The organism is Brevibacillus sp. YAE8 (assembly GCF_057543335.1).
Window position 1 is genome coordinate 397,820 of record NZ_BAAIYG010000003.1, and the last position, 86,338, is coordinate 484,157.

Below are 86,338 nucleotides of genomic sequence, written 5' to 3' on the forward strand. Positions count from 1 at the left end.
CGCTGTCTGCGGCGTCAGCCCCATTTTCAACTGCGGCAAAATACGCTGAGCAATCGTGAACGCACGCTCAGCCTCCAACGCAGCGGAGCGCTCCTCTTCTTGCAGGGCGACGCGAATCATCGTCGTAAAAATGGCAATCGAAATGCTGTTCGTAAGCACCATCGGAATGCCAATGACATTGACCATCGTGCGAACCAGCTCCGGCGGTCCTGACATAATCAATAGCAGCGACATCTGGATCACGGGAGCAAACATGCCGATAAACAGCGCTTTGGAGGGCGAGATCACCCGTTCTTGCGAAAAAAACCGCGCCACATAACCTGCCAACAGCCCTGTGAGCGGAACGGACAAGCCCATGGGAACCGCGGCAAAACCGCCCAACTGATTCAAGTGCAGGCCTGCAATAATCCCCGCTCCCAACCCGACCATCGGCCCGCCCAGAAGCCCTCCGATCACGACGCCGACCAGCGTGGAATTGGCAACGATCTCCTCTCCTGCAAGCGAAAAAATCCAAAAGCCCGGGATGTACCCGTCTTTGTGCACCACCACGCCCGCATACGTGCCCGCGATGCCGAACAAGCCGAACATCATCGAAAAAGCGATGGAGGTTCCAAGGTGCAGCTCCCGGTCCAAAAGCTGCCGGAACAGCGGAATCCGCGTCAGGATAAACCCGAGCGTCAAGAGAATGCCCATCCGTTCGATGAGCAGCAGCGTGAGATTGTCCACGGCTTCCTCCTGTTTGTGTTGAAATCTTCTATAAATTCCGCATTTATTTCGAATTCCCTGCTGGACAGACAATCAAGCTGGGCGTTTTGCATACGCTGAGTGTGCAATGCTTCATGGGAAGGGTGATGGAAACATGTGTGGAATCGTAGGTTGGATTGATTGGGAAAAGGACCTTTCCCAGGAGCGTCCGGTACTGCAAAAAATGACCCGGTGCCTCACGGATCGCGGGCCTGACTCCGACGGGTTTTGGCTGACTCCGCGGGCCGCCCTCGGTCATCGTCGCCTCGTCGTGGTAGACCCGGCAGGCGGGCAACAGCCGATGACGGCTCTCAAAAGCGAACATGCCTGCACGATGATTTACAACGGGGAGCTGTACAACACGGAAGACTTGCGGCAGGAGCTGCTCGCCTGCGGCCATACTTTTCAGTCCCATTCTGATACGGAGGTGCTGCTGCACACGTATCTGGAATGGGGCACGGACTGCCTCTCCAAGCTGAACGGTATTTTCGCTTTTGCGATCTGGGACGATCGGGCACAGCAATTGTTTGTCGCACGCGACCGACTGGGTGTCAAGCCGCTGTTTTACGCGCAGAGAGGCAGCTCGTTTTTGCTCGCCTCCGAATTAAAAGCGCTGCTGGCCCACCCCGATGTACGGCCGGAGCTGTCGCGGGAAGGGCTCGCGGAAGTGTTTGGCATCAGCCCCGCGCGCACGCCGGGCCATGGCGTGTTCCATAACGTGCACGAAGTACGTCCGGGCTGCTTCCTCACCGTCACGCGCGACCGGGTCAAACAGGAGCGATACTGGCAGTTGGAAAGCCGTCCGCATACCGACGACCTGGACACGACGACAGCGCGCGTCAGAGAGCTCGTCGTCGATTCCATCCAGCGCCAGTTGGTAGCGGACGTCCCTGTCGCGACCCTCCTGTCCGGCGGGCTTGACTCCAGCGTCATTACGGCTGTGGCCGCCGACTATTTCAAAAAAGAAGGCCGCGGAACGCTCCACAGCTACTCCATCGACTATGTAGACAACGACAAGCATTTCAAAGCGAGCGCTTTTCAACCGAACGAGGATGCGCCGTATGTGCAGCTCGTTTCCAAATTTTTGGGCACCGCGCACCATACGATCGAATTGGATACGGCTGAGCTGATCGATGCCTTGAAAACAGCAACGCTCGCCCGCGACCTGCCAGGGATGGCGGACGTGGACGCCTCGCTCTACCTGTTTTGCCGCGAGATCAAAAAAGAGACGACGGTTGTCCTCTCCGGCGAATGCGCAGATGAAGTGTTCGGCGGCTACCCGTGGTTTCACCGGGAGGAGCTGCTTACCGCCGGGACCTTCCCTTGGTCGCGGGCGGTGAAGGAACGGGCCTCGTGGCTTGCGCCCGAGCTGCGAGCCTGGGTCAAACCGGAGGAATACGTCGCGATGCGCTATGCGGAATCGCTCGACGAAGTGCCGCACTTGCCGGGTGAGGACCCGCTGGAAGCACGCCGCCGGGAAATGTTTTACCTCAATATTACGTGGTTCATGAATACGCTGCTCGATCGCAAGGACCGGATGAGTATGGCGGCCAGCCTGGAAGCGCGCGTGCCTTTTTGCGACCACCGGATCGTCGAGTACGTCTGGAATATCCCCTGGGAAATGAAAACGTACGGCAATCGCGAAAAAGGGATTTTGCGCAAGGCGATGGAAGGCATTCTCCCCGACGAAGTGCTGTACCGCAAAAAAAGCCCGTATCCGAAAACGCACAACCCGTCCTACACCGAAGCCGTCCGCACCTGGCTGCTTGATATTTTGAACGACCCGAGCTCGCCGCTGCTGCAGTTGGTCGATGTCCCCGTCATTCGCAAAATTGCCGAGTCGGACGCCCAGGCTTCCAGCATACCGTTCTTCGGTCAGCTCATGAGCATGCCGCAGCTTTTCGCCTACCTGGGCCAGCTAGACTACTGGCTGCGCGAATACAAGGTCACGATCAAGGCGTAGCGTAACGATGGCAACCGTGCAAAAGCAAAGCTCCTCGACCCCATGGTTATGGGGTTTTGAGGAGCTTTTTCTTTCCTTTGCTCTTTTTCTTTTTGGCCTGCTTTGCCTCGGGCTTCGCTGCAGGGTGCAAGACCGGCTTCGGCCCTGGCTTCGCGACGGACTTGACGGCGGGCTTCGGCGCCGGCTTCGGCGTCGCCTTCAAAGCGGCGGCAGGCGGACGGTATCGCACGTCACCTTCGCGGCCGGATCGTTTCATGATCGTAAACGCATCGGTTTCTCCCGCGCGGATCAAGCGGTAATCCACTCTCGTCTTCTTTTCTCCCCCGACGAGGATCGCTGCCACCACTCGCTGGTTGGGGCAGTTCGCTTTGACTTGTACAGACTGTACCGTGTTCGGAAACGGCGGGACCGCGCCATACGGGATACACAGCTTTCCTTTTAGCATCCGCAGGCGGAGGTTGCGAATCATCGCCTCTGTCAGTTGCTTGCCCCAATACCTGCGAAAGATGCGGGAGATTTTCCGCTTCGTGTTGTATTTGTCGGGCAAGGGCGTGTAATCGACGCCATTTACGGTGTAGACGACCTTTCCTCGCGGCGACGTGGCGATCTGTGTCCAGACTTGCTCGGCCGAGCTGATAAACTGCTTGAACATGCGCCATTCATCCAACGATTTCACCTCCTCCATAAACCGTATGGAGAAGGGCTTATGCTAGTACGCCCTTTTTATTTGGCGAGCTTCACAACGTCCACACACCCGGAGAAAAAGGTCGCGCCGCCACCCATGTCGGCAACCCGATCAGGGGTGAGCGCGTTCACGTAATGCTTGGCCTGCGGGGCATCTGCCCACAAGCCTTGGCTGACGACCACGCCCGGCAAAACATTTTCGCCGACGGATACGACCAGCTCGCATTCTCCCCGCTCATTCCAGACGCGCACCGTGTCCCCATCCGCAATCCCGGCGGCGAGCGCATCCGCGCTGTTCATATGCAGGCGAGGAATTTTCTCCATCTTGACGTGCTTGTCATTGTTGGAAAACGTCGAGTTCAAAAAGTTATGGTTCGGGCCGGGAATGAATCGGTACGGATAAGCGTCGTCCGTCAGAAGCGGCGTATATGTCGGCAAGGCCGGATAGCCTCTGTCTGCCATCGCCTGCGAGTACAGCTCGATTTTTCCGCTCGGAGTTGCCAGGCGGCCGGCAAAGTACGAATCGACCTTGGCCTTCATGAAGTTTCGTTCCGCGAGCGTCTCGAAGTCGATTCCTTCCAGATGCGGATTGCCGTGCCCCTGCAGCGCCTGGCGAATCATCTCCTCGTCGGAATCGCGGAAGGCAGGCTCGTCGTAGCCCATGGCAGCAGCGAGCAAGCGGAACAGTTCCGTGTTGGACTTGCTCTCGCCATACGGGGCGAGAACCGGCTTTTGCAACTGAATGTAGTGGTGCCAGTAGCTTGTGTAAAAGTCCATGTTTTCGTACGAGGACGTAGCGGGCAACACGATGTCGGCATAGCGAGCCGTCTCGGTCAAAAACAGATCGTGGACAACGGTGAACAAATCTTCCCGCGCAAGCCCTTGTCTGACCTTGTTGCCATCCGGAGCGACAATCGCCGGGTTGCTCGTGTACACAAACAGCGACTTCACAGGTGGATTCGCTTCCAGGAGCGCTTTGCCCAGCTCGTTCATGTTGATGACGCGGGTGTTTTTGTCGGCGAGCAAATCCGGCCGCTGCAACGCGCTTTTGTTGTGCTCCAAAAATCCTTTGTTGCCCTTGATCGCGCCCCCGCCCCGCACGAGCCACTGTCCGGTGAGCGCGGGCAGACAGGCGATCGTCCGCACGCACATGCCGCCGTTGTCGTGATGCTGAATGCCGTTGCCGATGCGGATAAAGGCTGGCGACGTCTGCCCGTACCAGCGCGCCAGCTTGTAAATATCGTCAACCGGGACGCCCGTAATCGCGGACACGGTAACCGGGTCGTACGCTTTTACGTGCTCCCTTAGCTCTTCGTGGCCGACCGTGTACGTTTGCAAAAAGGCGGAATCGACCAAGTTTTCTGCGAACAGGACGTGCATAAGTCCGAGCGCCAGGGCGGTATCGGTCCCGGGCAAAATCGGGATGAACCAGTCGGCCCAGCGTCCTGTCTGGTTTTTATGGACGTCGATGACGACGATTTTCGCGCCGTTTTTCCGCGCCTGCTCGGCAAGCACGACCTGGTGCATGTTCGTGCTGACCGTGTTGATGCCCCACATGATGAACAGCTTGGCGTGTACCGTGTCCTCAGGGTCGGTCCCGAAAGCGCCGCCCATCGTGAAGTTGTAGCCGACCGCTCCTGCGCTGTTGCAAATCGTGCGGTCGAGAATGCTCGCACCCATGCGGTGGAAAAAGCGCCGATCCATGCCTTCCACATTGATCCGGCCCATATTTCCGTAAAAGCTGTACGGCAAAATGGACTCGGGGCCGTCCGCATCAATCAAGGTACGCCAGCGCGAAGCAATCGTTTCGATCGCTTCCTCCCAGGTGATGCGGACAAACTCGCCGCTGCCTTTTTTCCCGACTCGCTTGAGCGGATAGGCCAGCCGCTTCGGATCGTAGAGGCGCGCCGCCATGTTGCGCACTTTGTTGCAAATGTTTCCTCTCGTCACCGGATGGTTCGGATCGCCCTCGATTTTTACCAACTTGCCATCCTGCTTGTGAAGCAACAGTCCGCACTGATCTGGGCAATCCAGGGAGCAGACGGCAGGAAATACGCCATTTTCCTCTGTCGTAAAAGTCACGGTAGTCCCTCTTTCGTCGTTTGCTTTTTTTGGTTGTTCGCTGCAAGCTGCCACAAGCTCTAAATCCATGTAACCAGATCGCGTAACATTACTTTTCTATGTATTTTAGCATGAGTGGTGAGCATTTTCGCTACCGAAAACGCCGCGGCCTGCACTTGCGAGTCGGTCCATATAAAAAAACCGCCTAAAAATCAGGCGGTTTTGTCTTATCCTATCCAGCAGGAAATGCTATAAGCCAGGTTCTGTCTCTCCCGTGCTGCAAGCGGGACGTATCCCTCGCACCAAGAGCGGTAGCCATCTATCTATGGCATCCGAAGATACCATCCGTCCCTTCCGTTTGATTCCTTCAGGACGGTTCCCCTACCAAATTTGGGTTTCTCGCTCGCAGGGTTTACCGCGTTCCATCTTTTCTGTCGCCAGAAAAGCTACGTTTCTGTGGCACTTTCAGCGTACTCGGGCCTCAGAGAGAGCCCTTTCCACGCCGTCAGCGAGGCTTGCGCCTCACTGCCCTGGCTTGCGCCAGGTACGAACACTCCAAGCATCTCAGCTTGGGCGAGCCTGGACTTTCCTCTACCGCCAATCGCCGAGACGATTGCGGCAGCGGCTACCCGCATTTCCTGCATTTCAGAATCAGTACTACATACTCTATCATACAGCTAATGTGCGGTCAACCAGCAGAAACTGGAACGTTCCCATTCGATCCTTTTGCCAACCTGTAGTACAATGAAAGAAGCGACAAGGAGGGTTGACCGTGATAACCATTACCCCACAGGCGGCAGCGCGCCTTGCCCTGATGATCGCGGAAGAGCGTGACGCAGACAAGCTGGGGATCAGGCTCGTTCCTACAACGACAGGCTGCGGCAGCTTTACCTACAGCATTGCCATCACCGAAGCGGAAAAGCACGATCAGGTCCAGGTCATCAACGAAGTCCGCTTTTTTTACCAGCCGCAAGACGTAGACAAGCTCCTTGGGACTGTCATCGATTGCGATCCTGTCACGGGGCGTTTTTCCATTCTCCATCCCCGGCCGCAAGAGGCAAATTGCCCGCATACTCACTGACCAGGAGGTTATTATGCTACTGCTTTCGTTCGAAAACATCAAGCCCAACATTCATCCAACTGTTTTCCTCGCCAAAGGCTCCGTCGTGTCGGGAGACGTGGAAATCGGCGAGGATTCTTCCATTTGGTACAACACCGTCATTCGCGGCGACATCGCGCCGACCATCATCGGCAAACGAGTGAGCGTGCAAGACAACAGCACGCTGCACCAAAGCCCGAACAACCCGTTGATTCTCGAAGACGAGGTAACGGTCGGACACAATGCCGTCCTGCACAGTTGCATCGTCCGCCGCGGCGCCTTGATCGGCATGGGCGCGATTGTGCTGGACCGCGCCGAGATCGGCGAGGAAGCGATGGTCGCGGCTGGCGCACTCGTCCCGCCCGGCATGAAAGTGCCGCCCCGCACGCTCGTAGTAGGCAACCCGGCGAAGATCAAGCGGGAGCTGACCGAAGCAGACTTCAAAGAGCTGGTGCGCATCCGCCAGTCTTACGTCGACAAAGGAAAAATGTACCGCAAGCTGGAAGAAAGCCCGCTGGAACGGTAGCGCATAGAGACGAAAGGTCGAGGACATCCGTGCCCTCGACCTTTTTTAGTCGCGATATCTGCCCATCACGATCGTATTGTAGTAGTTGCCGTCGGAAAGCAGTTTGTCCTGTTTCAAAACGCCCTCCACTTCAAAGCCAAGCCGCTCGTACAGCCGGATCGCTTTCTCATTCGTTTCCAGGACGTGCAGCGCCATTTTTTTCACGCCAGTTCGATCCGCCCACGCGATTGATTCCTGCAACAAATGTTTCCCGATGCCGTATCCCCAAAAAGCTTGCAGGACTCCTACGCCAAACTCCACCTTGTGCGCGAATCTTTTCAGCGGGCTGCCTGCGCAGCGCGAAAACGCGACGATCTGCCCCTCTGCCACCGCCACCAGAAACAGGTTGCGGCTGCTCGCGGAGTCGGCGCGAATCAGCTCGCTGAACCCGGCTTCGTCGATGTAGCCTTCGCCTTTTTCCCGGTCCAGATTTTCCGTCTCGCCGTCGATTTGCAGCCGCAGCGCGGACAGCTCGCCCGCGTCCTGATCCGTTGCGGAGCGGATCGTGTAAGTCAGCCCATTGACGGTAAAATCGCGCTTTTCGATTCGCATGCTGCCCCTCCCTCTCTGTTTGGAGTTGATAAACTCTGCTGCGCTCGTCCATTTTTTCACAAAAAAAGCCCGCGAGCGAACGAGTATTGGAAATTTTACCAAAACAAAGGAAATGGCGCAATTGTTTTGGCAACTCCTGACATGGATAAAAAAAGAGCAGCGTATTCATAAAAGGACACTCTGCTCTTTTCCTGCCCGCCCGCTCGTGTTCAGGCGGAGCGCTGCCGCTCCACTTCGCGAATATGCTCAAACAGCATATAGGAACGAATCGCCGTCTCCAGGTGCAGGCGATCCGGCTCTTTTGTCGTGAAGTGCTTCTGAAAAAAAGCGGACAGCTTGTAAAGCACGCCGCAATATTTGCGCACGTAGCGATCCCCAAACATCCCGACGAACAGGCCGCCCACGCCGCAGACAACGCTCCACTCCAGCGGCAAAAACCAGACCGAGAGCAAAAATCCGACGAAAAACCAGACGACCAGATTGGTCGAGCAGCCGTCGTTGACGATATCGGCTTTGGCGATTTGCGGCAAGGCCGCCAGCGATTTTTTGCCTGTATAGCTAAAGACTTTATGTTCTGCACCGTGAAACTTTTTCATCATTTTTGGAAAAACAAAATGAAAGCCGCCGATGTAAACCGCTACCCACAGCGGATCTATAACCGCCCACGCCGGATTGACCAGGGCTGCGACCACATAGCAGGCAAGCAGCAGATGAAAAAGCTGATAATACCAGGGAAAGGAGAAAAAAATCCGATACCACAGCTTGCCGATCGTCTTGAGCGTAATTTTTTCCGCCCACATATGGATGACGCCGTCTTTTACTTCGGCACAAGCAAGCACGTTTCGATCATGAAAAAGCACACCGCGTCCAAAAGACATCCCCATAATCATGCCGTTAGCTATTCTCCTTCCGCTCTAATGTCGTTATAATAGGTTGAGTTGTACGCAGAATGAAGGAGGTTTCCACAATTGATCCGCATGGTTCCAACAACACCAATCACACCGATACACGATCCATGGGAGCCGTTGTTTAATGCGACACCGCCCGCTTACAAGCTTACCAGCGTGGAGTTTACGGTAACGAATCTGTGCAATCTCCGCTGCGAGCATTGCGCGGTTGGCGATACATTGCGATATAAAGACGATCCCGCCCTGCCTGTCGATCTGATCCTGCGCCGTCTGGACGAAGCCAAGGATTTGCTTACGCTAAGTATAACAGGCGGGGAACCGATGTACAGCGAACGAACTGTAAAGGAAGTCATCCTGCCGATCCTGCGCTACGCAGCAGACCGCGGACTGCGCACACAGATCAACTCGAACATGTCCATGCCGTTTTCCCGCTACGAGCTGATTTTGCCTTACATAGATGTGATGCACATTTCCTGGAACTGGTCTACGCCAGAGGAATTTCATGATATTGTTTACGCAAAAGCAAGGCAAACGGTTTCAATCAAACAGGCAGAAGCGCAGTTTGAGCGCATCATGGAAAATTCCCGCAAGCTCGCTGCAGCAGGCGTGTTCGTCTCCGCGGAGACGATGCTCAATCATCGGACGTGGCCGAAGCTCGATACACTGCATCGGCAAATTCAGGAAATGGGCAGCCGCAGGCACGAGGTTCACCCGATGTACGCCAGCGACTTTGCCCGCGACCTGAACGTGCTGTCTTTGGATGAGCTGCGCCAGGCGATTCACCGGATGCTCGACATTCGCAACGAAAACTTGTGGATGCTGTTCGGGACTCTCCCCTTTTTCGCCTGCAGCCCTGATCCGGCAGACCGAGAGCTGATCCAAAGACTGCGAACAGCGAAAAATGTGACCACCCGCAATGATCCGGATGGTCGGAATCGCTTGAATATCAACATTTTTACGGGCGATGTGATCGTGACCGACTTCGGCGATGTCGAGCCGCTCGGCAATATCCAGGACGCTCAGCTTCAACATATGTTTGACGCCTGGCAGCGCCATTCGTTGAACCAGAAGATCAACTGCTTCTGTCCCGCGGCCAAATGCGCCGGGCCGAACCTGCTCGTTGCCAACACTTACTACCCGGAGACGGACTTCACGTTGCGCAAGGCACTCGTCTAGTTGGGCACGCTAAGGCGAGAGGTGATATCCATGAGCAGACGAAAACGTCCTCTCGTCCCAGGTGCCAGAGCAGGGCTCGATGCCTTGAAAGCGCAAGTCGCCCATGTCGCCGATCCGAACCAGGCGAAGTATGAAGTGGCTTCCAAGCTTCACGTCCCGCTGCAGCGCGGCTACAACGGCCAGCTCAGCTCACACGACGCAGGCCGGATCGGCGGCAGGCTGGGCGGCAGCATGGTAAAGGAAATGGTGCGGATGGCCGCGCAAGCCATGAATCAAAAATCGTAACGGCCTCACGCCTTGGGAACCCTGTCTTTTGCTGAAAGCGAGCGGCGGGGTTCTTTTTCGATCAATCGCGCCCTCCCCAACAGCATGCTGGCAGCCAGGCTGATGAAAATCAGCAGCATCCCGGAGAAAAACACGCCGTGCAAAGCCTCGCTGAATACGTGCTGTACGGCCGCGAGCGACTCGGGCGCAAGCGCACTGCGAAGCTGCTCGTCCAGCAGAAGCTTCGGATCGGCAAGGGCGGCAAGCTGCTCAGCAGACAGCGTGGAGTCTGCCATACCGCTCACCTCGTTCATCCCCGCCTGCATGCGCCACGCCAAAATCGTTCCGAATACGCTGATGCCCATCGTCCCGCCAATCGAGCGAAAAAATTGCGAGGTCGACATGGCGACGCCGCGTGCCTCGGGCGGAACCGCACTTTGGGCTGCTGTACCGAGCGCCGGGAAGACTGCTCCCATCCCAAGCCCCGTCACGATCATGGAAACCAAAAGCTGGCTGTTTGGCGTGGTTGCCTGAAGCTGGCCTAAAAGGTAAAAGCCAATCGCTATCAAGACCAGACTCGGAACCAGAATCGCGCGAAACGAAGCTTTGGCCAGCAGCCTTCCGCCAATGGCAGAAGACACTGCCACGGACAGCATGAGCGGTGTCAGCATATACCCCGCCTCCGCCGGACTTGCTCCGCGCACGCCCTGGACGAACAGCGGAATGTAAGCAATGGCACCAAATAGCGCTGCGCTCACGAAAAAGCCTGCGATATTTCCGAAGCCGATGGCCGGAATCCGAAACAGCGAGAGCGGCAAAAGCGGCTCCTTCGCCTTGCTTTCAACCCAGATGAACAGCCCCGTCAAAAGCAGACCCGTACCGAACAAGCCGAGAACCGGCCATGAGCCCCATGCGTCATGCCGCTCCCCTCCGATCACCAGGGCGAGCAAAATCGCAAGGACAGCGGCGCTCAGGCTGATGGCTCCGTACCAGTCAATCTGCGGCTTTTTGTCGCGAATCGTTTTCCCGCGCCACGCCAGTGCGATGAGCAGAAAGGCGGGAATGCCGATCGGCAGATTGAGAAAGAAAATCCAGCCCCAGTCCCACTTCTCCACTATGATCCCTCCCAGCGTCGGACCGACCATGCTCGCCAAAGCGAACACCGCTCCGAACAAGCCCTGGAATTTTCCGCGTTGCTCGGGTGGGTACAGCTCGCCGACAATCGTAAAGGCAATCGGCAGCAAAGCCCCGGCCCCCAAGCCTTGCACTCCCCGGGCGGTAATCAGCTCCATCATCGAGCCTGACCATCCGCACAAGAGCGACCCCGCCAAAAACAGCGCCAACCCGCTCAAATAGACAATCCGCGTGCCAAACAAATCGGCGAGCTTTCCGTAAATCGGCATCGTGATCGTCGAAGCGAGCATGTAGATCGCAAACACCCAACTGTAGAGCGACAATCCTGCCCATTCTTTTGTAATCGTCGGCATGGCCGTGGCCACGATCGTCTGATCCAGCGACGCCAACACCAGACCAAGCAGCAAGCCTGCCGTCACCAGATTCACCTGACGCTTTTGTTCCTTCATCTCGTTCCCTCCCTTTTTTTGTAAAACCGTCGTTGACAGCTTCAAAAATATAAGGGAAATCGCGAAAAATGAATAGACTTTTTCTTTGCGATCGGTTATTCTGATGGTAGAGTCTGCCCCTGAGAACTTGCAGGTTTCCATTGCTTTCGGACGCCTTGCCTATAGATAAAAAACCGCCCCAGCAACGACTGGAGGCGGTTTTTTTGGTTGTCCGGCTTCATGCCTGATCGTCATCTGAGTTTGTCGAGATTTTTCGCACTCGGCTTGCGTGGCCCAAGCATCGTCTTGCTGATGCTGTTTACTTTGTGAAAGGAATCGAATACTTGGTCGATGACTTCCACCAGCTCGCGAATCTGCACCACTTTTCCATAGACGCCCATGAAATGGTGTCTGACGTTTTTGCCGTTAAACCCTAGCATGGCCGCACCTCCTCGTAATCCTCTAGTACTACCTTATGCAGTTCGGGGCCAAGAGGCGATGGCGTAGCGGGAAAATTATTAGCCCTTTGCAAAAAGGAAGGATGGCCGGACGTCCAATGGCTTAGCGCGGGCGTGGAGTCGCAGTCGGGCGCGGTCGAGGGGGCGGGGTTGGCGCAGGCGTCGGCACCGGGCCGGGCACGAGGCGTTCCAGACGGGTCACGCGCGCCTCCAGGCGGTTGACGCGTGTTTCCAGGCGATCCACGCGATCATCGACTTTGGTGTAGTCGTCGCGCAGCGCATCCACGCGATTTTCCACGCGCGTCAATCTCCGTTCCACATCACTCGTCGGAGCAGGCGTGGCAGTGACCGGGATGTACAGGTTTTGACCGACGTAAATGTAATACGGATAGGCGATATTGTTTACGCGGATCAATTCCTGAACGGGCACGCCAAAGCGAGCGGCAATACTGTTCAGGGTATCTCCCGCACGGACTGTATAGTTCACGAAGCTCACTCCCTCTATCGTTTCTTGTTCGTTACTAGCCTATGCCCGCCCGGAGACAGTGGAGATAAACCAATACCCATTTTTGCAAAGATAGGTAAACACCCAGTATATTCGCCGTTGCAGGCGCGCAGCGGCAAGGCGCCCAAGAATGCTTAGGAGTGAGAATGAACAACAGTGCTAATCATGATACTCAATTAAATACTGCAAATCTGTTTCCCTTTCGATTATTTCCCTTTCAATATCTTCGGTATAAATAAGCACATGTGGTCGGTTATCTTCTTTTCCTAAGTGGTAAACTTTTGAATAAACACTGATTTTTTGTTTCAACAACCGATAAAAAAGCAGATTAAACGGTCTTGGTATGTACCCCACTCGTTCATAATGATTTTCTTGGTCAATAAATTCAACTGCAGACGAATCTTCAGGATTAACATCGTCTATTCTGACAATAAACTCAATGTTCTCCTTCTGTTGAAAATCCCTGTTCTTAGATTTTGTATATGACCAGCCTGCAACCTCACAACTAAATAAAACATAATTCTTTTCATAAACAATTGGTTCCATGAACGTTAACGAGTCCGTTGCCAATTTCCCTTTTGTTACACATAAGTAATCCCAATACACATCATCAGAACCCTGCAAATCATTATCAGACAAAAATTTTTGAAAATCATTTCGTTTCGTGTTAGGAAGTCTTCTTTCAAAAACGGAAAACAATTTCTTGCTTTCATAGACTGACTCGATATCACTAATCCCGATAAACGGAATGAAACCTTCCGCCTTTGCCTCTTCAACGACTGAAATGTTATAAGAAAACACGTACAGACCGCTATCAAGCCTTTTTTGCAGTACTCCTACTGGGAAATTTCTCCCTGAAACTGGACTTTTCCAGTTTAGAAGTAATTTACTAAAACTAATTTTCATGGCTAAACTCCCTTAACATATAGTCTCGACGAGTTATTAACAAGCGTATAACGAATTGCTTTTGAAGGTCAGTCATAACTACGTCCGGTACTTTTTCAAGCAATTGGATTATCAAATTATCAGAAAGTTGTTCAATACGCGACACATATTTACTAATTTCAGGGGTACATTCCCTGATTTTTTGAAACAACGAAAAAATATTCAATTTCTCATGCTGTTGAATGTTTCCCCATTTGATTAAAGAACTTGATTTCCTTCCAAATAAGTATGCATCAAACATTTGTTTATCCCGCATCATTAGCATGATTTTATGTTGAGGTAACTCTCTTCCTAAACTAGAAGAATTATCGTAAAAAGGAGAAAACCGTATCTCGTTTGTTTTTTCATTTCTTATGATTCCAAAATTATCTTGATGTCGATCTGTGTTCCCTATTAAAGTGTCAAAAACCATCATTTTATACAGTTCTTCTATAAAATTGTATTTACGAAAAATTTTCTCTAATAACTCATAGCTGTAAACTTCAAACTCTCCCCGTAAAATGTCCCGATTGTATGTAAAATCATATTCCATGATCATATCTGCACCTTCAACTAAACTCTCCTCCCCTTCAACAAGAAAGGAATGACAAAGTGCTCCGTAAATCATTCCCGAATCCAACTTCGAAATATCTAGCCCATAATGCCCTACGATTTCGTCGTCAGCCGCAACACAAGCTATGTCTACAGTATGTGTGCTAAAACCCAGAATTTTGCCTATTTCGGAAGCAATTTTTTCAGCCCACATTTCCCCAGTAGATTCTCCTTCTATTTTCCATGTACTACTTGTCAGCGAAACAGGAAGCTTGAATAAGCCTAGCTTAAAACTCTCAGGAAATCTGTACCATCTCTTTTCTTTTGATCCCGAAACGTATAGATCTTCGAAGGGCCACCCTGAAATATTTAAGATTGGGTACATATGGCAATCTCCTTAACAATAATCTATGCTGATTATATCAAATAGCACATGTTTAATGCTAAAAGCTATTACTGCTTTTTCATGACCACAGGACAAGGGTTATTGCTTGAATGACTCGTTTACAGCTCAAAAGCCTCTGGCATCATATAATGTCAGAGGCTTTTGCGTTATTTCTATACGGTTTCCCTTATTTGAATACCGGCTCGGCAAACTGAGCCAATTTTTCCAGGGACGATTTCTCGACATCGGCATGCAAGCTGTTGCCGTGGGAGTCCATCGTCACGATGGCGGCGAAGCCTTTTACGCGCAAATGCCACATCGCTTCGGGAATACCGAACTCCAGGAAGTCCACGCCTTCGACTTTTTCCAGGCACTCTGCATAGTACTGAGCCGCGCCACCGATTGCATTCAGGTAGACAGCACCGTGCTCGTTCAACGCTTTCAACGTTTTTGCGCCCATTCCGCCTTTTCCGATAACGGCACGGATTCCGAATTTCTTGATAATGTCGCCCTGGTACGGTTCCTCGCGGATGGAAGTCGTCGGTCCAGCCGCTTTTACATGCCACTCGCCCGCTTCATCCTTCAGCATGACCGGACCGCAATGGTAGATGATCCCCCCATTGAGGTCCACAGGACAGTCGTGATCCATCAGGTAGCTGTGCAGGGCATCGCGTCCGGTGTGCATTTCGCCGTTGATGATGACGACGTCGCCCACTTTCAGGCTGCGGATTTGCTCTTCCGTAATGGGCGCTTCGAGCACTACCTCGCGACGGCTTTCGCCTTCTTCGCTTGCGGCTGCGGTCGGAGCCAAATCCATGGCGACTTCCTCGTCCTTGTACAAGTAACGGAGAATTTCGCCTGTTTCGGCGTTCAGACGCACACCTTGACGGCGGAACGCCCAGCAGTTGTAGGCAACGGAAACGAAAAAGCTTGCGGGCAGGCGATTTTCCACGCCCACTTTACAGCCGAGCAAGGTCGAGTTTCCGCCGAAGCCCATCGTCCCGATTCCCAGTTGGTTCGCTGTTTCCATAATGTAGTTTTCCAGCGCGGCCAGGTCCGGGTTCGGATTGACATCGTCCACAGGGCGGAACAGTTGATGCTTCGCCAGCGCATAGCCGGAGGTGCGGTCGCCACCGATGCCTACGCCGATGAAGCCGGCGCTACAGCCTTGTCCTTGTGCCTGGTAGACCGCATGCAAAATGCATTTGCGCACGCCATCCAGGTTGCGGCCCGCTTTGCCCAGACCTTCCAGCTCACAGGGCAGGGAGTATTGAATGTTCTTGTTCTCACAGCCGCCGCCTTTTAGGATCAGCTTGATTTCGATTTCATCCTCTTCCCATTGCTCGAAGTGAATGACCGGAGTACCTGGCCCCAGGTTGTCCCCGCTGTTTGCCCCTGTCAAGGAGTCAACGGAGTTGGGACGCAGCTTGCCTGTTTTCGTCGCCTCTACAATCGCTTCCTTGATCGCTTTTTTGATCGTGAGCTGGTTGACGCCAACCGGAGTTTTGACCTCAAAGGTCGGCATCCCCGTATCTTGGCAGATCGGAGAGACGTTTTCCTCGGCCATCACGACGTTTTGCGCGATGGTGGACAAGGACAGCGCAGCACGAGTGCCCAAATCTTCTTTCAGTTTTGCTGCATTGACGGCGCGACGCACGTCTGGCGGCAAGTTTGTTGACGTATCCGTGATGAGTTCCAGAATGCTTTGCTTCAAGTTTTCCATCTATGACGCCCCTTTTGACGTAAGTGTGAATGGTAGCTTAAACCGCCTATTATTATAGCACACGCTCTCCCCCCTGTCCGTAGATTGCTGACCAAAGACAATGTGAAACGTTAAAGCAGCATTCTGCGTCTTATAACTGAATGCACATCCTGCCAAGATCGAGATGCGAGGGGATCGAGATGAAGAAAAAAGCAGCGGGACTTATCGTTACGGCCGTCGTGCTGTGCGCTCTGCCGTTTTTGCTTCCGCCAGGCTCGCTCAACGAGCCGACTGTCACAGCCTCAGAGCAAGACGGATTGCCTGTCGTCGGTTCCTACGGGCAATTCAAGAAGCTGCTGAAAAAGGCGAAAACCAACTACGTCGTGGCAGAAGCCGAGTTGAGCATGCCCGCAGCGGCTGCTGTCCTTGAAGCGAGGGATTCCGGCAAAAGCGCAGCAGCCCCGGATTTTTCTGCGACGAACACGCAGGTGCAAGGCGTCGATGAAGCCGACATCGTCAAGACGGATGGCACCTACCTGTACCAGTCGACGAGTCGCGAAGTGCGCATCGTCAAAGCGTACCCGGCCTCGGAGATGCGCATGACGAGCCGGATCAGCTATGAGGACGGCCTGTTCACGCCGCTGGAGATGTTCGTCGACGACAAAAAACTCATCGTCATCGGCCAGGCGAACAGCAGCGTCGAGTTGGCTCCTTTGCCCGCTTCGAAGCGCGCTATCCCGTATTACCGCCACAACCAGCTTGTCAAAGCGCTCGTCTACGACATCCAAGACAAAGCGCAACCGCGGCTCATCAGACAACTGGAAGTGGAAGGCCAGTATTTATCGTCCCGCAAAATCGGTTCCAGCCTGTATTTGACGGCCAATCACTACATCGACACTTACCGGATTTTGCAGGAAAAAACGGAGCTGCCTGGCCCTGCCTATCGCGACAGTGCCTTCGGCGAGCAGTATCAAACCGTTCCGTACAGCGACATCCGCTATTTTCCGGAAAGCTTGCAGCCGAACTACCTGATGGTGGCAGGCGTCAATCTCGACGAGCCTAAACAAAAGCTGTCGCTTTCCACTTATTTGGGCGCAGGGGAAAACATTTACGCCTCCCCGACCAATCTGTACGTAGCGGTAACCGAGCATAAAGCGGAGCCGATCAAGCTGAAGCAAGGCGAGTCACTTGCCCCTTCGTTTGCCCCCCCGCCGCTTGCGACGGACACGACGATCTACCGCTTCGGCATGAACGACGGCAAGATCGCCTTTTCGGCAAAAGGCAGCGTGCCGGGCCAGATTCTCAACCAGTTTTCCCTGGACGAACACGACGGCTACTTGCGGATCGCGACGACGAGCGGAAACATGTGGCGCACCGATTCCGGCACTTCGCAAAACAACGTGTACGTCCTTGACAGCACGCTCGGAATCCACGGCAAGCTGGAAGGCATCGCTCCGACCGAACGTATCTACTCCGTCCGCTTCATGGGGAAACGCGCCTACATGGTGACGTTCCGCAACGTAGACCCTCTGTTCGTGCTCGATTTGGCAAAGCCTGCTGCCCCGCGTATTTTGGGAGCGCTGAAAATTCCGGGCTACAGCGATTACCTCCATCCGTATGACGAGAACCACATCATCGGATTCGGCAAGGAAGCAGAGTCAGACAAGGACATGGCTTTTTACCAGGGCATGAAAATCGCGCTGTTCGACGTCAGCGACGTGACCAAGCCGAAAGAAAAGTTCAAAACCGTCATCGGCGACCGCGGAACAGACTCCGAGCTGTTGCGCAACCATAAAGCTTTGTTGTTTTCCAAGGAAAAAGGGCTGCTCGCCTTCCCGGTCACCGTCTACGAATGGACCGAGGAACAAAAGGCGAAGCAGGACATTCGCGGCTACGGCCACTTCACGTTCCAGGGCGCGTACGTCTACCGGCTCGATCTGGAAAAAGGCTTTACGTTGACGGACAAAATTACACATCTGGAGCAAGCAGACAGAGACAAGGCAGGGGAAGGCTGGTACGAAAGCACAAAAAACATCAAGCGAATCCTGACGATTGACCAGACGCTCTACACCGTTTCCGACGACTTCGTCAAAGCCCAGCCGCTTCAAGGGCCGAAAGCTGTAAAGACTTTGCCATTGACGAAATAAAGGGAATGGTCTGTCACGCGGACAGGTTCTGTGCTAAGATGGGGGAATAGAGGCAGCGCAAAAAGAGAGGGTGTCATTACGTGGAGTATTTGAGTCTTAATCTGACTTCAACACTGGCGGGATTAGCTGCCGTGCTGCTGGTCATGTTCATTCGCCTGCACTGGCCCTTCCGTTTTCAATATATGGCGAATCTGTACAAGCGCCGATTGGATGTACGGCTTAGCTGGTTGGAGGCATCCTACCGAAAAAACCGTTCGCGTGCGGTAGCCATGCTCGATAAATCGACACACGAAATCATGATCGGCAATTACGAACTGGCTGAAAAGTACATTGTTTCGGGCATCAACGTCTGCAAGGAACGCCCTTCTCTGTTCAATCAGGCCATGATTCACTACCTGTTTTACAACCTGGCGATCGTCTACTACTCGTCCGGCCGTTACAACGAATCGCTGGAAGTCGCTTTCCGCATTTACCAGCGCGACCAAGGGATGACGGATTCGCTCGCGCTCATCGCCTGCTCGCACGCTCGACTGGGCGAAATCGAAAGCGCACTCGAAGCTTATCAACTGATTGCCACCAAGCGCTCTGCCAAGGAGTGGAAGCTGTTTTGCCTCGCTGAAATCGAAGCGGCCAAGGGCAACTACGAGCACGCCTTGACCTATCTCCGCCAGTTGCTGAACAAATCGGCCAGCTCTTTGCACTTCAACCGCTCCGAGCTGGAAAAACGCCTGGAGGAATGGCAAAAGGCTTCGACTCACGTCAGCTAAATATCCGCCTGCTTTCCAATCCAAATGACACCGCACATGATTTTTCTGGTGTGCGGTTTATTATTGCCGCCTGCTTCCAGAAAACGGGCATATCGGGCAGGAAAATGTGGCATTCTCGTAAAAGCCGTTCCATTTTTCTTCCGTATCGCTGCTCTATACTATTTCAACAGATGTAGGCCAGAAAGAGAGGTTTCTTGAAATGAAAAAGTTTGACATTTCCATCCTGACAGTCGCCGTCCTCCTGACAGGACTGGCTGTGATCGGCGTATCGCAGGCAAAAGATTCTGCCGCCGCCCATACAAGTGCAGTCGCGACAGTCGGCAACACCGCGATCTCGCAAACCGCGCTCTATGAGCAGATGAAAAAAGAGGCTGGCGCCAAAGTCGTGACCGACCTGATTGCCATTGAACTGTGCAAGCAGGAAGCCGCCGCCCAAGGCATCAAAGTGACCGAGCAGGAGATTGACGCGAAGATCAATCCGATCAAGGATAAATTGAAAACACCGGAGAAGTTCCAGGAGTATTTGCAGGAACGAAAAATGAATGAAAAAGAGCTCCGCGAGCGGTTCGGCATGCTCCTTTTGCGCGACAAAGTGTTTGAAAAGGCATTCCCGGTAACAGAGGAGCAAATCAAGGAGTACTACGAGAAAAATAAAGAAAAGCTCGGAAAAACGTATGAAGAAGCTCGTCCCGAGATCGCCGAGAAGCTGCTAGAGCGCAACAGACGCAAGCACTCGGACGAGTGGCTGGAGCAAATGAAGAAAAAGTACAACGTCCAGATCATGGACCCGGTTCTGGTGGAGCAAGCAAAGGAATAATCGCGCTTGATTCACCCGCACGCGTAATGCCAAAAGACTTGTGTCGCCCGTTTTTCCGGTGCACAAGTCTTTTCTTTTGCAGAAAAAAGTTACGGACGTAAAATCGCGATCAGCTCCTGCAAAAAGTCGGGGATGTCGCCTTGCAGGATGGGACCGTGTCCCGTCGCCAAAAATTCGATCGGCCAGTCAAGCAACGCTTCCAGCCCCTCCACGTACTCCGGGACGCGATCAGGCTCGTCGATGGCCCAGCTTTTTATATGCGCCTTGTACGCCGCCCGGCACTCGCTTTCTTTTCCGACGATCTGACCCAGCTCGGCTTTATCAAAGCAGATGTGGTCGCCGACAAAACAAATTTTGCTCTGCGGGTCGAAAAACGCCACGGACCCTTCCGTATGAAAGGACAATTGCCGAAAACGCAACGACGGTAGATCTCCGCCGCTCCCCGTGAAGGTGTGCCCGAACAGCGTCTGAGAGAAATCGTCCAGCTCGTAGTAATCGTCGAGATGAATCCAGTTGTTTCGGGAAGGAAACATGTCGGCATTCCCGATATGGTCCGCGTGCCGATGGGTAAAGTAAACGTATTCAATCCGCTCCGGCTTGGCACCGATTCCCTCCAGCGCCTGCTGAAAGTACGTCCGCTGCTTGCGCAAGTGGGAATCGATAACAGCAAACGATTCACCTTGTTTGACCACGTAGCTGTTCACGTAGCTCTGCCACGCATCCTCGTAGGTGATGATCGCCCAGGTGGAGTCTGTGATTGGTGCAATCACGTTGTTCATGCCTCCATCTCTCCTCTCCTCCCAGTTTCTATTCATACTGTTATTATACACAATGTTACACGACCTTGCCGACTCTTGCCAAAAGATCGGCTGTTAAAGCACCGATGCCGCTTCCCCGAGGCTGACCCAGGAGCGTCCCTGCGACCGCGCAATGTTGACCGGAACCCCAAAAAAGCGGGTCAATCCGTCTGCCGTCAGCACCTCGTCCGTTTTTCCCGCCCGCTCGACCTCCCCCGCCTTCAACAGCAGCGTGTGGGTAAAGCACGGCAAAATTTCCTCGATATGATGAGTGACGTACAGCAATGTCGGCCCGTCCGGCTGCTTGGCAATTTGCTCGATCATCGACAAAAGCTGCTCTCGTGCCAGCAAATCCAGTCCCGTACATGGCTCGTCCAAAATGAGCAGCCGGGGGGACGCCATCAACGCCCGCGCAATCAGCACCTTTTGCCGCTCTCCTTGCGAAAGCGCTCCGAACGGCCTGTCCCGCAGCTCCGTGCAGCCGAATGTTTCGAGCAGTTCGGACGCTTTTTGCACATCTTTCTCCGCCGGAACCGCGTACAGGCCAATCGTCGCTTCTCTCCCGCTCAAAATGACGCGAAAGGCCGTCTCGTGCTCGTGAAGCTGTGCGATCAAAGCCGTGCTGACCCAGCCGATCGATTTTCTTACTTCGCGCAAATCGACCGTTCCGTACACATTTCCGAGGACGCTGACCTGCCCCTTTGTCGGCCAAGTGTAGCCACAGATGATTTTCAGCAGGCTCGTTTTGCCGGAGCCGTTCAGTCCGACCAGGCACCAGTGCTCGTTTTCTTGCACCTGCCAGTTAACGTCGCGCAAAATGACCGTTTCGTCTCTTTGCCACATGACTTGGTTCACATCAATAATCATTTGCTCTCTCCACTCCTGTCTTACTTTGTCGGAAGCCGTAATCTTTCTGATTATTAAGAGTATAACTGTCCATTCCTGATCGATCAATTCTTTTGTACACCCGGAGGCGATGCGAAAAAACCTTCGCGGCAAGTTGCGAGCCACGAAGGTTTGTTTCGCTAATGCGGATTGCTTAAAACTTTCCTTGAATCTTGAACACGATCTCCGCGAACAAGGTTGCGAACAGGAACGTCCCTGTGAAAACGACGAGGGATACGACTACGATCCGCCAGCTCAACTGCTTGAACAGATGAATGTCTTTTCCAAGCGACAGACCGGCGTATGCGAGAATCGGTGTCGCGAGCGCCAGCAGGTTGATTTTGGCAATCGATGCTGCCGTGTACTCGCTTCCTGGGAAGAAAGGAGAAGTAGCCAACATGGCAAACAGAGAAATCCAGACAATCACCGGGGATTTGAACGGCAAAATTTTCGTAAAGCCCATCCCGATCAAGGTGATGACCGCGAGAAGCACAATGCCTGGCAACGATTCCATGATCGGCACGCCATAGCCGATCCAGTTACCGATGAGTGAGATTGCGCCAATGATGAGAATCGTCAAAATTTGATTCATGCGCTTCTTTTCCCCCCTTCTGTGTCAGAAGAAGCGTTTTTGCGGCCGATGATCGGCTCCAGCCATGCGTACAGCCGCTGCGTGAGCGGCAAGGAGACGAAAATGCATACATAGGTACCGATAATGCTCATCATCAAGTTCGCCGCCCCCGAGTAGAAGGCGATGTCTTTTTGCGCTTCCGGGAAAATTACGGCGAGCGAGCCTGTCGCTGCCGCCATCATGCTCCCTGAACCAACCGCTGCGCCCATCGCGAGCGAAATCGGATGGAACAGTCCGCTGCTGCCGAGGATACTTGCGAGCAACGACATGAAAATCGCGCCAAACAAAGTACCGCAAATGTAAACGCCCAGTGCGCCGCGCGCTTCCGGCGAGCTTGCCCCGAACTTGTCCACGATAATCGCCAGGTTAGGCTCGCGGTCGAGGGAATAGGTAGCCCCGATTGATTCGCGCTTCAGACCGAGCAAAAGCGCCACTGGCAAGCCCAAAATGATCGTTCCGACGATGTGGCCTACCTCCTGGACGAGCAGCGATACGCCCGCTCCAAACAGCTTGGGCAGCTCTGGACCAATGTTGGCGCCGAGCTTACATACGAAGATCAGAAAAGAAACGCCCAAAATGTTTGCCGCGACATTCATATCTTTTTCTTTCAAAAACTTGAATGAAGGCCAGCTAATGACACCGCCGATAACGAGTGCGTACAGCATCGGGAACAAGGCGATGACGCCGATGCCGATATTGATTTTTTTCGTGCCGATAAACTCTGTCAAGGCTACCAGTACAAGCACCAGGAAATGCAGCTTGTACACATTCACGCGTCCCTCAGTCATAAGGATCCCCCTGTTCGGTCTTGTTTCTGTCTGCTATTCGATGACTACCTTTTGCGCTGCCCGAACGAACAATTCGACGCCGCGAGCCAATGCGTCTTCATCAAAATCAAAGCGTGGGTGGTGATGCGGGTAAACAAAGCCTTTCTCCGGATTGCCCGCTCCCAACTGGATGAAGCAGCCTGGCGCCTTTTTCAAGTATTCGGAGAAATCCTCGCCCGGCATCAGCGGGTCGATGTACATAATGTCTTCCTCGCCCCAGCGCTCGCGAATGATGTCCTCCATCAGCCTGGTCACTTGCTCGTCGTTGACGACGGAGGTGTAGCCGTGAGAGAACGAGAACTCGTAGCCGGCCCCATGTGCTTCGGTAATCCCTTTGACAATCCGCTCAATCCAGACCGGCAGATTTTCGCGAATTGTCGCGTTAAAGCAGCGGGTCGAGCCTGTCAGCGTCAGCGTATCTGGAATGATGTTGTAGGCCGTGCCTGCGTTCAACATCGTCACGGAGAGGACGACCTTGTCCAACGCGCTGACATTGCGGGAGACGATTTGCTGCAAAGCGGTGATGACTTGCGCGCCGATGACGACCGGATCGATCGCCGACTCCGGCTGGGAGGAGTGTCCGCCCTTGCCCTGGATTTTCACATCAAAACGGTCTGTGGAAGAGGTGAGCGCCCCGTATAAAACTCCGAATTTTCCGACTGGCATGTAAGAAGCGAGGTGAATCCCGATAATCGAATCCAGACCGTCCGCCGCTCCTGCCCGGACAATCTCGACCGCGCCGCCCGGCGGAAGCTCCTCTGCGTGCTGGAAGAAAAATCGCACTTCCCCTTTGATGCGGTCTTTGTACTGCGACAATATTTTCGCCGCCCCAAGCAGCATCGCGGTGTGCCCGTCGTGCCCGCAAGCGTGCATCACGCCCGCTTTGCCGGATGCGTAAGGCACATCGTTTTCTTCGTGAATCGGCAGGGCGTCCATGTCGGCGCGCATGCCGAGCACTTTTCCCGGCTGGGAGCCGATCAGGCGAGCAACCACGCTCGTTTTCGTCGGACGGGACAATTCCAATTTTCCGAAAGATTGCAATTTTTCATACACATATTGAGACGTCTGTTCTTCTTCAAACGACAGTTCGGGATGCTGGTGCAAATGTCTGCGCCAGGCAACGACCTGTTCTGCCAATTCGTCCGCCAATCGCTTCGTATCCAAACTCACTGTGTCCACTCCTTTTCTCTCTAGCTTTACGTTCAGTTAAGTTTCATTAAACAAATTGGCTTTCCGTGAATTCTATCACGTGTGAGCCAAAATTACAAATGTCCATTTCAGAAGGACATTTTTTGTCGAATCCACCTCGATCCCTGTCTATTTATTAGTTATTTTAGAATTTTCTATCTATAATGTCCACGTAAAATATACATAAAACGCAATAAAAATTTTTGAACAGCGTCCTTTATGGCTTTTCCGCAGAAAAGCCCTGCCCCGCTTCCTACAAATTGACGGCAAACCACACGTACTTGCCGCCGCTTTGGCCCAGCCACAGTTCACCGTTGCCCACCATCACGCCTTGGGCGTTGACGAACGTCTCACGGACGTTTTGGGCGAGCAAAGCTTCCTTGACCTTCGGTGTGACAATCTCGTCGTACTCCGCGAGGAACTGCTGCTCATTTTGCACGTAGCGGCTGCCCCCGTCCTTGTTTATGCGCAGCGGATACTGGACCATTCTTGCGACTTGTGCTTTGTTCCCGGCCTTCACCGCCTCCTGAAGCTTGTGGAAAAAAGCTTCAAAGGCAACCGGGTCGGTAATGCCTGCCACTTCGTAGCGATTGTGCTCGCTCTCCGCCTGTTGCCGCGCCGCTTGCTGCATCATCTGGCCCGGTTCCGCCGCTTGTCTGGCGAGAGCTGGGGAAGTCAGGTGAAGCAGAACGGTTCCGATGACGAGTAACGTTCTCACGCTTTTGCTTTTGCTCATCACGCTTCGCTCCTTTACGGTTTATCGTTCGTTTCTACCAGTAGCTTTTCTCCGAGGGCTTTGGCTTATGAGTCGCGGCGGCCCGTTGCCCAAGCATTTACCGTGTCGCTGCGGCAATCCATCGCACCTGATGCTTGTCCGTTGCAGGCGGGTGGCCGTACGGAAAGGAAACATGCCGATCGAAAAAGGGTGTACGCAGGCGCCCTGCCTGTTTGCTCAGCTTCATGCGCGCAACTGGGAAGTTTTCATATCACACGCCGCTGCTGTTTTTGGGGATACTACGTGGTGACGACGATCCCAGGGGTGATTTCCTTGATCCGTTTGGGCTATGCCTGCATCAGCGTCAAGCTGAAAAACAATCCGAACAAAAAGACGACCGTTGCGCAAATCAATAAACTGGAGCCGCAGGCGCGCCTGAAAAAGCTGCGGCAAGTGTTGCAGACGAATTTTTTCAACCTGATGGATTTGCTCGCCTACAACGTGGAAAACCGCATTTTTTTGTATCGCCTCCCCTCGGAATTTGTGCCGCTGGCTACGCACCCGGTCGCGGCAGACTGGGACTGGGCCAAAGAATTTTCCTGGGACTTTCAGAAGACAGGCACATTCATCCGCAACAACGGCATTCGCCTGACAGCGCACCCCGGCCACTTCAGCATTTTGAACAGCGACAAGCCATCCGTGGTCGAGGCGGCGATAGCGGATTTTTCGTATCACGCCAAAGTGTTTGATCTGCTTGGATTGGACGACAATTCGGTGCTGGTCACGCATGTCGGCGGTGTGTTCGAGGACAAGGTCACTTCCCTGGAACGATTTGCGGCGAACTTTGAGCGACTGCCCGAGCTGGTCAAGCGGCGACTGGTCGTGGAGAATGACGACACGTCCTTCACCATGCGCGAGGTGTTGGAGCTGTGCGAGCGGATCGGTGTGCCGATGGTGTTCGACATCCATCACCACCATTGCCATTCGGACGGCGAGGAATGGACAGAGTATCTTCCGCGCATCATCCAGACGTGGGGGAAGCGCATCCCGAAAATGCACATGTCCTCGCCGAAATCAGCCAAAGACTTTCGCTCCCATGCGGACAATATCGATCCGGACGAATTTATCGCTTTTGCCAGCGCTCTCGCCGATTACCATGTCGATATTGTGCTGGAATGCAAAAACAAAGACGATGCGCTGCTGACTCTGCGGCAACATCTGAAAAAACGCGGGGTTGAGGTCGAGGCGTTTGCCGCTGCCCCTTGATCGCCCCGGCAGGAAAACCAATTCGCTTTTGCCGCCAGCCAAACAGCCAAAAGGACGCCTACGCGAAAACAGGCGTCCTTTTTTTGCTTGCTCGTTAATCGCAACTGCAACCACAGTCGCAGCCATGTCCGGAGGAGGAGCTTCTATGTCCGTAAGACGATGAGCTGCTGCGTCCGCCAGAGCTGCTGCCCCTATGATGCCAAACTTGGCAACGGTCGTGATAATGCTTCATTCTCCGTTGATGGTGTTTGTAATGTCTGCGGTATTCGCTGTATTTCCGGCGGTGATCCCGGTATTGCTCGCATTTGTGACGGAAATACTGCATCCGGTCCATATGGAAATGGAACTTGAACAAATACAGTTCGATTTCCGAGCCTGGCCGGACGTTTTCCGCTGACGGCGGCCTCATGTTTGGCGAAGCATTTGGTGGACGCCGGTTCGGCATGACGTTCGGCGGCATCGGATTCGGTCTGCGGTTTGGCGGCATTGGGTTGGCTGGCCTCCGATTTGGCGGCATTTGATTGGACGGCATCCGGTTTGGCGGCATCGGATTGGCTGGCATCCGGTTCGGCGGCATCGGGTTAGCTGGCATCCGGTTCGGCGGCATCGGGTTGGCTGGCATCCGGTTTGGCGGCATCGGATTGGACGGCATCGGTTTTGGCGGCATCGGGTTTGGCGTATTCGGCATAATCTGGTTAGGAGATGGCACGTTCGGCCGTTGCGGCATCGGGCGTGCCGGGATGTTGTGCTGCGGATTCTCCGAGCTTTGCGGCGCTTTCGGCTTCGACGGTGACGGTACGTTTGGCGATGGTACGTTAGGAGACGGTACAATCGGTGACGGCAACGGCATTATCGAGGAAGGCGGCTTTGGCATTTCTTTGGGACGCCTTGGGGACGATGGAGGCACAGGCGGCATCTTGCGTCGCTTTTCCACGGAAATGAACACGTCCTTTCTGATGAAATAACACAGTACATGGTATGACATTTATCCCGCTCAAGAAACGACAATCGCCCAGTTTCCAAAAATGGATTGAGCCCGTTTTTTCCACTATAGGGAAGGAGCCGTGCCAATCTTGATCTTGACTGCGCGCTCACTTCCGTTACAATAATACTAATAACGAAAATTATCTGACAGTTGTAGAGCGAAAGTGAGGAAAGACGTATGCGGCCTCCAATCGGGCTTACGCGTTTCATCCAATCACATAGAACCCAGGAGCGAGGGGTTAGGATCTAGTATCCTAACCCCTCGCTCTTTTCGTTCTCTGCTCTGTTAAAGGAGGAAACTATCCATGAATCAGCAAGCAAGCGTCATCCATATGAATGGGAATCGCCTGCGCATTGAAGACGTCGTCCGGATTGCCAGGGACGCTCACCGCATCGAATTGACCCCCGAGGCGCTGGAAAATGTGCGCCGCTCCCGGGCGATGGTCGAAGAGATGCTCCAGGAGCAAAAAGTCGTCTACGGCATCACCACAGGCTTCGGCAAATTTTCCGATGTCATGATTCAGGGCGAAGATGTCAGCAAGCTGCAGGAAAACTTGATTATGAGCCACGCCTGCGGAATGGGAGAGCCTTATCCGGTGGAAGTCGTCCGCGCCATGATGGCGTTGCGAATCAATGCGCTGGCAAAAGGCTATTCCGGCATCCGGGAAGAAACGCTGCTGCACCTGGCCGAGCTGTGCAACCGCGGCGTCCATCCGGTCATTCCCCAGCAAGGCTCGCTCGGCGCCAGCGGCGATTTGGCTCCGCTCGCGCACATGGTCCTCGTCATGCTCGGCAAGGGCGAAGCGATCGTCAATGGACAGCGGATGAGCGGAGAAGCGGCGCTCAAAGCAGTCGGGCTCTCCCCGATTCGCCTGCAGGCCAAAGAAGGTCTGGCCCTGATTAACGGCACGCAGGCGATGACCGCCCTGCTCTGCCTGGCCTTGTACGATTCGCGCGTCGTCCTGGAAAGCGCGGAGCTGATCGCGTCGATGACGATTGAAGCGTTGCGCGGCATACCGAAAGCGTTTGATCCGCAACTGCACCTCGTCCGCCCGCATCCCGGACAGCAGGAATCGGCGAGACGACTGCTCGCGCACCTGTCCGGCAGCGAAAGAACCTCGCAGCAGGGCGAGCTGCGCGTCCAGGACCCTTACAGTCTGCGCTGCCTCCCGCAAGTCCACGGAGCGACACGCGATACGCTGGAATACGTCTGGGCGACGGTCACCCGGGAGTGCAACAGCGTGACCGACAACCCGATCCTGTTCACGGAAACAGGCGATGTCATCTCCGGCGGAAACTTCCACGGGCAGCCGATGGCCTTTGCCGCCGATTTTTTGGCGATCGCCATGGCAGAGCTGGCCAACATCTCCGAGCGCCGCACAGAGCGGCTCGTCAACCCGCAGCTTAGCGGCCTGCCCGGATTTTTGACCGAAAACGGAGGTCTTCATTCCGGTTTTATGATTACGCAATATGTAGCCGCTTCCATCGTCTCGGAAAACAAAGTGCTGTGCCATCCTGCGTCCGTCGATTCCATCCCGTCCTCGGCAAACCAGGAGGACCACGTCAGCATGGGGACAACCGCCGCCCGCAAGCTGCGCACGGTCATTTCCAACGTGACAAAGGTGCTCGCCATCGAATATTTGGCGGCAGCACAGGCGATCGACTTCGGGAATGGAGAGCTGGGCGCAGGCACGAAAAAAGCTTACGAAGAGCTGCGCCGCGTCATTCCCCGTCTGCACGAGGACCGGGAAATGTACCCCGACCTGGTGAAAGCAGAGGAACTGATTCAAAAAGGAGCGCTTGTCATTCTCTAGTTATCCGCGCTGGGAAAGCCCTCCCTTCTCTGCTATGATGAAAGCGAAGGTGGCACGACCGCACGACCATTCGATTCGCTGTAGAGCATGGAGGGCTGCCTGATGAAGCCAGCATCTGAGCCGCTGCAACACCCTGACTATCTTTTGTTGTTCGACGGTGTTTGCCATTTGTGCAACAGCGCCGTTCAATTCATCCTCAAGCGCGATCCTTCCGGCAGCATTCACTTCGCTTCTTTGCAGTCGGAAAAAGCGCAGCAAATTTTGTCCCGCTATTCGTATGCCGAAAGCGGGCTGTCATCTGTCGTCCTGATTGCCCATGGACGCTTATACACCAAGTCAGACGCGATTTTGCGAGTGGCGCGCAAGCTGTCCGGGGCCTGGCCGCTGTGCTACTACCTCGGCCGTCTGTTCCCCCGTCCCGTCCGCGATTTCACCTACGATTGGGTGGCCAAAAACCGTTACCGCTGGTTTGGCAAACAGGAACAGTGCATGCTGCCTACTCCCGAGATCAAGGCTCGCTTTCTGGACTGACTGATCGGTTAGAAAACTTGGCTGCGCCAAACCCTTGGCGACGCCTTTGTGGCACTTATGTACAAAAAAAAGAGGAGCCGGCGCGATCTGTCGGCTCCTCTTTTCGCTATTTGACCCGCGCTTGCGGGTGATCGTCGCTTGCGAAGGCAGCGGCTTTGGCGTTTGCCTCCACCTGTGCCGGGCTTTTGCTGCCCGGGATGACCGTCGTGACGGCCGGGTGCTTCAGGCACCACGCCAGCGCCCACTGCGCCATGTCCACGCCCTCCGGCACTTCGCTTTCCTTGATTTTGGCAACCTCTTCGAGCAGGCGGGCGACGTGCTGCGGATCGTGGCGGTGGCGCACATCGTTTCCGGCGAACACGGCTCCTGGCTTGTATTTTCCGCTCAAATAACCGCTCGCCAGCGGCACGCGTGCGAGCACGCCCAAATCCTGCTCCGCGCACGACGCAAACACCGCTTCCTCCGGCTTGCGATCCAGCCGGTTGTAGACGACCTGGATCGTCTGCGCGTTGACGCGGGAAGCTCCGCCCACCTGATGCATGTTGTCGTTTTTGGCAATCGACAACCCCAGATGGCGAATCTTCCCTGCCTGCACCTGCTTGTCCAGATACGTCCACAGCTCGTCGTTGTCAAACGCTTCGTCTGGCCCGGAATGGAACTGGTACAGGTCGATGTAGTCGGTCTGCAAAGCCCGCAGCGATTTTTCCAGTTGCTCCTGCACAGCGGCAGCCCCGTACTCGTTCGTCCGCGAAAACTTGTCGTGGAAATGGTGGCCGAACTTCGTCGCGATGATCCAATCGGCGCGGCGGCTCTTTTTCAAATAGCCCCCGATCAGCTTCTCGGACAGATGATCGCCGTAGCACTCTGCGGTGTCGATCAGGTTGATCCCCAGCTCGTGCGCCTTGTCCAGAATCTGGTCGACTTCTTGCTGCGAAAAGTCTTGCCCCCACTCTCCGCCAAATTGCCACGTCCCTACGCCAATGACCGAAACAGTCAGTTCCGTTTTCCCTAATCTGCGGTACTTCATTGTCGATTCCTCCTCGCGCCTCTATGTAGAAAAGGCCCTGAGCGAACTGTCGCTCAGGGTGAAACCAAACGAACATCAGATTGTTTTTTCGATGTTTAACTGGCTGACAAACGCTTGCAGGCTGTCTTTCCGTTCCTTGCGCATTTTTTTGCGCTCCTCGGCAGTAGCCATCAACCTTTTCTCTTCCTCGGTTTCCGGAACGATGGCCGGAACCTCGGTAGGATTGCCCGCTTCATCGAGCGCGACAAAAGTCAAAAACGAAGTGGCAGTCAGGACTCGTTCCCCTGTTTGCAGGTTTTCCGAGACGATTTTCACAAAGACCTCCATGGACGTGCGCCCTGTCGAGGAGACAAACGCTTCCAGGCAGATCGAATGCCCCATTTTTACGGGTGCCAAAAAATCGATGGAGTCTATGGAAGCAGTCACGACCGGGCGGCGCGAATGCCGCATGGCAGCGATTGCCGCTACCTCATCTATATAGGCCATCATCGTCCCGCCGAAGATGGTCCCGTGGTAATTCGTATCGGACGGTTGAACCAAGGATGCCTGGATCGTGCGGGATTCTTGTGTAGTCTTGACGTTCATCACTGTTGCTCCTTTGTCAATCATGTTCATGCTCCCCCATCATATCACAAGGCATCCGCTGTTCCAATTACATACTGACAGTTGTCATATGGCTGCGCTCGCGCAGGCGGTCCAGCACGGTATCCGCCTCCTCCTGCAAAAAATAGCGCAGCATCGGCACGTTCCATTCGTAGGCGGGGCGGTAGCCATCGAGCGCGAACCAGTTTTCGTCGATGTGCGCAGCCAGCATCCTGCGCTCCCGGTTCGCGCAGTAAAACTGCTCCAAATAGTCCGTTCCCCAGCGGGAAAAGGACGACGTCTCTTTGGTCACGGCAGTCAACAAAATTTCCTGGCCCGTATCAATCAAATCCAGCGGGTACAACTGGCAACTGAACGGCTTGAGCGGCAGGACATCGTGCCCTGCCTCTTCCGCGTAGGCGTGGATCGCACAGCCGAAGCGGCCGTTGTTTTCCTGATAAAACAGACAGTTGCCATGCCGCATACGAATCGTGCCTGGCAACTGTCCCCGGTCCCACACGCCGTAGCGCTCCCAGTTTTCCCGCTCGCCTGCTGTCTGCAAACGGGCAGCGATCGCCGGAACCTGTTTTTCCAGCAGCGGGATTTGCCATTCCTCGACGGCGTATGGCTGGCCGCCTTCGCAGCAAGTCTCGCGGTGAACCGCCCGGCAATTCCAGCAGTCCAGGTGAAACAAAGCGAGCAGAGCGGGTACGTCCACCATGTACCGCCCTGCCTTTATCATCGCATGCCTGTTTTTTTTCATGTACTTTTCGCAACTGTACACTTCTTTTTCACTCATCGGATCGGGTGTTCCGACGTAGCGATAGGATGGCTTCCTGTTCATTTTTCCAGGACGATCTCCGCTTCCGTACCGAAAATGTTCAGTTTTCCGTCTGCATAGGTGGCGAGATCCACTTCTTCTCCGGGAATTTCCATCAAAATTTCCACGCTTTCCTCGTCCGCTGCCACAAACAGCAGCAACAGGTCTTTTTCGTCAAATTCGTTGTCGGTGAGCTTCACTTCTGTCAGTTGTCCCTGAAACTGCGCGACTTCTTCATCGTCTTCGCTTTCCGTGTCCCATTGCGTAAAAGTGACAGACAGCGTTTGCTTGGCAAACTCGTCCGCAAGCAGGCGCAAAAGCTGTTCGTGCTGTTGAATTTCCATTGTCAATCCCTCCGAAAAAATATCATTACTGCCCATCATAGCAAAGTGCAGCGGAAAAGCCAAAAGAAAAACCGCTTCCCAAACCGAAGCGGCTGTTTCCTGACGCTAGCTTACTTTGCTGATCGTCTGGGCGAGGGCAAAATCTTTGCCCGTCAGCCCTTTTGCCTCGCGGGTCGCGAGCGTAAACGTCACAGTTCCGCCAGACAGGTGAATCTCGACATGCTGACTGTCATGCTCAAGCATTTCCGCCACACGGTTTACAAAGCTCACAGCCGTGGCAAAGTCTCTACAGTGATATGTGCGAGACAGCGCCATCCTGTCTTCTACCAGCTTCCAGCCCGGAACCTTGCTCAAATACAGTTTGACCTGTTCCAAAGACAGCTTGCTCACTCACATCGCCCCCCTTTTGTCCGATGAATCGGTGGTAACACCATCATATTCAGCAGACAGAAAGGTTAGTCACGCTTATCCGCGCTACCTATTGCTTGATCGCGTAAAAAATCATGCGCGGCGATTGACTGGCTATATACGGTTCAAATTGGTAATTGCCGAATACCTGAATTTGTCCGAATCCGGCCAGCTCCAGCATGGCCGTCATCTGTTCCACGGAGAAAAGCCGAACCTGCTCCAAGTACTCCCTCGACTGTGCGGCGGGATCGTCTCGAATCAAAATCCGCTTTTTTACCGCCTCGTCCTCGATCCAGCGCTTCTCCTCGATCAGCATCCCGCTGACCTCTTTGGTGGAGTGCGGGACAAGATGCTGCTTCACGTAGGCGGGGTTCAAATAGTCGATGACGACTTCCCCGTTCACCTTCAATGCCTGCGCCATATTGCGGACGACCTGCGCGTTTTCCTCATCGGACGAAAAATAGCCAAAGCTGGTGAACAGGTTGACTACGATGTCAAATTCGTCCCGATACGGAATATGGCGCATGTCGCAGCGAGCGAAGCTGAGCTGTGGATAGGTGTTCTGCTCTTCCGCAAGCTGCAGCAGCACGGGGGACAGGTCGACACCTACGACTTCGTATCCTCTGCGAGCCAGCGCACGCGAATGCCGCCCGCTCCCACAGCAAAGATCAAGTACGCGCCCCGTGCTCTTTACCGGCAATCGCTCGAGCAGATTGGCGATCTCGCTGTCGGCCGCCGAATCGTCCCGATGCCGATACACAAGTACGTAATCTTCGCGAAAGCTGCGTTCAAACCATTCTTCTGCCATTCCCTAGCTCCTTTAATTCCAAGATGCTCTCATTATACCACAGCGGGGTTTATCCGCAGCCGATTTCCCCCCGCCGAAGTGCACGGAAAACCGCAGGAAGCCTGACCAAAAGCACGCTCGCGAAGAAACGACGACAGCGATGCGCTGAGGCTCGAAGACTATCCCGCCCGGTGAATGGCAAACACAGCCGAAAACAAAAATCCCCTGTCTTTCCTGCTGGCGGCAAGCCTTGCCATACAGTAGGAGGATAGGGGGTTTTTGGGCTGGCTACGGCAGGCGCGCAGCTCGTCCCAGGCGAATTTTTTCCGCCGCACGGGCAATGATGCTCTCCACGGAGGCCGGGTCGTCCACGACGTCGTACTCGTTGATGTTCACCCGCAGAACAGGACAGGAGGTAAACGAGTGAATCCAGCTATCATAGCGGTTGAACAAATCGCGCCAGTAGTCGATCGGGGTCTGCTGCTCCATCGGGCGTCCCCGCTCCTGGACGCGCCCGATAATGTCATCGAAGCTGCCTTCCAGGTAGATCAAAATATCGGGATGCGGGAAGTACGGCGTCATGACCATCGCTTCGAACAGCTCTGTGTACGTGCGGTAGTCTTCTTCCGTCATGTTGCCCTGCTCGTACAGCATGCGGGCGAAAATGCCGGTATCCTCGTAAATCGAGCGATCCTGGACGAAGCCGCCGCCGTAGTCGAACATCCGCTTCTGCTCCTTGAAGCGCTCGGCCAGGAAAAAGATTTGCAGGTGAAAGCCCCAGCGGGACAAATCGTTGTAATAACGGCCAAGGTAAGGGTTGTTGTCCACTTTTTCCACGGACACGCGAAAACCGAGCTGATCGGCCAGGGCGTGGGTGAACGTCGATTTGCCGACGCCTACCGTTCCGCCGATGGTGATGACCGCATTGCTCGGAATGCCGTATTTTTCACGAAGATGGCTGTTTTGAAACCTAGACATGTACGCAACTCCTTATTGAAATACTTGCCAATCACACGGCATCGTTATGCCTGTTGCCCCCGCAGCTCCTGAATGCGCGGCAGGATGAGATCGAGCATATACTGCCGATCCTCTGGCCGATGGACGAAATCCAGCTCGTCACAGTTGAATTTGATGACAGGCGTATCCGGGTGGTGCTTTTCAAACTCGTCCATAAATTCGTTGTAATCGGCGATCAGATTTTCCATATAGCCCACATCCATCGTCCGCTCCACCTCGCGATCGCGCATGGCGATCCGCTTCATGACCGTGTCGATGGACGCCGTCAAGTAAATGACCAGATGGGCCTGCGGCAAATCTTCTGTCAGGATATCATAAATTTTGAGATACTTCGGGAGATTGTTGTCGGACAGCGTTCGTTTGGCAAAAATCGTATTTTTAAAAATATTGTAATCGGATACGACAGAAATGCCCTGGTTGAGATAGTGGGCGTGAATATCCTGCAACTGCTTGTAGCGGTTGCACAGGAAAAACATCTCTAGCTGAAAGCTCCACTCCGCGATGTTCTCGTAAAACTTTCCTAGAAACGGATTTTCATAAACAATTTCTTCCAATAATTGCAATTCGCAAGTGCGGTGCAGTTCCCGCGCCAACGAGGTTTTCCCAATACCGATCGGTCCCTCGACAGTTATTAATATGGACTTCATATACGCCTCTGTTCCTTTCGCCAAAATGAGAGCACTCCATATTTTAGCACGCGTACTTCCATTTGTCGAAACCATTCCTTTTCTGTCGCATGCCGCTTTTTTCCAATAAAAAAAACTGCTCCTGACGATCAGAGCAGTCGGTCGGACAAACGCTTTTGCGCTACGTAAAATACTCGATTTTGGCCTTGGGAAACAGTCTCGCAATCTCCCTCTCCAAATGCGCCTGCAAGGCTTTGGCCTGCACGTCCGGGTAGACGTACTTGCCTTTGCCGTACTTGCCCCATTTGTATTTGCGCTCCTCCTCGTTCATCGCCAGCTTGGTTTTCGGATAGCGCTGCAAAATCAAGTTTTTGGCAATTTTGGTGAAGCGGTGCTGGATCAGCTCAAAAGTCAGGTCGGCCAGCGCTTCCGGGACGAGCTGGTTTCGCAGCCGTTCCAGCAAGTCGGTGTAGCCTTCCTCCCATCCGTCAAACCAGTATAAGGGGGCCAAAATGAAGCCGAGCGGATAGCCTGCTTTTGCCACTTTGCCCGCCGCTTCAATTCTTTGCGCAAAGCTGGAAGTGCCCGGCTCGAAGTTTTTGATGACGTAATCGGCATTCATGCTGAAGCGAAAACGGGTATGCTTGTTATGTTTCGCATCGAGCAACGAATCGACGTGGTGAAACTTGGTAACGAACCGCAGACGGCCATACTCCTGTTCCCCCATAAATTCGATCGCTCGCTTCAGGTTTCCTGTCAAATGCTCGATGCTGACCGGATCGGACGTACAGGCTGCCTCGAATCGGGTAATCTCTCCCGGCCGTTCCTCGATGTATGTTTTCGCCTGGGCCAAAATTTCATCGGTATTGACGTAGACGCGAACGTACGGCTTGGACCCGATGTTCGTATTCAAATAGCAGTAGTGGCAATGCGCCGCGCAGCCTGTAGCCAGCGGAATCGCGTATTCGGCAGACGGCTTGGAGGTTTCGAACTTCAACGTTTTGCGCACCCCAATGACCAATGTTCGCTTGGCATTGCGGTACTTTTCCACCTCTGTCTCGCCGGGAATGCCGCGCACCTGATTGTGGCTGGTTGTCATTTGCAGCGGGATGCCTTCCGCTTGCAAACGCTGGTACAGCTCCTGGCCGAGCGGATAGTTCAGTGCGTTTGGCTCGACGAAAACGTAGTCGGGCACAAACAGGCCAGCTTTTTTCTGCCCTGTTTTCGCGGGTGCTTCCAGCAGTGTCGTCACCATAAGCGCAAGATCCCTCCCAGTGTGTAGTATGGCCTGCACAGTCGGACAAGCTTTCGAGGAGATCACTGGCTGCTCACGCTCTACAGCGTGCTTTTGAACTCGCGCAGCCACTGTCGCGCTTCCGCCGCCTGGCTGGACGGCACCTGCAGCGTGTACACATACCCGCCTTTTTTCGTTTCTCTGGACAACAGCCTGACCCGGATTCCTTTTATCTCCAAATATCGCCGGCACTCGCTCGCCACTCTAGGAAGCCCGTACGATTCATGAATCGTTACCCATTTGGTCCACATGCCTTCCCCCACCCTCATTGCTTCTTCCTTTACTGTAAGCAACAAGCAGGCAGTTGGTTCAAAAAAGACGCAGCGATTGCCGATTTTCCCAAAACTGTTTTCGCCTTTGCGCAGTCTAATACGTGTAGGAGGGGGAAAATGTGAATCTGGAACAACTTGTCTCGCAAGCCAGGCAAGGAGGCGACGAAGCTTTTTACCAGTTGATTTGCCAGCAGCAAAAGCAACTGTACAGCGTGGCTTACGCCTTTTTGCGCAACGAAGCGGACGCGCTGGAGGCGATACAGGAGGCGACCTGCCGCTCCTATCTCCGCTTGTCTCGCCTGAAGCAGCCCGCGCATTTTCGCACCTGGCTGACGCGCATTCTCATCCACGTATGTCTGGACGAGCTGAAACGAAAAAAACGGTTTGCCCCCGACTTTCCCGATGGCGACGGTCTGGCGGACCCGGATCGCAAGCAGTGGGAGCACACGGCGGACAAACTCGTTATCGAGGAAGCGCTGGCCAAGCTTACGCCTGCTTACCGCAGCATCATCATCCTGAAATATTTTGAAGATCTGACCATTCGCGAAATTGCGTTGCGGCTCGGCCATCCGGAAGGAACGATCAAGACCTGGCTGCACAAGGCGTTGGCTACATTGCGAAAAGAACTCGGGAAAGGCTGGTGAATGTATATGGATATCGAAAAAACAGAGGGTCAGACCGACGCGCACGTACCGCCGCACATCGAGCACTACATTCGCTCTGGCATCGCCCAGGCCAAAAGCCTTCAACGCAGACGCCGCCGCAGCCGTCTGGTTCGCCTCTGCTCGGGAATTGCGGCAGGGTGTCTGCTCCTGGCCTTTGTGTTCTCGGTGCGCCTCTCCCCGGCGGTTGCCGCTTATGTCAGCCACATTCCCGGGATGGAAAAGTTCGTCGAGCTGATTCGCGATGACAAAGGGTTGCAGCGGGCTGCCGAGCACGAGATGGTCCAGGACATCGGCACAGGCGGCTCGCTTGCAGGCATCACGTTCACGATCGACCAGGTGCTGACCGATCAGAAGCGGATGCTGCTGTTTTACACCTTGAAGCACGAACGTAGCGGCCAAAAGGTCGGGATGCGCAAGCTGGAGCTGTTTGACGCCTCCGGCAAGGAGTGGGAGCACGGAGCGAGCTGGTCCAGCATGGACGTGGAAGCGAACGAGGAGCAAAAAAACCGGATTGATATTTTTCTCCCGGAAACAAGCGAAGTACCTGACGCGCTGACAGCCAAAGTGACGCTCGACCTCGACGGCGTAGAGCTGAACCCTCCGCTTGCGATTACGTTTCCGATCGACCATAGCAAATACACGACATTTGAGAAAAAAGTGGTTCCTGTCGGAAAAAAAGTGACGGTGGACGGACAGACGTTTACCATCGAGCAAATGACGGTGTTCCCTACGCAAACAGAAGTCAGCATCCGCTTCGATCCGGGCAACTCCAAACATATTTTCGGCTTTGACGATCTGCGGCTGGTGGATGAAAACGGCCAGACGTACGCTTTCTGGGGAAATGGCGTGCCGACGCGTGACAACGGGGAAAACGGCAAAGTGTACAATTTGGAAAGCATCTATTTTCTGGAGCCGCAAAAGCTGTTTTTGAAAGCAAGCGGGATTCGGGCGCTGGACCGCGACAAGCTGCAGGTGGTGATCGACGCGAAGACGCAGACGCTCGCCAAAGCTCCTGATGCCAGGCTCAAGCTGACAGCGCTGCGCCAGGTCGACGATGTGGTCGGCATGGACTGGGAACTGCAAATCGAGGAAGCGGACGCGCATCGCTACGTCTATCTGGGAAGCGACATCACGGACAATCGGGCGAATCAATACGACTACGTCCAGGGAAGCTCTTCTTCGCGCTATCCGGAGGAACGTTTCCAGACGTACAGCCTGCTTTACAAAAGGCTGACGAAAAACGGCGCCCCCGATTCCTACACCTTTACCCTGACGGACTACCCCGTTCGTTTGCAAGGCGCATTTACCGTGCAAGTCAAATAAAAAACGGCTTCGCAGAGAATCGACTTCTCCGCGAGGCCGTTTGCTTTGTTCCGCTCGCGTTAATCCACAACCGCCCAATGGTTGGTCGGCCCGTGGCCGCCGCCCAATTGCGGAGCGGTCTTGATCGCGGCAAAAATAAAGCGGTTCGCTTTTTCGACCGCAGCCCTAAGCGGCGTATGTTTCGCCAGCTCTGCCGTCAACGCAGCGGAAAACGTGCAGCCCGTTCCGTGCGTATGCCGGGTCTGGATGCGCTCATGCGACAGCTCGAAAAAGTCGCGGCCGTCAAACAAAATGTCGACGACCGTATCACCGTCGAGGTGGCCGCCCTTCATCAAGACGTTGCGCGCTCCGAGCGCATGAATCGCGCGGGCGCCTTCGCGCATATCGTCCGGGGTGCGAATCGTCATACCTGTCAGGCACTCGGCCTCCGGCAAATTCGGCGTCACGACTTCCGCGAGCGGCAGCAACTCTGTTTTCAGCGCGTCAATCGCTTCGTCCAAGAGCAGCTTGGCCCCGCCCTTGGCGATCATCACCGGGTCTACGACCAGCTTTTGCAGACTCGCGGCGCGCACCTCTGCCGCCACTGCGCGGATGATGTCCGCATCAAACAGCATTCCCGTCTTCGCCGCATCCGCTCCCAGGTCGCGCAACACTTCGCGCATCTGCTGGGCCACCGCCTCTGTCGGCAGCGGATACACCCCGGCCACGCCCAACGTATTTTGCGCCGTAATCGCCGTAATCGCGCTCATTCCGTAAACGCCGAGTTGGTGAAACGTCTTCAAATCGGCCTGGATGCCCGCTCCGCCCCCGCTGTCTGATCCTGCTATCGTCAATGCTCTCGCGATTGTATGCATGAATCTCCCTCCTGCTTTCGCCACCTTTTCTCCTACGAGTATATCATCCGCTTGTCCCATTCGGTATACTTAGGAGTGATGACCAACCGCAAAGAAGGGATTTGTTATGTCGTATCGCTTGTTTTACTGGCTGACCGTGCTCATTCCCACGATCATTATCGGGGGCTTCGAATTTGTTCGGCACGATTTTTTGCTGCCTTATATGTCCATGGAAACGGGCAACGTATATATTACTTTGCTGACGCTCTTGTTGTCTTATTTGTTCGCCACCTGGATGTTTCGCACGATCAAGCAGATGAACGCGCGGATCGTCGAGGAGCAAGCCAGGCGGGCCGTGTACGAGGAGCGCGAGCGTTTGGCCCGGGAGTTGCACGACGGCATCGCGCAATCTTTGTTTTTTCTCAATGTCAAGCTGAAGCAGGGGCATTTGGATGACGCCAGAGTAGCGGTTTCGGCCATCGACAACCACGTGCGCCAGGCGATTTTCAACCTGCGCTCGTTGCCGGAGGAAGGCAGCTTCGACCAGCGGCTGGAAAAATGGCTGACGCAGTGGAGCGCGCTGTCCGGCGTCGATGTCGCAGCGGATTTGCGCGTGAAGGAAAGCTTTTTCACCCCTGCGGAGGAAGTGCAACTGTTCGGAATCATCCAGGAAGCTTTTGCCAACATCCGCAAACATGCGCAGGCCAAGCATTCCTGGATTCGACTGACGACAGGCGAGCCGCGGAGCTGGCAGCTCGTGATCGAGGACGACGGCGTGGGAATTGCCCACACCAAGCCAGACACGAAAAAATACGGCTTGTCGATGATGCGCGAGCGGGCGCGCCAGTTGAACGCCGCAATTGACATTCAAAAACGGGCAGACGGCGGCACCATCATTCGCCTGACAGCCCATCCTGGAGGTTTTTCGCAATGAACGCATACCGTGTGCTGATCGCTGACGACCACCCGATGGCTCGCATGGCGATTCGCTCGCTCTTGGACCCGGACCCTTCGTTTGAAGTGATCGGCGAGGCCGAAAACGGCGAGGAAGCTTTTTTGCTCTGTGGACAGTTGCAGCCCGATCTGGTGCTGATGGACATCAACATGCCGAAATGGAGCGGCCTGGAAGCGACCCGCGAGGTGAAAAAAGCGTACCCGCACATCAAGGTCGTCATCCTGAGCGTCTCGGATGACGTTGCAGACTTGATTACCGCGATTCAATTCGGCGCGCAAGGCTATTTGCTGAAAAATCTGGAGCCAGACGACTGGATCAACTACTTGCACGCGTTGCTTGGCGAAGACAGCGAGCTGACGCGGGAAATGGCCACCCGGCTGATGTACCGGTTCAGGCAGGAGGAGCACGTGGACGATTTGGTGCCGGATGTGCTGACGCCGCGCGAACGGGAAATCGTCATGTACGTCGGAGCAGGAAAGACGAACAGGGAAATCAGCGAAGCGTTGATTATCGCGGAAAACACGGTGAAAAATCACCTGAAAAACATCCTGGAAAAGCTGCAATTGGCCAATCGCGTGCAGCTCGCCGCCTACGCGGTGCGCCACCATCTGATTATGAAAAAGTAAGCTCCCAACCGAAAACAGTTGCTTTCCGCACCAACCACTGTCATCCTTAGAAGGACCCGTTTTTACGATACCAGACATGAAGAATGGCAGGTGAACCACATGCTCGAAGTCAAGACCTCCAAGCTGAGCAACGGAGAATTAAACAGAGGCGTTTTCGCCATGCGCGACTTTGCAAAAGGCGAATTGCTCCATGAAGCTCCGGTTCTTCCTTATCTGAACGAGGAACACGAGCACATTGAAAAAACGCTTTTGGCGGACTACGCATTTGAATACGGTGCCAACCATACCGCGTTTTTGCTCGGCTACGGCATGCTATTCAACCATTCCTACACGCCAAACGCCACGTACAGCATCAATTTTGACAACCACACGTTCGATTTCTACGCCTATCGCGACATTCAGGCGGGCGAAGAGATTTTGATTAACTACAACGGCGATGAGGATTGCGACGATCCGCTCTGGTTTTACGAAGAAGAGCAGTCCGGCAATAAAAAGGAATAGGCAAGCGCGATCAACAGGCAGGGGAGCTTTTCCCTTGCCTTTTTGTTTTTTAGCCCGTGTTGGCAGCCAGCGCCGCCTCCAGCAGCTTCAGTTCGTATTCGTCGCGTTCCGGCGCAAGCGCCGAGCAGCGCATGTCAATCCTGGCCCCTTACCGCACCGGGTCGATATCCTCTCCGCCCGCCAGCACAATGCCATCGACCGCCGCTACAAGCTCTTGGCAAGCATCGAGATCCCCGACAGGAATCCCGAGCGGAATCGCTCCTGCTTTTCGCACGGTATCCAAATAGTCGTGCCCGATGACGCTAAAGCCTTGTCCGGCCACTCCCCGCAGCTTCCCGCCGAAGCCTTCATGCGGGTTATCCAAAGCTCAGCAGTCTCGCTCTGTTCTGCACAAAAAAATGACTCCGCCAGACGTAACTGGCGAAGCCAATGGGTGAGCACGATTTTTATGGAGTGATATCTGCCGCCTCGTAGCTGTAGTACACATACGGATCTTTCGGTGCCTTGACCGCCTGGATTTTCGCATCTTTCAGCACGAGCATGTCATAGCCGTCGACCTGGCGCAGCTCCAGCTTGCCCTGCACCTTGACCCAACTGTCCTTCGCCCATTTGCCTGCGTCCTCGCTCTCCACGAGAATGCCGAAGACGCTGGCATCCGCCGTGCAGCACGTCACCGAAAAACGCGCCACGACGAATTGCTTGTCGCCAAGTCCAGGCTCCCTGTAGACAAAGCCGAGCGTTTCGAGCTGTTTTCCCGCGAAGTCTTTGGCGTACAGCTCCAGCGTGGTGAGGCCGTCCAAAAAGATTTTGTCATGAAGCGAGATCACGGGCTGCCTGTACATGGAGGCGGCGATGTCGGTGTAAAAATCGCCGAAGCCCCCGCCCGAAAAGTATCGCTTCAGCTCCTCGTCCGTCATGGACGGACTGGCGCCAGAAGTAGCCTGTGCTGTGCCACTTGCTGTCGGGTTCGCAACCGTTGCGTCTGCGGGCACTGCTTGCTCTATCGCTTGCGGCTGCGCGGATTGCTGTGGCGTCTGTTGCTGATCGCCCTTCTGGCCTTCGCCTGTTGTTTCCACCACGACTGGCGCATTTGCCTGCTGTGATGGCGATGCGTCCTCGCCTGTCTGCTCTGGCGGTGCAGCCTGGCCGCCCTGCTCCCCGGACGGCTGGGACGCTGCTACTGGTTGCCCAGCTCCTGTCGCCACTGCCGCCAATTTTCTGGCGTCGCTGCTGAGCAGAGTAACCCCGCGGTTTTCCGCTACGGCGCTCCCCAATATTTTATCCGGCATGAAAAAGCCCATGAAGATCGGCAGCAAAAACAGGCTGTAGATGACAAGCGAGCCCCAGCGCGTGCGCGGCACCTGGTGCGCTTCCTCGCAGTCGCACTCGTACGCCCGGTTTTTGCTGAACAACTGGCGCACGCTCACAATGGTCAAAATGACGAGAATGCCTAGCGTGACGTAGCTGAGCATGTGCAGCTTCGGCGCGAGGTAATGCCCCAGCTTTTCCGTCCAGATCAGGTAGGACAACAGCGCGGCGAACCCTGCCAAAATCAGGCTGCGCATCAAATAGTGTCTGGTCCAGTTCGTCTGTTCCATTTCTTTCCTCCCCCTAGATCGGCATCAGCATCGTAACGGCCAACACCAGTATTGTAATGGCGACAACAAGCTTAACGACAAATCCGAAGCGGAACGTGCCGAGCAGCATCAGCGTCGTTTTGAAATCAAGCATCGGTCCAAAGACGAGAAAAGCGAGCAGCGAGCTGCTTTGAAACGTGCCCGAAAACGATGCGGCAATAAAGGCATCCGCCTCCGAGCAAAGCGAAAACAAGTAAGCCATGCCCATCATGACCAGATGGGACGTAATCGGCGTTTGCCCGATCTCCACCAAAATGTCGCGGCTCATGAACACTTGCAGGATGCTGCTGACCAACGCCCCGAACAGCAAAAATTTGCCCATGTCGAAAAATTCGTCAACGGCATGCGCAAAAGTTGCCGACAGCTTGCCCCGCATCGCTTCGCTATGGGCGGCTTCGTGGCGAATTTGCGCCTCTGTCCCGAGCCGCAGCGGGTTCTTTTTCACAAACAGCCAGACCAACAAGCCGACGGCCAGCGCGACGAGAAAACCGGCGACTCCCCGGTACAGCGCCATATCCGGCTGCCGCGCGAAGGCGATGTACGTCGAGGAGAGCACGACCGGATTGACAATCGGTCCGGCGAGTAAAAACACGACGCCGACGGATACGGGCATCCCTTTTTGAATCAGGCGGCGGACAACCGGGACGATCGCACACTCGCACACCGGAAACAAAAAGCCGAGCAGCCCGGCAATCGGTAACGCGACGAGCGGATGTTTTGGCATCCAGCGCCTAACCTGCTCTTCCGAGACAAACGTCTGAATGAAGGCGGAAAAAAACACGCCCAGCAGCACAAACGGGATGGCCTCCAGCAAAATGCTGAGAAAAAACGTTTTGACATCGAGCCAACGCGGCGACCATTCTATGCGAAAGCCGGAAAACCAGCTATTCTGGCTGCCAGTGGTAAGCCAGACTACACACAATCCAAGAAGGACGGCCCCTATTATCTCTATGAGGAAATGACGAATTTTAGCAATCACGTAAGCTGTCCACTCCTTTTAGCAAATCGTCATCATTCCTAATTAGATACTCCTTGCGCACTTTCCTCCTGGTTCCTGTCTTTTTTTTCGTCCCTTTCCGTTTTATAATGGATAAAACCGACTGTGCGGGGGGAAGAACATGGAGCTGGAATTTCAGCGTGCTGCTGAAGAAGGAGACGTTTGCGAGATCCAAACGGTCGATGAAGCGAAGGTAAACAGGCTGCGGCCGAAGATGAGCGAAACAGAAGGCGTCGCCCCTTTGTTCAAGGCGTTGGCTGACGACACGCGCGCGAAAATCATTTACGCCCTGGCGCTGGAGGGCGAGCTGTGCGTGTGCGATGTCGCGGCCACGATCAACAGCTCGATTGCCAACACCTCCCACCATCTGCGCTTGCTGCGCAACATGGGGCTTGCCCGGCACCGCAAGGACGGAAAGCTCGTCTACTACGCCCTGGACGACGACCATGTTCGCCATCTGATTATGTGCGGGATCGAGCATGCGGCCGAATTGAAGCAATCGAAAAAGACAGCTCGTTCTTGAGCAGTTCCATTGTGGCTCGTCACATTTGTGGCGGCTTTTTTTATTGTTTTTACCTAACATTCAAATAATTGTTTGAATATAATAATGAATGTGGTATGATTTAGGTAAATTCCCGGCCGAAAGAAGGGTTCTCCCATGCACGACTACGAAGTCATCATCATTGGCGGCGGCCAGTCCGGCCTTGCGCTGGGCCATTTTTTGCAGCAGCGGCAGGTACGCTTCGTCATTCTGGACCAAAACGGACGCGTCGGGGACAGTTGACGCAAGCGTTACGACTCCCTCGTGCTGTTTACCTCGCGCAAGCACAATGCCCTCCCCGGCCTGGCCTTTCCCGGAGAGCCGCATACCGTTCCGACGAAAGACGAAGCCGCGGACTATCTGGAGCTGTACGCCAGTCATTTTCAATTGCCCGTCCGTTTGAATACGGCGGTCGTCTCCGTCGAGCGCACGGCATCGGGCTTTCTCGTGCAGACAGGGCACGAAGCGCTGCGAGCGAAAAACGTCGACAGGCCCGTTTCAATCGCCTTACATCCCACCGTTTGCCGGGCAGTTGGCCCCCGATGCCGTCTCGCTCCATACGGCGCACTACCGAAACGAGAGCCAGCTCCCCGCCGGGCCCGTCCTCGTCGTCGGCTCAGGCAATTCGGGCGCGCAAATCGCCGTGGAGCTGGCCATGCACCGCCCCGTCATTTTTTCCAGCGGACAGCCGCGCGTTCATCTGCCTTTGTACGTTTTGGGCAAAACTATTTTTGACTACATGCAGTTGTTTGGCTTGCTGGACGCCCCGCGCTCGTCGTGGGTCGGAAAGCAACTGATGAAACGACCTGATCCGATTTTTGGCTACCAAAAACAGATGAAAACTCTGGCAAAAACTGGCGCCATGCGCATCGCGGCCAGAACCGTTCGCCTTGCGGACAAAACCGCCTTTTTCGTGGACGGCGGGCAGGCGAGCTTCCAGAGCGTTTTATGGGCGACCGGATTTCGCCCCGACTACGGCTGGCTGTCCATGGCAGACGTACTCGACCCAAGCGGCTGGCCGCGGCATGATCGCGGTGTCACAGCCGTGCCGGGGCTGTTTTTTCTCGGGCTTCCCTGGCAGCATACACGCGCCTCCGCGCTCATGGGCGGCGTGGGAAAAGACGCTTTCTTTCTTGCTGAACAACTCGTCCGCTAAAGCGACCCAATAGAGGAGGGCAACACTATGGGATTCCACCATCACGACCACGGAGATGGACACGACCATCATCACCATGGAAAAGGAGCGAGCAAAAAAGCGCTGTTCACTTCTTTTCTCATCATCACGGTGTTTTTGATCGTCGAGACGATCGGCGGCTTTTTGACCAACAGTCTTGCGCTTTTATCCGATGCCGGCCACATGCTGAGCGATGCCCTGGCGCTTCTGCTCAGCCTCGTTGCCTTGCACTTTGCCGCTCGTCCCCCTTCGGCCAAAAAAACGTTCGGGATGCAGCGTTTTGAAATTCTCGCTGCCTTGACAAACGGCGTCACGCTCGTGCTGATTTCCTTGTTCATTTTCTGGGAAGGCTTCCAGCGCCTGCTCCAGCCTCCCGAGGTGGCCAGCGGAAAAATGATCGTCATTGCCGCCATCGGTTTGCTCGCCAATATCGCCGCTGCCTTCGTCCTCATGCGCGGCGATTACAAGGACAACGTGAACGTGCGCAGCGCCTACCTGCACGTTCTGGGCGACATGCTCGGCTCTGTCGGCGCCATTCTCGGCGGCATCCTGATGCTCGCTTTCGGCTGGTACATCGCCGACCCGCTCATCAGCATTATCGTCGCCTTCCTGATCTTGCTCAGTGCCTGGCGCGTCACCAAGGAATCGGTCAACATCTTGCTGGAAGGAGCGCCCTCCCGCCTCGACACGACAAAGGTGGAAGCGCGCCTGGGCCAGCTCGACGGCGTGCGCAAGGTGCACGATCTGCACATCTGGACGGTCACTTCCGGCTTTGACTCGCTGACGTGCCACCTCATCGTCGAGGACGGCTTGCCGAGCTACCCTGTCCTGGATGCGGCGCTGGAGCTTTTGCAAAAAGAATTTGGCATCACGCACGCGACGATCCAGATTGAGAACTCTTCAATCTCGCACGGCGAGCTGCATTGTCAGGGAGGGGCGCGGGGGCATGTGCATGAGCACGGACACTCCCGCTGAACACGCGAACTCACACGTTCACGCACACCGCCATAACCACGAACGTCCCATCTCCAAGCCCCGCCCCACTGAGCAAAAAAAGAACCATCTCCTTTACCAAGAGAGATGGTTCTTCGTCTGTTCGCTCTAGTCTTCCAGCGTGGACAGGTCGCCTGTCGGCAGGCCCAGCTCCCACGCCTTGAGGACGCGGCGCATGATTTTTCCGGAGCGCGTTTTTGGCAGCTTGTCGCGGAACTCGATTTCGCGCGGTGCGGCGTGGGCTGCCAGCCCCTCCTTCACGAACTTGCGGATGTCGTCCATCAACGCTTCGCTCGGCTCGTAGCCCGCGCGCAGCGAGATGAACGCCTTGATAATTTCGCCCCGCAGCGGATCGGGCTTGCCGATTACCCCTGCTTCGGCGACTGCCGGATGCTCGACCAGCTTGCTCTCGACCTCGAAAGGACCGACGCGCTCGCCGGACGTGTTGATAACATCGTCAATCCGGCCCTGGAACCAGAAGTAGCCTTCCTCGTCCTTGTAAGCCGAGTCGCCCGACACGTACCAGCCCGGGATGCTGAAATATTCTGCGTATTTCGCCGGGTTGTTCCAGATTTGTCGCATCATCGACGGCCAGCCGACGCGGATCGCAAGGTTGCCCATCCGGTTTGGCGGCAGCTCGTTGCCTTGGTCGTCGATAATCGCCGCGTAGACGCCCGGGACAGGCTTGCCCATCGAGCCTGGCTTGATCGGCATGCTGCGGTAGTTGGAAATCAGTTGGCCGCCAGTCTCTGTCATCCACCAGTTGTCGTGGATGCGGTGGTTGAATACGCGCAGTCCCCAATACACAACCTCCGGATTGAGCGGCTCGCCGACGCTCAGTACATGGCGCAGGCTGGACAGATCGAAGCGCTTCACAACCTCATCGCCTGCGCCCATCAGCATGCGGAACGCGGTAGGCGCGCTGTACCAGACCGTTACTTTATATTTTTCAATCGTTTTATACCAGTCTTCCGGAGTGAATCGTCCGCCGCGAATGACGTTCGTGACGCCGTTCAGCCACGGAGCGAAAATGCCGTACGAAGTGCCTGTCACCCAACCCGGGTCGGCTGTACACCAGTACACATCGTCTTCTTGCAAGTCCAGCACCCATTTTCCTGTCTGGTAGTGCTGAATCATCGCGTTGTGGACGTGCAGCACGCCTTTTGGCTTGCCTGTCGAGCCGGACGTGTAGTGCAAAATCATGCCGTCCTCGCGATCCACCCACTCGATCTCCAGCTCCGAGGATGCTTTTGCCATCGCTTCTTCAAAGCTGACTTGCCCTTCCGCAAGCTCCTCTTTTGCCCCGACAATAATGACGTGCTTGAGGGCTGGCAGCTCGGATACCGGGATGCGCGGCAGCAGCGCAGGAGTCGTCACAATCGCGGTCGCTTCGCTGTTTTCCAGACGGTCGCGCACCGCTGCTTCCATAAATGCCTCGAACAAAGGGCCGACAATCGCACCGACCTTCAGCGTTCCTAAAACGCTTACATAAAGCTCTGGGGTACGCGGCATGAAGACGAACACGCGGTCGCCTTTTGCGATTCCCAGGTCACGCAGTACATTTCCGAATTTATTGGACAGCTCGCTCAGTTGGGCAAAGGTGTAGGCTTCTTCCCGGGTCAAATCGCTGTACAGCAGCGCGACCTTGTCCTTGCGCTCGGTAGAAAGATGGCGATCAATGGCTTCATAAGCCATATTCACTTTTCCCGTCTCATACCAGGAAAATTGCTTTTCGACATCCTTCCAGTCAAAATTGGCGTACGTCTCGTCGTAATTCTCCAGGTTGAATCGGCCTTCTGTCGCCGGAATTTTTTCTACGTTCATGCTCTCACTCTCCTAAACCCCTTAATGGATTCTTCACTACGCAACATTCATAATATTTCTGCACTTTTCGCTAAATTCCTTCTGCCAGAACCTACTTATTCGAAAAGCGCAGAAATCGAGTATAATGACACTACCTTGGGGATAAAGGAGATGGCCGAAGAGATGTTATGGTTTTTACTGATTGTCGCTGTCGCCTTGCTCTTTGTCAAAGCGTATCGCAATACATTCGATGTCCATACCAACTATGTTTCCATTCCGCTGCAACCGTCGCAGCATATAGATGATCGGCAAGACTTCGAACCGCTCTCTGTCTTACATCTGTCCGATTTGCACATGGAAAATTTGTCGATTGACCCGATGCGGATCGTCCGCGATTTTTCCGGGCAATCGGTCGATTTGATCGCGATTACCGGAGATTTGCTCGATCGCCATAAAAACATTCCGAAAGCAGTCGCCTACGTCGAGCGGCTGATGCAATTGCAGCCTGCGCTCGGTACGTATGTCGTTTTTGGCAACCACGACTACGTTCTCTCGCCGCCAAAGCTGGCGCAACTGAAATCGGAGCTGACGCGGATCGGCTGCCGCGTCCTCATCAACGAACATGTGACGGTCGACCATAAAGGCCAGCCGCTGCACATCATCGGCGTCGACGATTACAGTACGCGCCGCAGCCAACTGGAAAAGTCGTTTCAAGCAGTTCCCGCGACAGGCGTGCGCCTCGTTCTCACGCACGACCCGAATATCGTCTTGCATATGAAAGATTACGCCTACGATTACTTGCTGGCCGGACATTTTCACGGCGGGCAAATTCATTGGCCGCGTCCTTACCACCTCGCCAAAATGGGGAAGTTGCCGCGGCTGAACATGGTCAAAGGGCTGCATGAGATGGACGGACGGCCGTTCTACATTAGTGAGGGCCTGGGGCAAACAGGGCTGAACGTCCGCCTCCGCTCTCGTCCGGAAATTACGCTGCACACGCTAGGCAGCGCAAGCCTGCTTGCGGTCCCAGAGGCAACGGCAGCACAGCCTTCCGCTTTGCAGGAAAGCGCCGCCACGCTTGCCTTGGAGTAATGTATAATAGACCTACGCAAGAGTTTGTAACGGAGGTCTTCGCTGTGGAAAAATGGATGAAGGAAGTCGAGCAAATCAGGCAGGTTACGAACTTGCCGATCGTTTGCGTGAAAGTTTGTGAACACGAGATCAGCCAGACTCAGCAAGAATGGGAGCAAAAAGGCTGGGAACTTGTTTCGCTTGCGTCTGAGCACGATGCCGCCTACCTCGTGCTGATTGAAGCGATGCAGTGGCCCGCGTCTTCCCGTTCCTTGCTGAGTCTGTTTTTTTCCCGTCCCGAAGAAAAAGCGCCCCCGACGCTGCACGAGCAGATTGCGGTATGGCTGCAATCCATGGTCACAGGATTGCGCCAGGCTCCCCCTGAACGTCTCGATGCCCGCTGGCCGTGGAAGGAAGAGCGCCTCGTCTTTTTGATCGAGCGCAACCGGACGGAAGGCACAGGCACGTGGGAAGCGTTGCAAAGCTGTTTGCACCCGTTTTTCCGCGAAACGGCTGCCTACGCGCCAAAAGCGTCGAGCCTCGCCTTTTTTGCATTGAGTCATGCTTATTCTGTCCTGCTGCTCCCGATCTCAATCCTGGAGGGCGCAAAGGAGCGGGCTGACTTGCTGGAATGGGCATCCGGCCTGTACGACCTGATCTCGACCGAATGGATGGAGCCTGTGCGCATCATTGTCAGCGCGCCCGTAGCTGCGCCTTCCTCTCTGGAAAAAACGCTCGCCGGGCAACTGCTGTTGTCCCGCGCCTTGCATCAATACCGGGCACAAGTGATGGTCGCGGGCGACTGGATGTATCCGTTGGAGCGCTGGGCTGCTTCTCTGCCTGCGGAAACGGCGAAGTCGATTGCCCGCGAGCTTGCCGCTCTCATGTCTGTGCCGCAAATCAGCAGCGAGCAGCGCGAAACGTTGGAGACGCTGTTCGCGCGGCAGCTCAATGTCAGCGAGACAGCCCGGCAGCTTTTTTTGCACCGCAACACGCTCTTGTACCGGCTGGACAAGCTGACGGAACAGACGGGCCTTGATCCGCGCCAGTTTCCTGACGCCGTTTTGCTCCAGCTCTATTTGCTCTTTCGGCAGCATTAACAAAACATTTTGTACATTTCATCCATAGTCTAACTGTCTAAAAATTGTTACTCTTGCAAAAAGTCATCCGAGAATTGCTCCCCTATCATTCAAGGAGGTGCCTCTTCCATGGCAAAAGTGACACTGAACCACATATACAAGCGGTACGGCGGAAATGTAACGGCAGTAGATGATTTTCACCTGGAGATTCAGGATCGGGAGTTTCTCGTCCTCGTCGGGCCGTCCGGCTGCGGAAAATCGACGACGCTGCGGATGATTGCCGGGCTGGAGGAAATCTCCGAAGGCGATTTGTACATAGGCGACCGCCGCGTCAACGACGTCGCTCCCAAAGATCGGGACATCGCGATGGTATTCCAGAGCTACGCGCTCTACCCGCACATGAACGTGTATGAAAACATGGCATTCGGTCTGAAGCTGCGCAAGTTTTCCAAAAGCGACATCGACAAGCGGATTCAGGAAGCAGCCCGCATCCTCGACATTTCCCACCTGCTGGACCGCAAGCCAAAGGCGCTTTCCGGCGGCCAGCGGCAGCGTGTCGCGCTCGGACGCGCCATCGTGCGGGAGCCGCAAGTTTTTTTGATGGACGAACCTTTGTCCAACCTCGACGCCAAGCTGCGCGTCCAGATGCGCACAGAAATTTTGAAGCTGCACCAGCGGCTGAACACGACGATCATCTACGTGACCCACGACCAGACGGAAGCGATGACGATGGGCGACCGGATCGTCGTCATGAAGGACGGCCTGATTCAGCAAGTGGCGACGCCGAACGAGATTTACAACCACCCCGTCAACCTGTTTGTGGCGAGCTTCATCGGCTCCCCGGCGATGAACTTCGTCAAAGGGCAGCTTTCGGAACAGGACGGCGCCCTGTACTTCGATGCGGAAAACATCCACGTCCGCTTCCCAGAGGACAAAGCAAGAGTTTTGCGCGACAAAGGCTATGTAAACAAGCCGGCGATCTTCGGCATCCGCCCGGAGGACATTTACAGCGATGCCGCTTTTATGGAGGCCAATCCGTTCGAAAGCTCGCTTGAGGCGCAGATTGAAGTCGTGGAAAACATGGGCTCCGAGCTGTACGTTTACTTCCATAATATCGGCCAGACACAAATGGTCGCCCGCGTGGACTCTCGCGAAGATTTGAAGCCGAAAATGACGGTCAAGCTCGCCATGGATCTTTCCAAATGTCATCTATTTGACAGCGAGACGGAAGTGGCTGTATTCTAATAGCAAAGTGAAAAGGAATGTCTTTTCCGGCATTCCTTTTTCTGTTGTCCTCAACCGTTTTTCGTCCGTGGCGGCTTCTGTACTGCCGCTGCTTTTTTATGGCTACAAATAGAGAAAGAGTGGAGAGAGCAAACATGGCCTACAAAATTGTCTTTTTCGACATCGACGGCACTCTGTTGAACACGGAGCACGCGATTCCGCCAGCAACCGTGGACGCTGTGCGCAAGCTCAAGCAAAACGGCATCCGGGTTGCCATCGCAACTGGCCGCTCGCCGTACCACCTGATGCCGATCGCCCGGCAGCTCGGGATTGATACGTTTGTCGGGTTCAACGGCTCCTACGTCGTGAACGAACAAAAAGTCATTCACCATACTCCATTTGCCACGACGACATTGGCCGAACTGGAGCAGATGGCAAACGGAAACGCGCATCCGATGGTGTTTTTAAGCCATGAAGAGTGCTATGCGAACACATCCGATCACCCGCACGTCCTCGACTCGTTCGACTTTTTGCGCTTACCCGCTCCGGCCCATCACCATCGCTACTGGGAGGTCGCTCCGATCTATCAGGCGTTTTTGTATTGCACCGCCGAAGAAGAAGCGCTCTATACGGAAGGTTTCGAGCAAGTGTCGTACGTGCGCTGGCACAAGCACGTCCTCGACATTTTGCCAAAAGGCGGCTCGAAAGCGCGCGGCATCGAAGCGATCCTCAAGCACGAGGGCCTCACTCCCGCTGACGCCGTAGCGTTCGGGGACGGACTCAACGACAGGGAAATGCTCTCCTACGTCGGAATGGGCGTCGCCATGGGAAATGCCCATGAAGAATTGAAGCCTTTTGCCAAGATGGTGACCCGTCATGTGAACGAAGACGGCATCCGGCACGGCTTGCTGCAACTTGGACTCATCAATTAGGAAGGACGTTGAAAGATACATGTCTTGGGAATGGTTTAACATCGTTGGCACGGTAGCGTTCGTCATTAGCGGCGCGATCATCGCCATGGAGGAAGAATACGACATCTTGGGAGTAATCGTTCTCGGAATGGCAACAGCATTTGGCGGCGGGATCATGCGCAATATTTTGCTCGGCATCCCGCTGACCGCTTTTTGGAATCAGGGAACACTGTTTACAATCGCACTCGTTTCCATGCTCATCGTTTTTGTCCTCCCCCACAAATACCTTGACTACTGGAATCGCTGGGGGATGTTTTTTGACGCAGTCGGGCTCTCTGCCTTTGCCATTCAGGGCGCTATCTACGCCACACAAATGAACTACCCGCTCAGCGCGACGATCGTCGCAGCGGTTTTGACCGGAATCGGCGGCGGAATCATTCGCGACGTTCTCGCTGGACGCAAGCCGCTCGTGTTCAAGGAAGAAATTTATGCGGTCTGGGCCATGGTCGCCGGGCTGGCTGTCGGCCTCAAGTGGGCGACAACCGTCGGCGAGCTGTACACGCTGTTTTCCGCCATCATCGTTTGCCGGATGATTTCCGTCTATCAAGGCTGGAAGCTGCCACGCCGCTCGCTTCGTCCCGTCCCGATTCGCCCTTTTGACAACCGAATGTAAGCTATTTCCTTCATAATCACTCTCTCCATGTGCACGCTATAGTCATCAGCACTGGAGGGAGTGAGTTTTTTTTGCGCGTCTTGCCCCCAATTATCGCCGCCCTTGCCTTGGTCGGTCTGGTCGTCCTGCCTTATCGTCACCATCAAAATGCCGAGCAGGAAATGCGCGAACCTCATCCCCGCGTCACTTCCATCGAGGCGAGCATACCGCGGATCAACTATATCGAGCAGGTCAAAGACATTCGCAGGGATCTGGAAAATAGCAGCCACGTACAGACGCTCCACCACAATCCGCGCGACCGCAGCCATTATGTCGAGCATGAAGTGGTCGTCCGCTTCTCCCCACGCCCTGAACAGAAAAAAATTGACCAGTTGGTCCGTTCGCTGGATGCCAAGATCAAACGCGATTTTGAGCAATTTATCATCATCAAGTCCAAAAGCCTGACGACGAAGCAGTTAATGAAAAAGCTGGCCGAGCATCCCGACTCGGTGTTTGCCGAGCCGAACTACCTGCTTTTGCCCAACCGCAAGCCAAACGACACGTACTACGCGGAGTACCAGTGGAATTTGCCGCTGATCGGCATGGAGCAGAGCTGGGACGTGAGCGAGGGCAGCAGTGACGTCACGGTCGCGGTCATTGATACGGGGATTGACCTCAATCACCCCGAGTTTGCCGGAAAGCTCGTAGAAGGCTACAACGTGCTGGAAGACAACAATCGACCAGAGGACGACAACGGGCACGGCACGCACGTCTCTGGCGTAATTGCCGCAAAAACGAACAACGAGGACGGCATCGCCGGGATGTCGTGGAACAGCAAGCTGATGCCGATCAAAGCCATCGGCGCGGACGGCTCCGGCTCGGCTGTCGATATCGCCCAAGGCATCTACTGGGCGACCGATCACGGAGCTGACGTGATTAACCTCAGTGTCGGCAACTACACGTCATCTGCCGCTTTGAAGGAAGCGTGCCGCTATGCGTATGAAAAAAACGTCGTGCTCGTCGCGGCTTCCGGAAACGACGCCACCGATCAGCCGAGCTATCCGGCAGCCTATGAAGAAGTGCTCGCCGTCGCCGCTGTCGACCATCGCAAGGAACGCGCCGATTTTTCCAACTTTGGCGATTACGTGGATGTCGCCGCTCCCGGCGTCGATATTCCGAGCACGTACATCTACAGCGACTACGCCTCGCTCTCCGGTACTTCCATGGCTTGTCCGCACGTCGCAGCGCTCGCCTCGCTGGTGCGCTCCGTCCATCCTGACATGAAAAACCACGATGTCATGGAGCTGATCCGCCAATCGGCCAAAGACCTCGGCGCCCCCGGACACGATCAGTTGTACGGCTACGGCATGATTGACGTCAATCAGACGCTGCGGCAAATCAAACCGGCAGAGCCGGCGCGCACGGAAAAAACAGAGCATACGGTCGGTGGACTATTGAACAAATTTTTTATGCGCCTGCGCTTTGGCTTCGAATAAGCATACAAACGGTAACCCACGGAGGGATGGACGATGAAAGCGTGCATTGTTTTTGCTCACGAAGGAAAGGAAAGCTTCTGCCATGCCATTCTCGACCGCGTCACCCGCTCCTTGCAACAGCAACAAATCGACTTTGAGGTGCGCGACTTGTATCAGATGAAATTCCAGCCTGTCTTCGATGCGGCAGACATGCAAAAAGTAGCGAACGGGTCAGCCTCGCAAGACGTTGCCACCGAACAGGAGCTGATTTCCGATGCCGATTTGCTGGTGATGATTTACCCTGTCTGGTGGTGGTCGCCTCCTGCGATCCTCAAAGGCTATATCGACCGGGTGTTTACGAACAACTTCGCCTTCCGCTACGACGCCAATGGCCCCGTCGGCCTGTTGTCAAACAAACAGGCGATTGTGTTTACGACAACCCGGGAGTCCGAAGCGGAAATGCAGACGAGCGGCTTCGACGCTGTGGTGAAAAAACAGATCGTGGACGGCACGCTCGCCATGATCGGCTACGATGTGACCTACCGCAATTTTGCCGCCGTCCCTTACGTAGACAACGCCGCCCGCGAGCAAATGCTTGCCGAGGTCGAGAAAATCGCTGCGAGTGCGCGCCAGCCGCTCGGCGTGTAGCCGGATTAGCAAACTTGGCTGCGCCAAATTTTTATCTGTATAAAAGACGACAAGCACAGGTCATTACACCTGTGCTTGTTCTTTATGCAGCCGTTTTTTGGCTATATAGTCATTTTCGTAGTATTGCAATTCATCACGCATTTGCTCAAACACTCTGGACAAGGACAAGGTCAACTGCTGCAACTCGGGTGTTACTTGTTTGCGGAAAATGATACAGTCTTGTCCCGTGTAGGCATAGCGGCCGTCTTCCTCATAAACCTCGCCTTTGGGATAATAGAAGTAATTCACACAAGTGTGGTACACCTGGTACAGAACTTCTTCGGCAAACTCCTCGTTAAATCGTGCTCGGCGCAGGGATACCCCCAGCCTGTCGTACGCATTTTCACAGTAAACCAAAAGGTGGCGCAGATCGGAAAGATACGCTCGATAATAAGTTTCAAATTCTTCCGGGTCGCCCGATGCGGATACAAGACTAGACAAGGTAACCTGATTGAGATAACGCTCCAGTTCCATGCTTACCTTTTTCAACTTGGTGTACGTCTCTTCGCACAATTGCTTCAGATGAGTCGCTGACATATTGTCCCCCTTGCGTTGAAGAATCTGCCTTTTTTAAGTAAGTATATAGGAAAGATTCTTTACAACACAAGGGTTTCTTTTCTGCAAATCTCGCTAAACCGTTGTCGTTTCGGCAACGACTTCCTTTTTTTTCCTTGTCTGTAACAAGTATATGACGTAGGCAGAGAACAGGCCCAAAAGGGTCATGAAGCCCAAAACGGCCAAATCATGTGTCACGTAGGACAGGTCATGCCCTTTGCTCAAAATCTCCCGCACGCCGTCGAGGAAGTACGTCAACGGCAAAGATTTACCAATCGCGGCAACCGCAGTCGGCATCGAAGCGAGCGGCCAGGTGAAGCCGGAGAGCATAAACGAAGGAACGGCAATCATCATCGCGATCTGTGTAGCTTGCAACTGGTCTTTGGAGAAAAAGGAAATCGCGTAGCCGATGGCGAGCACCGCCAGGTTGAACGCCGTTGCGACGAGCATCAGGTCAAAGGTGCTGCCGTAGTACGGAATTTCGAACCCTTTCAGCAGCAGGGTGAAGCCTAAAAACACATTGAGCGTGCCAGCCAAAAAGTACGGCAGCAGCTTGCTTGCCGTGATCGCGAAAAAGCTGTGCGACTTAAGCGTCTCCTTCCACGTCCCCTCTTCCTTCTGCTGCGCTACCGACAAGGCAATCCCGAGGAACAGCACTTGCTGCAGCACCGTTCCCGTCAAGCCGAAGACCATGAAGGACATGTAGCTGAACGTCGGATTGTACAAGACGCGATAGCGGTAGTCGATCCCGGTGAACAAGTTTTTCCCTTCCTCGCCCCAACTACCCTTCGCTTCCATTTTTTTCAGCGTCGCACCTGCGGACACGGATTTGACTACCGTGCTCGCGGCGCGGACAGCGGTGTTCGAGATCATCATGTTGCTGCCGTCAATGACGGTCAAAACTTCTGCGGGCCGTCCGGCTTTGACGTTTTTCTCCAGCTCCGCCGGAATAATCAGGGCGATGTTCGCCTCGCCTTTGTCAACCAGGCGCATCGCTTCCTCCTCTGTTCCGACGATGGAAGTAATCTTGAACGTCTGGTCGACTTCAAACGCGCGGTACAGCTCGCGGCTCAGCTCTGTCTGGTCCGCGTCTACCATGACAGTCGGGATGTTCATTACCTTCTTTTCGCTGTACAAAAAGCCGAACAGCGTCAAGTATATAATCGGCACGATAAACAGCACATTGCGAATCGTTTTGTTGGCAAACAAGTTTTGCCATTCGCTCCAGAAGAGCCGGGAGAAATTACTCACCTTCAACAGCTCCTTCGAGCTTCCACTCGACCGTCAAGCCTGGCCGCAGCTCTGGGTCAGAGACGAGCAGCTTCACCTGGAACGAACGGATGTCGCGGTCGCCAAGCTCCTGGGTTGCCTTTTTGACGGCAAAATCCGCTGCCGGGGCAATCGTAGCAATTTTCGCCTCTACTTCCCGTTTGAGCGCAGGGACGAACAGTTTGACCGTGTCGCCTGTTTTGATCTGGCCGAGGGCGTATTCGTTTACGTACAGCTTCACGTAGTTATCGGATTTCGTTTGCAAGGTAAGAACGGTAAAGCCTTGCGCTACCAGCTCGCCTTTTTGCACGGCAACGGATTTGACCACTCCGTCCATCGGCGCGACCAGCTTCGTATTGTTCAAATACGCCTCGATTTCCGCGAGAGCGCCTTTGGCTTGCAGCACGCCAGCCTCGGCCGATTTCACATCCAGCTCCTTCAAACCTACCTGACCGCGCGCCGCTACCGCTTGCTTATACGCTGCTTTGGCCTGGTCGAGCTGAGCCTGCGCGGCATCGACCTGTTCGCGGCGTGCGCCGGACTGAGCCATTTTCAACTGTTCGTCAGCGGCCTTCAGCTCTGCCTGGGCTTTTTCCGCCTGCATTTGCGCTTCCTCGACTTTGACTTGCGGGACCGCTCCCTCAGCGAGCAGCTTTTGCATCCGCTCCAGGTTCGAAGCCGCGATCTGGTTCGCTGTTTGCGCTGCTTGCAGCTTCGCTTTCAACTGGGCGATTTCCTCGCTGCGCGCTCCGTTTTTGTTCGCCGCAAGCTGGGCCGCGGCCGAACTGACTACCGCCTGCGCCTGATCGACTTGGGCATTGCTTGAGCTGTCTGTCAGCGACACACCTTTTTTCGCCTGCTCGAGCTTCACCTGCGCCAGTCGATAGGCCGCTTCTGCCTGTTCCTTTTTCGCCAGCAGTTCTTCGTTGTTCAACGTGGCGACCACTTGCCCTGCTTTTACTTCATCGCCTTCTTTAAAGGCGATCTGCTCGATGGAGCCGCCCATTTTAAAGGACAGGTCCACTTCCGTTCCTTCGATGACGCCTGTCAACTGGGTCGATTTTTCCCCGGCCAGACTGCTTCCGCCGGATGCGAACAAAACGGTTCCCAACACTGCGATTCCGGCCACAAAACCGGCCACCCCGATCCATGCTCGTTTTTTCATAGTCGATTTCTCCTCTGTGTCTTTTCTGTATGGTCCTTACGGCTGTTTCACTGTTTCGCTTGCAGCATGCCTGCCAAAAAGCAGCGCAGCGTATGCTTGTTTTCTTCCGTGTCCAACGGTTCCTTGCGATATTGCTTGCGGATGGCCGTAAAGCCGACCATGCCGAACAGGCCCGAAGCAAGCGTTCCGATTTCGATATCCGGGCGTATGTAGCCTTGCTCCTGCATTTGCTTCAGATACGTTTCCATCATCGTAAAATAGCCCGTCAACAACTTGGCGACTGTCAAATCGCGCTGTTCGTCACCCGTAAAGACGCTGAGCAAAAGGAAGCACAGCTCGCGATTTTCGCAAAAGAAGCGAAGATGCTCATCCAGCACATTTAAAATGCGATCCTCCAAAGACAGCTCTTCGTTTTGCATCACACTGTCAACATGGTAAATCAGCATCTTCACGCCTTTTTCAATCACGTACAAAAAAAGCTCCTCTTTGGTCGAGAAATGGTAGTACAGCGTTCCTTTCGCTACCTGTGCCATTTCTGCGATCGCGTCCATCGTGGTTTCGCTATAGCCCAACTGGGCAAACGCCGTCAGCGCTCCTTGGGCAATCTGGTCTTTTTTGGATGGTGCCATCACTCCCGTCCCCCTTGTCTTTATTGAACTGACTGGTCAGTACAAAAACAGTGTACGGAACACTCCTAGTTTTGTCAATAGCTCTGTGCGGCATCCGCTGGCGGCTTTTTTGACGGGGAAAACTCCCGCTGCATTTGGGCAAGGACGGGCGAAAAGCCGTGTCGGGCGCAGGGCACGCAAAAAAGACCGCTTGTTACGCGGTCTTTCATTTTTCCCGGATGCGGTTGTACGTCTCCTCTGTCGCTGGCATCGGCGCGACGCCGAGCTGTTCCTGCAGCTTGGCCACGCATTTTTTGTACCAGCGGATAGCCTGCGTCCGGTTGTTTTGCTCGTAGTAAGCCGTCATCAGCAGGCGATACGCTTCCTCCCAGCAATCGTCCACCCGCAAGATCGCTTCGCACCAGCGAATCGCCTTTTCCAGTTGCCGCTGCTCCAGCCTGATTTTCGCCAGCCTTTCTGCGCCCCGCAAAAACAGCGCCTGAAGTCGCTCCCGTTCTTCCACGCACCATTCCTCATAGCGACACTCCGGCATGTACTCGCCCAAGTAGTAGCCCAGCCCTTTTTCCAGCAAAAGCGCAGCCTGGCGCTCGTCCTGCTCGGCCAAACCCAATGTGACCAGCTTTTCAAATTCTTCCACATCGAGGTGATACCCCGACGCGAGGTTGAAACCGTAGGAGCTGCCGTGGCGCTGGATAAAAAAGGTGTCGGTCCGCGCCGCCCGATCTGGCTCCAACGCTTTGTTCAAGGCGTTAAGCGCGACCTTGAAGTCGCGAATCGCCGCTTCCTCGACGCTGTCCGGCCACAGGCGATGCATGATCTCTTCGCGGGCCAGCAGGTGATGGCGCTTGGTCAACAGCAACTGGAACAGCAGCTTGGCGGTTCCGCGCTGCCATGCCTTTTCACTCAGTTCGCGCTCTCCCAGCCAGACGCGAAACGCCCCCAACGTCTGGATGCGCAACGTATAGCCCGGGTGAAACGTGACATTTTGCAGGCCGAGATCGTTTAGCAGTTGTGAAACGTAGTCCGGCGACACTTTGCGCCGCTCCGCTTCCAACAAAATCGGCATCAACTGCTGCACGTCGTACGGAGTGAGCAAAGTCGGGCGTTGCAGCAAAAAAGAGTACTCCCCTGTCTGCATCAGCGACAGCGCCTGGGTCACGGCGGGGACGAACAGCTCCCACTGCTTGCTGCGGTACGCAAGAAAGCTCTGCCACAGTTGGCAAATCGCCACGTGGTAGCTGTCTCCGCAATGACTCAGCCGCTCCGAGCAATCGCGAAACGTCTCCAGCGCCTCACTGTCCTTGCCGTATTTGGCATAGGCGATGCCGATTGCCATGCGCACCAGACTGCCCAGCCAGTCATCGCGCATCGCCTCCGTCTCGTGGATGCCTCGCCTGCCGTACAACAGCGCCTGGTCGAGCGCCTTTTGACTGGCGTGAAACAGCGTCAGCCCGAGTAGCGTCTCGGACTTTCCGCGCGTCGACTGCAACTCCTCCATCATTTGCAAGCCTTTTTCGTAGAGCTGGCGAATTTCCTCGGCAGGCAGCCCCTGGCTGATGAGCGCCGCGTGCGCTTTGCGGACGTAGCCATTCGCCTCCACGAACGGGGAATGCGCCGCACGCCCGAGCTGAATGGCCGTCTCTGCCGCCTCGAAGCCGCGCTCCCACTCGCCGTTTAACGCATAGACAAAGGACAGCAGCAGCGACGTTTCCCGATACGAGCGCGTCAAGGTCGGATGCCGGGTCTGCTCCAACTGCCATTTGTTCTCCAAAAGCTGGATGGACGACTGCAGCCGACCTGTGCGAAACAGCAGCCGCGACTCCAGCTCTACCTCTGTCTGCTGTTCCAGCTCCTGGCTTTTTTCATACCAAGCCGCTGCCTGCCTGGAGTCGCCGCGGTTCGTATAAATCTCCGCCAGCAAGCGATACAGCCTTGGCGCCATTTCGCTCTCCTGCTCTTGCGGCGGCAGAAGCTGGATCGCCCGCTTGAGCAACTCCTCCGCCTTGACGCCCTGCACGCTGTCGAGGTGGACTCTCGCTTTGCCTTCCAGCCCGCGGCACAGGCCGATCTGATCGTGCTTTTCCTCGCAAAAGGCGAGAAACTGCTCATAGGAGGCAAACGCCTTGGCGTACAGGCAGCGGTATCGCTCCACCTCTCCCTGGTAAAACCAGAGCCAATGCTCCTGCGCTTTGATCGAATCCGGCACAAGCGCCAGCCATTTGTACAGCCCGTCCAGCACGCCTGCGCTCAAAAACCGCTCCGCAGCGAGACAAAGCCACGCGCCGAGCACATCCCACTGCTCAATCAGGCGCAAACGCTCAAATGCTCGCTCCTCTTCGCCTTTGCGGCGGTACCAGACGGCCGCTCCCTGGTTGACCCGTCGGTAAATGTCCTGGCGCGACGCGAGCTTGCTCGACAACAACCGCTGAAACAGCGGATGGAAAAAGTACATGCCCCGTTCATCTACATGCAAAAACAGGTTGCTGCGTCTCGCCTCCTGCAGTTTTTCCTCTGCCCCTGCGCCCAGTACTTGCAGACAGTCTTCGCGGGTAAACGCCTCCAGTGCCGCGGCCTCCATCAAAAACTGCTGCATGTTCCCGTCTAGCCCCATCCACACGTCCGCTTCCAGTACATGCAGCAGCCGGGACAGCTCGTGCAGGCTGTCGGCCAGCTTGAACCCCCTCGCAATTTTTTCACCGATCGAGCGCAGTGCGATCACCCAGCCACGCGTGACCTCGTCTACTTGCTTCCACTCGTCGTCTGTCAGGGCGATATCGTACTGATCCGAGTAAAAAGCTTCGCTCTCTTCCAGCGTAAACGCCAGGTCGTCTGTCGCAAGCTCCAGGCATTCGCCGCGCGCCGTGAGCAGCTCCAGTTGTGTCCAGTTAGGACGAACGCGGGTCAAGATCGCCAGTTTGACTTTATGCGGCAACAGCTCAACCAATTGGGAAACGAAGCAGTCGGCCGCACTGCCGCTGGCAATCCGGTGGTAGTTGTCGAGGACGATCACGAAATCGTCCGGAAGCTGCGCGCACTCCTGGGCAAACAAGTCCGCGAGCCGCTCGCCGTCTGTCGCCTGTTCCCGTTCTTGCTCAGATGAGGCACTGTGCTGCGCTTGCCGCTGCAGCAGCTCCCGCAGCGTCTGTCCGAAGTCAGGTACGACCCGGCGGACACTCTCCGTGAGACACCACAAAAAATCAGCGACGGCCGCGTCTTCCTCCGTGATGAAATACCAAGAGGCACGGCGCGCTTCATCGTGCAAAAACGTCGCAAACGATGTCGTTTTGCCGTAACCCGCCCCCGCGTGGATGAGACAGAGCTGTGCATGCGCGAGAAGCCGCAGTTTCCGCGCCAGCGCAGGACGCCTCAGCACATACGGCTTTTGCGAAGGAAGAGTTATTTTGGAAATGGGTACCTGGAATTGACTCATCGGTTGCACTCCTTGCCGTTCACCTACTCTTCCAGACTATTTCCCCATTTCTTGCAAAACTCCTGCCGCAAGCCCCGCTCGACAAAAAGCCCACCCGGGCATCCAGGTGGTCTTTTGTCAATCGACGAGATTGTACCCCTTGACCGTATAGCCGATGTCATTGAGCAGCACCTGGAACTCCTCGTTGCTGACTTCCTCGCCGCGAAGGATGCGCTGGTGCAAATCGGATATGCGATCGTAAATCGCCCTGTTGGTGGACACGTACATCAGATTGAAGCGCGACTCCGTCTGCAGCCTGCTGCGCATTCGGTCTACCACGCGCTTTTGCAGCGCATCTGTATGCCCGTTGTCGTTGCGGATAATTTTTCCCGGTGTATAGGGGATCGACGGCCGCGGATTGACTTCATCCGGCTTGGGCGTATCCACTGGCAAAACACCGACCAGCAGATTGTCCTTGTACGCGAGCACCTTGATATCGACTACGCCCGGCACCTTCTCCGCATGCCGCTCCAGATAGGCGACGAGGTGCGGCTCGCGGTTATGAACCATTTTTTGGCTAATCATCGCTGCGGGTCCTTTGTCCATCCCGACGTTGTCATTGCGATAGTTGATGCCGTACGCTTCGAATTTGGCCTGGTTTCCGTTGCGATCTTCGGTGCCTTGTTCTTTGTTTGGCGAGCAGCCCGTCAACAGACCGGCAAGCAGAATGGACGCGTATAGGCCAAAACCAATTCGCTTCAACAAAAAACACCTCCTTGCGCATAGTTTGTGCGCGGGAGGTGTTCTTACTCAGGAAGTGGCTGGCTTAGTTTGCACTTTGCAATTCGCCTTCAAATGTATCCTGTTTACCGTCCAATTCTGCCTTCACGGTGAAATTGCGAATGCCATCGTGTGTAGTTTGATAAAACTCAAATGTTCCGTCTGATTTCACATCAACAGAATAGGAAGTTCCTTCCAAATCGACGATAACCGTTGCTTTAGGGTCTACCTTACCTGCTACTTTGTATATCCCCATTGGCGAGAAAGTAAAAAATTGGCCTACGACGCTCTCCTTGTCGATCAGACTCACCGTATCCTGCTTTTTGCCCTCTTCCGTCGGCTTTGTTTGTTCCTGCGGCTTTTCTTCTGTCCCATTTGGATTGGCAACAGCCTGATCCGCAATCAAAACCGTTTGCGTAGCCGGGTCCCAATCAACCTTGTAGCTCAGTGCCTCGGCAATAAAGCGCACAGGCACGACGGTGCGCTGGTTGACGATTTGCGCAGGCACGTCCAGATTGATGGTTTGTCCATTTTTCTTGGCAATTTTTTGCGTGACGACCAGGCGGATGTTGTCGTTGCCTTTGTCGATCGTTACGGTTCTCGTTTTCTCGTTCCAGTCGACTTTAAAGCCCAACGTTTCCGCGATGGGACGAATCGGTACCAGTGTCCGGCTGTCGCGGATCAAAGGCTTTTGATCGGGGAATACAATCGCTTTTTTATTGTACTCCACCTTGACGGCAGTCTGCGCAGGGGCAGGAGCTGCCGCGGCAGAAAATGTTGCCATAGGCACCAGGGCAATTGCCAGCACGAATGATGCGAGTTTTTTCAGCAAAATGTCCACTCCGTTTCCAATAAGATTCACACGATTCTTAATCTACTATAGGCTTGGAGCGGTTTCAAGCCATTCCTGCAAATAGCCTACCAAGATCGTACTGTCATTGTAGAAGGAAGTAACCCGATTGGACAAGCAGAAACCAACTGGAAATCGTCAATAAATACGATATTCCTCTATCTTTAGACCTAATTTCAAATTGTTACAAAAATACAACCATACTCCTGACAAAAACCGTTACAATGAACAAGAAACGACTGTATTTTTCTTCGAAAGAGGCAATGATGATGAAAAAGTTTATTCCTTTTCTTATCCTGGCACTGATCTTGACCATGATTCCCCCCGGAGGCAGCTCCGCCAACACCGCTGCCGTTCAATTGGGAAGCGATGTACTGTTCGACCGATTCCATTATTTGATCGAAGGAAAAAAAGTCGGGCTGATTACGAACCAAACCGGCGTCAACAGTCAGGGAATGAGCACCATCGACCTTTTGCGTCGTGACCGCTCCGTTACCCTCACAGCTTTGTTCGCTCCCGAGTACGGTTTGGATGGCAAGGCACAGGTGGGGAACCAGCCGGAGATCTTCCTCCATCCGGTTTACGGCATTCCGGTCTACGGCTTGTACGGCTCGACCCGCCAGCCGACAGCGGAAATGCTGGAGCATTTTGACACCCTTCTCGTCGATCTGCAAGACATTGGCTCCCGGACGTACACCTACATATCGACGCTGAAATACGCCATGACGGCGGCAAAGGAGCAGGGAAAGCAAGTCATCGTGCTCGACCGGCCCAACCCGCTCGGCGGCACCATCGTGGAAGGACCCGTGTTGGAAAAGCCGTATGAGTCCTTTATCGGCGTCGACGAGCTGCCTTTGGCCCACGGAATGACCATTGGCGAGATTGCCTTGTTTTTCAACCGTTCCATTGGCGCGGATCTGTACGTCGTCCCGATGCAAGGCTACACCCGCACCATGCTCTATCAGGAGACCGGGCTGAGCTGGGTTCCGGGCTCCCCGCATTTGCCTGACCTCGCTTCTGTCTACGGCTACATGGCGACAGGACTCGGCGAAGGCACCCCTGTTACCCAGGCAGACCATTTTACTTGGGTTGGCGCAGAAGGCATCGATTCCGTGAAATACGCCGATCTCATGAACGGCAGCCTGTTGCCTGGCGTGATTTTTCTCCCGGAGAAAAAGGAGAAAGCGGGCGGCGTCCGGCTGCACATTTACGATCCGCGCAGCTTCAATCCTGTGAAAACCGGGATGTACGCCCTTGCCTATGCGCGACAGCTCCAGCCGTTTCCCGTACCGCTTGGCACTGACAAGGAAAAGACGCTGTTCGAGCATGTGATGGGCACAAGCAAGATCGGCCCACTGCTTGCGCAAGGCAAAAGCCCGCAAGAAATCGTTGACTCTTATGCAGAAGCCTTGGGCAAATTTACGGAGCTGCGCAAAAGCTTTTTAATCTATGGCGATGCCCCGTTCATTCCGACTGAGGCGATCCACAGCCAGCCTGGGGCAACACTGCCGCCTGGTACAACCGCTCCGGCTCCTGAGCCTGGGACGGTTCAGCCGCCCGGCACGACGGCTCCGGTTCCGCAGCCTGGAATGGCTCAGCCGCCCGGTACAACGGCCCCAGCTCCGCAGCCTGGAACGGCTCAGCCGCCCGGTACAATGGCTCCGGCTCCGCAGCCTGGGACTTCTCAACCGCCTGGCACGATTACTCCGGCTCCGAAACCTGGAACTGCTCAGCCTCCGGGTACGACGGCTCCCAGTCCGAAGCCTGGAACTGCTCAACCGCCCGGCACGACGGCTCCGGCTCCGAAACCGGGAACTGCCCAGCCACCTGGCGCGACCGCTCCGGCTCCCAAGCCGCCCGTTGCACCAGCGCCGAAGCCAGGGGAAAAAATCGCGTATTTGACGTTTGACGACGGCCCGTCGCCTGTGACGCCGCACGTACTCGATATGCTGAAAAAATACCAGGTGAAAGCTACTTTCTTCATCGTAGGCAGACACGTCCCTGGCAACGAAGCGATTTTGAAGCGGGCGGTCGCGGAAGGCCATGCCATCGGCGGGCATACGTACTCGCACGACTACCAAGTCGTTTACAAAAGCACCGAAGCCTTTTTCGCCGACCTGGAGAAAGGCAATCAGCTCATAGAAAAAGCGATCGGCACCAAGCCTGTTTTGTTCCGCTACCCGGGCGGCAGCACCAACACGGTCAGCCTCAAATACCAGGACCCGAAACGGTACAACAAGCAAAAAACAGTCATGAGTGCCATCAAAGCCGAAGCGAACAAAAAAGGCTACATCTTCATCGACTGGAATGTCACCAACGGCGACGCCCGCAGCAATCAATACACAGCCCAACAGGCGCTCGCCAATATCAAGCAGCAAGTAAAATCGCAAAAAGAGATTGTCGTACTCATGCACGACGCAAGCACCAAAACGCCAACAGCGCAAGCACTTCCGGAAGTCATCACCTTTTTAAAGTCAAAAGGCTACCGCTTCGAAGTCATCAGCCCTGACCGGCCGACTGTCTCCAATGTGAAATAGAACACGGAAAAACCCGCTCGACAAACCGGACGCTTCCGGCCATCGGGCGGGTTTTCTGTTATCGCAGTTAGTCTGTCAGTCTGCCACTATCCCTCTACCCACCTGCCACAGTCAAACCGGACTTTCATTTATCACCATCACCCTGCCGTCTGCAAACAGGCAACTACGAAGTCGGAAGCGTATCGTACCGCAGACGCAGTTCGCGCTTCAATATTTTCCCGCTAGGGTTGCGCGGCAGCGTGTCGGTGATGAAGACGTACTTCGGTGCCTTGAACGAGGCAAGACGCTCCTTGCAAAACGCGAGCAACTCCTCTGACGTCAATGTCTCGCCAGCCTTCGGCACAACGACCGCTGTCACCGCCTCGATCCAGTACGGGTGCGGAACGCCGATCACCGCCACCTCGGACACTTTCGGATGCTGATAAATCAGCTCCTCCACTTCCCTGCTCGCTACGTTCTCGCCACCCGATTTAATCATGTCCTTTTTCCGATCGACGACCGTAATATACCCTTCCTCATCCATAATCCCCAGGTCACCGCTATGGAACCAGCCTCCCTGGAAGGCAGCCCGCGTCTTTTCCTCGTCGCGGAAATAGCCGATCATGGCATGGCTGGTCCGATGCACGATCTCGCCAATGCAGCCTCTTGGCACCTCGACACCTTCATCATCCACAATCTTCGTCTCCACGTTCAGCGCGGGCTTGCCTGCCGAGCCTGCTTTGCGAATCTGGTCCTTCGGCGGCAAAACCGTCGCCAGCGGCGCTACCTCTGTCTGCCCGTAAAAGTTGTAGAACTGTGCGTTCGGCAAGCGTGTCCCCAGCTCCTTCAGCACCTCCACCGGCATGATCGCCGCTCCGTAGTAGCACTTTTGCAGCGAGGACAGGTTGCGGGAGGCAAAATCGGGAGAGCGCAGCAAGGCAATCCAAACTGTTGGCGGGCAAAAAAGCTGTGTCGCCTTATGCGTCTCGACCATCTCCAGCATCAGGCCAGGCGTCGCCTGCTCCAAAATGATGCCCGTGCCCCCGAGATAAATATAGGGACCGAGAAAACAATGCAACTGTGCGCTGTGGAACAACGGGAGCGCGTGGATCGCCACGTCGTCGTGGGACATGTTCCCATCAATAATCGTGCTCACGTACTCGGACAAAATGCTGCCGTGCGTCAGCATGACCCCTTTTGGCCGCGACTCCGTACCGCTCGTGTACAAAATGTGGGCGACATCGTCGTCGGAAAGCTCCTGCTCCGGCTCGTCCGTGCTCGCGTCCTGAATCAACGTGCGAAACGGCACCCACTCCCCTTCCGGCTTTGCGGGTCTAGAGACAAGCGACAGCAGCTTGGGCGAAAGATCGGCCTGTCCAATCGCCTCTTGCGCCACGGCGAGAAACTCCGGTGCCACAAAGCAGGCGCTCACCTCCGCGTGCCCCAAAATAAACGCCACATCGCTCGTATTCAGCATGAAGTTGATTGGCACCATAATCAGTCCCGCTTTGGCCAGCGCGAAGTTGAGAATGACAAAATCCATGGAGTTTCGGGACAGCACCGCCACTCTCTCGCCTTTTTGCAAACCGTTGGCGAGGAAGGTGTGCGCCGCCTGATTGACAAGCTGATCCAGCTCGCTGTATGTAAGAACTTCCTCCTCAAACTGTAAGGCAATCTTGTCCGGGTAACGCATTCGGCTTCTTCGCAGGATGTCACCAAGCGTATTTCTTCTGGCTCGTTGGGCTTCGATCATCGTGATACCTCCCTCATCCTCGTTTCCCTTTTATTATATCTTAATTTTCTATATAATGTTTATTTTCTGATATTTTATCTTAAAAAAAAGCGGAAGCCCCCTCTGCATTATTGAAGCTGCCGCAGGCCCCAAGAAACAATCGAGTCCTTGTGTACAGCATATATCATATCGCGCCAAGCTTCGATATTGGTTCTTCTGGATTTTCAGGAAAAAAACGGCTGTCCTGCCCAGCGACCGTCTCGTTGCTGCCAAGCCCGCAGCTTGACCTTTTCCTGCTGTAAAAGAAAAAGACCTCTTCTGCAAAAAAGAGATCGCTTCGTCCTGTACATCCTATATCGGCTGCTTGCAAAAAAGATGGCGGAGGGAGCAGGATTCGAACCCGCGTGAGCTTGCACTCTAACGGTTTTCAAGACCGCCCCGTTATGACCACTTCGGTATCCCTCCGCGTTGCTGACTGATTTAACTATAGCATAGCGCCAAGCGCGCTTGCAAGCGCCTCCAGACCGACTGCCGCTGGCTGTCTCAGCGCTTGACCACCACGAGCTTCAGCTCGCTCAGCTCGTCTGTGGCGTATTTGACGCCTTCTCTTCCCAAGCCGCTTTCCTTGACGCCTCCATACGGCATATGATCGGCCCGGAAGGTGGGAATGTCGTTGATGATGACGCCTCCAACCCGCAGCTCATCTGCCGCTTCCAGCGCAGCCCTCAGGTTGTTCGTGTACACGCCTGCCTGCAGACCGTAGCGCGAGTCATTGACCAGGCGGATCGCTTCTTGCAGGGACGCTACCGGGTTGATGAGCACGACAGGCCCAAGCACTTCCTCGCAACAGATTTTGGCCGTATGCGGCACATGGGTCAAAACGGTCGGCAACAGCATCCGCTCCACCACTTCGCCGCAACAGGCAAGCCGTGCTCCCTGTTGCAGCGCCTCGCCAATCCACTCCAGCACACGCTCGGTCTGCCGCGGGTGAATCATTGCGGAAAAGTCAGCGTGCTCATCGAGCGAGTCGCCGCCGCAGAGCGCCTTCGTCTGCGCCACAAAGCGGCTGACAAACTCGTCGTACAGGCCCTCTGCGACGTAAATGCGCTGGACGGACGTGCAGACTTGGCCGGAATAAGCAAACGCGCCAAACAGGCAGCGCGGCACCACCTCGTCCAGTTGCGCGTCGGTATCGACGATGACCGCAGCGTTGGCCCCCAGCTCCAAAATCACTTTTTTCAGGCCAGCGCGGTTGCGAATGTCGATCCCGACCGCCGGGCTTCCCGTAAAGCTCAAGGCGCGAACTCTTGGGTCTGTCACCAGCTTTTCGCCCACGACGGCTGCGCTGCCTGTGACGACGTTCAACGCCCCTGGCGGGAGTCCCGCCTGCTCGGCCAGTTCGGCGAACAAAAGCGCACTGAGCGGCGTCTGCGAAGCGGGCTTCAGCACCACGGCATTGCCCGCAGCGAGCGCAGGTCCGACCTTGTGCGCAACCAGATTGAGCGGAAACGGGAACGGCGTAATCGCCCCGACGACGCCCAAAGGCTCGCGGACCGTGTACGCCAGGCGACCTTCTCCGCCGATTGCGGCGTCGAGCGGGATCGTTTCTCCGTGCAGCCGTTTGGCTTCTCCCGCTGCAAACCGATACGTTTGCACGGTGCGGATCACTTCCCCCCGCGCCGTCCTGATCGGTTTTCCGGCCTCAAGCGCGACGATCCGGGCCGCCTCCTCCATCCGTTCGTCCAAAAGGAGCGCGATTTTTTCCAGGATAGCCGCCCGCTGGTAAGCAGGCATCCGCCGCATCACCGTCGTCGCTTCCTCGGCTGCCGCGATCGCCCGTTCTACTGCCTGCGCGTCGGCCTGGGGAACATGGGCAATTGCCTGGCCCGTACAAGGTGAATACAACGGAGCATGTTCTGCCATCGGCACCCATTTTCCCCCGATATAACACGCTCTTTTCATCGCCATCTCCTCCGTCCTTCAACGATTGGACTATCGCATCCCATCCTCCAATCATTCTCCAGAGCAGATCGCGCTTCCTTGCGTGGAGGCGAAACTTTTTCATTTTTCGCACAAAAAACCGAACCCTAAGCCGAAAGCTGCCCGCTACCCGCTCTCCTACTTCGCTGGCCCTTCTGCAACGCCGCACCAGTCCAGCATGGTCAGCGCAAAAATCTCCGCGCAGCGGAACACGTCATCCAGCACGATGTACTCGTCCCGGTAGTGCGCGACCTGTGTGACGCCCGGCCCCACGACGATCGCAGGCGTGTCGGCCAGCGCCGTCAGCAAGCCTCCGTCTGTTCCCCATGGCGAAGCTTCCACGATCGCGCGCTCGCCAGTCACTGCCGCGAACTTGTCCTGCAAAATCTCCATGAGCGGATGATCTTGCGCGACATCTCCCGGCACCCAGCGCGCGCCGTACCACTCCAGCTCGACTGGCTGCTCGGCAAACCACGGATCGACCTCGGCCAGACGCTGCAAAGCCGTCTCCATCTCCGCCTTGGCATCGTCCATCTGCTCGCCAGGCGCTACTCCCATCCTGCCTTCCAGCTTGACGAGATCGGCGACGGACGACGGCCATTTTCCGCCTTCGATCACCCCGATATTGATCGGAATCGGGATCGGCAGCTTGGCGTACAGCGGATCGTCCAGGCGATCGTTGCGCTCTTTTTCCAGGCGGCCAATCGCTTGCACGACCAGCATGCTCTTCTCGATGGCGCTCACCCCTTCGTAGCGGGTGCCGCCGTGAGCAGAACGCCCCTTGACGGTCAGTCGGAACCACATCGAGCCTTGCTGTTTCGGGAAAATTTTCATGTTGGTCGGCTCAGGGATGAGCGCGGCATCTGCCTTGTAGCCGCGCAGAATCGTAGCGAGCGTTCCTGCTCCCCCGCTCTCTTCCTCCACGACGCTTTGGTAGATGACGTCCCCCTTCAGCCGCACGCCCAGCTTTTGCAAGACAGAGATCGCGAGCAGCGAGGACAGGTTGCCGCCCTTCATGTCTGTCGCGCCGCGGCCGTACAGCTTGCCATCCGCTACTTTTCCGCTGAACGGATCGTCGCTCCACTGCGCGTAATCGCCAGCGGGAACGACATCGACGTGCCCGTTCAAAATGAGCGAGCGGCCATCGCCTGCGCCCTTCCAGACCCCGACGACGTTCGGACTGCCTTCAAACGTTTGGCGCGGCGACACGAAGTACGGATGCGAAACAAGCTCCTCCCCCGCCATGACCCACAAATCGACGTCCAGACCCATTTTCGCCAACAGCTCGGCGATGCTTTTTTGAATGGACTCCTCCGCTCCTTGCACACTCGGGCTTTGCACCCATTCCTGCAGCAGCTTGACGGAAGCCTCCCGATCTTTTTCCAACTGCTCTCGTATCAGCGCTTGCCAGTTCGCCATGTTCTTCCCCCGTTCTTTTGGAATCGTCTTTGCCTAGCGGAATACGCCCACTTCTCCCTCTACCTTCAGTTCAGCTTCGGTGGCTCCGATCACATCGGCCACGCTGTACGGATACATGACCTCGCGCAAATACAGGCCGTCCGGCTTCACTTCCATCACGGCCATATCGGTAATGATCCAGTCTGCCGCCTTGCTCGCTGTCAGCGGAAGCGAGCATTCGCGCACGATTTTGGAGCGGCCGTTTTTGTCGAGGTGCGTGGTCACGACCATGACCTTTTTCGCTTTTTGCGCCAGCTCCATCGCTCCGCCCATTCCCGGCACGCGTTTGCCTGGCACGATCCAGTTGGCGATATCCCCGTTTTGGCTCACTTCGAGGACGCCGAGGATCGTCATGTCCAGCAAGCCGCGGCGAATGATCGCAAAGGCCGTGGCACTGTCAAAAAAAGACGCCCCCGCCGCAAGCGTGACCGGAAAACCGCCCGCATTGCACAGCATGGCGTTTTCCTCTCCTTTGGCCGGGCTCGGTCCGGTACCCAATATGCCGTTTTCCGCGTGAAACATGACGCGTTTGTTAGCAGGGATAAAATCGGCCACCAGCGTAGGAATGCCGATCCCCAAATTGATAATCATGCCGTCCTCGACTTCCATCGCCGCCCTGCGCGCGATTCGCTCGCGGTAGCTCTCGGTCTCTTTTACTTCTCCCACGCCCATTGCCAGTTCACCCCTTCACTTTGCACGATGTAGTTGACGAAGACGCCAGGCGTGACGATTTCTTCCGGGTCCAGCTCGCCTACCTCGACAATCTCGTCCGCTTCCACGATCGTAATGTCGCCCGCCATCGCCACGAGCGGATTAAAGTTGCGCGCGCTCGTATCGTACACCAGGTTGCCGAAGCGGTCCGCTTTTTTCGCATGGACGATCGCCACTTCCGCCGTCAGCGGCGTCTCCAGCAGGTACTCTTTTCCGTCCAGCACGACTTTTTGCTTGCCTTTTTCCGCGATCGTGCCAATGCCGACGTCGGAGAGAATCCCGCCCAGACCGACGCCGCCCGCCCGTACACGCTCGGCGAGAATCCCCTGCGGGCAAAACTCGACCTCAAGCTCGCCTGCCGTCATTTGCGCCCCTGCGTTCGGGTTGGAGCCGATGTGAGAGGCAATCACTTTTTTCACGCGTCGTTCTGTCACCAGCTTGCCGATTCCGATGTGCGGAAACGCCGTGTCGTTGCTAATCAGCGTCAAGTCGCGCACACCCAGATCCAAAATGCCCTGGATCAGTGTCGGCGGATTGCCTACCCCGCCAAAGCCGCCCGCGAGCAGCGTCATCCCATCGCGAAAATGGGACAACGCCTCCTGTACGGTCACCACTTTATCAAAACGGTTTGTCATTTCAGTCTCCCCCCTCTAGCCAATGAGCGCCTTGTCTTTTAGCTCCTGCTGGACGCTGACAATCGCATCTTTCAAGAGGGCGATCAGTTCATCAATCTGCTCTTTTGTAATCGTCAGCGGCGGGGAAACGATGATCGAGTCTCCTGCCACGCCTTCGATTCCCCCCATGGCGGGATAGATGAGCAGACCTTTTTCGAATGCCTTCGCGATGACCTTGGACGCCACTCCTTCTGACAAGGCGAACGGCTCTTTCGTTTCTTTGTTTTTGACAAATTCCAGACCGCAGAGCATGCCCAAACCGCGCGCCTCGCCAATCAGCGGCAATTCATCTGCCAGCTCTTGCAGGCGAGACAGCAAGTAAGCGCCTTGCTCGGCCGCTTTCTCGATCAGGCCGTGCTTCTCGACGTACTTCAAAACCGCGAGCGAGACGGCAGCAGACTGCGGGTTGGCGCTGTATGTGTGTCCCGCCATAATCAGCCCGCTTCCCTGGGTGATCGTCTCGATAATTTCATCCGTCACCATCGTGGCAGCCATCGGCGTATAGCCGGCGCTCATCCCTTTGCCAAGCGTCATCAGGTCAGGCACGACACCCCAGTGATCGACCCCGAACGCTTTTCCGGTGCGCCCTACCCCTGTCATCACTTCGTCGGCGATGAACAGCACTTCGTACTTGTCGCAAATTTCGCGAATCCGCTGGAAGTAGCCGTCTGGCGGGACGACCGCGCCACCGGAAGCCCCGATGACCGGCTCCGCGATAAAGGCCGCCACCTGCTCGGCTCCGACGCGCAGAATGGCCCGCTCCAGCTCATTCGCGCATTCCAGGGCGTACGCTTCCAGCGACATGCCTACTGGCCTGCGGTACGGATACGGCCCGGTAATCGTCGGATAGTCCTCCAAAAGCGGAACGAAGCGCTTCCGGCGCAGCACGTGCCCCGACATGGAGAGCGCCCCCATGGTGATGCCGTGGTAGCTCATCCAGCGGGAGATGATTCTGTTTTTCGTCGGCCTGCCTTTTTCCTGCCAGTATTGGATCGCGATTTTTTGCGCTGTCTCCGTCGCTTCGGAGCCGCTGCTCACAAAAAACGTCCAGTTCAACGAGCCTGGCGCCCACTCGGCCAGCTTCGCCCCCAGCTTCTCCACAGCGTCGCTGCTGAAGTGCGAGCGGTACGCAAACGATACTTCTTTGGCCTGCTGGTACATCGCTTCGGCGACTTCTTCCACCCCGTGGCCGATGCTCGCAGTCACAGCCCCGCTGCAGCCGTCGATATAGCGCTTGCCGTCTTTATCGTATAAATAAATGCCTTTGCCATGAGAAATGAACGGATACGTCTTGCCCAACTCCGGTTTGATTACATAGCTTCTGCTCATGATCTTCGCCACCTCGCTTATTCTCTCCCTCTATCCTAGCTGACCTGTGCGGTTCATCCATCCGACGCGCTGGCAAAAAAATATGGCGAAGAGACAAAATCTTTTGTACATTTTGTATAAAGAACTTTGCAACACGGAGGTGTGCCTCGTGACGATTACGATCAGAGAGGCTCTGCAACTGCCTGACATGGTGCAGACGCGGTTGATCGCCGGAGCGGGCGGACTGGACAATCCGATTCGCTGGGTGACGATTGTCGAGGTGCTCGAAGACGCCAGCCGGCTGCAGGAAGGCGAGTTTTTGATTACGACCGGATTCGGCCTCGCTGAAAATATGGAGCGGCAAAGCTCGTTCATTCCGACGTTGGCGAGGCAAAAGCTGAGCGGAGTCGCCATCCATACCGGATTTTACTTGCGGGAAATTCCCGAAAGCTTTCTTGAGCTGGCTGATCGCCACCAGCTCCCGCTCATCGAAATTCCGACCGAAATCAACTTCTCGACGATTACCAGAGCCATTTTGCAACCGATCGTCAACCGGCAGTTCGAGACGCTCGCCTATTCGCAGGCGATCCACAACCGGATGATCGACGCTGCCCTGTCCAAAGGCGGTCTGCCTGCCATCGCCGCCGAGTTGGCAGAGCTGACGGGCGGCGGCGTGACGCTTTTGGATGCGCTCGGCTTTGAAGTGACCCAGCACGGCTGCCCGACAGCGCCGACCGATGACGAAGCGAGAGAGCACGTGCATACGGTACCCATCCGCGCCAGTCGCGAGCATTTCGGCACGCTCAGCCTGGCCAAGCCGCGGGAAGCGTGGAAGGAGCTGGACGATGTGGCGCTCCAGCACGCAGCTACCTTGTGTGCGCTCGAATATGTAAAAGAACGCGCCGTTTCTGCGACAGAATGGCGGCTGAAAGGCGACTTCGTCGAGGAGCTTTTAAACGGAAAGCCGATGAGTCCGCAAGAGCTGGAAAGCCGCTGTCGCATGCTCGGATACCCGTTGTCGGGCAAGCATCTCGTCGTGGCCGTCAAGGTGGACACTGCCGAACCGGACAGGCTCGGGGAGCTGCACCAAAGCGCCATCACGCTGATGCGCAGGCTTTGCGACCGCCACCAGCGCTCGTATTTGCTGCGAGAACGGCCTCATTGCCTGCTGTTCGTGCTGCCCGATGACCGGACGAGCCTGCAGCTCTTGGAGCAGTTCACAGCGCGCTGGGAGGGGCTGCATTCCTCCACTCCCTTGCAGGTCGCCATCAGCAATCCGCGCGATCAGTTGACAGATGTTTCTGGCGCGTCCGAGGAAGCCATGTTCGCGCTGCAAGCCTATCCCTTGCTCGCCCGCGCCCCGCAAATGCTGCGCTACTGGGACATGCAAGGCTACCAGTTCCTGTTTCCTTACCACCGCGACGAGCAGAGCATGCTCGGCTTGTGGAAGCCGATCCTGGAGCCGTTGATTCGCTACGACAGCAAATACAACCAGCAGCTTCTGGAGACGCTGGAGGTGTACCTCGCGCAAAACGGGAACGGCCTGCAAACCTCCCAAGCGTTATATATTCACCGCCACACCTTGAAATACCGCCTGACCCAGATCGAGGAGAAAACAGGCTACCGCCTGGAGGATGCCCATCAGCGCTGGCAGCTTCAACTGGCGCTCATGGCCCGCCGCCTGCAGCAGCAACTGTTTCCTTCCCGCGAGTAGCCTTATTCGTCCCTGGTTTGCCGCAGCGGCTTCACCCAGATGTTCATATCTTCGAATCCGGAAAAAATCGTGCAGTTGTTGATGAGCCGACCGCGGTATTCATAGCCCATCTTGGCTGCTGTCACGTTCATCCCGGCCGATTGCGCCCGGGTCAAGGTATAGAGATAGTAAATCCCTGCCTCCTCCATCTTTTTTTCCAGAGCGCAAAACAGCGGCTGGAGGAGGCCTTTTCCGGCGTGATCGGGGTGGGTGGCACAGTCGGTCATCTCCGCCGAGCCCATCCGCTCCGACACTTCGGCAGACGCTGCGCAGGCGATCTTCCCGGCATGCTCGACGACGAAGTACACCGTCCCCTCCTGCATCGTCTTGCGCACGTAATGCGGATCATCCATGGGGGTAGGATACGTCGCGAACACAAGGCCGTACAGGCGTGCCAGCTCCTCTGCATCTGCCTCTGTTGCCGGACGCATGCTGTACCCTTCCGGCAGCGGCTTTTCTTCCCCCGCTCCCGCCTTTGCCAGACTCAGCGCCAAAATTTCCTCCGCCAGCTCAGGCGCTGTCGACGTCGCCCGTTCCTCTGTCACATACGCCGTGAGCATGTAGGCATTTTCTCCGCGAAAAAATCCGTCAATGACCCCTTCCTGCCGATAGCCAAGCGCGAGCCACTCCGCTACGTCCCGCTTTTTCCCGTAGACGATCAGCTTGGTGGCATTCGACTTCTCGGCCACCTGCCGCAGCATCTGGTCGTATTCCTTCAGCCGCGCCCGGTCGTACAGATGCAGCTTGACCCTGCGGTTTTGCCGATCGTCCACCAAATCGCCCGCAGCGAGCATTTCCTCAATCTGTGTCTGTGTCATGAAACTACCCCTCCCCTTTGTTTCCTTGTGCTTTCATTGTAGCAAATGGAGCTTCTCCGTCATCTGCCAATCTGTATAAAAAGTGGGCAGCCAGGCACAAATGCGGGCAGGTTGGGCATTCGACGAGCGCCATTTTCCCTATGGGTTCATAAGATGAAGGGAGTTGCTCCATCTGGGAAGGAGGGGGTATTAATGAGCTGCAGCAGAAACAACGATTTCGCCCTTGTTTTGGTCCTGTTCGTTCTCCTCGTCATCGTTCTCGTCTCAATCTCATAGAATCTCTTTTGTGCCCCTCAGGATAGGTAGTATCGAGGGGCCACTTACATATGCATGTAATATGCATGACACGTCTGAGAAGGGAGGAAGCCCACGTGTCCACACTTGTGTTCGCGCATCGCGGCGCTTCCGGCCTGTATCCGGAAAACACGATGGAAGCCTTTCACGCTGCTGTCCGCAAGCGGGCGGACGGGATTGAGTTGGACGTCCAGCTAAGCCGCGACAACAAGCTGGCCGTCATTCACGATCACCGACTGGAACGGACGACAAACGGCTCCGGTCCTGTGCGCGGCTATACGATGCGGGAGCTGCGCCAGCTTCGCGCAGACAAAACTTGCTCCACGCGTTATCCAAAAGCCCGGATTCCCGTTTTGCGCGAGGTATTTCAAGCCTTTTCCGATACATCGTTACGCTTTATTATCGAATTGAAAAATTTTTTTCAAAACCAGCCCCACCTTGAAGAAAAAGTCATTGAGCTGATCCAGCGCTATCAGCTCACGGAGCGAACGATCATTTCCACGTTCAACTTCGACAGTTTGTTGCGCATCAAAGAACTGGACCCTGCGCAAACGACCGGCCTTTTATACGTCGGCCCGCTCGCAAAACCGTGGGCAGTCGCAAGCCAGTATCGTTGCGAGCAGTTGCACGTCCCGTACGACCAGCTCACACCCGAACTGGTTCAACAGGCCAAACAGCGCCAGTTGACCGTCTACGGCTGGACGGTAAACAGCAGTCGGCAAATCCAGCGGGCCGTCGATATCGGCGTGGACGGGATCATTACCAACTATCCGGGGCGCGCCAGAAAAATCATCCATGTTGAATAGCCACGAAAAAAGGAGCCTTCTCGGAGGCTCCTTTTTGTTTATCAATCAACTTTTACCTGTGCGGAACATAAAACTTCCCTTGCCAACTGTTTCGGCGGTTCAGCTCGGCATTGATCCCGTTCAGCACTTCCCACTTTTTGCGGCTCCACATCGGACCGATCAGCAAATCCTTTGGCCCGTCGCCTGTGATGCGGTGGACGATCATTTCCGGCGGCAAAATTTCAAGTGTATCGACGACGAGCTTGGTGTACTCCTCCTGCGAAAGAAATTCCAGCAGGCCCGCTTCGTACTGCTTGACCATCGGCGTCTTGCGCAGCAGGTGCAGCAAATGAATTTTGATCCCTTGCACGTCGAGATGGGCGACCGCATCGGCCGTCTGCATCATTTCTTCGTGCGATTCTCCCGGCAACCCGTAGATGATGTGCGTACAGACGCGAATGTTGTGCTTGCGCAGCCTCTCCACCGCATCGACATAGCAGGCGTAGTCGTGCGCCCGGTTAATCAGTTGCGCGCTATGCTCGTGGATCGTTTGCAGGCCCAGCTCCACCCACAAATACGTCCGCTCGTTCAACTCCGCCAAATACTCCACCACATCGTCCGGGAGACAGTCAGGACGCGTTGCGATCGAGAGGCCGACAACTCCTTCCTGCCGGAGAATGACCTCGTACATCTCGCGCAGTTCGTCTACAGGGGCGTACGTGTTCGTGTACGCCTGGAAAAAGCCAAGGTATTTGGCCTGGGGCCACTTTTCATGCATCCGGGTTTTCACATCGTGAAACTGGCGCTTTAGATCCATTCTCCGGTCCCCGGCAAAATCGCCGGAGCCGCGCGCACTGCAAAACGTGCAGCCACCCGTCGCGACCTTGCCGTCCCGGTTCGGGCAACTGAAGCCCCCGTCCAGCGGAACCTTGAAAATTTTTTCGTGAAAAGTCGAACGCAAATGGTAGTTCCATGTATGGTATCGTTTATCTCCCCACAGCAAGGGAGTATCGTGATCGCAATGTTGTGGTGCGAGCTTCATCGCCGTATTCCTCCTCGTGGCCCGGCTGCGGGTTCGGTTTTGTCCGCGCAACCAACGCTCAGGGTGCCTTTTTCCCAGTTGCAACGCTTTCTCTTTTCGTGTGGTGATCGCGTCATTATACCAGATCACAGGCTCCTTTCGCCACTTTCGCTAACAGAAAAACCACAGGGCGAGATGCACCTGTGGTCTTTTGCTTCACGTGCCTATTGCTGGATCTCCTCGATACGAATGGCGCGAGTGTGGGACGTATGGCTCCACACCTGATTTTTCTTGGTGAAAAACGCGTAAAACATGATCGGCAGCCACGTCAGGAAAAAGAACGGCAACAAGAGCAGTCCCAAATATCCTTTTAGTGGCACTTTCTCGAGGTAGAGCGCCAGAATCGGCAATAAATAAAACACAGCCGTAGATCCGTACACCAGCCAGGTTGGCAGGATGGTAGCAGCAGGCGTCAGAGCCGCAATGTCAAAATATCGGCCCAAAAACAGCAAGGACATCATCGTCACCATCAGCACGTACATCGGCTGGAACAGGTAGAAAGCCGCGTCAAGCATGCCCAGCCTTCTTGCCTTCAAGCCGTTTTTCAGTACGCTTCCGATGTAGCGTCCAGCCACATCGTAGTGACCTTGCATCCAGCGCAAGCGTTGGCGCATCGAAGCTTTCAAGTCAATCGGCTTCTCATCCCATACTTTCGTATCATGGGCCCAGGTCGGATAAATGCCGCGCTCAATACAACGCGTAGCAAACTCCAGGTCTTCCGTCAGGCTGGTTGCTCCCCAGCCCATCTCCTTGAGCAGATTGCTCTCGATGCACAAGCCCGTACCGCCTAACGTGTTCGGCAGGCCAAGGTTGTGACGGGCCAACTGCCACATGCGGTTTGTAAACCAATACGTCACAGCATAAGACAGGGTAATCCAGGAGTCAAACGGGTTTTTCGAATCCAGATAGCCTTGAATCACGCGCGCCCCTTTGACCAGACGGTCGTTCATCACTTTCAGGAAGTTCTTTTCAACCAGGTTGTCTGCATCAAACATGACGACTGCATCGTACTGCTTTGGCCTTGCCCAGAGGTTCTCCAGCATCCACTCAATCCCGTAGCCTTTTCCGCGCTTGGACGTGTCAAAACGCTCGCACGCGATGGCTCCGTGTGCCCGACTGATCTCAGCAGTGTTGTCAGTACAGTTGTCGCAAATGACGAAGATGTCGTACATTTCGCGTGGGTAGTCCAGCTTTTTCAGGTTCTCAATCAGTGGAGCGATTACGGCACTTTCGTTATGCGCCGCAACCAGTACAGCAAATGTTTTTTGTGGCTCGCTTGTCACCTGCTCCTTTTTGCGGAACAGGCCCGCACAAGAAACCAGCGTTTGGTACGTGCTAATCACACCTACCGTTGAAGTGAATCCGATGAATAATCCCTCAATGATCTCTCTAATTACACTCATGGGTTCTTCTCCTCGACCTGAATCAAATTGGGTCTGATCTGATTCAGGTAGTGTTGTTTTTCCAACATTTCTCTATTGTATTTCTCCCAATTGGGAGTGTACATCAAAAGCGTTTCAAGATCAATGACCCAAAAGTGGGAAAAAAGAAGGCACTGCTAACACCTTTCCCACCTTTTTCTCTTTCTATTCGACAAGCCTTGAACATGAGCAGAAAAAAAAGCCCTTGTCGAAAAGGCTTGATTTATTTCGAAAACACGAGGTCCAAGCTTAGTCCCCGGTTCGATACGATGGTGCGGTCGGCGAGACTCGAACTCGCACGGGTCGCCCCGCCACCCCCTCAAGATGGTGTGTCTGCCAATTCCACCACGACCGCCTGTTATCCGTGACCGTTTGTGCAGGTAACCAATTCCTTACCTGCCGCAGAATCACGTTTTTGAGTATACACAATCCATTTTTCGAAGTCAATAGCGTTTCCCTCCATCTGAGTGCCCAAATTCTATCTGGGAACCGCATTTATTTCCTGTCGAAAACACGCGGATTTTGTTTGTTTTTCCAAAAATAGGGACAGTAGTCTTGGGATCCGCTCTCCTCGATTCGCCACGATTATGCATAGACCGCAGCGCCATATTTTTCGGCTTTCTTACATATTTCAGTGCGAAAAAGACAAATTATTACCAGTAGTGGAAGGCCAACTTTCTCAAAAAAATTTTTCGTCATGGGGGAAAAACGATGATTCCCGAGAATATCAAACAGCTTCTGCACGATATTCGGCTCATTGGCGGCGGCATGAAGCAGTATGAGCATCCAGATGATTGGCAGCTAATCCGCAACCTGGTTGGCGACGAGCTGGAGGTCGATTTGAGCGATGCCACTCCCGAGTATTGGGAGAAGCTCCGTGCTTCCCTTGAGAGCGAAAAGGCGGTTGCGCTAGAAAAAGCAGAGCGGCGTTACCTGCATGGCCTTTACTACTACAATCCCTTTATTTGACCACGATATGTTCGTGGTCTTCCTTTCTGGGGTGGGGGCAGCGGCTGCGGTTTGAGCAAGGGCTTTGCCAGGTTTCTGCTTGCGGGGGTTTCTGTTGTACTTGGCTTTGTTTTGGCTGTTCTGTTCTTTGGGTGTGCTTTTGCCGTTCTTCTTCTCTGATGCATACCGCGTGGTGCAAAACGACTGCTGTAGCGTCAAGTAGCTATTCATGCTTAGGCGTCTCCAGACGAGTTTCAGCACCTTTCAGGACTTTTCAGGACCTGGATTTGACTCTGACTCCCACCATCGGTTGGATTGTATCGTTTTGTCGTTTTGTCCTCTTGCCCTTGCGTTTTGCTACTAGACTATTTGCTCTGTGAAAATAGCAAAGGTCGCCGGGCAATGATCGGATAACACGAAGGAATGTCCCTGAACGGCTTGCATGGTCTGTAGCCTGTTTCCTTTCGTCCACTTGCCAATGACTGTCCTCTTTCTGACGACGGTCCTCTCGCCACTGACACTCTACTTTCCGAGGACGGAGAAAAATAGCAGCCCTTGAAATCATTTTTGCAGAGAGGAGTATCTTTTTTTCTTGTGATACGTTATATAGAATAGCGAGTGAATTTTCAGGGGAATCTACTCGTAGTGAATATGCTCGTCCATCGAAAAGCTTCCTTATTATATGTGTGTCATTTTTAGTCATTTTCTGTCGACAAAATGGCTCTTATTTTGTTACATTTTTGCGAGTCTCTACGTTTTGCCGTTCAGCTCTTAATGGGTTTTCAACCTAAAGTCTCTTCGCCTTGCAAAAATCGGTTTGAGTTGCCCTAGCGTGTAGGAAAGATAGCTATGAGAGGCTGTGCGTTTTTGAATTTTTTTTTGGCTCGTTTGTGTTATAGGATTGGTCGGCTATATACATAAAAGCTGCTTTGCAGGTATGAATAGATCTGAATAGATCGTAGAGGTAGGAAAGGTGGGGAGTTATTTGCGGAGTAAGTCGTCCTGTAAACACCTCCTTGTAATACACGTACATGCTTCGTGCTGCGTACGGATAAAAGTGAGAACGTGGTAAGAGAGTACTTTGCGCTGTTCATGTATCATGCACGGAAGCTTTCCTTCCCCTCTCCTGTCTACGCACGCTCTGCTATTGAATGAGAGCGAAGAGGCCCCTATATCTCGCGGCAGCAAAGGCCGCCTAATCGCAAGCAGGATCGTTTTTCGCAAAAAGGCTGGATTGTGCGTTGCGGTTTTGCAGAAGTCAAACAGATGAAAATTGGTCAGATGCAAAAGGCATGCGGCATCATACGGCAAGTCGGCAAGTCTTGAGAACACCCCTCGTGCATTTGTTGTTCTTTCCTCCTGAACTCGCGCGTACGCCTTCTGCTTTCTCGCTCTAACCTTCGTGAGAAACTGACATGGGAACGAAAGCGGGCGCCAGTAGCTGCACTGCATCGTGTTCTCAGTGGGATATGTACACTTTGTCTAATTCGTACTAAATATAGCGGTACCAGGTCTTAGGCGTCGCTAACAGCCTTCACAACTTCTGTAAACTTTTACCTCTCCTACTTATGCCGTTCCTTGAAGCACGCCTCGGATTCGCATACACCATCGTGGCCGAATTGCCTTCCATTTTTCCGAACACGTGCAGCATATATGCCGCCAGTTCTCTTGTACAATCGTGAAAATGATGAGACCCGGCTTCCTGCTTGCAGTTCGTCTACAACCGCTAATTTTGCGGCGCACAAAGCCTTTCATCGTGTCGTCTGGAAACGCAGACTTTGCGCTCGACTTCACGCCTGCCTAGGCCGTCTGCTGTTCAACGGAGCGTATGCCCTGCTGCCCAATGTTACTGTGGAACCAAAAACGACTCAAACACGCTCCTGGTCGTCTTTGACATCGTGTCTCCCTGCTGCAGAAGTTTGGGGTAAAAAAACCACCGACCGGAACCGACTCCGCTTAGTGGGCGTTTGCTTATTGTTTCTCTACCGTAATTTTCGTGGAAAGATACACGCGCACGTTTTGACCGTTTTCCTTGTAATCAATTCCATAATAAATCGTGTAAACCCCTGGCTTCCCCGCTACGAAAGAAGGCACTTCCCTGCGGTATCCATCCGCATCTACCAGCTTTTCTACGTTCTTCGTCAATTTATAACACCCGGTATCGCTGGACGCATTCCAACCGTTTTGGCGCTCTTGCCTTTTGAGTGCTTTCCAACTAAAAAGATCTTTTCCCTACTTTGACTGTTGCTTCCGGTGGGCTAAAAATAATGGGTTTCGTTTTTTTGACAGTCAAATTCCACCCCATACGTTCCCAGCTTGATCTTGCCTTTTAATTGAATAGCTGAAATGAAAAGTACCTTCTGTTTCCGACGTCGGAATCTTCCCTTTCCCCCAGTTACTGTCGTTTCCTGTTTATATCGGACAACGCTACATCTAGCTCGCATATCTTACCTCACGAAAAAAGACCTCTTTCAAACTCAAATGAGAAACTTGAGTCTGTAAGAGATCTTTTTTAACCAAAAAGTGTCGTGCTGTCTAAAATCCCAGCCTGGATAATTCCCACGTTCTCCACGTTCGCTGCATATGACCGCCGACCTTCAAATGACCTGACGCAATCACGCAATCATTGACGTTTGACAAACGCTGTCATATCACAGTTTTAACAAGTGTGGCGTCCCAGGAGAGATTCGAACTCCCGACCGACGGCTTAGAAGGCCGTTGCTCTATCCTGCTGAGCTACTGGGACAGGTGATGGAGGGAGTACCCGGATTTGAACCGGGGATAAGGGTTTTGCAGACCCGTGCCTTACCACTTGGCTATACTCCCATGTATGGGGCGATCGATGGGACTTGAACCCACGAATGCCGGAGCCACAATCCGGTGCGTTAACCCCTTCGCCACGACCGCCATATCAATTTGCAGGAGAACGCGTCGCTCTTCTGGCAGGGGCAGTAGGAATCGAACCCACACCAAAGGTTTTGGAGACCTTCGTTCTGCCTTTAAACTATGCCCCTTTGGTAGCGGTGGAGGGAATCGAACCCCCGACCTTTCGGGTATGAACCGAACGCTCTAACCAGCTGAGCTACGCCGCCGAAATAAAAAATGGCGGAGAGTGAGGGATTCGAACCCTCGCTACGCTTGCGCATACTAACGGTTTAGCAAACCGTCCCCTTCGGCCTCTTGGGTAACTCTCCGTAATTATATGTTCCTTCAAAACTGAATATGCATGCTTGCTAAGAGTGTGTGGATAAGTCCTCGACCGATTAGTATTCGTCAGCTCCACGCGTTGCCGCGCTTCCACACCGAACCTATCAACCTCATCGTCTATGAGGGGTCTTACCAGCTTAACGCTGTGGGAAATCTCATCTTAAGGGGGGCTTCACGCTTAGATGCTTTCAGCGCTTATCCCTTCCATACATAGCTACCCAGCCGTGCTTCTGGCGAAACAACTGGTGCACCAGCGGTATGTCCACCCCGGTCCTCTCGTACTAAGGGCAGCTCCTTTCAAATTTCCTACGCCCGCGACAGATAGGGACCGAACTGTCTCACGACGTTCTGAACCCAGCTCGCGTACCGCTTTAATGGGCGAACAGCCCAACCCTTGGGACCTACTTCAGCCCCAGGATGCGATGAGCCGACATCGAGGTGCCAAACCTCCCCGTCGATGTGGACTCTTGGGGGAGATAAGCCTGTTATCCCCAGGGTAGCTTTTATCCGTTGAGCGATGGCCCTTCCATGCGGAACCACCGGATCACTAAGCCCGACTTTCGTCCCTGCTCGACTTGTAGGTCTCGCAGTCAAGCTCCCTTCTGCCTTTACACTCTACGAATGATTTCCGACCATTCTGAGGGAACCTTTGGGCGCCTCCGTTACCTTTTAGGAGGCGACCGCCCCAGTCAAACTGCCCACCTGGCATGGTCCTCTCGCCCGATGAGGGCGACGAGTTAGAAACTCCGTACATCAAGGGTGGTATCCCACCGACAGCTCCACAGAGGCTGGCGCCCCTGCTTCTCAGCTTCCCACCTATCCTGTACATGATGCACAAAGTTCCAATACCAGGCTACAGTAAAGCTCCATGGGGTCTTTCCGTCTTGTCGCGGGTAACCTGCATCTTCACAGGTATTATGATTTCACCGGGTCTCTTGCCGAGACAGCGCCCAAGTCGTTACGCCTTTCGTGCGGGTCGGAACTTACCCGACAAGGAATTTCGCTACCTTAGGACCGTTATAGTTACGGCCGCCGTTTACTGGGGCTTCGGTTCAAAGCTTCGCTTGCGCTAACTCATCCCCTTAACCTTCCAGCACCGGGCAGGCGTCAGCCCCTATACTTCGCCTTGCGGCTTCGCAGAGACCTGTGTTTTTGCTAAACAGTCGCTTGGGCCTTTTCACTGCGGCCCCCTCGGGCT

The 86,338-nt window shown here is 54.9% G+C and carries 82 protein-coding genes, 8 tRNA genes, 1 rRNA gene, 1 other RNA gene and 1 pseudogene (1 of these 93 only partly in view); 34 read left to right on the plus strand and 59 right to left on the minus strand.

Features of this window, described 5'->3' with window-relative positions; translation table 11 throughout:
* Window positions 1-726, minus strand: the 5' portion of a protein-coding gene (locus AC27IT_RS07430) for a LytS/YhcK type 5TM receptor domain-containing protein (protein ID WP_283859097.1). 1,026 nt of this gene lie to the left of the window's left edge; only the first 726 of its 1,752 coding nucleotides appear in the window; it begins with the start codon at window positions 724-726; the stop codon falls past the left edge of the window.
* Window positions 727-859: 133 nt separating this feature from the next.
* Here AC27IT_RS07430 and asnB point away from each other — a divergent pair, with 133 nt between their 5' ends.
* Window positions 860-2,707 carry an asparagine synthase (glutamine-hydrolyzing) gene (asnB, locus tag AC27IT_RS07435; protein ID WP_283859096.1) on the plus strand — a complete coding sequence of 616 codons (1,848 nt, stop codon included), beginning with the start codon at window positions 860-862 and terminating at the stop codon, window positions 2,705-2,707.
* A gap of 46 nt (window positions 2,708-2,753) precedes the next feature.
* On the opposite strand, the gene AC27IT_RS07440 is transcribed toward asnB, so the two are convergent.
* The 3 genes from AC27IT_RS07440 to rnpB form a co-directional block, all read right to left on the minus strand.
* Window positions 2,754-3,374 carry a DL-endopeptidase inhibitor IseA family protein gene (locus tag AC27IT_RS07440; protein ID WP_005832896.1) on the minus strand — a complete coding sequence of 207 codons (621 nt, stop codon included), beginning with the start codon at window positions 3,372-3,374 and terminating at the stop codon, window positions 2,754-2,756.
* Between the two features lie 56 nt (window positions 3,375-3,430).
* Window positions 3,431-5,473 (minus strand): molybdopterin-containing oxidoreductase family protein, encoded by a 2,043-nt coding sequence (locus AC27IT_RS07445; protein ID WP_283859095.1) that lies wholly within the window; start codon window positions 5,471-5,473, stop codon window positions 3,431-3,433.
* 226 nt (window positions 5,474-5,699) lie between these two features.
* Window positions 5,700-6,089: RNase P RNA component class B (gene rnpB, locus AC27IT_RS07450), an RNA gene on the minus strand.
* A gap of 135 nt (window positions 6,090-6,224) precedes the next feature.
* Between rnpB and AC27IT_RS07455 the strand changes: the two genes are divergently transcribed.
* Both AC27IT_RS07455 and AC27IT_RS07460 read left to right on the plus strand, forming a co-directional pair.
* Window positions 6,225-6,533: a HesB/IscA family protein gene (locus AC27IT_RS07455; protein WP_025848379.1), complete on the plus strand. Its 309-nt coding sequence runs from the start codon at window positions 6,225-6,227 to the stop codon at window positions 6,531-6,533.
* A 13-nt stretch (window positions 6,534-6,546) separates the two neighbouring features.
* Window positions 6,547-7,077, plus strand: a complete 531-nt coding sequence (locus tag AC27IT_RS07460) for a gamma carbonic anhydrase (RefSeq protein WP_007785089.1) — start codon at window positions 6,547-6,549, stop codon at window positions 7,075-7,077.
* A gap of 45 nt (window positions 7,078-7,122) precedes the next feature.
* Here AC27IT_RS07460 and AC27IT_RS07465 read toward each other — a convergent pair whose 3' ends face one another.
* Together AC27IT_RS07465 and AC27IT_RS07470 are read right to left on the minus strand one after the other, a co-directional pair.
* Entirely contained in the window at window positions 7,123-7,668 is a 546-nt protein-coding gene (locus AC27IT_RS07465) for a GNAT family N-acetyltransferase (RefSeq protein ID WP_487091701.1), read from the minus strand.
* Window positions 7,669-7,877: 209 nt separating this feature from the next.
* Window positions 7,878-8,558, minus strand: a complete 681-nt coding sequence (locus tag AC27IT_RS07470) for a DUF1385 domain-containing protein (RefSeq protein ID WP_005832905.1) — start codon at window positions 8,556-8,558, stop codon at window positions 7,878-7,880.
* A gap of 78 nt (window positions 8,559-8,636) precedes the next feature.
* Between AC27IT_RS07470 and yfkAB the strand changes: the two genes are divergently transcribed.
* Together yfkAB and AC27IT_RS07480 are read left to right on the plus strand one after the other, a co-directional pair.
* Window positions 8,637-9,752 carry a radical SAM/CxCxxxxC motif protein YfkAB gene (yfkAB, locus tag AC27IT_RS07475; protein WP_005832907.1) on the plus strand — a complete coding sequence of 372 codons (1,116 nt, stop codon included), beginning with the start codon at window positions 8,637-8,639 and terminating at the stop codon, window positions 9,750-9,752.
* A 30-nt stretch (window positions 9,753-9,782) separates the two neighbouring features.
* On the plus strand, window positions 9,783-10,037 hold the full coding sequence (locus tag AC27IT_RS07480) for an alpha/beta-type small acid-soluble spore protein (protein WP_429776855.1): 255 nt from the start codon (window positions 9,783-9,785) through the stop codon (window positions 10,035-10,037).
* Window positions 10,038-10,042: 5 nt separating this feature from the next.
* Here the strand turns inward: AC27IT_RS07480 and AC27IT_RS07485 are convergent, their stop codons facing one another.
* From AC27IT_RS07485 to AC27IT_RS07510, 6 genes are all read right to left on the minus strand, one after another.
* Complete coding sequence (locus AC27IT_RS07485) at window positions 10,043-11,599, minus strand: MDR family MFS transporter (RefSeq protein WP_007785082.1); 1,557 nt, start codon at window positions 11,597-11,599, stop codon at window positions 10,043-10,045.
* A 230-nt stretch (window positions 11,600-11,829) separates the two neighbouring features.
* Window positions 11,830-12,018, minus strand: coding sequence for a hypothetical protein (locus AC27IT_RS07490; protein WP_005832911.1), 189 nt, complete (start codon window positions 12,016-12,018; stop codon window positions 11,830-11,832).
* A 121-nt stretch (window positions 12,019-12,139) separates the two neighbouring features.
* Entirely contained in the window at window positions 12,140-12,523 is a 384-nt protein-coding gene (locus tag AC27IT_RS07495; RefSeq protein ID WP_005832912.1) for a LysM peptidoglycan-binding domain-containing protein, read from the minus strand.
* A gap of 177 nt (window positions 12,524-12,700) precedes the next feature.
* A complete protein-coding gene (locus AC27IT_RS07500) occupies window positions 12,701-13,447 on the minus strand; it encodes an HIRAN domain-containing protein (RefSeq protein ID WP_005832914.1) in 747 nt (248 codons plus the stop codon).
* Window positions 13,437-14,402, minus strand: coding sequence for a HipA domain-containing protein (locus AC27IT_RS07505; protein WP_487091702.1), 966 nt, complete (start codon window positions 14,400-14,402; stop codon window positions 13,437-13,439). Before AC27IT_RS07505 ends, AC27IT_RS07500 begins: the two co-directional genes overlap by 11 nt.
* Before the next feature lie 187 nt (window positions 14,403-14,589).
* Window positions 14,590-16,125, minus strand: a complete 1,536-nt coding sequence (locus AC27IT_RS07510; protein ID WP_007785077.1) for a fumarate hydratase — start codon at window positions 16,123-16,125, stop codon at window positions 14,590-14,592.
* 179 nt (window positions 16,126-16,304) lie between these two features.
* Between AC27IT_RS07510 and AC27IT_RS07515 the strand changes: the two genes are divergently transcribed.
* The 3 genes from AC27IT_RS07515 to AC27IT_RS07525 all read left to right on the plus strand — a co-directional run bounded on the left by AC27IT_RS07515 (window position 16,305) and on the right by AC27IT_RS07525 (window position 19,835).
* Window positions 16,305-18,251: a beta-propeller domain-containing protein gene (locus tag AC27IT_RS07515; protein ID WP_007785074.1), complete on the plus strand. Its 1,947-nt coding sequence runs from the start codon at window positions 16,305-16,307 to the stop codon at window positions 18,249-18,251.
* Window positions 18,252-18,331: 80 nt separating this feature from the next.
* Window positions 18,332-19,018: a tetratricopeptide repeat protein gene (locus tag AC27IT_RS07520; protein WP_025848549.1), complete on the plus strand. Its 687-nt coding sequence runs from the start codon at window positions 18,332-18,334 to the stop codon at window positions 19,016-19,018.
* A 199-nt stretch (window positions 19,019-19,217) separates the two neighbouring features.
* The gene (locus tag AC27IT_RS07525) at window positions 19,218-19,835 is read left to right on the plus strand and encodes a SurA N-terminal domain-containing protein (RefSeq protein WP_327944960.1); all 618 of its coding nucleotides are present in this window, start codon (window positions 19,218-19,220) and stop codon (window positions 19,833-19,835) included.
* Window positions 19,836-19,924: 89 nt separating this feature from the next.
* Here AC27IT_RS07525 and AC27IT_RS07530 read toward each other — a convergent pair whose 3' ends face one another.
* From AC27IT_RS07530 to AC27IT_RS07555, 6 genes are all read right to left on the minus strand, one after another.
* Entirely contained in the window at window positions 19,925-20,614 is a 690-nt protein-coding gene (locus AC27IT_RS07530; RefSeq protein ID WP_005832924.1) for an MBL fold metallo-hydrolase, read from the minus strand.
* A gap of 93 nt (window positions 20,615-20,707) precedes the next feature.
* Window positions 20,708-21,499: an ABC transporter ATP-binding protein gene (locus AC27IT_RS07535; protein WP_005832926.1), complete on the minus strand. Its 792-nt coding sequence runs from the start codon at window positions 21,497-21,499 to the stop codon at window positions 20,708-20,710.
* 172 nt (window positions 21,500-21,671) lie between these two features.
* The gene (locus AC27IT_RS07540; protein ID WP_005832928.1) at window positions 21,672-22,109 is read right to left on the minus strand and encodes a hypothetical protein; all 438 of its coding nucleotides are present in this window, start codon (window positions 22,107-22,109) and stop codon (window positions 21,672-21,674) included.
* Window positions 22,106-22,936, minus strand: a complete 831-nt coding sequence (locus tag AC27IT_RS07545; protein ID WP_005832930.1) for a DUF3100 domain-containing protein — start codon at window positions 22,934-22,936, stop codon at window positions 22,106-22,108. The genes AC27IT_RS07540 and AC27IT_RS07545 overlap by 4 nt, the downstream gene beginning before the upstream one ends.
* A gap of 33 nt (window positions 22,937-22,969) precedes the next feature.
* Window positions 22,970-24,145: an amidohydrolase gene (locus tag AC27IT_RS07550; protein ID WP_025848543.1), complete on the minus strand. Its 1,176-nt coding sequence runs from the start codon at window positions 24,143-24,145 to the stop codon at window positions 22,970-22,972.
* 271 nt (window positions 24,146-24,416) lie between these two features.
* Window positions 24,417-24,899, minus strand: coding sequence for a hypothetical protein (locus AC27IT_RS07555; RefSeq protein WP_025848541.1), 483 nt, complete (start codon window positions 24,897-24,899; stop codon window positions 24,417-24,419).
* Window positions 24,900-25,211: 312 nt separating this feature from the next.
* Here AC27IT_RS07555 and uvsE point away from each other — a divergent pair, with 312 nt between their 5' ends.
* The 5 genes from uvsE (at window position 25,212) to AC27IT_RS07580 (ending at window position 29,473) form a co-directional block, all read left to right on the plus strand.
* Window positions 25,212-26,144 carry a UV DNA damage repair endonuclease UvsE gene (uvsE, locus tag AC27IT_RS07560; protein WP_221842765.1) on the plus strand — a complete coding sequence of 311 codons (933 nt, stop codon included), beginning with the start codon at window positions 25,212-25,214 and terminating at the stop codon, window positions 26,142-26,144.
* A 347-nt stretch (window positions 26,145-26,491) separates the two neighbouring features.
* Window positions 26,492-26,665, plus strand: a complete 174-nt coding sequence (locus AC27IT_RS07565; protein ID WP_155808674.1) for a hypothetical protein — start codon at window positions 26,492-26,494, stop codon at window positions 26,663-26,665.
* Complete coding sequence (locus AC27IT_RS07570) at window positions 26,666-27,109, plus strand: hypothetical protein (RefSeq protein WP_235694771.1); 444 nt, start codon at window positions 26,666-26,668, stop codon at window positions 27,107-27,109.
* A gap of 324 nt (window positions 27,110-27,433) precedes the next feature.
* Window positions 27,434-28,942: a histidine ammonia-lyase gene (hutH, locus tag AC27IT_RS07575; protein WP_487091703.1), complete on the plus strand. Its 1,509-nt coding sequence runs from the start codon at window positions 27,434-27,436 to the stop codon at window positions 28,940-28,942.
* 102 nt (window positions 28,943-29,044) lie between these two features.
* Window positions 29,045-29,473 (plus strand): thiol-disulfide oxidoreductase DCC family protein, encoded by a 429-nt coding sequence (locus AC27IT_RS07580; protein WP_005828022.1) that lies wholly within the window; start codon window positions 29,045-29,047, stop codon window positions 29,471-29,473.
* A 106-nt stretch (window positions 29,474-29,579) separates the two neighbouring features.
* Here the strand turns inward: AC27IT_RS07580 and AC27IT_RS07585 are convergent, their stop codons facing one another.
* From AC27IT_RS07585 to AC27IT_RS07630, 10 genes are all read right to left on the minus strand, one after another.
* Complete coding sequence (locus AC27IT_RS07585; RefSeq protein WP_026557012.1) at window positions 29,580-30,500, minus strand: aldo/keto reductase; 921 nt, start codon at window positions 30,498-30,500, stop codon at window positions 29,580-29,582.
* Window positions 30,501-30,575: 75 nt separating this feature from the next.
* Window positions 30,576-31,085 carry an acyl-CoA thioesterase gene (locus AC27IT_RS07590; protein ID WP_025848534.1) on the minus strand — a complete coding sequence of 170 codons (510 nt, stop codon included), beginning with the start codon at window positions 31,083-31,085 and terminating at the stop codon, window positions 30,576-30,578.
* Between the two features lie 67 nt (window positions 31,086-31,152).
* Window positions 31,153-31,926 carry a DUF3109 family protein gene (locus tag AC27IT_RS07595; RefSeq protein ID WP_429775949.1) on the minus strand — a complete coding sequence of 258 codons (774 nt, stop codon included), beginning with the start codon at window positions 31,924-31,926 and terminating at the stop codon, window positions 31,153-31,155.
* Window positions 31,923-32,246, minus strand: a complete 324-nt coding sequence (locus AC27IT_RS07600; RefSeq protein ID WP_007785058.1) for a hypothetical protein — start codon at window positions 32,244-32,246, stop codon at window positions 31,923-31,925. Before AC27IT_RS07600 ends, AC27IT_RS07595 begins: the two co-directional genes overlap by 4 nt.
* Window positions 32,247-32,351: 105 nt before the next feature.
* Window positions 32,352-32,636, minus strand: coding sequence for a 4a-hydroxytetrahydrobiopterin dehydratase (locus tag AC27IT_RS07605; protein ID WP_005828012.1), 285 nt, complete (start codon window positions 32,634-32,636; stop codon window positions 32,352-32,354).
* 88 nt (window positions 32,637-32,724) lie between these two features.
* Window positions 32,725-33,462: a class I SAM-dependent methyltransferase gene (locus AC27IT_RS07610; RefSeq protein WP_487091704.1), complete on the minus strand. Its 738-nt coding sequence runs from the start codon at window positions 33,460-33,462 to the stop codon at window positions 32,725-32,727.
* A 267-nt stretch (window positions 33,463-33,729) separates the two neighbouring features.
* Complete coding sequence (locus tag AC27IT_RS07615; protein WP_005828008.1) at window positions 33,730-34,419, minus strand: deoxynucleoside kinase; 690 nt, start codon at window positions 34,417-34,419, stop codon at window positions 33,730-33,732.
* A gap of 44 nt (window positions 34,420-34,463) precedes the next feature.
* Window positions 34,464-35,105: a deoxynucleoside kinase gene (locus tag AC27IT_RS07620; RefSeq protein WP_025848528.1), complete on the minus strand. Its 642-nt coding sequence runs from the start codon at window positions 35,103-35,105 to the stop codon at window positions 34,464-34,466.
* Window positions 35,106-35,265: 160 nt separating this feature from the next.
* Entirely contained in the window at window positions 35,266-36,339 is a 1,074-nt protein-coding gene (gene splB / locus AC27IT_RS07625; RefSeq protein ID WP_005828004.1) for a spore photoproduct lyase, read from the minus strand.
* Window positions 36,340-36,419: 80 nt separating this feature from the next.
* Window positions 36,420-36,629, minus strand: a complete 210-nt coding sequence (locus tag AC27IT_RS07630) for a hypothetical protein (RefSeq protein ID WP_035317425.1) — start codon at window positions 36,627-36,629, stop codon at window positions 36,420-36,422.
* Between the two features lie 140 nt (window positions 36,630-36,769).
* On the opposite strand from AC27IT_RS07630, the gene AC27IT_RS07635 reads away from it, so the two are divergent.
* Entirely contained in the window at window positions 36,770-37,294 is a 525-nt protein-coding gene (locus AC27IT_RS07635) for a sigma-70 family RNA polymerase sigma factor (RefSeq protein WP_221842729.1), read from the plus strand.
* A gap of 6 nt (window positions 37,295-37,300) precedes the next feature.
* On the plus strand, window positions 37,301-38,638 hold the full coding sequence (locus AC27IT_RS07640; RefSeq protein ID WP_487091705.1) for a DUF4179 domain-containing protein: 1,338 nt from the start codon (window positions 37,301-37,303) through the stop codon (window positions 38,636-38,638).
* A gap of 59 nt (window positions 38,639-38,697) precedes the next feature.
* On the opposite strand, the gene thiD is transcribed toward AC27IT_RS07640, so the two are convergent.
* On the minus strand, window positions 38,698-39,492 hold the full coding sequence (gene thiD / locus AC27IT_RS07645) for a bifunctional hydroxymethylpyrimidine kinase/phosphomethylpyrimidine kinase (protein ID WP_007785042.1): 795 nt from the start codon (window positions 39,490-39,492) through the stop codon (window positions 38,698-38,700).
* Between the two features lie 106 nt (window positions 39,493-39,598).
* On the opposite strand from thiD, the gene AC27IT_RS07650 reads away from it, so the two are divergent.
* The 3 genes from AC27IT_RS07650 (at window position 39,599) to AC27IT_RS07660 (ending at window position 41,553) form a co-directional block, all read left to right on the plus strand.
* A complete protein-coding gene (locus tag AC27IT_RS07650) occupies window positions 39,599-40,405 on the plus strand; it encodes a sensor histidine kinase (protein ID WP_005827995.1) in 807 nt (268 codons plus the stop codon).
* A complete protein-coding gene (locus tag AC27IT_RS07655) occupies window positions 40,402-41,052 on the plus strand; it encodes a response regulator (RefSeq protein WP_005827993.1) in 651 nt (216 codons plus the stop codon). The genes AC27IT_RS07650 and AC27IT_RS07655 overlap by 4 nt, the downstream gene beginning before the upstream one ends.
* A gap of 99 nt (window positions 41,053-41,151) precedes the next feature.
* A complete protein-coding gene (locus AC27IT_RS07660; protein WP_005827990.1) occupies window positions 41,152-41,553 on the plus strand; it encodes an SET domain-containing protein in 402 nt (133 codons plus the stop codon).
* A 148-nt stretch (window positions 41,554-41,701) separates the two neighbouring features.
* Here AC27IT_RS07660 and AC27IT_RS07665 read toward each other — a convergent pair whose 3' ends face one another.
* The 3 genes from AC27IT_RS07665 to AC27IT_RS07675 form a co-directional block, all read right to left on the minus strand.
* Complete coding sequence (locus tag AC27IT_RS07665) at window positions 41,702-41,917, minus strand: gamma-glutamyl-gamma-aminobutyrate hydrolase family protein (protein WP_487091706.1); 216 nt, start codon at window positions 41,915-41,917, stop codon at window positions 41,702-41,704.
* Between the two features lie 82 nt (window positions 41,918-41,999).
* Complete coding sequence (locus AC27IT_RS07670; RefSeq protein WP_487091707.1) at window positions 42,000-43,151, minus strand: TIGR03943 family putative permease subunit; 1,152 nt, start codon at window positions 43,149-43,151, stop codon at window positions 42,000-42,002.
* A gap of 13 nt (window positions 43,152-43,164) precedes the next feature.
* Entirely contained in the window at window positions 43,165-44,169 is a 1,005-nt protein-coding gene (locus AC27IT_RS07675) for a permease (RefSeq protein WP_007785036.1), read from the minus strand.
* A 139-nt stretch (window positions 44,170-44,308) separates the two neighbouring features.
* Here AC27IT_RS07675 and AC27IT_RS07680 point away from each other — a divergent pair, with 139 nt between their 5' ends.
* From AC27IT_RS07680 to AC27IT_RS07700, 5 genes and pseudogenes are all read left to right on the plus strand, one after another.
* Window positions 44,309-44,710 (plus strand): ArsR/SmtB family transcription factor, encoded by a 402-nt coding sequence (locus AC27IT_RS07680; protein WP_005827982.1) that lies wholly within the window; start codon window positions 44,309-44,311, stop codon window positions 44,708-44,710.
* Window positions 44,711-44,845: 135 nt separating this feature from the next.
* A complete protein-coding gene (locus AC27IT_RS07685; protein ID WP_487091708.1) occupies window positions 44,846-44,971 on the plus strand; it encodes an NAD(P)-binding protein in 126 nt (41 codons plus the stop codon).
* Window positions 44,972-44,992: 21 nt separating this feature from the next.
* A pseudogene (locus AC27IT_RS07690) lies at window positions 44,993-45,154 on the plus strand (oxidoreductase); the annotation flags it as partial.
* A 106-nt stretch (window positions 45,155-45,260) separates the two neighbouring features.
* Window positions 45,261-45,884 (plus strand): NAD(P)/FAD-dependent oxidoreductase, encoded by a 624-nt coding sequence (locus AC27IT_RS07695; protein ID WP_487091720.1) that lies wholly within the window; start codon window positions 45,261-45,263, stop codon window positions 45,882-45,884.
* A gap of 27 nt (window positions 45,885-45,911) precedes the next feature.
* Window positions 45,912-46,877 carry a cation diffusion facilitator family transporter gene (locus tag AC27IT_RS07700; protein ID WP_487091709.1) on the plus strand — a complete coding sequence of 322 codons (966 nt, stop codon included), beginning with the start codon at window positions 45,912-45,914 and terminating at the stop codon, window positions 46,875-46,877.
* A 126-nt stretch (window positions 46,878-47,003) separates the two neighbouring features.
* Here AC27IT_RS07700 and acsA read toward each other — a convergent pair whose 3' ends face one another.
* Window positions 47,004-48,719, minus strand: a complete 1,716-nt coding sequence (gene acsA, locus AC27IT_RS07705; protein ID WP_487091710.1) for an acetate--CoA ligase — start codon at window positions 48,717-48,719, stop codon at window positions 47,004-47,006.
* Window positions 48,720-48,881: 162 nt separating this feature from the next.
* On the opposite strand from acsA, the gene AC27IT_RS07710 reads away from it, so the two are divergent.
* The 7 genes from AC27IT_RS07710 (at window position 48,882) to AC27IT_RS07740 (ending at window position 55,758) form a co-directional block, all read left to right on the plus strand.
* Window positions 48,882-49,790: a metallophosphoesterase gene (locus tag AC27IT_RS07710; RefSeq protein WP_487091711.1), complete on the plus strand. Its 909-nt coding sequence runs from the start codon at window positions 48,882-48,884 to the stop codon at window positions 49,788-49,790.
* 44 nt (window positions 49,791-49,834) lie between these two features.
* The gene (locus tag AC27IT_RS07715; RefSeq protein WP_025848506.1) at window positions 49,835-50,869 is read left to right on the plus strand and encodes a PucR family transcriptional regulator; all 1,035 of its coding nucleotides are present in this window, start codon (window positions 49,835-49,837) and stop codon (window positions 50,867-50,869) included.
* A gap of 108 nt (window positions 50,870-50,977) precedes the next feature.
* Window positions 50,978-52,093 (plus strand): ABC transporter ATP-binding protein, encoded by a 1,116-nt coding sequence (locus AC27IT_RS07720; protein WP_005827971.1) that lies wholly within the window; start codon window positions 50,978-50,980, stop codon window positions 52,091-52,093.
* Window positions 52,094-52,227: 134 nt separating this feature from the next.
* The gene (locus AC27IT_RS07725; RefSeq protein WP_005827969.1) at window positions 52,228-53,004 is read left to right on the plus strand and encodes a Cof-type HAD-IIB family hydrolase; all 777 of its coding nucleotides are present in this window, start codon (window positions 52,228-52,230) and stop codon (window positions 53,002-53,004) included.
* A gap of 19 nt (window positions 53,005-53,023) precedes the next feature.
* A complete protein-coding gene (locus AC27IT_RS07730) occupies window positions 53,024-53,656 on the plus strand; it encodes a trimeric intracellular cation channel family protein (RefSeq protein ID WP_005827967.1) in 633 nt (210 codons plus the stop codon).
* 71 nt (window positions 53,657-53,727) lie between these two features.
* Entirely contained in the window at window positions 53,728-55,131 is a 1,404-nt protein-coding gene (locus AC27IT_RS07735) for a S8 family peptidase (protein WP_429776848.1), read from the plus strand.
* Between the two features lie 33 nt (window positions 55,132-55,164).
* Window positions 55,165-55,758: an NAD(P)H-dependent oxidoreductase gene (locus AC27IT_RS07740; RefSeq protein ID WP_007785026.1), complete on the plus strand. Its 594-nt coding sequence runs from the start codon at window positions 55,165-55,167 to the stop codon at window positions 55,756-55,758.
* A 63-nt stretch (window positions 55,759-55,821) separates the two neighbouring features.
* On the opposite strand, the gene AC27IT_RS07745 is transcribed toward AC27IT_RS07740, so the two are convergent.
* From AC27IT_RS07745 to AC27IT_RS07775, 7 genes are all read right to left on the minus strand, one after another.
* A complete protein-coding gene (locus AC27IT_RS07745; RefSeq protein WP_005827960.1) occupies window positions 55,822-56,334 on the minus strand; it encodes a DUF3907 family protein in 513 nt (170 codons plus the stop codon).
* Window positions 56,335-56,427: 93 nt separating this feature from the next.
* A complete protein-coding gene (locus AC27IT_RS07750; protein WP_005827958.1) occupies window positions 56,428-57,603 on the minus strand; it encodes an ABC transporter permease in 1,176 nt (391 codons plus the stop codon).
* A complete protein-coding gene (locus tag AC27IT_RS07755) occupies window positions 57,596-58,786 on the minus strand; it encodes an HlyD family secretion protein (RefSeq protein ID WP_005827956.1) in 1,191 nt (396 codons plus the stop codon). The genes AC27IT_RS07750 and AC27IT_RS07755 overlap by 8 nt, the downstream gene beginning before the upstream one ends.
* Window positions 58,787-58,833: 47 nt before the next feature.
* Window positions 58,834-59,415 (minus strand): TetR/AcrR family transcriptional regulator, encoded by a 582-nt coding sequence (locus AC27IT_RS07760; RefSeq protein WP_221842725.1) that lies wholly within the window; start codon window positions 59,413-59,415, stop codon window positions 58,834-58,836.
* A 205-nt stretch (window positions 59,416-59,620) separates the two neighbouring features.
* The gene (locus AC27IT_RS07765) at window positions 59,621-62,845 is read right to left on the minus strand and encodes an AfsR/SARP family transcriptional regulator (protein WP_238503096.1); all 3,225 of its coding nucleotides are present in this window, start codon (window positions 62,843-62,845) and stop codon (window positions 59,621-59,623) included.
* A 117-nt stretch (window positions 62,846-62,962) separates the two neighbouring features.
* Entirely contained in the window at window positions 62,963-63,586 is a 624-nt protein-coding gene (locus tag AC27IT_RS07770) for a hypothetical protein (protein WP_005827951.1), read from the minus strand.
* A 64-nt stretch (window positions 63,587-63,650) separates the two neighbouring features.
* Window positions 63,651-64,445: a copper amine oxidase N-terminal domain-containing protein gene (locus tag AC27IT_RS07775; RefSeq protein ID WP_237716671.1), complete on the minus strand. Its 795-nt coding sequence runs from the start codon at window positions 64,443-64,445 to the stop codon at window positions 63,651-63,653.
* A gap of 278 nt (window positions 64,446-64,723) precedes the next feature.
* Between AC27IT_RS07775 and AC27IT_RS07780 the strand changes: the two genes are divergently transcribed.
* Window positions 64,724-66,991 (plus strand): exo-beta-N-acetylmuramidase NamZ domain-containing protein, encoded by a 2,268-nt coding sequence (locus tag AC27IT_RS07780; protein ID WP_283859077.1) that lies wholly within the window; start codon window positions 64,724-64,726, stop codon window positions 66,989-66,991.
* Between the two features lie 163 nt (window positions 66,992-67,154).
* Here the strand turns inward: AC27IT_RS07780 and AC27IT_RS07785 are convergent, their stop codons facing one another.
* From AC27IT_RS07785 to AC27IT_RS07815, 7 genes are all read right to left on the minus strand, one after another.
* Window positions 67,155-68,723, minus strand: a complete 1,569-nt coding sequence (locus AC27IT_RS07785) for an acyl-CoA synthetase (protein ID WP_007785011.1) — start codon at window positions 68,721-68,723, stop codon at window positions 67,155-67,157.
* 355 nt (window positions 68,724-69,078) lie between these two features.
* A tRNA-Ser gene (locus AC27IT_RS07790) sits at window positions 69,079-69,167 on the minus strand.
* A 78-nt stretch (window positions 69,168-69,245) separates the two neighbouring features.
* Entirely contained in the window at window positions 69,246-70,664 is a 1,419-nt protein-coding gene (locus AC27IT_RS07795; protein ID WP_487091712.1) for an aldehyde dehydrogenase family protein, read from the minus strand.
* 156 nt (window positions 70,665-70,820) lie between these two features.
* The gene (locus AC27IT_RS07800; RefSeq protein ID WP_005827942.1) at window positions 70,821-72,101 is read right to left on the minus strand and encodes a peptidase; all 1,281 of its coding nucleotides are present in this window, start codon (window positions 72,099-72,101) and stop codon (window positions 70,821-70,823) included.
* Window positions 72,102-72,134: 33 nt separating this feature from the next.
* Window positions 72,135-72,812, minus strand: coding sequence for a 3-oxoacid CoA-transferase subunit B (locus AC27IT_RS07805; RefSeq protein ID WP_005827940.1), 678 nt, complete (start codon window positions 72,810-72,812; stop codon window positions 72,135-72,137).
* On the minus strand, window positions 72,794-73,486 hold the full coding sequence (locus AC27IT_RS07810; RefSeq protein WP_005827939.1) for a 3-oxoacid CoA-transferase subunit A: 693 nt from the start codon (window positions 73,484-73,486) through the stop codon (window positions 72,794-72,796). The genes AC27IT_RS07805 and AC27IT_RS07810 overlap by 19 nt, the downstream gene beginning before the upstream one ends.
* 15 nt (window positions 73,487-73,501) lie before the next feature.
* Entirely contained in the window at window positions 73,502-74,854 is a 1,353-nt protein-coding gene (locus AC27IT_RS07815; RefSeq protein WP_487091713.1) for an aspartate aminotransferase family protein, read from the minus strand.
* A 148-nt stretch (window positions 74,855-75,002) separates the two neighbouring features.
* On the opposite strand from AC27IT_RS07815, the gene AC27IT_RS07820 reads away from it, so the two are divergent.
* A complete protein-coding gene (locus AC27IT_RS07820) occupies window positions 75,003-76,547 on the plus strand; it encodes a PucR family transcriptional regulator (RefSeq protein ID WP_487091714.1) in 1,545 nt (514 codons plus the stop codon).
* A 2-nt stretch (window positions 76,548-76,549) separates the two neighbouring features.
* Here AC27IT_RS07820 and ablB read toward each other — a convergent pair whose 3' ends face one another.
* Complete coding sequence (gene ablB / locus AC27IT_RS07825) at window positions 76,550-77,404, minus strand: putative beta-lysine N-acetyltransferase (protein WP_026557000.1); 855 nt, start codon at window positions 77,402-77,404, stop codon at window positions 76,550-76,552.
* A gap of 371 nt (window positions 77,405-77,775) precedes the next feature.
* Between ablB and AC27IT_RS07830 the strand changes: the two genes are divergently transcribed.
* Window positions 77,776-78,504 carry a glycerophosphodiester phosphodiesterase gene (locus AC27IT_RS07830; protein WP_005831958.1) on the plus strand — a complete coding sequence of 243 codons (729 nt, stop codon included), beginning with the start codon at window positions 77,776-77,778 and terminating at the stop codon, window positions 78,502-78,504.
* A 52-nt stretch (window positions 78,505-78,556) separates the two neighbouring features.
* On the opposite strand, the gene mnmL is transcribed toward AC27IT_RS07830, so the two are convergent.
* From mnmL to AC27IT_RS07845, 3 genes are all read right to left on the minus strand, one after another.
* A complete protein-coding gene (gene mnmL, locus AC27IT_RS07835; RefSeq protein WP_026556999.1) occupies window positions 78,557-79,525 on the minus strand; it encodes a tRNA modification radical SAM protein MnmL/YtqA in 969 nt (322 codons plus the stop codon).
* A gap of 203 nt (window positions 79,526-79,728) precedes the next feature.
* Window positions 79,729-80,967: a glycosyltransferase family 2 protein gene (locus AC27IT_RS07840; protein WP_005831962.1), complete on the minus strand. Its 1,239-nt coding sequence runs from the start codon at window positions 80,965-80,967 to the stop codon at window positions 79,729-79,731.
* Between the two features lie 288 nt (window positions 80,968-81,255).
* Window positions 81,256-81,340 (minus strand) — tRNA-Leu (locus AC27IT_RS07845).
* Between the two features lie 356 nt (window positions 81,341-81,696).
* Between AC27IT_RS07845 and AC27IT_RS07850 the strand changes: the two genes are divergently transcribed.
* Window positions 81,697-81,954: a hypothetical protein gene (locus AC27IT_RS07850; protein ID WP_005831964.1), complete on the plus strand. Its 258-nt coding sequence runs from the start codon at window positions 81,697-81,699 to the stop codon at window positions 81,952-81,954.
* A gap of 1,950 nt (window positions 81,955-83,904) precedes the next feature.
* On the opposite strand, the gene AC27IT_RS07855 is transcribed toward AC27IT_RS07850, so the two are convergent.
* The 8 genes from AC27IT_RS07855 to AC27IT_RS07890 form a co-directional block, all read right to left on the minus strand.
* On the minus strand, window positions 83,905-84,078 hold the full coding sequence (locus AC27IT_RS07855) for a hypothetical protein (protein WP_283859073.1): 174 nt from the start codon (window positions 84,076-84,078) through the stop codon (window positions 83,905-83,907).
* Between the two features lie 524 nt (window positions 84,079-84,602).
* A tRNA-Arg gene (locus AC27IT_RS07860) sits at window positions 84,603-84,679 on the minus strand.
* A 6-nt stretch (window positions 84,680-84,685) separates the two neighbouring features.
* Window positions 84,686-84,759 (minus strand) — tRNA-Cys (locus AC27IT_RS07865).
* Window positions 84,760-84,764: 5 nt separating this feature from the next.
* Window positions 84,765-84,840: transfer RNA gene (locus AC27IT_RS07870), tRNA-His, on the minus strand.
* Window positions 84,841-84,873: 33 nt separating this feature from the next.
* Window positions 84,874-84,947 (minus strand) — tRNA-Trp (locus tag AC27IT_RS07875).
* Window position 84,948: 1 nt separating this feature from the next.
* Window positions 84,949-85,025: transfer RNA gene (locus AC27IT_RS07880), tRNA-Met, on the minus strand.
* Window positions 85,026-85,036: 11 nt separating this feature from the next.
* Window positions 85,037-85,127 (minus strand) — tRNA-Ser (locus AC27IT_RS07885).
* A gap of 49 nt (window positions 85,128-85,176) precedes the next feature.
* A 23S ribosomal RNA gene (locus AC27IT_RS07890) occupies window positions 85,177-86,338 on the minus strand; the annotation flags it as partial.

Coding starts and splice junctions, on each gene's coding strand:
- AC27IT_RS07500 (WP_005832914.1), bottom strand. CDS start 13,447: ATGAAAATTAGTTTTAGTAAATTACTTCTAAACTGGAAAAGTCCAGTT.
- AC27IT_RS07755 (WP_005827956.1), bottom strand. CDS start 58,786: ATGAAAAAACGAGCATGGATCGGGGTGGCCGGTTTTGTGGCCGGAATC.
- mnmL (WP_026556999.1), bottom strand. CDS start 79,525: ATGAAGCTCGCACCACAACATTGCGATCACGATACTCCCTTGCTGTGG.
- AC27IT_RS07555 (WP_025848541.1), bottom strand. CDS start 24,899: ATGAGCAAAAGCAAAAGCGTGAGAACGTTACTCGTCATCGGAACCGTT.
- AC27IT_RS07740 (WP_007785026.1), top strand. CDS start 55,165: ATGAAAGCGTGCATTGTTTTTGCTCACGAAGGAAAGGAAAGCTTCTGC.
- AC27IT_RS07505 (WP_487091702.1), bottom strand. CDS start 14,402: ATGTACCCAATCTTAAATATTTCAGGGTGGCCCTTCGAAGATCTATAC.
- hutH (WP_487091703.1), top strand. CDS start 27,434: ATGAATCAGCAAGCAAGCGTCATCCATATGAATGGGAATCGCCTGCGC.
- AC27IT_RS07670 (WP_487091707.1), bottom strand. CDS start 43,151: ATGGAACAGACGAACTGGACCAGACACTATTTGATGCGCAGCCTGATT.
- AC27IT_RS07765 (WP_238503096.1), bottom strand. CDS start 62,845: ATGAGTCAATTCCAGGTACCCATTTCCAAAATAACTCTTCCTTCGCAA.
- AC27IT_RS07460 (WP_007785089.1), top strand. CDS start 6,547: ATGCTACTGCTTTCGTTCGAAAACATCAAGCCCAACATTCATCCAACT.
- AC27IT_RS07785 (WP_007785011.1), bottom strand. CDS start 68,723: ATGATCGAAGCCCAACGAGCCAGAAGAAATACGCTTGGTGACATCCTG.
- AC27IT_RS07795 (WP_487091712.1), bottom strand. CDS start 70,664: ATGAAAAGAGCGTGTTATATCGGGGGAAAATGGGTGCCGATGGCAGAA.
- AC27IT_RS07650 (WP_005827995.1), top strand. CDS start 39,599: ATGTCGTATCGCTTGTTTTACTGGCTGACCGTGCTCATTCCCACGATC.
- AC27IT_RS07725 (WP_005827969.1), top strand. CDS start 52,228: ATGGCCTACAAAATTGTCTTTTTCGACATCGACGGCACTCTGTTGAAC.
- AC27IT_RS07485 (WP_007785082.1), bottom strand. CDS start 11,599: ATGAAGGAACAAAAGCGTCAGGTGAATCTGGTGACGGCAGGCTTGCTG.
- AC27IT_RS07760 (WP_221842725.1), bottom strand. CDS start 59,415: ATGGCACCATCCAAAAAAGACCAGATTGCCCAAGGAGCGCTGACGGCG.
- AC27IT_RS07530 (WP_005832924.1), bottom strand. CDS start 20,614: ATGAACAACGTGATTGCACCAATCACAGACTCCACCTGGGCGATCATC.
- splB (WP_005828004.1), bottom strand. CDS start 36,339: ATGGTGACGACACTGCTGGAAGCACCCGCGAAAACAGGGCAGAAAAAA.
- AC27IT_RS07510 (WP_007785077.1), bottom strand. CDS start 16,125: ATGGAAAACTTGAAGCAAAGCATTCTGGAACTCATCACGGATACGTCA.
- AC27IT_RS07470 (WP_005832905.1), bottom strand. CDS start 8,558: ATGATTATGGGGATGTCTTTTGGACGCGGTGTGCTTTTTCATGATCGA.
- AC27IT_RS07780 (WP_283859077.1), top strand. CDS start 64,724: ATGAAAAAGTTTATTCCTTTTCTTATCCTGGCACTGATCTTGACCATG.
- AC27IT_RS07465 (WP_487091701.1), bottom strand. CDS start 7,668: ATGCGAATCGAAAAGCGCGATTTTACCGTCAATGGGCTGACTTACACG.
- AC27IT_RS07720 (WP_005827971.1), top strand. CDS start 50,978: ATGGCAAAAGTGACACTGAACCACATATACAAGCGGTACGGCGGAAAT.
- AC27IT_RS07525 (WP_327944960.1), top strand. CDS start 19,218: ATGAAAAAGTTTGACATTTCCATCCTGACAGTCGCCGTCCTCCTGACA.
- AC27IT_RS07515 (WP_007785074.1), top strand. CDS start 16,305: ATGAAGAAAAAAGCAGCGGGACTTATCGTTACGGCCGTCGTGCTGTGC.
- AC27IT_RS07585 (WP_026557012.1), bottom strand. CDS start 30,500: ATGAAGTACCGCAGATTAGGGAAAACGGAACTGACTGTTTCGGTCATT.
- AC27IT_RS07800 (WP_005827942.1), bottom strand. CDS start 72,101: ATGGCGAACTGGCAAGCGCTGATACGAGAGCAGTTGGAAAAAGATCGG.
- AC27IT_RS07580 (WP_005828022.1), top strand. CDS start 29,045: ATGAAGCCAGCATCTGAGCCGCTGCAACACCCTGACTATCTTTTGTTG.
- AC27IT_RS07595 (WP_429775949.1), bottom strand. CDS start 31,926: ATGAACAGGAAGCCATCCTATCGCTACGTCGGAACACCCGATCCGATG.
- AC27IT_RS07615 (WP_005828008.1), bottom strand. CDS start 34,419: ATGTCTAGGTTTCAAAACAGCCATCTTCGTGAAAAATACGGCATTCCG.
- AC27IT_RS07640 (WP_487091705.1), top strand. CDS start 37,301: ATGGATATCGAAAAAACAGAGGGTCAGACCGACGCGCACGTACCGCCG.
- AC27IT_RS07590 (WP_025848534.1), bottom strand. CDS start 31,085: ATGAACGTCAAGACTACACAAGAATCCCGCACGATCCAGGCATCCTTG.
- acsA (WP_487091710.1), bottom strand. CDS start 48,719: ATGAACGTAGAAAAAATTCCGGCGACAGAAGGCCGATTCAACCTGGAG.
- AC27IT_RS07630 (WP_035317425.1), bottom strand. CDS start 36,629: ATGTGGACCAAATGGGTAACGATTCATGAATCGTACGGGCTTCCTAGA.
- AC27IT_RS07680 (WP_005827982.1), top strand. CDS start 44,309: ATGGAGCTGGAATTTCAGCGTGCTGCTGAAGAAGGAGACGTTTGCGAG.
- AC27IT_RS07655 (WP_005827993.1), top strand. CDS start 40,402: ATGAACGCATACCGTGTGCTGATCGCTGACGACCACCCGATGGCTCGC.
- AC27IT_RS07700 (WP_487091709.1), top strand. CDS start 45,912: ATGGGATTCCACCATCACGACCACGGAGATGGACACGACCATCATCAC.
- AC27IT_RS07545 (WP_005832930.1), bottom strand. CDS start 22,936: ATGACTGAGGGACGCGTGAATGTGTACAAGCTGCATTTCCTGGTGCTT.
- AC27IT_RS07490 (WP_005832911.1), bottom strand. CDS start 12,018: ATGCTAGGGTTTAACGGCAAAAACGTCAGACACCATTTCATGGGCGTC.
- AC27IT_RS07685 (WP_487091708.1), top strand. CDS start 44,846: ATGCACGACTACGAAGTCATCATCATTGGCGGCGGCCAGTCCGGCCTT.
- thiD (WP_007785042.1), bottom strand. CDS start 39,492: ATGCATACAATCGCGAGAGCATTGACGATAGCAGGATCAGACAGCGGG.
- AC27IT_RS07610 (WP_487091704.1), bottom strand. CDS start 33,462: ATGGCAGAAGAATGGTTTGAACGCAGCTTTCGCGAAGATTACGTACTT.
- AC27IT_RS07660 (WP_005827990.1), top strand. CDS start 41,152: ATGCTCGAAGTCAAGACCTCCAAGCTGAGCAACGGAGAATTAAACAGA.
- AC27IT_RS07540 (WP_005832928.1), bottom strand. CDS start 22,109: ATGAATCAAATTTTGACGATTCTCATCATTGGCGCAATCTCACTCATC.
- AC27IT_RS07805 (WP_005827940.1), bottom strand. CDS start 72,812: ATGGGCGTGGGAGAAGTAAAAGAGACCGAGAGCTACCGCGAGCGAATC.
- ablB (WP_026557000.1), bottom strand. CDS start 77,404: ATGACACAGACACAGATTGAGGAAATGCTCGCTGCGGGCGATTTGGTG.
- AC27IT_RS07600 (WP_007785058.1), bottom strand. CDS start 32,246: ATGGAAATTCAACAGCACGAACAGCTTTTGCGCCTGCTTGCGGACGAG.
- AC27IT_RS07840 (WP_005831962.1), bottom strand. CDS start 80,967: ATGAGTGTAATTAGAGAGATCATTGAGGGATTATTCATCGGATTCACT.
- AC27IT_RS07850 (WP_005831964.1), top strand. CDS start 81,697: ATGATTCCCGAGAATATCAAACAGCTTCTGCACGATATTCGGCTCATT.
- AC27IT_RS07730 (WP_005827967.1), top strand. CDS start 53,024: ATGTCTTGGGAATGGTTTAACATCGTTGGCACGGTAGCGTTCGTCATT.
- AC27IT_RS07810 (WP_005827939.1), bottom strand. CDS start 73,486: ATGACAAACCGTTTTGATAAAGTGGTGACCGTACAGGAGGCGTTGTCC.
- AC27IT_RS07745 (WP_005827960.1), bottom strand. CDS start 56,334: ATGTCAGCGACTCATCTGAAGCAATTGTGCGAAGAGACGTACACCAAG.
- AC27IT_RS07620 (WP_025848528.1), bottom strand. CDS start 35,105: ATGAAGTCCATATTAATAACTGTCGAGGGACCGATCGGTATTGGGAAA.
- AC27IT_RS07710 (WP_487091711.1), top strand. CDS start 48,882: ATGTTATGGTTTTTACTGATTGTCGCTGTCGCCTTGCTCTTTGTCAAA.
- AC27IT_RS07480 (WP_429776855.1), top strand. CDS start 9,783: ATGAGCAGACGAAAACGTCCTCTCGTCCCAGGTGCCAGAGCAGGGCTC.
- AC27IT_RS07535 (WP_005832926.1), bottom strand. CDS start 21,499: ATGATTATTGATGTGAACCAAGTCATGTGGCAAAGAGACGAAACGGTC.
- AC27IT_RS07815 (WP_487091713.1), bottom strand. CDS start 74,854: ATGAGCAGAAGCTATGTAATCAAACCGGAGTTGGGCAAGACGTATCCG.
- asnB (WP_283859096.1), top strand. CDS start 860: ATGTGTGGAATCGTAGGTTGGATTGATTGGGAAAAGGACCTTTCCCAG.